Origin of the sequence: Phocaeicola vulgatus ATCC 8482, from assembly GCF_000012825.1 — a bacterium.
In the GTDB taxonomy this organism is placed as follows: Bacteria; Bacteroidota; Bacteroidia; order Bacteroidales; family Bacteroidaceae; genus Phocaeicola; species Phocaeicola vulgatus.
On the sequence record NC_009614.1, the window covers coordinates 1,787,810 to 1,903,152 of the forward strand.

At 42.4% G+C, this 115,343-nt stretch carries 88 protein-coding genes, 1 tRNA gene and 1 pseudogene (2 of these 90 running past the window's edge); 40 read left to right on the forward strand and 50 right to left on the reverse strand.

The genetic code is table 11. The features are described 5' to 3' along the window. From speA to BVU_RS06785, 4 genes are all read left to right on the forward strand, one after another. Positions 1–1,735, forward strand: partial view of a biosynthetic arginine decarboxylase gene (gene speA / locus BVU_RS06770; RefSeq protein WP_005838815.1) — the 3' portion only. Its footprint begins 158 nt before the window's first position; the window shows 1,735 of its 1,893 coding nt (coding positions 159–1,893); the start codon falls outside the window, past its left edge; it ends in the stop codon at positions 1,733–1,735. Between the two features lie 4 nt (positions 1,736–1,739). After that, positions 1,740–2,513, forward strand: a complete 774-nt coding sequence (argB, locus tag BVU_RS06775) for an acetylglutamate kinase (RefSeq protein WP_011965143.1) — start codon at positions 1,740–1,742, stop codon at positions 2,511–2,513. Between the two features lie 63 nt (positions 2,514–2,576). Then, a complete protein-coding gene (locus BVU_RS06780; RefSeq protein ID WP_005838819.1) occupies positions 2,577–3,086 on the forward strand; it encodes an RNA polymerase sigma factor in 510 nt (169 codons plus the stop codon). Next, entirely contained in the window at positions 3,076–3,555 is a 480-nt protein-coding gene (locus BVU_RS06785) for a hypothetical protein (protein ID WP_005849684.1), read from the forward strand. The genes BVU_RS06780 and BVU_RS06785 overlap by 11 nt, the downstream gene beginning before the upstream one ends. A gap of 197 nt (positions 3,556–3,752) precedes the next feature. Here BVU_RS06785 and BVU_RS06790 read toward each other — a convergent pair whose 3' ends face one another. Then, positions 3,753–4,484, reverse strand: coding sequence for a head GIN domain-containing protein (locus BVU_RS06790; protein WP_011965144.1), 732 nt, complete (start codon positions 4,482–4,484; stop codon positions 3,753–3,755). Between the two features lie 106 nt (positions 4,485–4,590). Here BVU_RS06790 and BVU_RS06795 point away from each other — a divergent pair, with 106 nt between their 5' ends. The 11 genes from BVU_RS06795 to araJ all read left to right on the forward strand — a co-directional run bounded on the left by BVU_RS06795 (position 4,591) and on the right by araJ (position 15,474). Next, entirely contained in the window at positions 4,591–5,295 is a 705-nt protein-coding gene (locus BVU_RS06795; protein ID WP_011965145.1) for a M48 family metallopeptidase, read from the forward strand. Between the two features lie 20 nt (positions 5,296–5,315). Beyond that, positions 5,316–6,626 carry an acetylxylan esterase gene (locus BVU_RS06800; RefSeq protein ID WP_011965146.1) on the forward strand — a complete coding sequence of 437 codons (1,311 nt, stop codon included), beginning with the start codon at positions 5,316–5,318 and terminating at the stop codon, positions 6,624–6,626. 104 nt (positions 6,627–6,730) lie between these two features. Next, a complete protein-coding gene (locus BVU_RS06805; protein ID WP_011965147.1) occupies positions 6,731–7,381 on the forward strand; it encodes a YbjN domain-containing protein in 651 nt (216 codons plus the stop codon). Positions 7,382–7,552: 171 nt separating this feature from the next. Continuing rightward, positions 7,553–7,807 (forward strand): hypothetical protein, encoded by a 255-nt coding sequence (locus BVU_RS06810; protein ID WP_011965148.1) that lies wholly within the window; start codon positions 7,553–7,555, stop codon positions 7,805–7,807. Between the two features lie 608 nt (positions 7,808–8,415). Next, positions 8,416–8,916 (forward strand): helix-turn-helix domain-containing protein, encoded by a 501-nt coding sequence (locus BVU_RS06815; RefSeq protein ID WP_032934128.1) that lies wholly within the window; start codon positions 8,416–8,418, stop codon positions 8,914–8,916. Between the two features lie 65 nt (positions 8,917–8,981). Next, positions 8,982–11,468: a hypothetical protein gene (locus tag BVU_RS06820; RefSeq protein ID WP_011965149.1), complete on the forward strand. Its 2,487-nt coding sequence runs from the start codon at positions 8,982–8,984 to the stop codon at positions 11,466–11,468. Between the two features lie 188 nt (positions 11,469–11,656). After that, a complete protein-coding gene (locus tag BVU_RS22505; protein ID WP_005849674.1) occupies positions 11,657–11,818 on the forward strand; it encodes a hypothetical protein in 162 nt (53 codons plus the stop codon). Continuing rightward, on the forward strand, positions 11,808–12,764 hold the full coding sequence (locus tag BVU_RS06825) for a hypothetical protein (protein WP_011965150.1): 957 nt from the start codon (positions 11,808–11,810) through the stop codon (positions 12,762–12,764). Before BVU_RS22505 ends, BVU_RS06825 begins: the two co-directional genes overlap by 11 nt. Beyond that, complete coding sequence (locus BVU_RS06830) at positions 12,761–13,831, forward strand: radical SAM protein (protein WP_005838842.1); 1,071 nt, start codon at positions 12,761–12,763, stop codon at positions 13,829–13,831. The genes BVU_RS06825 and BVU_RS06830 overlap by 4 nt, the downstream gene beginning before the upstream one ends. Before the next feature lie 20 nt (positions 13,832–13,851). After that, complete coding sequence (locus tag BVU_RS06835) at positions 13,852–14,100, forward strand: hypothetical protein (protein WP_005838844.1); 249 nt, start codon at positions 13,852–13,854, stop codon at positions 14,098–14,100. A gap of 213 nt (positions 14,101–14,313) precedes the next feature. Continuing rightward, positions 14,314–15,474, forward strand: coding sequence for an MFS transporter AraJ (gene araJ / locus BVU_RS06840; protein WP_011965152.1), 1,161 nt, complete (start codon positions 14,314–14,316; stop codon positions 15,472–15,474). Here araJ and BVU_RS06845 read toward each other — a convergent pair. Beyond that, complete coding sequence (locus BVU_RS06845; RefSeq protein WP_005838848.1) at positions 15,435–15,854, reverse strand: hypothetical protein; 420 nt, start codon at positions 15,852–15,854, stop codon at positions 15,435–15,437. The two genes, araJ and BVU_RS06845, sit on opposite strands and share 40 nt — an antisense overlap. A 138-nt stretch (positions 15,855–15,992) precedes the next feature. Here BVU_RS06845 and rimP point away from each other — a divergent pair, with 138 nt between their 5' ends. From rimP to BVU_RS06885, 8 genes are all read left to right on the forward strand, one after another. After that, positions 15,993–16,460, forward strand: a complete 468-nt coding sequence (rimP, locus tag BVU_RS06850) for a ribosome assembly cofactor RimP (protein ID WP_005838850.1) — start codon at positions 15,993–15,995, stop codon at positions 16,458–16,460. A 2-nt stretch (positions 16,461–16,462) separates the two neighbouring features. Next, positions 16,463–17,719: a transcription termination factor NusA gene (nusA, locus tag BVU_RS06855; RefSeq protein ID WP_005838852.1), complete on the forward strand. Its 1,257-nt coding sequence runs from the start codon at positions 16,463–16,465 to the stop codon at positions 17,717–17,719. A gap of 41 nt (positions 17,720–17,760) precedes the next feature. After that, positions 17,761–20,772: a translation initiation factor IF-2 gene (infB, locus tag BVU_RS06860; RefSeq protein ID WP_011965153.1), complete on the forward strand. Its 3,012-nt coding sequence runs from the start codon at positions 17,761–17,763 to the stop codon at positions 20,770–20,772. A gap of 138 nt (positions 20,773–20,910) precedes the next feature. Next, positions 20,911–21,414, forward strand: coding sequence for a CvpA family protein (locus BVU_RS06865; RefSeq protein WP_005849667.1), 504 nt, complete (start codon positions 20,911–20,913; stop codon positions 21,412–21,414). A gap of 7 nt (positions 21,415–21,421) precedes the next feature. After that, entirely contained in the window at positions 21,422–22,873 is a 1,452-nt protein-coding gene (gene sufB / locus BVU_RS06870; RefSeq protein WP_005838858.1) for a Fe-S cluster assembly protein SufB, read from the forward strand. A 27-nt stretch (positions 22,874–22,900) separates the two neighbouring features. After that, positions 22,901–23,653: a Fe-S cluster assembly ATPase SufC gene (sufC, locus tag BVU_RS06875; protein ID WP_005838860.1), complete on the forward strand. Its 753-nt coding sequence runs from the start codon at positions 22,901–22,903 to the stop codon at positions 23,651–23,653. Between the two features lie 29 nt (positions 23,654–23,682). Further along, entirely contained in the window at positions 23,683–25,026 is a 1,344-nt protein-coding gene (gene sufD / locus BVU_RS06880; RefSeq protein WP_005838862.1) for a Fe-S cluster assembly protein SufD, read from the forward strand. Positions 25,027–25,032: 6 nt separating this feature from the next. Then, positions 25,033–26,247 carry an aminotransferase class V-fold PLP-dependent enzyme gene (locus BVU_RS06885; RefSeq protein ID WP_005838864.1) on the forward strand — a complete coding sequence of 405 codons (1,215 nt, stop codon included), beginning with the start codon at positions 25,033–25,035 and terminating at the stop codon, positions 26,245–26,247. An 89-nt stretch (positions 26,248–26,336) separates the two neighbouring features. On the opposite strand, the gene BVU_RS06890 is transcribed toward BVU_RS06885, so the two are convergent. From BVU_RS06890 to BVU_RS06935, 9 genes are all read right to left on the reverse strand, one after another. Beyond that, on the reverse strand, positions 26,337–27,992 hold the full coding sequence (locus tag BVU_RS06890) for an IS1182 family transposase (RefSeq protein WP_011965154.1): 1,656 nt from the start codon (positions 27,990–27,992) through the stop codon (positions 26,337–26,339). 935 nt (positions 27,993–28,927) lie between these two features. Further along, the gene (locus BVU_RS06900; protein ID WP_005849662.1) at positions 28,928–29,350 is read right to left on the reverse strand and encodes a GNAT family N-acetyltransferase; all 423 of its coding nucleotides are present in this window, start codon (positions 29,348–29,350) and stop codon (positions 28,928–28,930) included. Positions 29,351–29,508: 158 nt separating this feature from the next. Then, positions 29,509–31,443, reverse strand: coding sequence for an MGH1-like glycoside hydrolase domain-containing protein (locus tag BVU_RS06905; protein WP_011965156.1), 1,935 nt, complete (start codon positions 31,441–31,443; stop codon positions 29,509–29,511). Between the two features lie 17 nt (positions 31,444–31,460). Then, positions 31,461–34,637 carry a glycoside hydrolase family 2 TIM barrel-domain containing protein gene (locus tag BVU_RS06910; RefSeq protein WP_011965157.1) on the reverse strand — a complete coding sequence of 1,059 codons (3,177 nt, stop codon included), beginning with the start codon at positions 34,635–34,637 and terminating at the stop codon, positions 31,461–31,463. Positions 34,638–34,650: 13 nt separating this feature from the next. Continuing rightward, positions 34,651–35,253, reverse strand: coding sequence for a lysine exporter LysO family protein (locus BVU_RS06915; RefSeq protein ID WP_005838876.1), 603 nt, complete (start codon positions 35,251–35,253; stop codon positions 34,651–34,653). Next, complete coding sequence (locus tag BVU_RS06920; RefSeq protein WP_005838878.1) at positions 35,250–35,531, reverse strand: LysO family transporter; 282 nt, start codon at positions 35,529–35,531, stop codon at positions 35,250–35,252. Before BVU_RS06920 ends, BVU_RS06915 begins: the two co-directional genes overlap by 4 nt. 114 nt (positions 35,532–35,645) lie before the next feature. Beyond that, positions 35,646–37,163, reverse strand: a complete 1,518-nt coding sequence (locus tag BVU_RS06925; RefSeq protein ID WP_005838880.1) for a RagB/SusD family nutrient uptake outer membrane protein — start codon at positions 37,161–37,163, stop codon at positions 35,646–35,648. A gap of 20 nt (positions 37,164–37,183) precedes the next feature. Then, positions 37,184–40,312, reverse strand: a complete 3,129-nt coding sequence (locus tag BVU_RS06930; protein WP_005838882.1) for a SusC/RagA family TonB-linked outer membrane protein — start codon at positions 40,310–40,312, stop codon at positions 37,184–37,186. 223 nt (positions 40,313–40,535) lie between these two features. Continuing rightward, entirely contained in the window at positions 40,536–42,161 is a 1,626-nt protein-coding gene (locus BVU_RS06935) for a tetratricopeptide repeat protein (RefSeq protein WP_008668520.1), read from the reverse strand. 101 nt (positions 42,162–42,262) lie between these two features. On the opposite strand from BVU_RS06935, the gene BVU_RS06940 reads away from it, so the two are divergent. Next, on the forward strand, positions 42,263–42,868 hold the full coding sequence (locus tag BVU_RS06940) for a ribonuclease HII (protein WP_005838886.1): 606 nt from the start codon (positions 42,263–42,265) through the stop codon (positions 42,866–42,868). Between the two features lie 142 nt (positions 42,869–43,010). Here BVU_RS06940 and fucP read toward each other — a convergent pair whose 3' ends face one another. The 3 genes from fucP to BVU_RS06955 all read right to left on the reverse strand — a co-directional run bounded on the left by fucP (position 43,011) and on the right by BVU_RS06955 (position 47,213). Continuing rightward, complete coding sequence (gene fucP, locus BVU_RS06945; protein WP_008668518.1) at positions 43,011–44,324, reverse strand: L-fucose:H+ symporter permease; 1,314 nt, start codon at positions 44,322–44,324, stop codon at positions 43,011–43,013. A 111-nt stretch (positions 44,325–44,435) separates the two neighbouring features. After that, entirely contained in the window at positions 44,436–46,211 is a 1,776-nt protein-coding gene (fucI, locus tag BVU_RS06950; protein ID WP_005849650.1) for an L-fucose isomerase, read from the reverse strand. A gap of 21 nt (positions 46,212–46,232) precedes the next feature. Then, complete coding sequence (locus tag BVU_RS06955) at positions 46,233–47,213, reverse strand: GntR family transcriptional regulator (protein WP_005838891.1); 981 nt, start codon at positions 47,211–47,213, stop codon at positions 46,233–46,235. Positions 47,214–47,397: 184 nt separating this feature from the next. On the opposite strand from BVU_RS06955, the gene BVU_RS22360 reads away from it, so the two are divergent. The 4 genes from BVU_RS22360 to BVU_RS06970 all read left to right on the forward strand — a co-directional run bounded on the left by BVU_RS22360 (position 47,398) and on the right by BVU_RS06970 (position 51,114). Continuing rightward, positions 47,398–47,571: a hypothetical protein gene (locus tag BVU_RS22360; RefSeq protein ID WP_158303734.1), complete on the forward strand. Its 174-nt coding sequence runs from the start codon at positions 47,398–47,400 to the stop codon at positions 47,569–47,571. Positions 47,572–47,660: 89 nt separating this feature from the next. After that, the gene (gpmI, locus tag BVU_RS06960) at positions 47,661–49,175 is read left to right on the forward strand and encodes a 2,3-bisphosphoglycerate-independent phosphoglycerate mutase (RefSeq protein ID WP_005849646.1); all 1,515 of its coding nucleotides are present in this window, start codon (positions 47,661–47,663) and stop codon (positions 49,173–49,175) included. Between the two features lie 102 nt (positions 49,176–49,277). Beyond that, positions 49,278–49,859: a DUF3109 family protein gene (locus tag BVU_RS06965; RefSeq protein WP_008668517.1), complete on the forward strand. Its 582-nt coding sequence runs from the start codon at positions 49,278–49,280 to the stop codon at positions 49,857–49,859. 67 nt (positions 49,860–49,926) lie between these two features. Then, entirely contained in the window at positions 49,927–51,114 is a 1,188-nt protein-coding gene (locus BVU_RS06970; protein ID WP_005849642.1) for a porin, read from the forward strand. Between the two features lie 183 nt (positions 51,115–51,297). Here BVU_RS06970 and BVU_RS06975 read toward each other — a convergent pair whose 3' ends face one another. From BVU_RS06975 to BVU_RS06995, 5 genes are all read right to left on the reverse strand, one after another. Then, positions 51,298–52,404: a SusE domain-containing protein gene (locus BVU_RS06975; protein ID WP_011965158.1), complete on the reverse strand. Its 1,107-nt coding sequence runs from the start codon at positions 52,402–52,404 to the stop codon at positions 51,298–51,300. A 17-nt stretch (positions 52,405–52,421) separates the two neighbouring features. Continuing rightward, positions 52,422–54,029: a RagB/SusD family nutrient uptake outer membrane protein gene (locus BVU_RS06980; RefSeq protein WP_011965159.1), complete on the reverse strand. Its 1,608-nt coding sequence runs from the start codon at positions 54,027–54,029 to the stop codon at positions 52,422–52,424. A gap of 12 nt (positions 54,030–54,041) precedes the next feature. Beyond that, positions 54,042–57,047, reverse strand: a complete 3,006-nt coding sequence (locus BVU_RS06985; protein ID WP_011965160.1) for a SusC/RagA family TonB-linked outer membrane protein — start codon at positions 57,045–57,047, stop codon at positions 54,042–54,044. Positions 57,048–57,412: 365 nt separating this feature from the next. Beyond that, positions 57,413–59,629, reverse strand: a complete 2,217-nt coding sequence (locus BVU_RS06990) for a glycoside hydrolase family 97 protein (protein WP_011965161.1) — start codon at positions 59,627–59,629, stop codon at positions 57,413–57,415. 41 nt (positions 59,630–59,670) lie between these two features. Next, positions 59,671–61,521, reverse strand: coding sequence for a glycoside hydrolase family 13 protein (locus tag BVU_RS06995; protein ID WP_011965162.1), 1,851 nt, complete (start codon positions 61,519–61,521; stop codon positions 59,671–59,673). A 248-nt stretch (positions 61,522–61,769) separates the two neighbouring features. Between BVU_RS06995 and BVU_RS07000 the strand changes: the two genes are divergently transcribed. Continuing rightward, positions 61,770–63,365, forward strand: a complete 1,596-nt coding sequence (locus BVU_RS07000; protein ID WP_008668503.1) for a DUF6377 domain-containing protein — start codon at positions 61,770–61,772, stop codon at positions 63,363–63,365. Positions 63,366–63,856: 491 nt separating this feature from the next. On the opposite strand, the gene BVU_RS07005 is transcribed toward BVU_RS07000, so the two are convergent. From BVU_RS07005 to BVU_RS07035, 7 genes are all read right to left on the reverse strand, one after another. Continuing rightward, positions 63,857–66,430, reverse strand: a complete 2,574-nt coding sequence (locus tag BVU_RS07005; RefSeq protein WP_011965163.1) for a PL29 family lyase N-terminal domain-containing protein — start codon at positions 66,428–66,430, stop codon at positions 63,857–63,859. Positions 66,431–66,502: 72 nt separating this feature from the next. Continuing rightward, on the reverse strand, positions 66,503–66,988 hold the full coding sequence (locus tag BVU_RS07010) for a helix-turn-helix domain-containing protein (protein WP_005838929.1): 486 nt from the start codon (positions 66,986–66,988) through the stop codon (positions 66,503–66,505). Between the two features lie 704 nt (positions 66,989–67,692). Next, the gene (locus BVU_RS07015) at positions 67,693–69,048 is read right to left on the reverse strand and encodes an MFS transporter (protein WP_005849623.1); all 1,356 of its coding nucleotides are present in this window, start codon (positions 69,046–69,048) and stop codon (positions 67,693–67,695) included. A 73-nt stretch (positions 69,049–69,121) separates the two neighbouring features. Next, positions 69,122–71,800, reverse strand: a complete 2,679-nt coding sequence (locus BVU_RS07020) for a 4-alpha-glucanotransferase (RefSeq protein ID WP_011965164.1) — start codon at positions 71,798–71,800, stop codon at positions 69,122–69,124. A gap of 327 nt (positions 71,801–72,127) precedes the next feature. Next, positions 72,128–74,092 (reverse strand): DNA topoisomerase (ATP-hydrolyzing) subunit B, encoded by a 1,965-nt coding sequence (gyrB, locus tag BVU_RS07025; protein ID WP_005838938.1) that lies wholly within the window; start codon positions 74,090–74,092, stop codon positions 72,128–72,130. Between the two features lie 446 nt (positions 74,093–74,538). Then, on the reverse strand, positions 74,539–74,793 hold the full coding sequence (rpsT, locus tag BVU_RS07030) for a 30S ribosomal protein S20 (RefSeq protein WP_005838940.1): 255 nt from the start codon (positions 74,791–74,793) through the stop codon (positions 74,539–74,541). 42 nt (positions 74,794–74,835) lie between these two features. Beyond that, positions 74,836–74,907: transfer RNA gene (locus BVU_RS07035), tRNA-Glu, on the reverse strand. Between the two features lie 243 nt (positions 74,908–75,150). On the opposite strand from BVU_RS07035, the gene recO reads away from it, so the two are divergent. Next, a complete protein-coding gene (gene recO / locus BVU_RS07040) occupies positions 75,151–75,876 on the forward strand; it encodes a DNA repair protein RecO (protein WP_011965165.1) in 726 nt (241 codons plus the stop codon). A 540-nt stretch (positions 75,877–76,416) separates the two neighbouring features. On the opposite strand, the gene BVU_RS07045 is transcribed toward recO, so the two are convergent. The 14 genes from BVU_RS07045 to mraZ form a co-directional block, all read right to left on the reverse strand. Further along, complete coding sequence (locus BVU_RS07045; RefSeq protein ID WP_005845298.1) at positions 76,417–76,866, reverse strand: GatB/YqeY domain-containing protein; 450 nt, start codon at positions 76,864–76,866, stop codon at positions 76,417–76,419. Between the two features lie 21 nt (positions 76,867–76,887). Beyond that, positions 76,888–78,192: a cell division protein FtsZ gene (gene ftsZ / locus BVU_RS07050; RefSeq protein ID WP_005845300.1), complete on the reverse strand. Its 1,305-nt coding sequence runs from the start codon at positions 78,190–78,192 to the stop codon at positions 76,888–76,890. Between the two features lie 37 nt (positions 78,193–78,229). Next, positions 78,230–79,732 (reverse strand): cell division protein FtsA, encoded by a 1,503-nt coding sequence (gene ftsA, locus BVU_RS07055; RefSeq protein ID WP_005845303.1) that lies wholly within the window; start codon positions 79,730–79,732, stop codon positions 78,230–78,232. 3 nt (positions 79,733–79,735) lie between these two features. After that, positions 79,736–80,473, reverse strand: coding sequence for a cell division protein FtsQ/DivIB (locus BVU_RS07060; RefSeq protein WP_005845306.1), 738 nt, complete (start codon positions 80,471–80,473; stop codon positions 79,736–79,738). Next, on the reverse strand, positions 80,470–81,846 hold the full coding sequence (gene murC / locus BVU_RS07065; protein ID WP_005845309.1) for a UDP-N-acetylmuramate--L-alanine ligase: 1,377 nt from the start codon (positions 81,844–81,846) through the stop codon (positions 80,470–80,472). Before murC ends, BVU_RS07060 begins: the two co-directional genes overlap by 4 nt. Then, a complete protein-coding gene (gene murG, locus BVU_RS07070) occupies positions 81,836–82,966 on the reverse strand; it encodes an undecaprenyldiphospho-muramoylpentapeptide beta-N-acetylglucosaminyltransferase (protein ID WP_005845311.1) in 1,131 nt (376 codons plus the stop codon). Before murG ends, murC begins: the two co-directional genes overlap by 11 nt. A gap of 64 nt (positions 82,967–83,030) precedes the next feature. Next, complete coding sequence (locus BVU_RS07075; RefSeq protein WP_011965166.1) at positions 83,031–84,428, reverse strand: FtsW/RodA/SpoVE family cell cycle protein; 1,398 nt, start codon at positions 84,426–84,428, stop codon at positions 83,031–83,033. 23 nt (positions 84,429–84,451) lie between these two features. Then, on the reverse strand, positions 84,452–85,786 hold the full coding sequence (murD, locus tag BVU_RS07080) for a UDP-N-acetylmuramoyl-L-alanine--D-glutamate ligase (RefSeq protein WP_011965167.1): 1,335 nt from the start codon (positions 85,784–85,786) through the stop codon (positions 84,452–84,454). A 9-nt stretch (positions 85,787–85,795) separates the two neighbouring features. Further along, positions 85,796–87,064, reverse strand: coding sequence for a phospho-N-acetylmuramoyl-pentapeptide-transferase (gene mraY / locus BVU_RS07085; protein WP_011965168.1), 1,269 nt, complete (start codon positions 87,062–87,064; stop codon positions 85,796–85,798). A 12-nt stretch (positions 87,065–87,076) separates the two neighbouring features. Then, positions 87,077–88,531 carry a UDP-N-acetylmuramoyl-L-alanyl-D-glutamate--2,6-diaminopimelate ligase gene (locus BVU_RS07090; protein WP_005845321.1) on the reverse strand — a complete coding sequence of 485 codons (1,455 nt, stop codon included), beginning with the start codon at positions 88,529–88,531 and terminating at the stop codon, positions 87,077–87,079. 18 nt (positions 88,532–88,549) lie between these two features. Continuing rightward, positions 88,550–90,730, reverse strand: coding sequence for a penicillin-binding transpeptidase domain-containing protein (locus BVU_RS07095; protein WP_005849607.1), 2,181 nt, complete (start codon positions 90,728–90,730; stop codon positions 88,550–88,552). Between the two features lie 4 nt (positions 90,731–90,734). Beyond that, positions 90,735–91,109: an FtsL-like putative cell division protein gene (locus tag BVU_RS07100; protein WP_005845324.1), complete on the reverse strand. Its 375-nt coding sequence runs from the start codon at positions 91,107–91,109 to the stop codon at positions 90,735–90,737. A gap of 4 nt (positions 91,110–91,113) precedes the next feature. Continuing rightward, complete coding sequence (rsmH, locus tag BVU_RS07105) at positions 91,114–92,028, reverse strand: 16S rRNA (cytosine(1402)-N(4))-methyltransferase RsmH (RefSeq protein WP_005845329.1); 915 nt, start codon at positions 92,026–92,028, stop codon at positions 91,114–91,116. Then, on the reverse strand, positions 92,025–92,489 hold the full coding sequence (gene mraZ / locus BVU_RS07110; RefSeq protein WP_005845333.1) for a division/cell wall cluster transcriptional repressor MraZ: 465 nt from the start codon (positions 92,487–92,489) through the stop codon (positions 92,025–92,027). The genes rsmH and mraZ overlap by 4 nt, the downstream gene beginning before the upstream one ends. A 367-nt stretch (positions 92,490–92,856) precedes the next feature. Between mraZ and BVU_RS07115 the strand changes: the two genes are divergently transcribed. Both BVU_RS07115 and BVU_RS07120 read left to right on the forward strand, forming a co-directional pair. Next, on the forward strand, positions 92,857–93,675 hold the full coding sequence (locus BVU_RS07115; RefSeq protein WP_005845335.1) for a 1-acyl-sn-glycerol-3-phosphate acyltransferase: 819 nt from the start codon (positions 92,857–92,859) through the stop codon (positions 93,673–93,675). A 23-nt stretch (positions 93,676–93,698) separates the two neighbouring features. Beyond that, on the forward strand, positions 93,699–94,679 hold the full coding sequence (locus tag BVU_RS07120; RefSeq protein ID WP_005845337.1) for a GNAT family N-acetyltransferase: 981 nt from the start codon (positions 93,699–93,701) through the stop codon (positions 94,677–94,679). 88 nt (positions 94,680–94,767) lie between these two features. Here the strand turns inward: BVU_RS07120 and BVU_RS07125 are convergent, their stop codons facing one another. Further along, on the reverse strand, positions 94,768–96,099 hold the full coding sequence (locus BVU_RS07125; protein WP_011965169.1) for a deoxyguanosinetriphosphate triphosphohydrolase: 1,332 nt from the start codon (positions 96,097–96,099) through the stop codon (positions 94,768–94,770). A gap of 222 nt (positions 96,100–96,321) precedes the next feature. Between BVU_RS07125 and dut the strand changes: the two genes are divergently transcribed. From dut to BVU_RS07150, 5 genes are all read left to right on the forward strand, one after another. After that, the gene (dut, locus tag BVU_RS07130; protein WP_005845350.1) at positions 96,322–96,756 is read left to right on the forward strand and encodes a dUTP diphosphatase; all 435 of its coding nucleotides are present in this window, start codon (positions 96,322–96,324) and stop codon (positions 96,754–96,756) included. A gap of 9 nt (positions 96,757–96,765) precedes the next feature. Then, the gene (locus BVU_RS07135; protein ID WP_005845352.1) at positions 96,766–98,574 is read left to right on the forward strand and encodes a tetratricopeptide repeat protein; all 1,809 of its coding nucleotides are present in this window, start codon (positions 96,766–96,768) and stop codon (positions 98,572–98,574) included. After that, positions 98,571–99,404, forward strand: a complete 834-nt coding sequence (locus tag BVU_RS07140; RefSeq protein WP_005849594.1) for a DUF4292 domain-containing protein — start codon at positions 98,571–98,573, stop codon at positions 99,402–99,404. The genes BVU_RS07135 and BVU_RS07140 overlap by 4 nt, the downstream gene beginning before the upstream one ends. Beyond that, on the forward strand, positions 99,404–100,738 hold the full coding sequence (locus BVU_RS07145) for a murein hydrolase activator EnvC family protein (RefSeq protein WP_005845356.1): 1,335 nt from the start codon (positions 99,404–99,406) through the stop codon (positions 100,736–100,738). The genes BVU_RS07140 and BVU_RS07145 overlap by 1 nt, the downstream gene beginning before the upstream one ends. A gap of 501 nt (positions 100,739–101,239) precedes the next feature. Next, the gene (locus tag BVU_RS07150) at positions 101,240–101,611 is read left to right on the forward strand and encodes an RNA recognition motif domain-containing protein (RefSeq protein WP_005845358.1); all 372 of its coding nucleotides are present in this window, start codon (positions 101,240–101,242) and stop codon (positions 101,609–101,611) included. A gap of 314 nt (positions 101,612–101,925) precedes the next feature. On the opposite strand, the gene BVU_RS07155 is transcribed toward BVU_RS07150, so the two are convergent. The 6 genes from BVU_RS07155 to rpoN all read right to left on the reverse strand — a co-directional run bounded on the left by BVU_RS07155 (position 101,926) and on the right by rpoN (position 107,968). Further along, on the reverse strand, positions 101,926–102,840 hold the full coding sequence (locus BVU_RS07155) for a glutaminase (protein ID WP_005849590.1): 915 nt from the start codon (positions 102,838–102,840) through the stop codon (positions 101,926–101,928). A gap of 12 nt (positions 102,841–102,852) precedes the next feature. After that, a complete protein-coding gene (locus BVU_RS07160; protein WP_011965170.1) occupies positions 102,853–104,697 on the reverse strand; it encodes a 4-hydroxy-3-methylbut-2-en-1-yl diphosphate synthase in 1,845 nt (614 codons plus the stop codon). A gap of 83 nt (positions 104,698–104,780) precedes the next feature. Next, complete coding sequence (purE, locus tag BVU_RS07165; protein ID WP_005845363.1) at positions 104,781–105,290, reverse strand: 5-(carboxyamino)imidazole ribonucleotide mutase; 510 nt, start codon at positions 105,288–105,290, stop codon at positions 104,781–104,783. Positions 105,291–105,414: 124 nt separating this feature from the next. Continuing rightward, positions 105,415–105,795, reverse strand: a complete 381-nt coding sequence (gcvH, locus tag BVU_RS07170) for a glycine cleavage system protein GcvH (protein ID WP_005845365.1) — start codon at positions 105,793–105,795, stop codon at positions 105,415–105,417. A gap of 36 nt (positions 105,796–105,831) precedes the next feature. Beyond that, complete coding sequence (locus BVU_RS07175; RefSeq protein ID WP_005849586.1) at positions 105,832–106,488, reverse strand: phosphatase PAP2 family protein; 657 nt, start codon at positions 106,486–106,488, stop codon at positions 105,832–105,834. A gap of 10 nt (positions 106,489–106,498) precedes the next feature. Next, entirely contained in the window at positions 106,499–107,968 is a 1,470-nt protein-coding gene (gene rpoN, locus BVU_RS07180) for an RNA polymerase factor sigma-54 (RefSeq protein ID WP_005845369.1), read from the reverse strand. A 128-nt stretch (positions 107,969–108,096) separates the two neighbouring features. Between rpoN and BVU_RS22690 the strand changes: the two genes are divergently transcribed. After that, positions 108,097–108,240 carry a hypothetical protein gene (locus BVU_RS22690; protein WP_005849584.1) on the forward strand — a complete coding sequence of 48 codons (144 nt, stop codon included), beginning with the start codon at positions 108,097–108,099 and terminating at the stop codon, positions 108,238–108,240. 186 nt (positions 108,241–108,426) lie between these two features. Continuing rightward, positions 108,427–108,670: pseudogene (locus tag BVU_RS23090) on the forward strand (aminopeptidase P family protein); the annotation flags it as partial. Here the strand turns inward: BVU_RS23090 and BVU_RS07190 are convergent. From BVU_RS07190 to BVU_RS07200, 3 genes are all read right to left on the reverse strand, one after another. Next, on the reverse strand, positions 108,671–109,579 hold the full coding sequence (locus BVU_RS07190) for a glycyl-radical enzyme activating protein (RefSeq protein WP_011965171.1): 909 nt from the start codon (positions 109,577–109,579) through the stop codon (positions 108,671–108,673). A 4-nt stretch (positions 109,580–109,583) separates the two neighbouring features. Next, the gene (hypD, locus tag BVU_RS07195; protein WP_011965172.1) at positions 109,584–111,965 is read right to left on the reverse strand and encodes a trans-4-hydroxy-L-proline dehydratase; all 2,382 of its coding nucleotides are present in this window, start codon (positions 111,963–111,965) and stop codon (positions 109,584–109,586) included. A gap of 346 nt (positions 111,966–112,311) precedes the next feature. After that, positions 112,312–113,985 carry a nucleoside kinase gene (locus tag BVU_RS07200; protein WP_085930160.1) on the reverse strand — a complete coding sequence of 558 codons (1,674 nt, stop codon included), beginning with the start codon at positions 113,983–113,985 and terminating at the stop codon, positions 112,312–112,314. Positions 113,986–114,066: 81 nt separating this feature from the next. On the opposite strand from BVU_RS07200, the gene BVU_RS07205 reads away from it, so the two are divergent. Further along, on the forward strand, positions 114,067–115,343 hold the 5' portion of the coding sequence (locus BVU_RS07205; RefSeq protein ID WP_005845382.1) for a Na/Pi cotransporter family protein. It continues 415 nt past the right edge of the window; 1,277 of the gene's 1,692 nt are visible here — the first part of the coding sequence; its start codon is at positions 114,067–114,069; its stop codon lies off the right edge, out of view.

The window sequence follows — 115,343 nt, forward strand, 5'->3', positions numbered from 1 at the left end:
GCGGGATGTGGCAGCTCCTATGCTGGTCCGTTTTCCGGATATTCTGGATAATCGTATTGAAAAAATCGCGAACTGCTTTAAGCAGGCATCTGATGAGTATGGGTATAAGGCCCAGAATTTTATCATTTATCCTATCAAGGTAAATCAGATGCGTCCTGTAGTGGAAGAAATCATCAGTCATGGAAAGAAATTCAATTTGGGACTGGAAGCCGGTTCCAAACCTGAACTTCATGCGGTGATAGCTGTGAATACAGATTCGGATTCATTGATTATCTGCAACGGATATAAGGACGAAAGTTATATCGAGCTGGCTCTGCTGGCACAGAAGATGGGGAAACGTATTTTCTTGGTGGTGGAGAAAATGAATGAATTACGCCTGATAGCCAAAATGGCAAAGCAGCTGAATGTGCGTCCTAACATAGGTATCCGCATTAAGCTGGCTTCTTCGGGAAGTGGTAAATGGGAAGATAGCGGAGGAGATGCCAGTAAGTTTGGCTTGACATCCAGTGAATTGCTGGAAGCGCTTGATTTTCTGGAAAAGAAAGACATGAAGGACTGTCTGAAACTGATTCATTTTCATATAGGCAGCCAGGTGACTAAAATACGCCGTATCAAGACAGCTCTGCGTGAGGCATCGCAATTCTATGTGCAGTTGCATGTGATGGGATTTAATGTGGAATTTGTGGATATCGGCGGCGGTTTGGGTGTGGATTACGACGGAACTCGTTCTGCCAATAGTGAAAGCAGTGTGAACTACTCTATTCAGGAGTATGTGAATGACTCTATCTCTACGCTGGTGGATGCCAGTGACAAGAATGGAATTCCTCATCCGAATATTATTACCGAAAGCGGACGTTCACTGACCGCCCATCACTCCGTGCTGATTTTCGAGGTGCTGGAAACGGCGACTTTGCCCGAAATGGATGAGGATTTCGAAGTGGGTGAAAATGATCATGAACTGGTACATGAACTTTATGAGATTTGGGATAATCTGAATCAGAGCCGTATGGTGGAGGCTTGGCACGATGCACAGCAGATACGTGAGGAAGCACTTGATTTATTCAGCCACGGTATTGTGGATTTGAAGACCCGTGCCCAGATAGAGCGTCTGTACTGGTCGGTGACCCGTGAGATCAATCAGATTGCTTCGGGGCTGAAACATGCGCCCGATGAGTTCCGCAAACTGGACAAACTGCTGGCTGATAAATATTTTTGTAATTTCTCGTTGTTCCAGTCGTTGCCGGACTCGTGGGCGATAGATCAGATATTCCCTATCATGCCTATCCAGCGTCTGGATGAGAAGCCCGACAGAAATGCTACCTTGCAGGATATCACTTGTGATTCGGATGGAAAAATTGCCAATTTTATCTCTACCCGTTATGTATCGCATGACCTGCCGGTACATTCGTTGAAGGGAAAAGACGCTTATTATATAGGTGTATTTTTGGTTGGTGCTTATCAGGAGATTCTGGGTGATATGCACAATTTGTTTGGAGATACCAATGCGGTGCATGTTACGGTGGATGACAAAGGGTATTCTATTGATCAGGTAATTGATGGTGAAACGGTGGCCGAGGTTTTGGATTATGTACAATATAACCCGAAGAAATTGGTGCGTACACTGGAAACCTGGGTGACCAAATCAGTGAAGGAAGGAAGAATTTCTGTAGAGGAAGGAAAAGAATTCCTCTCTAATTATCGTTCCGGGTTGTACGGATATACTTATTTGGAATAATAGCATGAAAGAGAAACTGACTATCATAAAAGTAGGTGGAAAAATTGTAGAGGAAGAGTCTACACTTAATCAGTTGTTGGCTGATTTCTCTGCTATAGAAGGTTATAAGTTGTTGGTACACGGTGGCGGGCGCTCTGCTACCAGACTGGCGGCACAACTAGGGATTGAAAGCAAGATGGTGAATGGCCGCCGCATTACGGATGCAGAAACGCTGAAAGTGGTAACCATGGTATATGGCGGACTGGTGAACAAGAATATTGTAGCCGGCCTTCAGGCAAAAGGTGTGAATGCCATTGGACTGACCGGAGCCGATATGAATGTGATCCGTTCGGTAAAGCGTCCGGTAAAAGACGTGGACTATGGCTTTGTTGGTGATGTGGAGAAAGTAAATGCCGGTTTCCTGGCGGCATTGATCCGTCAGGGCATTGTGCCTGTTATGGCTCCATTGACCCATGACGGTAAAGGAAGCATGCTGAATACCAATGCTGATACCATTGCCGGAGAAACCGCCAAAGCATTGGCGTCCTTGTTTGATGTGACATTGGTTTATTGCTTTGAGAAAAAGGGCGTATTGCGTGACGAAAATGATGATGACAGTGTAATTCCTGTCATTACTCCTGAAGAGTTTAAAGAATTTGTAGCGCAAGGCATTATTCAAGGAGGGATGATTCCCAAGCTGGAAAATTCTTTTTCTGCTATTGATGCAGGAGTCAGTCAGGTGGTAATAACCTTAGCATCAGCCATTAATGAAGGAAGTGGAACCGTAATCAAAAAATAATTCAAAAAAAACAGGCGGGTGAGTGTAACTTTAGTGTAACTCACCCGTCATTATTACAGAGCAATGCGAGAGATCAGTTTCCGAAACGATATTCTGCCCCTGAAAGACAAGCTCTACAGGTTGGCGCTTCGTATTACGCTGAATAGTGCTGAAGCGGAGGATGTGGTGCAGGATACGATGATCAGGGTATGGAACAAGCGGGATGAATGGCCGCAGTTTGAATCCATCGAGGCATATTGCCTGACCATTGCTCGTAACTTGGCAATTGACCGCAGCCAGAAGATGGAAGCGCAGAATTTGCAACTGACCTCTGAAGTGCGGGAGATGCCTGATACATTGACGCCTTATGACCGGTTGGCGCAGAACGAACAAATACAGTTGGTTCACCGTCTGGTCAATGAGCTTCCCGAAAGACAGCGTACAACTATGCAGTTGAGGGATGTGGAAGGAAAGAGTTATAAAGAGATTGCAGATATTCTGCAGATTACGGAAGAACAGGTGAAAGTAACCCTTTTCCGTGCCCGGCAGAAGATAAAACAAAGATACACTGAAATAGAGGATTATGGATTATAAATATATTGAACAGCTTTTGGAACGTTATTGGAATTGCGAAACTTCATTGGAAGAAGAGCAAATACTACGTTCATTCTTTCGTCAGAAGGAAGTGCCTGCTCATTTACTCCGTTACAAGCAGTTGTTTGCTTATCAGGATGTGGAGAAGGAGAAAGGTTTGGGCGATGATTTTGATACCAGAATCCTGACCCGGATAGAAAGACCGGTGGTAAAAGCGCAACGTCTGACTATGCGTACGCGCTTTATGCCTCTGTTTAAAGCGGCTGCAATGATTGCCGTGTTGTTTCTTATGGGTACAGTGATGCAACACGCTATGGAAGGCGGTGATAGTGATACGGTATCGGTACACGATGAGTATCAGGATTCTACTACCGATCCCCAAGTGGCATACGAACCTGTATTGCCTACAGATACGGTGACAAAGATTACCGCTGATGATACCGGTACAGGGACAGGGAAAACAAATTAGAACATTTTCATTTGCTTTTATATAAATATGATAGTTAGTGCTTATTAAAACAACTTTTTAATTCGAGGCTGTGAAGTTTCAATTCTCTCAAATTTTAAATTAACTAACTAAATAATTTTAAAAAGGATTACCGCGTGAGCAGTAATCCTTTTTTGCTTGGTAGATAATTTAATGTAAAGAGAGAGTTATGAAATGAGTTATTTGCTCTTAACGCTTCCGATTCCGGATTTTTTTAGTCCGGTAACCCGAGGGTCACCGTAGTAGTTTACACTTCCTACTCCCTGGGCACTGATATTTATCGTCCCGGATGCATAACAAGAAACACTTCCCACACCGTTTTGTTCAACTACAACATCAGAAACAATCATGTCTTTTGCTTTCAGGCTGCCTACTCCTTCCAAATAATATGTCGCATGACCGGCCTGTCCCTTTAAATTGATACTGCCTACTCCTTCTTGGGATACTTTGATGCAACGTGCCATTAATGCATTTGCTTCAATACTCCCCACACCTTCGGCACTGATAGAAAGATCTGTTACTTTCACGCTGTCTTTCAGATAAATACTTCCTACACCTCTTTGCTTGATATTGCATAAAACCGGACTGGTAATTGAGATATTGATTTTTGAACTTTTGAAGTTTTTGAATTTGTCTTTATCCATACTGATACTCAGCGTACTGTCTTTGACCATGACAATGAGTTGGGGGATGTAATTATCCGGACCGTCGGCTTCTACTTTGGTCACATTCCCTTGAGTAAAGACAATGTTGGCAGGTGCTTTGTTCTCTATCTTATTGAAAGGAGTTACGCTATATTTTTTGGTCATTTTACTCTTGCTGGGTTTCGGGCCTGATGATATGTGGAAACAGCCTGTCATCATTGTGATTGTCAGAAAAAGACTGAAAAAATAAATAGTTTTTGTTCTCATGGTAATATATATATTTAATTGGTTTCTGTTAATTAGACGGTGAAGATTCCTGGAAAGTTGCAAATCTCTGCCTTTTTTTATTGGAAAGCTGTATCTTTGTATCCGTATGGCAACTAAAAGAGTACTTCCGGATAAAGATTTTGACCGTATTATAGTGCGTACACACAAGCTGGCGCGTAATGTTACTATGCGGGTAAAGCCCGATGGACTGCATGTTACTGTTCCTCCTTATAGTTTAAGCAGCAAAGTGCTGGAGGTGGTGGAGCAATACAGGCAACGTCTGTTGGAGGACTGGAGGAAAGTGAGCAAGAAACCGATTGATCTAAATTTTCGTATTCACACTCCCTGTTTCCGTTTATGGCTGGAGCAAGGTAACTTTACTTGCTTTTCCGTACGTTTTACCGAGGAGGGAGTCAAGATTATCTGTCCGCGGAATGTGGATTTTTCTTTACCTGAAGTACAAAGGCTGGTACGTAATGCCATCATCCGTGCCATGAAGAAAAATGCACAAGAGTATCTGCCACCTCTTTTATCTGCCTTGTCCGAACAGTATCATTTGCCATTTAAACGTGTGAAGATTACCGGCAGCAGGGGAAGATGGGGAAGTTGTTCGGGGACAGGCAGTATCAATCTTTCCTGTTATTTGATGTTGTTGCCTCCCCATTTGATGGACTATGTACTGTTACACGAATTGTCTCATACCAAGGAAATGAATCACGGTCCTCGTTTTTGGGAATTGCTGGATAGTATGACAGGAGGGAGAGCTCGTGCCTTGCGTGCGGAGTTACGCAGATTTAATACTGATTTTTAGAACCATTAAATAGAATTACAATGAAAAACAGATTTTTAAGCATGCTTATTGGGGCTGTCTTGTTCGTTCTTTCAGCAGCGGCCGAAAATTATCCTTATCGGAGTGATGTGCTTTGGGTAACTGTACCCGATCATGCCGACTGGTTGTACAAGACAGGCGAGAAAGCGAAGATCGAGGTTCAGTTCTATAAATATGGTATTCCGCAAGATGGTGTGGAGGTTTTATATGAGTTGGGAGGCGACATGATGCCTTCGGATACCAAGGGAACTGTAAAACTGAAGAATGGAAAAGCGGTTATTTCTATGGGGACAATGAAAGAGCCCGGTTTTCGTGATTGTCGTCTGACGGCTAAACTAGGAGGTAAAACTTATTCCCACCATATCAAAGTCGGCTTCTCTCCTGAGAAGCTTCAACCCTATACCCAGTTGCCTTCTGATTTTAATGAATTCTGGAATAAGACTAAGGCGGAAGCAGCCCGGTTCCCTCTGACTTATACCAAAGAGTACGTAGAGAAATATTCTACGGACAAAATAGACTGTTACTTGATCAGACTTCAGCTGAATAAGCAGAGCCAGTGTATTTATGGTTATCTGTTCTATCCTAAGGCGGAAGGAAAGTATCCGGTAGTACTGTGTCCTCCGGGAGCAGGTATCAAGACGATCAAAGGGCCTATGAGGCATAAATATTATGCGGAAGAAGGCTGTATCCGCTTTGAGATAGAAATCCACGGCTTGAATCCGGAGCTGGATGAGGACACTTTCGGCGAAATAAGCCGCGCTTTCAGTAGTCGGGAAAACGGTTATTTGGTAAACGGCTTGGATAGCCGTGAAAATTATTATATGAAACGGGTTTATCTGGCTTGTGTCCGCAGCATTGATTTGCTGACTTCATTACCTGAATGGGATGGTAAAAATGTTATTGTGCAAGGGGGGAGCCAAGGGGGAGCTTTGGCTTTGATTACGGCAGGACTTGACAAGCGTGTTACGGCATGTGTGGCAAACCATCCCGCTTTAAGTGATATGGCAGGTTACAAAGCCGGTCGTGCCGGGGGATATCCTCATCTTTTTAAGAATACGGTAGATATGGATACACCTGCCAAGATGAAGACCCTTGCATATTATGATGTGGTGAATTTTGCCAAACAGATTACTGTTCCTGTTTATATGACATGGGGATTCAATGACAATACTTGTCCTCCTACTACCAGTTACATTGTCTATAATGTACTGAACTGTCCGAAAGAGGCGTTGATTACTCCAGTCAACGAGCACTGGACTTCTGAAGACACAGAATACGGGCATTTGCTTTGGATAAAGAAACACTTGAAATAAATCGATGGAAATAGATGTTTTTAAGATTATAATTGCTATATTTGTTTAGCATAGTGTAGCAACTATCTGTATTTTGATGTTGAACCCTTAAATCGCAAACAGATATGACCGACCTCACCATTCTAATCGCTGTTATTGCATTGGCATTGTGGCCGCTTGCATTTTTAGTTCTTCGCATCCGTCATGAGCGTAAAAAACGTAGAGACCGTTTGGACCGTATGACAAAGGAAGACTTGGAGGATATCGGTACGGAAGAGCTGGTTATAGCTGTGCTCAAAAAGATAGGCTGTCAGCCGGAAACCAATGAGGAAGGACATATTGTCTTTAAATATCAAGGTGATGATTTTTATATTGCGGTGGAAGATGAGGCCCGGTTCATCATGATATGGAATCCGTGGTGGGCGTCTATCAGTATGGATAATCCGGCTTTACCTTACTTAAAAGAGATTGTCAATCTGGTCAATGTGGATTCGTTGGTGACCACTGTCTTTACGGCGGATGAGGATGAGAAAAACGTGGGGCTTCATTCCAAATGTCATACGGTCTTTACTCTCAAAGAAGGCCAATTGGACGAATATCTGAAAGCTATGCTCGATCATTTCTTTGTTACTCACGATGCTATCAAGCAAAATTTGCAGCAACTGGGTAGTGCCGCTTCGGAAAGTGTTAATAAGGAACGGACAAAGGTGAAAGGATTTGCTGCTTATAAAGAGAACAGTACGCCACTGTCTTCTGTCGAAGAAGAGAAAAAATAAGGAATGTTTTCATTCGTTCCGGCTTTTATGAAAGTTGCTTTGATGTATGGTTCAAAGCAACTTTATTTGTGTTTATACTTATGCTAAATCCTTTTTCTCTTAAGGATTTTTTTTCTTATCTTTAAGTCCTTGCTTCTTGAAATCCTGAAGTTCAACAAGAAGGAAGATAAGATGGAGGGCATGTTTGACAAATGCCTGTTCGTTCTGCGTAATCTATCTTCCCTTCTTGAGCGTCTGTGTGCGTTGCAGAGCCGTGTATTCGATCGTTTTTTCGAGGCTGCCGAGATTGCGAAATTCACCTCTAGGGAGTTTGGTGAACATTGGGAAAATTTGAAGAGCTTCCGTGATTGGTATAGCGTAATGTCTACCCAATTGAAGAAAGGACGTGAGGAGGACCTTAAAGAGGGACTCGAAACAGGTCTTTAGGAAGGATTTGAAACAGGTCGTAAGGAAGAATGCTAAAAATGAAACAGGTCGGTATTGCATTTGATGTAAATTGCCCAAGTTACCGGTTTATCGGCTCAGGAAATAATGTTTCTTTAAGTTCTTTTCTGGAGAAATTGACTTCGTAAAGTGATTAAGTTGGCTTGATGCTTGAAACTTGTTGACCGATTTCCGTTCAAAGAGTTTGTTCAAATTATTTCGGTGAATCTTTTTTAAGGAGAGAATCTCTTTTTTGTGATAGTAATCAATTGATTAACAATTGATTGTTTCCTTCTTTTATATATGCTTATTTGTATATCTCTTACCAAGAGATATACATTTTCTGTGCAAAAATAAGCAAAGTTTTGAGAACTAATACATTTTTGGCAAAAAAAATAGGAATTTATATAAAAAATAAGCTTCCAAGTCCATTTTTATACTCCTTTATCCTATTTGAAATAGGATATAATATGTTGATATATTGTTCATTAGTTACTTTCTATAGATCTCTTGGTAAGAGATCTATAGAAAATGTCGTTTTTAAGTTCCTTTATTATATGATAAAGTATGTCTTTGAAGCGATGAGAATGAATGAAATTAACATAGAGCAGATGGAATATCTATTTCTAAGACGTAAACGAAGTAGCGCCGTTTCCGAGCGGCAGAAGAACTTGCTTTTCAAGGCCGCCCAGCGGCATTGGGAGGAGGAGTTTGTCGGCAAGGAAGCGAATATTCGTAAAGTGGACTGCCGTATATATAAAGCTATATTGTACCAGCTTGAGATACGTCAGATATTCCTTGACACTTCGCTTTCGCTGAAAAAACTGAGCGATTTGCTTGAAACAAACCAGACCTACCTGAGTAATGTAGTAAACAAATACTTTGGCTGTAACTTGAAGGAGCTTGTGAACGGCTATCGTGTGGAATATGCCAAGGAGCTTCTTAGTTTCGGTCGTTGTGCATTGAATGACTTGCCTCGTAGTTGCGGTTTCGCTTCTAAAAGCGCTTTCTATTCAGCTTTCAGTAAGGTTGCGGGTGTGTCACCTTTGTCTTATCAGTCACGGGAAAGGAGGAAACGGGAACTACAGGTAATAAACGAACTAAGATATTAATAATGAGATTAATATGTATAATCAATTTTAGTTTTTTAAATTTATAAATTTAAAGTTTTTCTATTATGAACAAAAAGTTTTTAAGTGCAATCCTGTTCGGAGCCTTGATGGTTTCGTCAACGGGAACATTTGTGTCTTGTAAAGACTATGATGATGACATTGACCAGATTAATCAGAAATTGGACGGTGTTGAAGCAACTGTCGCAGACCTTCAGAAGAAGATTGGTGATGGTGCTTTTGTAAAATCAATAACTCCTACTGCCGATGGTTTTACTGTGACAATGAGTGACGGTTCTTCTACTACTATTACTGGTATCAAAGGTGATAAGGGTGAAGCCGGTAAAGATGGTGCTGAATGGACAATCATTGATGGCTATTGGGCTTGCAACGGTGAAAAAACCACAGTAAAGGCTGAAGCTGTTGACGGTAAAGACGGTCAGAAAGAAGTTGAAAAGAGGGAAGATGGTTGGTATCTGTGGAATGGTACTGCATTTGAAAAAGTAACGGTTGATACTCCTGCTGTTGTAGGTGTACCTTACTATCAAGAAGATGCAACAGATCCTAATTATATTGTTATGCACATTTTCGATGCAAATGGAAAGGATGAACAGACTGTCCGTTTGCCGATGACTGAAGGTTTGGCTCAGATTGCTATGCTAAGTAATAAAGATTTGACTATCTACTATTCTATCGCTACTGCTGATAAAGCTCTTCAGGCATGGGAAGGTCCTAAAGGTGCTCCTGCTAAAGGTGATTATATGATCACTTATTCTGATGACTCTTTGATGGTCCAGGTTGCTCCTAACAACTATGATCTTTCTAAAACTGCATTGAAATTGGTTAATTCTAAGAATGAGGAAGCTCCTGTAACTTTAGGTGCTGCGGTTGCATACGAAGGTTTGTACACTAGAGCTGCTGTTTCAGCAAATGGCTTGTACCAAATTCCTTTCTCTATTGAAACAATTACTGATGAAATCGTAAAAGCATACAGTGAAGTAGATGGAAAACGTCCTGCTTTGGCACTGGTAGCAAGTGATAAAGTACGTTCTACTTATGAAACCTCATTGATTATAGAGAAACCTGAATCTATAGATTCTTGGTCTTTCTATATTAACAAGAAGAATAATACCCCCAATAACCGTATTGAACCAGGTAAGACTGGTACATTGAAAGTTAATGGAGAAAATGCGGATAAACTGTATGATGCTTTCTTGACTATGGATACTAAAACATATGCTAATGCCAAGGCAGACTCTATTAAATATGGTATTAAAACTGATGGTTTGACTATCTCTTGTAGTGCAAATGCTAAGTATTCTCTTCCGTTTGTTGTACATACACTGGATGTGACTGGTAAGATTATGAAAACTGAAGGCGTTTATGTTCAATTTAGTGAAGAAGCTGCTGAATCAACTATTACATTGGCAGAACAAGCTCATATTGCAACAGCTAAGGTTGAAGATCAGAAGTTGGTAGTAGATCTTGCTGCTTATTTCGATAAGATGTCTGAAGCTGACCGTATTCTTTGGAATGCTGATGCTAGAATGCTTCTTAATAATGCCAATGTTTCGTTTGTTTATACAGATGAATCTACCGGTAAGGAAGAAACTGTCGATGTTGTATCTGGTTTGATTGCTGGGTTTACAAAACTGAAGAAAGATGGTAAGACGGAAGCTACTAATAATGCAGACATCGCAAAATTAGGAATCAACTTTGTTAATAACTATGGTGAAATTATGTTGGGCAATGGTGTGTATACTGCTAAGATTACCGTAGAGATCAATGGTGAAAATGGAACAAAAGAAACTCAGACTATTGTTATTCCGTTCACTATCGCTAACCCGACTACTGCTGAAATCACTAGTCAGTATACATTCGATCCAGCATTCTATGCAAATGGTGTTTTGACTGTAATTGATGGAACATCAATCGATTTGAGCACTATGATTTCTGTTAAGGACGGTGCTGCTATTGACTATACAGGCTTGAAGGCTGCTAAGGAATTGACTGTTAGCGGAACAGTCTTGACAATGGGTGCTGACGCTAAGGCTAATACAGCTTATGATGTGAAAGGCTTGAAAGTTACTTACTTGGGTGGTCGTTCATATGATATGCCAGCATTCAAGGTTAAGTTTGTGGATTCTAAGACTTATATTGCTGATATGGCAAAGGCAAGTTTCTCACTTGTTTCAGGTAATGCCGAAGATGCTAACAGCGATAAAGTATTCTATGCAGAAAAAGCTGATTCTAAAGCAGGAATTGTCAACTTCTATAAGGTAACTAATGCAGGAGGTAAATTTGTTGCTGATGATAAAGTGGTTGTTGTAGGATTTGATGCATTGGTAGATGGTACTGACAAGACATTTGCTTCTGACTTGATTAAGGTTGAAGTTTCTGAGAAGAATGATATTGTAGTTACAGCTCAGAAGAGAATCACAGTAGATACAAATGTCGTTGTTCCTGTTAAGTTGACTGTAACTAATGCAGATGGCACAAATGCAACTGTATACGCTTCATTCACAGTAACAGTAAAAGCATACCCGGTTCAGTAATCATTCACCTTGATGATTGATATTTGAAAAAGGTGACACTATCTCTTTCAAGCGGGGAAAGCATACGTATCCGGCAACGGGCGTTTCTTTCCCCGCTTTTTTTAAAGGAAATGACTCTGAAGAATAGTTTGTTTCTTTCCCGCTTAGAGTCTGTTCATTGAATTTGTAATCAATAAATTGTATATACCATGAATAAAATAGAAGAGATAAAGAAAAAAATCAGGGATTTGAAGTTAAAGCAGAAGATGACAACTGGGCGTTTGGAATGGAACGATATACAGAGAGAAATAGACATTTTGAATAATGAGTTAAAGCAACTAGAAACAGACAAACCACAATATGGAAAATAGATTATACTTGTACAACTTAGGTATAAAGACATTTGGCGGCTTTGCAACACTGGGTGGGGTTATACAGGCTTTGCAACTATTTACGCAGCCTGATCTTGATATTAAATCAATTTTGCTTTCGTTTCCTGCGTGGGTAGTATATGTATTTGTATGCCTGACTATTATTTTTGCTATGTTGAGGGAACGGTACAAATCGATGAGTCAAAGGGTGGAAGTATTGAATGTTAAATTGAACGAGCAAGATGCAATGATTCGTTCATTGCAGGAAATGATGAAAATTGTGCCATTCAAAGGACGCTTTTTCTTGACCACAGAGTATTTATACAATGAATTGGGGGAATATATACAGAATAACATTGATATTGATTCAATAGAGATAAAGAATACAATAGAAAAAAGAGGTATGGGAAACAAGAGAGATTCCTTTGTCCGATTAAATATAAGAGGTGTTGTTTCGCATAAAATCAGTACATTCCAACTGCTGGTGGCAGGTGATACCATTGTTAACTTTGAAGATATAAACATACAAGCGTTCGAGCGTGTTGGTGGGAAGCAGAAAAAATTATGTGCAAGAATTGCTGATAACGGACAGGATTCTTTGTTGAAGCAGGTTGTTGTTTCTTATGGCAAAGTAAAAAGTCCCGGTAGTATTGTTGATTTGATGATTGAATGGTGCTGGCCTAATATGTTGAATGTTACAGATTGCGACTATACTACATTGCCTAATTTTTTGGCTGGTACGGTGAAACATCTGAAAATGTCTTTGGAATGTAAAGAAGATATAGGTTTTAAATCGGCAAGTATATATAAATATAAAGTCGGTATGGATAAGGCCCAGTTGATTTTGGACGTTGATATGTCCGAAATCACAGATACGATATCTTATGAAGAAGATAATCCGTTAATGAATTCTACTTATATATTGTATTACGAAGTTGCCAGATGATTGGAAATCTGAAAAAATATATAGATAAGGCATCTTTTATGGAACATATAGATGCCAAGCTGCGGCAGAATGAACCTATGATTATAGATTCATTCGTCAGTAATAAATGTAATCTGAAATGTAGGCATTGTTATTTTGGAGATGCCCGGCCCATATCAGAGTCGGTTTCTTTGGCAAGATGGAGAAGTTTTCTTGATGAAGCTATTGGAATGGGTATGAAACATTTTCATTTTTCGGGTAAAGAATCTTTTTTGGATAATAGAATCTTTGATATCCTGAATCTTTTAGCGGAATATAAAGAAGATAGGAGAATATTTTATGGAGTTGTTTCAAATGGAATGAGTATGGATATTCAGGGGTATGACGAAGTTCTTGCAACCAACATCTCATACCTTGAAATTAGTCTTGAGGGCTCTGGAAAATACAATGATTTGATAAGGGGTGAGAATGGATACAATACGGTTTATGAGTTGATTGAAAATGTGGAGCATCGAGATAAAATAAACATTACTTCTACTATTTTTGATGATAATGGAGCTGATTTATTATCCATGTTGCTTGCATATTGGAAATTAGGAGTTGATAAATTTAATTTTGCTCCTATCATGTATTATTCACCATTTGAAATGAAACCATTGAAAAGTTTGTCGTGTGAATCCTTGCTTGGTTTTGTTTCACTCTGTCTTGATTTTATGAATAATGATAACAGTCCGGATGCTATTGATATAAGGATTTGTATGACGAAAGCAATGGCGTATGAACTGTTTCTGAAAGAAAATATATTAACCGGAAAAATAGAGGAATATGTATACAGAGGCAATAAAATGAAATATCAGAGGGGAAATAAGGTGTTGGAGTTTAGTTATCCTTTACTCAGCATTCCATTCCTTAATGAATTGGTCGTTACTCATGATGGTTACATTATATCCTGTGCAGATGATATTCATTATAAGTATCTTGATAAGATCGCTTTACCGAACGTGAATATAGTAAAAAACAGTTTTGCAGAAATATTGCAAGCGAGAAACGAATTTATTTTGTGTTATTTAGACAAAGAATTATCTTAATATACTAAATGTTTATAATTATGAAGACACAAGAAATTGTAGATGTTCGGGTGGGTGAAAGCACTCAGCCGGATTACGGTTATGAATTGAGTGATAGGTGTATAATAACGAAAAGTTCAAATGCTGTCGCTAGCGGAGCAGGAAGCAAAGGCTTGTTTTCGTATAAAAGTACTAAGCTGAAAAGTGCTGAATGTAAAATCAATCAGAGTTTACGGGATGTTGATAATGGAGCAGGAAGCAAAGGTTTGTTTAGTGTGAATGTTGATTAGTAAGCATGGCTTTGTAGGGAAGTTTGTTTGTTCTTTTTAACTTCTGAACGTGAAGCTAAAATGTTTGACCTCTTTTGCATGTGGCAACAATAAATTGACATAAAGCAAGTAATCATTCCTTTTCTTATAAAAGTGTGCTAAAAACACTTATATCTGAAAACATAACAATTATTTTTGTACGTTTTTTAATTAATGGATTGTTTTTATTCAGGTATGAAGAAGAGTTTGACGGCTTTGGCGTTCGGCACATTGGGATTGGGCATTGCCGAGTTTGTAATGATGGGCATTTTGCCCGATGTAGCGAAGGATTTGCATATAAGTATTCCGCAAGCAGGACATTTTATTTCGGCTTATGCACTAGGTGTGTGCGTAGGAGCACCGGGGATGGTTTTGGTGGCTCGTACCCGTCCGCTGAAACATATTCTGTTAGGTTTGATGGTTATTTATATTTGTGGTAATTTGTGTGCTGCCGCTTCAGTGAATTATTGGATGATGTTGATGATGCGTTTTATTTCCGGATTGCCTCATGGCGCCTTCTTTGGGGTTGGTTCCATTGTGGCGGAAAGAGTGGCTGATAAAGGAAAAAGTTCGCAGGCAGTGGCATTGATGGTGTCGGGTATGACGATTGCCAATCTTTTTGGTGTCCCCTTAGGCACATTTATGAGTAATATAATGTCCTGGCGTATTCCTTTTCTCTTTAATGGAGTATGGGGACTGATTACTTTGTTCTATATTTGGAAATGGGTTCCTTCACTGCCTGCTTTGCCAGATACAGGTTTGAAAGGGCAGTTCCGTTTTTTGAAGAATCTGGCTCCATGGTTGTTGATAATTACGACCATGTTCGGAAACGGAGGCATCTTTTGTTGGTATAGCTATGTCACTCCTTTGATGACGCACGTGGCAGGTTTCAGTGAAAACAGTATGACTTTCATTATGGTGTTGGCAGGTCTTAGCATGACTGTAGGAAACTTGATGGGTGGAAAGTTTTCTGATCAGTATGGGGCTGCCCGTGTGGTAAAATATACACAGGTTATTATGGCTTCCGGTTTGCTTGCCATTTTCTTTGCGGCTTCTGTTTCTTGGTTGGCAGTAATATTGATGTGTATATGTACGGCAGGATTGTTTGCTGTTTCGGCTCCACAACAATTATTGTTACTCCGGAATTCACGCGGAGGAGAAATGATGGGAGCGGCCTGTGTGCAAGTCGCTTTTAATTTGGGCAATGCCATTGGTGCTTATGCCGGTGGGCTACCCATAGATGCCGGATTGGGTTATCGGTATCCGGCTTTGGTGGGTGTCTTTATCGTATTGATCGGCTTTGTCGCTGTTTCCCTTTATTCCAAAAGGGAATCGGCTTCTCTTTCCAAGATATAAATTACATCTCCACTCTTTTTAACCTCTACCCGGCTACCTTCCGGATTCAGGTTGAAAGGTGTGGTCTTGTCTGTTTTGTTATCTACGACCATCAGTACATTATCTTCGGCAAAGCGTTTTATCTCCACTTTCAGGTTGGCGTCGGGCATGGTTTGGTCCAGTAGCAGACTGTCATTTAGATATACCGCTATACTGTCTCCGGCAAAACTGTTAGTCAGTTCTATGTTGTAGACTCCTTCATAAGTCTGTACTTTGTCAGCCTTGCGTTGGAAACGGAAGGACATATACAAAAAAATGATAATAACGGCAAAGACTCCAAAAGCCAGCATACCGTTACCTATCATGAACTGCTTGTTCGTATTTAAACTGTTTTTATCCATAGTGTTATAAGTTTCTGCAAAACTACAATTTTTTAATAGAATATTTTGTAGCACTGGTAGATAATTTGTATCTTTGCACCGAAATGGATGAATGGTGGGGCTTGATTAAGCCCTTTTTTTGTTCTTAATAGTGAATAAATGATAGATAAAAATGTAGTAACCCGGATTGTTGACGAGTGGCTGGAAGGTAAAGATTACTTTTTGGTAGATGTCACGGTGAGCCCGGATGACAAAATTGTGGTAGAAATTGACCATGCCGAGGGAGTATGGATTGACGATTGTGTAGAACTTAGCCGCTATATTGAGTCTAAACTGGACCGTGAAGAAGAGGATTATGAACTGGAAGTGGGTTCGGCCGGTATAGGACAACCTTTCAAGGTATTGCAACAGTACTTGATACACATTGGTAAGGAGGTGGAAATCCTGACTAAAGAGGGAAAGAAGCTGGAAGGTGTATTGAAGGATGCAAATGAAGAGAACTTTACCGTAACCATTGAAAAGAAAGTGAAACCGGAAGGAGCCAAACGCCCCAAACTGGTAGAGGAGGATATTACTTTTGCATATGATGAGATAAAATACACTAAATACTTAATTAGTTTTAAATAATTATGGCCAAAAAAGAAGAAACAATCAGCTTGATTGATACATTTTCGGAATTTAAGGAATTAAAGAATATTGATAGAACAACTATGGTGAGTGTACTCGAAGAGTCTTTCCGTAGTGTGATCGCGAAAATGTTTGGCACTGATGAAAATTACGACGTTATTGTGAACCCTGACAAGGGAGATTTTGAAATATGGCGTAACCGTGAAGTTGTAGCAGATGAGGATTTGACGAATCCCAATATGCAGATCTCATTGACCGAGGCACAGAAAATTGATGCGTCTTATGAGGTGGGTGAGGAAGTGACCGATGAAGTAATCTTTGCCAAGTTTGGCCGCCGTGCCATTCTGAACTTGCGTCAGACACTGGCATCGAAGATTTTAGAACTGGAGAAAGATAGCTTGTATAATAAATATATTGATAGGGTGGGTACTGTAATCAGTGCGGAAGTCTATCAGATATGGAAGAAAGAAATGTTGTTGCTGGATGATGAAGGCAACGAACTGCTTTTGCCCAAGACTGAACAGATTCCGAGTGACTTCTACCGTAAAGGCGAAACTGCCCGTGCCGTAGTGGCCCGTGTAGATAATAAAAATAATAATCCGAAGATTATTCTGAGCCGTACTTCACCTGTGTTCTTGCAACGCCTGTTTGAAATGGAAGTACCCGAAATCAATGATGGGTTGATCACTATCAAGAAGATTGCGCGCATTCCCGGAGAACGTGCTAAGATAGCAGTTGAGTCGTATGACGACCGTATAGACCCGGTAGGTGCCTGCGTAGGTGTAAAAGGATCACGTATCCACGGTATTGTGCGTGAGTTGCGTAATGAAAATATCGACGTGATCAACTATACTTCTAACATTCAGTTGTTCATTCAGCGTGCGTTGAGTCCGGCTAAGATTTCTTCTATTGTGTTGCACGAAGAGGAGAAAAAAGCAGAAGTATATCTGAAACCGGAAGAAGTGTCTTTGGCAATCGGTAAGGGGGGAATGAATATCAAACTCGCCAGTATGCTTACCGAATATACGATTGATGTGTACCGCGAATTGGATGAGAGCGCGATGGATGAGGATATCTACCTTGATGAATTCAAGGATGAAATTGATGAGTGGGTTATCACAGCCATCAAGAATATTGGATTGGATACAGCCAAGGCTGTATTGAATGCTCCGCGCGAGATGTTGATAGAAAAAGCGGACCTGGAAGAAAACACGGTTGATGACGTGTTGAGAGTTTTAAGAGCTGAATTTGAAGAGTAACTCTTCAGTCCCGGCTCGTAGTTAATAATTAAAAAACGAGTATGACGATTAGACTGAACAAAGTAACAAGAGATTTAAATGTAGGAATAACGACGGTAGTTGAATTCTTGCAGAAGAAGGGCTATACCATTGAGGCTAGTCCTAATGCGAAAATTACCGAAGAACAATATGCTGTACTTGTGAAAGAGTTCAGCACAGATAAAAATTTAAAAATAGAGTCTGAAAAATTTAGTCAGGAAAGACAGAACAAGGACCGCAACAAAGCTTCTATCTCTATCGAAGGTTTTGAATCTAAGAAAGAGAAAGAAGAGGTGGTGAAAACTGTTATTCCTGAAGAGGCACGCCCCAAACTGAAGCAAGTGGGTAAAATAGATCTGGACAATTTGAACAAGAAAACTGCGCCAAAGGTTGTAGAACCAGCTGCGAAAGTTATTGAACAAACTCCGAAAGCAGAACCCGTGGTGGAAAAGGTGGTTGAGAGGAAGGAAACTCCCCAACCCGAGAAGGAAACGCCGAAGCCTGTGGTGGTAGAGGAAAAGAAACCGGAACCTGCTCCTCAACCTGCTCCTGCTCCAGTTCTGGAAGAGAAGAAAGAGCCTAAAATTGAAAAGACGGAAGAAAAGACACCCCAGGTGAAAGAGATGGAAAAAGAAACACCCGAAGCAGCACCCGTTCAGGAAAAAGAAGAAGACGATGTATTTAAAATTCGTCCTACTGAATTTAAATCGAAAATTAATGTAGTAGGTCAGATTGATCTGGCTGCATTGAATCAGTCTACCCGTCCGAAAAAGAAATCGAAGGAAGAAAAACGGAAAGAGAGAGAAGAGAAAGATAAGCAGCGTCAGGAACAGCGTAAACTGATGAAGGATGCTATTATCAAAGAAATCCGTAAGGGAGACGATAAGATTTCTAAAAACTCGGTTAACGATGATGCCGCAAAGAAGAAAAAACGCAATAGAATAAATAAGGAACGTGTGGATATAAATGCTGCCGGTACAACAAATGCTGGAGGAGCATCTAATAATAACCAACGTAACGATAACGCTAACAGACCGAATAGGAACAATAACTCCAAACCTAATGGCAATAACAATCAGGGTGGAGGCAAATTTAATAAAGACCGTTTCAAGAAACCTGTTGTAAAAGCGGAAGTTAGTGATGAAGATGTGGCAAAGCAGGTTAAGGAAACATTGGCACGTCTGACTAACAAGACTAAGAACAAGGCTGCCAAGTATCGTAAGGAGAAACGTGAAAATGTTCAGAACCGCCTGATGGAACAGGAGGAGATGGAACAGGAAGATAGCAAAATATTGAAACTGACCGAGTTCGTTACTGCGAACGAATTGGCAAGTATGATGGATATTCCTGTTACTCAGGTTATCGCTACTTGTATGAGTATCGGTATCATGGTCTCTATCAATCAGCGTCTGGATGCCGAGACAATCAACCTGGTAGCGGAAGAATTCGGATACAAGACAGAATATGTAAGTGCTGAGGTAGCACAGGCTATTACAGAAGAGGAAGATAACGAAGAAGATTTGCAGCCGCGTGCTCCGATTGTGACAGTAATGGGACATGTTGACCATGGTAAGACTTCATTACTGGACTATATTCGTAAAGCAAATGTAATTGCCGGTGAGGCAGGTGGTATCACCCAGCATATCGGTGCTTACAATGTGAAATTGGAAGACGGACGTCATATTACATTCTTGGATACTCCTGGTCACGAGGCATTTACCGCCATGCGTGCCCGTGGTGCGAAAGTGACGGATATTGCTATTATTATTGTAGCTGCCGATGATAATGTGATGCCGCAGACCAAAGAGGCGATTAATCATGCTATGGCTGCCGGTGTGCCTATCGTATTTGCTATTAATAAGGTGGATAAGCCGCACGCCAATCCGGATAAGATTAAGGAAGAACTGGCTGCCATGAACTTCCTGGTGGAAGAGTGGGGTGGTAAGTATCAGTCGCAAGATATTTCGGCAAAGAAAGGTACAGGTGTACACGATTTGTTGGAAAAAGTATTGCTGGAAGCTGAAATGTTGGATTTGAAGGCTAATCCCGACCGCAAGGCAACCGGTTCTATCATTGAATCGTCGTTGGATAAGGGACGCGGTTATGTGGCTACTATGTTGGTGGCAAACGGTACGCTGAAAATGGGCGATATAGTCTTGGCTGGTACTAGTTATGGTAAGGTGAAAGCCATGTTTAATGAACGTAACCAGCGCATCAAGGAGGCCGGTCCTTCCGAACCGGTATTGATTCTGGGACTGAACGGTGCTCCTGCGGCAGGTGATACTTTCCATGTGATTGATACGGAACAAGAGGCTCGTGACATTGCCAACAAGCGTGAACAGTTGCAGCGTGAGCAGGGCTTGCGTACTCAGAAACTGCTGACATTGGATGAAGTGGGCCGTCGTTTGGCTTTGGGTGATTTCCATGAGCTGAATGTGATTGTTAAAGGTGACGTGGACGGTTCTGTCGAAGCGTTGAGCGACTCATTGATAAAACTGTCTACAGAACAGGTACAGGTTAATGTGATCCACAAAGGTGTCGGTCAGATTTCCGAGTCGGATGTGACTTTGGCTGCTGCATCAGATGCTATTATTGTAGGTTTCCAGGTTCGTCCTTCAAGTTCTGCCGGCAAACTGGCTGAGCAGGAGGGTGTGGATATCCGCAAATATTCTGTTATCTATGATGCGATTGAAGAAGTGAAGGCTGCTATGGAAGGTATGCTGGCACCTACTTTGAAGGAACAGATTACTGCAACCATCGAAGTGCGTGAAGTCTTCAATATTACCAAGGTCGGTTTGGTTGCCGGTGCTATGGTGAAGACAGGTAAGGTGAAACGTTCTGATAAGGCACGCTTGATTCGTGATGGTATTGTAGTCTTTACCGGTGCTATCAATGCTTTGAAGCGTTTCAAGGATGATGTGAAAGAAGTAGGTACTAACTTTGAATGTGGTATCAGTCTGACAAACTGTAACGATATCAAGGTCGGTGATATTATTGAAGCTTACGAAGAAGTAGAGGTTAAACAGACTTTGTAATACACTGAAGTCTGAGAATATAGATGGTAATGTCATCCTGAGCATAGCGAAGGATCTGGCACCTCGCCCAGCGCGTGGGCTGGCAGATTCTTCGCTTTGTTCAGAATGGCATTACTGCTTTTTGTAATAACGATAAAGATGGCGACAATAGATATTATTATATTGGCTATGATTGGTGTGGGTGTCATTATGGGATTAATAAAAGGATTTGTGAAGCAGATGGCGTCTATTGTAGGGTTGATAGCCGGATTGCTGATGGCTCGTGCCTTGTTTGGCATTGTTGCCGAAAGGTTGGCGCCGGTTCTAGGTACTTCGACGACTGTAGCACAGGTCTTGGCTTTTATATTGATCTGGATAGCTGTACCTTTAGGTTTTGCGTTCGTCGCCTCTTTGTTGACAAAAGCATTGGATGCTGTGCACCTGGGATGGCTGAACCGTTGGTTAGGCAGCGGATTGGGAGCATTGAAGTATATGATACTGATAGGGTTAGCTATTCATGTGATAGAATATATAGATCCGAACAATGAGATGATCAGTGCAACAAAAAAGAAGGAATCAGTGTTATATTATTCTATGAGGGACTTGTCCGGTATCTTTTTTCCGGTATTTAAGAATGTAACAGAACAATTAATAGAAATATAAGATAGATATGCAAGAAGAACCCAATAAATATGTGAAAGAACTGACGCAGGAGAAGTACAAATATGGCTTCACCACAGAAGTTCACACAGATATTATAGAAAGGGGATTGAATGAGGATGTTATCCGCTTGATTTCTGCAAAGAAGAACGAGCCGGAGTGGTTGCTGGAGTTTCGCCTGAAAGCATACCGCTACTGGTTGACCATGGAGATGCCTGCATGGGCACACCTCACTATCCCTGAAATAGATTATCAGGCTATATCCTATTATGCGGACCCTACAAAGAAAAAAGAAGGACCGAAAAGTATGGATGAGGTAGATCCTGAGTTGATTAAAACTTTCAATAAATTAGGTATTCCTTTGGAGGAGCAAATGGCGTTGAGCGGTATGGCAGTAGATGCTGTCATGGACTCTGTATCCGTCAAGACTACATTTAAAGAAACCTTGTTGGAAAAAGGGATTATTTTTTGTTCGTTCAGTGAAGCGGTGCGTGAGCATCCCGATTTGGTGAAGAAATATCTGGGTTCGGTGGTCGGGCCGCGGGATAATTTCTTTGCAGCCTTGAACTCGGCAGTATTCAGTGACGGATCGTTTGTATATATTCCGAAAGGAGTGCGTTGTCCTATGGAACTCTCCACTTATTTCCGTATCAATGCAGCCAATACCGGTCAGTTTGAGCGTACACTGATTGTTGCGGATGATGATAGTTATGTTTCTTATCTGGAAGGATGTACGGCCCCTATGCGGGATGAGAACCAATTACATGCGGCCATAGTGGAGATTGTGGTGCACGACCGTGCGGAAGTGAAATATTCTACCGTACAGAACTGGTATCCGGGAGATGCCGAAGGCAAAGGAGGAGTATATAACTTTGTGACAAAACGCGGTCATTGCAAAGGAGTGGATAGCAAATTAAGCTGGACACAGGTGGAAACCGGATCGGCCATTACTTGGAAATATCCCAGTTGTATCCTGAGTGGAGATAATTCTACTGCTGAATTCTATTCGGTGGCAGTAACGAATAACTATCAGCAGGCTGATACGGGGACTAAAATGATTCATTTAGGCAGAAATACCCGTAGTACCATTGTTAGTAAAGGAATCAGTGCCGGAAAGAGCCAGAACTCTTATCGTGGTCTGGTACGTGTGGCTCAGAAAGCAGACAATGCCCGTAATTACAGTCAGTGTGATTCTTTGTTGCTGGGGAGCCAGTGTGGTGCTCATACATTCCCATATATGGATATTCATAACGAGACAGCTGTGGTGGAACATGAGGCGACAACCAGCAAGATCAGCGAAGACCAGTTGTTTTATTGCAATCAGCGCGGTATTCCTACAGAAGATGCTATTGGGTTGATTGTCAATGGATATGCAAAAGAAGTACTGAATAAACTTCCAATGGAGTTTGCGGTGGAGGCACAGAAACTGCTGGCTATTTCTCTAGAGGGAAGTGTAGGATAAATGAAGAACTAAGAATTTAATAGAATTATGTTAGAGATAAAAGACTTACATGCCAGTGTCAATGGCAAAGAAATATTGAAAGGTATTAATCTAAGCATAAAGAAAGGTGAAGTTCATGCTATTATGGGACCCAACGGTTCCGGAAAGAGTACCCTTTCGTCTGTGTTGGTAGGCAATCCGGCTTTTGAGGTAACGAAAGGTTCGGTGACTTTTGAAGGAAAAGATTTGTTGGCTTTGAGTCCTGAGGATCGCAGTCATGAAGGTCTGTTTTTGTCTTTCCAATATCCGGTGGAGATTCCCGGAGTCAGTATGGTGAACTTTATGCGTGCGGCGGTAAACGAGCAGCGTAAATATAAAGGCCTCCCTGCATTGACAGCCAGTGAGTTCTTGAAGCTGATGCGCGAGAAGCGGGCTGTGGTGGAATTGGATAATAAATTGGCAAACCGTTCGGTAAACGAGGGATTCAGCGGTGGTGAGAAGAAGCGCAATGAGATCTTCCAGATGGCTATGCTGGAACCTAAGTTGAGCATTTTGGATGAAACGGATTCCGGTCTTGATATTGATGCGTTGCGTATTGTAGCCGAGGGTGTGAACAAACTGAAGACTCCCGAAACAAGTTGTATCGTCATTACGCACTATCAACGGTTGCTGGATTATATCAAACCCGATATTGTACATGTATTGTATAAAGGACGTATTGTGAAGACTGCGGGTCCTGAATTGGCTTTGGAACTGGAAGAGCGTGGTTACGACTGGATAAAAGCCGAGTTGGGAGAATAATAATTTGATGCCTAAAGAAGAAAGTGATTATGAGAGCAGAACAACAATATATTGATCTCTTTTCTCAATGTGAGGCGATGATTTGCCGGCATAGTGCCGAGGTGCTGAACGCTCCCCGTGCGCAAGCTTTCGCAGATTTCGAAAAATTAGGTTTCCCTACCCGCAAACAGGAGAAGTATAAATATACGGATGTGAGCAAGTTGTTCGAGCCGGATTATGGTTTGAATTTGAACAGACTCGACATTCCGGTGAATCCGTATGAAGTGTTCAAGTGCGATGTACCTAATATGAGTACCGCTCTTTATTTTGTAGTAAACGATGCTTTTTATCGTAAGGCTTTGCCGAAGGCACAATTGCCGGAAGGAGTGTTGCTTGGCAGCTTGAAAGAGCTGTCTGAACAATATCCGGCTTTGGTCAAGCAGTATTATGGCAAGTTGGCAGATACTTCCAAGGATGGTGTGACCGCCTTCAATACTACTTTTGCCCAGGATGGCTTTATGCTGTATGTGCCGAAAGGCGTGGTGGTGGACAAACCCATTCAACTGGTGAACATATTGCGTGCTGATGTTAATTTTATGGTGAACCGCCGTGTGCTGGTTGTGCTGGAAGAAGGTGCGCAGGCTCGTCTGTTGATTTGTGATCATGCCATGGATAATGTAAATTTCCTTTCTACTCAGGTTATTGAGGTCTTTGCAAAAGAAAATGCTACTTTCGATCTTTATGAACTGGAAGAAACCCATACCAGCACAGTGCGTTTCAGTAACCTCTATGTGAACCAGGAGGCAGACAGTAATGTGCTTTTGAATGGTATGACTTTGCATAACGGTACTACGCGTAATACAACTGAAGTAACTTTGGCCGGACGTGGAGCTGAGATCAATTTGTGTGGTATGGTCATTGCCGATAAGAATGAACAGGTGGACAATCATACTTTCATTGACCACAAGGTTGCTGATTGCACTAGTAATGAGCTGTTTAAATATGTATTGGATGATCAGGCGACAGGTGCGTTTGCCGGAAAAGTATTGGTACGTGAAGGAGCACAACATACTAATTCCCAACAAACCAACCGCAACCTCTGTGCTACTCGTGATGCCCATATGTACACTCAGCCGCAACTGGAAATTTATGCGGATGACGTAAAGTGCTCTCACGGAGCTACTGTCGGTCAGCTGGATGAAAATGCGTTGTTCTATATGCAACAGCGTGGTATCAGTCTGAAGGAAGCACGTTTATTGCTTATGTTTGCTTTTGTCAATGAAGTAATAGATACGATCCGCCTGGATGCATTGAAAGACCGTTTGCATCTGTTGGTGGAAAAACGTTTCCGTGGTGAGTTGAATAAATGTCAGGGATGTGCGATATGTAAATAAGACGCCATGTACGATATACAAAAAATAAGAGAAGATTTTCCGATATTAGATCGGGAGGTGTATGGAAAGCCGCTTATTTATCTGGATAATGGGGCTACCACTCAGAAACCGCGCCAAGTGGTTGAAGCCATAACCGATGAATATTATTCGGTCAATGCCAATGTGCATCGTGGTGTGCATTTCCTGTCTCAGCAGGCTACCGAGTTGCATGAAGCTTCTCGTGAGACTGTACGTCGTTTTATCAATGCACGCAGTAGCAATGAAATCGTGTTTACACGGGGCACGACGGAGAGTATCAACCTGTTGGCTTCTTCTTTTGCCGACAGTCAGATGAAGGAAGGTGATGAAGTGATTGTTTCTGTCATGGAGCATCACAGCAATATTGTACCTTGGCAGTTACAGGCTGCGCGTAAAGGAATCGTGCTGAAAGTGATTCCCATGAATGACAGGGGAGAACTGTTGTTGGATGAATATGAGAAACTCTTTTCGGAACGGACCAAGCTGGTGAGTTTCGCTCATGTAAGTAATGTGTTGGGCACTGTCAATCCGGCGAAAGAGATGATTGCGACTGCCCATGCACACGGTGTTCCCGTTTTGATTGACGGGGCGCAGAGTGTTCCTCACATGAAAGTGGATGTTCAGGATTTGGATGCCGACTTTTTTGCTTTCAGCGGACATAAGATATATGGTCCTACCGGTGTGGGGGTGCTTTATGGAAAGGAAGAGTGGCTGGATAAGCTTCCACCTTACCAGGGGGGAGGCGAGATGATACAAAGTGTCAGCTTCGAGAAAACGACTTTTAATGAATTGCCGTTTAAGTTTGAAGCGGGAACTCCCGATTATATCGGCACTACCGCCTTGGCAAAAGCGTTGGATTATGTATCTGCCATTGGTATGGAGAACATTGCCGCCCATGAGCATGAACTGACCCTATATGCCATGCAGCGTCTGAAAGAAATAAACGGAATGCGTATCTTCGGAGAGGCTGAGCATAAGAGCAGTGTCATTTCTTTCTTGGTAGGAAATATTCATCATTTGGATATGGGTACGTTGCTTGACCGTCTGGGCATTGCCGTACGTACCGGGCATCATTGTGCTCAGCCTTTGATGATTCGTATGGGGATTGAAGGAACCGTGCGTGCTTCTTTCGGTTTGTATAATACCAAGGAGGAGATAGATATGCTGGCTGCCGGCATTGAGCGCGTCAGCAGGATGTTTTGATTTCTCCAAACGAAATAAGTCGGAGGTGTGTCGTAATGCACGATGCACCTCTTTTTTTGTTCATCACTATACAAATCTGTTCACTTTCTTTAAGCTGCGATCTTTTGAAGATTTCTTTGATTTATGTGTTCCCAGCATCTAAAAACAGCAGTTGTAAGCTCATAAAACAGTCTAATCAGCCAGTTCATACCCTTTTTTGTCAGTTTTGCACACATCTTTTTTATATTGAAGGCAATGGCTAGGAAGGCAAAGTCCATGAAGACCTTGTCCTTTCCAAAATGTCGGAAACGTTTGTAGTTCATATTGTTTTTAATTTGTCCGAACACGGCTTCCGGTTCTATGCATCTCTGCCCTCTGTGTTTCAGTCCTTTCTCAGAGCAGAGCAGTTCTTTGGCTCTCCGCTTGTATTGTCTAAGCCTATGATTCAGTTCTATCGTCCTGTTTCCTTTTGCTTTAAAACAGCGGCATCGCAGGGGACAGCCTTCACACCTGACAGCTCTGTACCGTGCATTTTCGTTGACATATCCGGATGCGGTTTTCACATTCCTGGTGCCTATCCTCCGCATCCTTTGCCCCATAGGGCAGATGCAGAAGTCATGTTCTTCATTGTAGTAGAAGTTTTCGGCCTTGAACGGGTCCGGTTTGAATCTCGGCCGCTGCTCCATGTGGAAGTAGTTGTACTTTACGTAGGCTTCCATGCCGTTTTCGGACATGAAGCGGTAATTCTCTTCGGAGCCATAGCCGGAATCAGCAACCACCGTATGGGCCATCCGGTCATACCTGTTTGAAAAAGATTGCAGGAAAGGAATCAGGGTCAGTGTATCCGTAGGGTTCGGGAAGAGTGCAAAATCGGTGATGAACTGATTTTCGGTGCCGATTTGAAGGTTGTAACCGGGCTTCGTCTGTCCGTTGCGCATGGCATCCTCCTTCATTCTCATGAAAGTAGCGTCATTGTCCGTTTTGGAATAGGAATTCCTGTCCTGCAGCGTGTCCAGACGGTTGTCGTATTCCTGTAGCTTGTCCCTGTGCTCTTCCAACTCCTTCAGCTGTTTGCGTTTCTTTTTCAACGCAGTCTTTTCCTCTTTCGTGGAGGGTTCAGGAACCTGTTCGAGTGCTTGACGCAATTCTCCTGCCATTTCAGTCAGCATGGCCGGAGTGAACTCAATCTCCTCATTGCTTTCCGATGAGTTCTCCTGGGCGATGACATTGTCTATCTGCCCTAGCAGGATATGTATTTTCTTCATCAGGCGTTCACGGTTCCGCTCAACCGTTTTCCGCCAGACGAAAGTATACTTATTGGCTTTGGACTCAATCTTTGTCCCGTCAATGTATTCCACATTCAAGCTGATGAAGCCTTTGGAAGAGAGAAGGAGTACGGTTTGGGTAAACACCTCGTTGATTTCATTCTTCACCCGGTTGCGGAAACGGTTGATGGTGATGAAATCCGGTTTCTCATATCCGGCCAGCCAGATATAATGGATGTCACGGTGAAGGAGCTTTTCAATTTTCCGGCAGGAGTAGATGTTGTTCATATAGGCATACAGAATGACCTTGAGCATCATCCTGGGGTGGTAAGGGCTGCGCCCGCATTCCTTATACAGCTTTCTGAAACTTTCAAGATTCAAGCCCTCAACCAGGGCGTCAACCATGCGCACCGGATCGTTTTCTGCAATATCCTCATCAATTCTTTGAGGAAAAAGAACGGTTTGGTTGGGATTGTAAGAACGAAAATGTATCTTTGTCATAGTGAAATTCTTATTACCTAAAGATACAAAATCTTTAGGTAATAACAAAGCCCCAGCTTGTGAAAGTCGGGGCTTTGTGCGTAAAAAACAGAAGGTGTGCATTTTGACACACCTTCTTTTTTTGTATAACAAGAATCAGCGGAACTTCCCACAAGATTGGGAGAAACTTCTCACAAGATTTGCCGCATCTTGTAACAAGATATCAGGCATCCCGGTTTCTTGCGTCTTTTTATGTTCTTTTCTGTGGGCATATTCCTCTTCCGGTAGAAAATATGCCCCTCCCGAAGAATTGCTCCAAAAATCCTTCAGAAGTTTCAGCCTCTCCGCAAACTCCCTGTTCATGGGCTTTCCGGCTGAAGGATTGGCTTTTAAAATTCTTCAGCCGGGTATTTATTCTTTCAGCCGGCATATACGTTTTTTCAGCTATGGCTGTGTACTTTCCGGCATCTTCGGAGTTTTCCCTATGTACCTGCGTGCTTTTCACCTTCCGGCCATTGGGCACGCTGAAGGATTTTTTTTCAGTCTGAAAGATTTCGAGGTATCAATTCTTCAGCCGGAATGCCGATGAACAAAGCGTTTGCGGAGAGGCTGAAACTTCTGAAGGAAAAATAAGTGTTTTGCTATGTGTATATAAAGAAACAGGAGAAACAACGGGACGTATTAATAAAAGCTCTTGATGTTTTTTTAATATGTCCTGTTGTTTTTAAAAAAGGGGCAGATGTTTTGAAGTTTCCTGTTGTGAAGTGTGAACACATACGGATGTATAGGCTGAAGGATATATCATGTTGCAGCCGGAAGATATATAATCTTACACCTGTAACATGATATATGATAGATGAGGGTTTAAGTAAATTCCCGGTTGAAACCGTTGGCTGTTGTTACCTTAAACTTTGCCATTTTGAGGTTCTTTCATTACGGTGAATTTTATTCGGGTGTTACAATTGCATGTGTAAAATAGGATATGCTTTACCTTCTCCATCCAAATCTGACCTTTTATATATGTTAAATCCTATATGTTTATAAAAGCCGACAGCTTGAATATTCTGCTCATTCACATCGACTTTTGTTACTTGTAAATTATCGATGGCATAAGTAATTAATTTTTTCCCTACTCCTGTGCCTCGATAATTGTTGTCAATAAATAGCATTTCGAGATTTCCTTCTGCAATTCCCATAAACCCGATTAAGGTTCCTTCTTGTTCAAATCCGAATAGATTGACATACTGGAAATATACCGGAAGTTGTCCCTTGTAATATATAAAATCTTCCTCTTTAAGAAAATCATGCGTACTCAATACAGCACTTTCCCAAATTTCCATCAAGCGTGGATAATCTGTAACTTTAATTTTTCTAATCATTATGGTTATTGTTATTTAATGTCGCAAAGTTAGGAATAAATATTCACTGAATCTATTTTTCATAAGTTTTGATGGCTGTAAAAGCAAGGGGCCGCATTCATCACGAGTGCAGCCCTCCTTGGTATTGTATTATTTATATTAAGGTAAAAAGAGAGAGTTTATTTGCCGTAATCATCGTATAACATCAGCAAATGTGACGAACTCCAACTGAAATGGGGAGCTTTTAACAATTCACCGGTGTGTGTGCCATAATTTTCATGTATCGGTGCGCCTTCTTTCAAGCCTTGCAGACGGTCGAATACCTGGAGGGTGTATTCATCCGCCATCTTGTTATATCCATAATTGCGCAGGCCGCGGATAGCGAAGTAAGTCTGGTCCAACCAGATAGGACCGCGCCAGTAGCCGCGCGGATTGTACTTCGGATGGTCTGCTGCCACTGTGGGGAAGGGAATGTATGTAGAAAACTTGGCTGTATCGGTCAGCAGGGGCAGCATGGCTTTTACCTGATCGGCCGTGGCAACTTTTGTCCATAAGGGGGTGTATGCTTCGCATCCCGGTTCCTGTATGAAGCTTCCGTCTTTTAAGCGGCGATCGAAGAAGAAACCTTTTTCTTTGTCGAAGAAATAATCGGCTACCTGGCTGCTGTAATCCGGACCATCGAAAGTTACTCCCAAAATACCGGCGAACTTTTTCAATAACTTGCATTCCAAAGCCAGATAGGCATTCAGGTCAACACTTTCCTGATCCATGCTCCATGCATCCTCCGCACCGTCATTTTTCAGCATCTTGGCATCATCGAAACGGATGGCGTTATCCATGCCGCTTTCCCATGCTGCCGCTTCCAGTGTACCATCGGTGGAACCGTATTCACACATACCGTTGCGGTTATGGTCACGCTTGTTGTACCACCATTTGTAATAGGCCATCAATTGCGGATACATTTCGCTGATGAATGCCGTATCATTGGTATGGGTGAATATTTCGTCTACAGCCCAGGATACGAGAGGAGGTTTGCTGTCGCGTGCATTGTTCTCGGCAGGATCGGTGTAGATGCAGTCTATAATCATGCCGTCCGGTTGCTGATAGTCAAACATGGCGCGGATGTTGTCTTTGGCAAGTTCTGGATCGAATTTTGCCAGGGCGGCAGAGAAACGCCAAGTGTCCCAGGCCCAGAATCCTACGAAGTAGTATGCGGCATGACTCGGAACAATTCCTTCGTGGAGCAATCCGCCACGGTGGGTACGCCAGTTACTGATAAGTGTAACAACTGCTTTCACGGCGATACGGTCATACTCAGGTTTCATATCTTTGCGCAGAATCTTGGTGAGATAACCTTCCCAGCGTTCTTTGTTGGCTTTGAGCCCTTCCTGCGGATTGCTTAGAGCCAATTGCGCTTTCTGTAATCCGGCAGAAAGTTCTTTTTCTTCGGTATAGAAAGAAATGGCTACGTAGGTGTCGTGTTCGCTGCCATTGATTTTTGCCTGGTAATTATTGTCAGTGCCCTTTACGCTAACATCCGGGGTAAAAGTTAATGCTACAATCTCACCGGAGGGATGACGGGCGATGACGGTATTCTGGTCTGTTTGGACTTGTATCTCTTTTCCCCATTGGCTGGCAGTTAAGGAGAGTTCCTTTCCTGCATCGGAGTGAATGCGGAGCAATGCGGTAGAAGCATCTAAAAAATTCAAGCGTTGAATGATTTTACCTTCCTCTGAACTGGCCGAAAGATATAACTCTCCCGGGAAATAACAAGTGGAATCCGGAGTAAATATAACATTCGCCTGATCGGCATATCCTACCGTGACAGCAGATTGCGCCATCCATTGGCGTCGGTTCATATCCAGACTGAACGGACCGCAGAAACCGTTCACCCAGTGATCTTTCTGCGGAAGGGTAAATCCCATCCAGGAACCGGCGTCTGTAAACCATCCCCCGCAACGTGTCAGTGTATCGGGGGTATAGGCTATATCCAGTATGTTATTGAATTCATATCTTTTGCCTGTGGGGGTGTTCTCACCGGCAGGTGTGCAGGCCGTTGTGAGACCTGCTACTACTGCTGTGAGAAGAATGATTTTGGTAAATTTATATTTCATGTCATTTCGTTATTATTTTAAAACCATTTCTTATGCGCTTTTTCAGCGGCATCGTCTTGATTGCTCAAAGGTTGCATGGTAAAGCTGTATTGCCATTCGTGCGGAGTGATGGTATATTCCGGATGTACTTGCGCTCCCCAGGTATTATCTCCACCTACCCCCATATGACGGTGGTCGATGTTTAACCATATCATGTCTTTCTTCATAATACTTCCACCATGACGGCGTTCGGTATTGAATGCCACATAGTCAATATCCTCCAACGGGAAATTCCATGCGCTGACATTCAGCGGTTCCTCACCTGTGATTAACAGGCCTTCCCCTGCTTTATTACGCAATGCAACCCATCGTACATCGGTTTTGTTGCCGGTTTCCTGTGCACGGACATACGGATGGAATTGTTCCCATACTGTAGCGGTATAGAGCCCGATAGGATAACCCGTCTTGCGGTCTGCATAGTTTTCTTGTGGTCCGCGGCCCAGCCAGGTCATCACATCGTATTCTGCCGGAAGAATCATACGCATACCCAGACGTGGCATTTCAGGAAGGGATTTGTTGCCGGGTACAAAGTGCATACTTACTTTGACTGCTCCATTGGGTCGTACTTGATAGACGGTCTGCAAAGTTGATTCTTGTGCTTCCAGTTTATAATTTACAGTAACGGTTGCCAGTTGTTTGTTTGAATCTTCTTTCAGGTCGATGCTTTGCAATTGGGCGTTCTTGCCTGCAAATTTCCAGATGCCGCAACGCTCCAGGTGGTTGTTGGCAACATCATTGTCGGTCAATGCACGCCAGAAATTGGGTTGCAATCCTTCTTTTATCAGATTTTTCCCGTTATATAAGAGTTCTGTCATTTCACCATCAGCAGTAGAGAATGCGATACGGAAGTTCTCTCCTGTCAAGGTAATGGCATCCGGAGTACGTTCGGTATTTACAGTTTTGTCTACTAGTTCCCGGGCAGTCCATGTAGCATTCAGCAGCCGTTCTCCTTCCGGATTCAGTTGCCATTGCTCCATGGCTACCTGATGTCCCTTCGGAACTAATGGGGCTTCCTTTTTGGTAAATGCTTCCAATTTCAGGAAGTATTCTTTTCCATCGTTAGGAATCAAGTTCATCGGGATAGTGATGAAGGCAGAAGAACGGGCGGTCATAACCGGGAAATCCATTTCACCGCTTTGTACAGCTTTTCCGTCTGTTTCTACAGTCCAGTGTAGTTTGTAATCCTCCAAACCGATAAAATCATGCCAGTTAGTCACTTTAATTTGCTTGGTGGTAAAGGCAACCGGCTCAAAATGAATATATTGATATACTTTTTTCACTTCCCAGATGTGCGGATGAAGTGAACGGTCGGCAGCTACCAATCCGTTGGCACAGAAGTTGGAGTCATTAGGAACACCCACGAAGCCCATATCGCCTCCGTAAGCCCAAATCTTGTTTCCGTTCTTGTCTTTGATATCAAAAGTAGCGTCTACCCAGTCCCATATGAAACCACCTTGCAACTGGTCATATTTATAAATCAAATCCCAATAGTCTTGCAGGTTACCTACACTGTTACCCATGGCGTGGGCATATTCACATAGAATCATCGGGCGTGCGTCGCGTTGGTTTACATGGCGGCGGAGCGCCCAGACACGTGCATACATCGGACAATAAATGTCAGATTTGGCATCATAACCACCTCCTTCATATTGTACAGGGCGGGTAGGATCGAACTTCTTGGTCCAGTCATATAACGTTTCAAAGTGTTTTCCGTAGCCGGACTCATTTCCCATTGACCAAGTGACAATGGCAGTGATATTGCGGTCCCTCAGCACCATGCGGCTCATGCGTTGCATAAACGGTACTTCCCAATCGGGATTATTAGCCAGTGTGCCATCTTTATGCGCCTGCATACCATGGCTTTCAATGTTTGCTTCATCTACCAGATACAAACCGTATTCGTTACACAATGCATACCATTCATAGCGGTTGGGGTAATGGCAAGTGCGTACAGCATTCAGGTTGAATTGTTTCATCAACTGAATGTCTTTTATCATGCTCTCTACGGTGATGGTACGACCATGATGCGGATCGTGTTCATGGCGGTTTACTCCTTTAAACAATACGGCTACCCCATTTATCAGTTGCATGCCGTTACGCATTTCCACAGAACGGAAACCGAAAGGCTGTGTGAATGATTCCAAGGCTTTTCCTTGAGCATCGTAGGTGTTGACTACCAATGTATAAAGATTGGGTGTTTCGGCATTCCAAGGCAATATGGCCGGGAACAAGTGTTTCTGAGCGAATAAAGTATCTGTAGCAGAAGTTATTTCCTTTTTATGCTGGTAAATTACATTGCCTTTGTCCATAACCTTTACTTCCACGGTTCCTCCCGGATGAGGCTTGTGGAGTGTGATATCCAGATTAAAATCTCCGTCTTTATAACCATTTGTCAGACCGGCTACCAGTTTGAAGTCTTGTACACGGCTTTGAGGACGGGCATAGAGATATACATCGCGTTCAATACCGCTATATTTCCAGTAATCCTGATCCTCCAGGTAGGAACCGTCACTATAACGGAAAACTTTAACGGCCAGTTTGTTCTTCCCGGCTTTTAAGAACGGAGTAATATTGAAATGAGCCGGAAGACGGCTGTCTTCACTGTATCCTGCCAATTCACCGTTTACCCAGCAATAAAAAGCGGACTCAACTCCTTCAAAATCAAGGAAGATATCCATTCCTTTCCAATGGGCCGGTACGGTAAATTCACGTACGTATGCTCCTACCGGATTGTAATCGTTTGGAACATGAGGCGGATTGGCAGGGAAGGGGTAAGCTACGTCAGTATAGATGGGGGAGTCAAATCCTTGCAGTTCCCAGCTTCCCGGAACCTGTATGTCTTTCCAGCGTTTGGTGTTATACCCCATTTTATAAAAATCTGTCGGGCATTCCTCATTGTTTTTAGAGAATAAGAACTTCCAGGTTCCGTCTAATGAAATGCGGCGTTCTGTAGCAGGGTTTACTGCAAAACGCTGGGCGGCAGGTAAAGCCTGTTGTTTCAGTGCATTGGCCTCATTCGTATAAGGAATGAAATGGGCATGGGCAGGTTCACGGTTTATTTCATTTATTTGTGGATTCTGCCAGGGGACATTTTCACCCCAGGCGGAAGCACAAACAAACAACAGTGTAAGAACAGTATGAAGAGAGTGTTTCATGGTTATTGTTATTTTAAATAGAACAGAAAAGAGTCACAAGAAAAGGTACGCTGAAGTCTACTACAAAGCCGTGAAATATAGAAACTACTACGAAGCTTTGACCGGAATAGCGGGTGATGATGGGTAATGTTGTATCCATCGTAGTGGCTCCTCCGGCAGAAATAGGGGCCAGATTGCCAAACCAGCGTACTAGCAACGGGGCAAAAAGCAAAGTGATAATCTCACGTGTGATATTGGATAATAATGCAATGGTTCCCAACTCCGGACCTTTATATTCTGTAATAAAGATACTGGATAGAGAGTAATAGCCGAAACCGGCACCTACTGCCATACAGTCTGTTACTGAGCGGTGCGAGAGAAACAGACTGACCACTGCGCATCCTGCCAGTGTTCCCAATATGGTCATGACCGGTAGAAAGATCAGGCGGGGATTTAATGAACGGAAATTACGTAAAGTCTGCGGATCATTACCTACACTGACTCCTACACTGAACATTAACGCACACAAGGCGTAGAAACTTAGCTTACTTTGTGTAAAGTCGTATGGAATAAGGTGATATACCCCACAAAGAGCTCCCAGTACAAAGAATCCGACGATAATCAAACTTCCTTTCATACTTGTCCCTCCTTATTTCTTTTGTAAAGTACATACCATAAAGCCCATGCTGCTGTAACACTGCCCAGCACTGCTGCCAAGGTGATGACAATGGCTTCCAACCCTATAGTGTGCAGACCATTGATAATTTTCTGATTGCCGCCTACATCTATACCCAATAAAAAGAGTAGCAACCAAATAAGAACGGTGATGACTTTGTGTATTCCTGAAAGCTTCTGCTTGCGAAGCAGGAAGCCGAGGAGCATTCCCGTGAGCATTAATCCAATAATTGTAAACATATCTATGTCGTTTTATTTATAGGCAAAGATACTTCATTTTTAGATTACAAGGCGGTATCACTGTAGCGAAAACCGCCTTGTTGCCTAATTATATCTAACCAAAAAAGAAAATACTTATTTTAAGGCATCATTAGCATTCAGCTCTGTAAGAGGAGTGGGGTAGAATGAGTTTTTGTCTTCATTGAAGCCTGTTCTTCCGGCAGCTTGCAGGGCTGAGGACAGTTTGCCCCAACGGCGGAGATCATACCAACGATAGTTCTCAAGAGGGAATTCAATCATGCGCTCGTGTTCAATTTGCGCGCGGACTGCTTCTTGAGAAGTACCTGTCATGGGTGGCATATCCCCGTGAACGCTTCTTACTTCATTGATTAAAGGAATAGCTTGTTCGGGATGTCCCTGTTCATTCAATGCTTCGGCTTTCATTAACAGTACGTTGGCATAACGCATCAAAGGAACATTGATCGCAGAATAGTTTTGGTTTAAACCTTCATAGGTCGAAGGCATGAATTTACGGAAGGCTACGCGTTCTTTGTTGTCGAACCAGTCATTATAGTCGTAGCCATAGACACGTCCGTTACCATCGTTATAATAGTCACAATTAAAAAATAATGTTGCATACATACGCGAGTCATAACGTCCTGTAGTAGCCGTTTCCCCTTCTTTTTTGAATTCACTAATCAATGTTTGACTGGGAAGAATCTCATCCCATCCCCCAAGTTCGGAAACACCGATCCATCGATGGAACTGAGTACGATAAGTAGCTCCGTTTGCAGAACTCATAGAGAATTGAATTTCAAAAATCGATTCTTTACTGTTCTTATTATCCCCGCTGAACATAGTGCTGAAATTATTAACCAGTTCATATCCTTTTACTTGGTTGAATGCTTCTATAGCACTGGCCAGATAAGAGTCTTTGTTGGTTGCCTCTTCATAGGCGCGTGTCAGATAGGCGAAACCAAGATATGCATAAGCAGAACCGCTTGTGGCACGGCCTACATTATCAGCGTCACGTGTTGCAGGCAGACTGGTTGCACGTTTCAAGTCTTCAATGATGAAATTCCATGCATCCTCACGGGAAGAAAGGGGCTTGCTTAATTCAGCCGGGTCAGTGATATATTTATCACGAACTATGATTTCTTTCCAGTTCAATAAAAGTTGCATGTGGTAATAAGCGCGGATAAAGTAGCCTTCATTGACCAATTGTTCGCGTGTTGCTGCGTCTATATTCTCATCGGGTATTTCTGCGGTTTTTTCAATTACCTGATTAGCAAAACTGATGCCTTTATAGTAGCATTGCCAGTAATAACTGAACTGAGAGTTACCATTGGTGTAGGTATAGTTGCCTAATTCCACCCAGTTCGGGTAATTCAGAGCATCGCTTCCTAATTGGATAATATCTTCACGATAGGCTTCTACCGGCCATTTGATTTCCGGGAAAGACCACATGTCACCCGAATAAGTCATCAGGTAAAGTTGGGAGTATGCGGCGGCAAGTCCGGCTTCAGCATCAGACTGGTTACGCCAAAAACTGCTTGATGTCAACTGGTCAGGAGATTCTACCGTGAGATAATCGTCACAAGCGCTAAATAAACTTGCAATGCAGATACTTGCTATGTATAATAGTTTCTTCATTTTCTTATTACTTTAAAGGATTAGAATGTAAGTTGAGCTCCAACGGTGAATGAACGGGTAAACGGATAAATCAATTTATCAACACCGGTATTCAACACACTGGCACGAGAGAATTCAGGATCTATACCATCATAGCCTGTGATAGTGAACAAGTTTTCACCACTTACATAGAAACGCAGTTTCTCAATATAGAATTTCTGCATGAGTGATTTGGGCAAAGTATAACCTAACTGTGCCTGACGCAGACGGACAAAATCACCGTTTTCAAGGAATCTGTCTGATTCTTTCATGTTGCCGTTCGGATCTTGATATACTGCGCGGGGAACATCCGTATTTCTATTGTCAGGAGTCCATGCATTCAATGTAGACTTCAGCATATTTGATTTAGAGTTCATACCTTCATAGAAATATTTGTTTCCGTTATACAATTTGAAGTTCCATGCGCTGCCAAGTACGATTGAAAGGTCAAATCCTTTATAGCCGAATGACAGATTTAAGTTCGCTTCCAATGTCGGGATACCTGAGCCACAGTATTCTTTGTCACCGGCGTCTATGCTTCCATTACCATCTAAATCTTTAAAACGGATATCACCCGGTTGGGCATTAGGCTGTAATAATTGTCCATCCTTGTTTACATGGGCATTTACTTCATCCATACTTTGGAAGATACCGTCTGTTCTATAAAGATAGAATGCACCGATAGGTTTGCCCACTCTGGTTTCTGTCGGGAAATGCTCCGTTCCATATTTCAATCCTTCACCTTGAAGAACTTGGTCTGCATCTGACAATTCAACCACTTTATTTTTGGTGGTACTCATATTGAAACCGATATTGTAATCAAAGTCTTTTATAGCATCTCCCCAGTTTAATTCAAGTTCGAAACCGGTATTGCGTATCTTTCCGACATTCAGGGTGGGGTTAGTCATACCTGCTGAAGGAGGTAGAACTTTTGTTATCAACAGATCTTCTGTTTGGTTATAGTAGTAGTTTAATGTACCGGTTAATTTGCTGTTAAAGAAGCCGAAATCGAAACCAATATTTTTGGTATCCGTTGTTTCCCATTTCAAAGAACGGTTTTCCAATCCGCGAGCGATGCTTCCTGCCCATGCGTTATCACCGTTGCCTTTCACGTATCCTTGATACATTTCATTGTATGTACTAATCAGCGCAAGGAAGTCATAATATCCCAAAGCATTTTCATTACCCAAACGTCCCCAACTGACACGGAACTTCAAATTATTCAATGCAATGTCTTTCGGGAAGAATTCTTCCTGACTGATTCTCCAGCCTAATGCCACTGATGGGAAGCAACCCCAACGGTTGTCTTTACCAAACTTGGATGAACCGTCATAACGTACAGTTGCCTGTACCAGGTAGCGGTCATTATAATTATAGTTCAGTCGGCCGAAGAAAGAGGCGCGGTTATATTTCCATTTTGTTCCGCTACCATCAAATGTGCCACCTGCTCCTGCACCTACAGTTGAGAAAGATGGATCAAGAAATCCGCCCGGAATTTCACTGGTTACCAATTTTCCGTCTTCTACTTTATAAACAGTGGTTTTACCTTCTACCCCAACAGAATTCCATGTATATTTGCGGGCAGTCATGGAAGTACCTGCCATTGCATTGACGTTGTGTTTTCCAAATGTCTTATTAAAACTTAATACATTTTCCCATACATGTTCCTCCCAGTATCCTGTGGTTTCGCTATGATAAGGATAGTCACGTTTGGCTTTTGGGTCGGCAACATAGGCCGGAGTATGATAAGTCTGACGTTGGTGCTCACCTCTGTATGCATAGCTTGTCTTGAAATTCAGCCATGGGGTGAAGTTCATGGTCAAGGCAACATTGGCTGTGGTATGATATTTTTTGTCTGTAGATTTTTCATAATGCTGGTCAGCCATAACATTACGGTTACTGGGCAGATCGTCAAAGTCACTTAAGCCGAAGCCATACTCTCTTGTATCATCATAGATAGGAACAAGCGGAGAAATCATGTACATTTCTTTAATGGAATATTCGGGTTGTTTGCTATCCGTAAATTTGAAAGCGATGTTAGCATCAATATCAAATATATATTTGCTCATGTGGAGTTTCAAACGTGCATTATCTTGACGGTAATTGTTACCTAAGAAAATACCTTTTTCGTCAGCATGGTTATATGAAAGTGAATATTGAGCATTTTCAGAACCGCCACGGATACTGAACATATAGTTTTGTGAAACACCACCTCTTAGCATGGCATCCTGCCAGTCTGTATCTATTCCTGTGTTTTTATTTACAAATGCGGGCATAGTAACCTCTGTATCATCTGGATACTGGTTCATGTAGTTCTGATACATTTGTTTATGAACACTTTTGTATTCTTCGGCATTTAGCAGTTCCAGCTTTTTGGCTACGCTTGTAAAGCTTACATAAGTGCTGAAATCAATTTTCATGTCACCCTTTTTACCGTTTTTGGTAGTTACGATAATGACACCATTTGCAGCAACCGAACCATAGATGGCAGCGGCTGCACCATCTTTCAGTACTTCCATTGACTGAATATCTTGCGGATTCACATTTTCAATATCACCGGGAAAACCATCAATGATATAAAGAGGTTGATTGTCACCAAACGTTTTGACACCACGGATTTTAACCTGCACACCTGCACCGGCATTACCACCAGCCTTCATAATGTTTACACCTGCAATCTTACCTTGCAATGCTTCTGCAGGGTTGGTTGTGGTGCGCTTTACCAAATCGTCTACATCTACTGAGGAAATAGCACCGGTCATATCACTTTTCTTCATGGTCCCATAGCCCACTACTACAACTTCATCCAGCATCTCAGTATCTTCTTTCAAAGTCACCCGGATGTTGGTCTTTCCGTTTACAGGGACTTCTTGTGTTGCATAGCCCACATAAGAAATAATAATAGTGGCTTTGGGGGATACGCTTAATGCAAAGTTACCGTCAAAGTCTGTGATGACCCCGTTGGTTGTACCTTTCTCTACTACACTGGCGCCAATAATAGGTTCGTTGGCAGCATCGGTAACCAGACCAGTCAGTTGAATCGTCTGTGCTAATGTACCGAAAGGAGTCATAAAAGCAAAGAGTAGAATCAATAGCATGATTCTTTCCTTGAAATAATTCTTTTTACTCATGTGAATAAATTTTAAGGTTAATAATTGTTTTTCACATCGCTAAGTAATAGGTTGTATGTGCAAATTCCTAATTATTATACCCTACAAATGAACTACAATGAATAAAAAAACTCTCTTTTTTAATCTACAAATATAAATGTAATATATTGATATATAGTGATCTATATAAAGAGATAATATCTACAAAATGCTGTTTGATAAAAACTGTAAAAATATAGGTTCTTTAAATATTTTGTAGATAGTCTGTCAAGTCATCCTCCGAAGATAAGTTTAGAGATTTACGTAAACGATATCGATTCATGTTGATTGTTTTGGGAACATTTCCTGTGAGCATCGAGATTTCTTTGGTAGATAGATTTACCCGTAATAAAGTAGCTAGATATCTTTCTCCTTGTGTTAAATTGGGATGCCGTTCGGATAGCCGTTGAAGGAACTCCTGGTTCTTTTCTTCAACATTCATCAGCAAGGTGCTGTTCGTCTTATCTCCATTCTGATATTGGCTGATGAAAGCATTGACTTTCTTCAGATGAGGAATCAATGCCTGTTGGTCCATCTTATATCCTTGCTTTATCATTTCTCTGATTTTCTCCAGCATTTCATTGCGGCTATGCAGGAATACAGCAAAACTGGTAGCTTCCTGGCGACTGTTGTATAATGCGCTTTGTACAGATTTTAATTCGAGTTCTTGCTGTCGTACTTTAAGTTCTGCCAATTCGTGTTCCGATTGCTCCAGATTATAGCGGGTAACCATTAACTGCATATTCTTTTTGCGTTTATACCATTGGTATAGAAATATACTGAGTACTATCAATGAGATGAATATGATTACTAGTACAAACAGGTTCCGTTTCAGCAGTTCTATTTCATAAGCTTGCTCTCTTAGTTCTGCTTTCCTTTGTTGGTTTTGATATTGTTTATGGGAAATTTCCTGTTCTACGATGCGTAATTTACTTCCACTTTGCAATTCTTTGCTAAGGGTATATAGTTGTATCAGGCATTTATAAGCGTTTTTATGGTCTCCAAGGGCATCGTATACCCAAGATAAATATTCGTAATTATCACAAATCAGTTCTTTGGCACTGATGGAAGAAGCGACCTCGTATGCTCTTTGTAAAGCCATCAAGGCATTGTTATATTGTTTTGCATAGAAGTATTGTTTTCCCATATTGTTATAGTTTTCCCCTAATGACCATTGAGAATTCAAGTTCTTGTTGATGACAATGGCCTCATTAATTAAACTTAGCTTTTCATTAAAATCACCCTCATATAAACATAGATTATTCAAATTGGCGGATATCCCTCTTAAATTTTTCTGACTGCGGTTTATTATAAGGGCTTGTTTGAGGAATTGTTCAGCTGTGTTGAACTCATTCATGGAATAATGGATGATGCCACGATCATTGTAGCATAGTGCGATAGAAATGGAATCTCCGATGGATTTAAAAATTGAGATGGCTTTCTCATTCATTTCGATCGCTTTGTTATAGTCGGTCAGTTTACAATAGAGTGCTCCTATCAGTGCGTAAATTTGTCCATTCAGCTCTTTATTGGCAGGAGTTGCATACTCCAATGCGTCATATAGATTTTTGATGCTCACATCAAAATTGCCTAATAGCTTTTCTGCCTGACTGTAATAGAACATTGCTTCGGCTTTTTGATCATTTTGCCTTTCTTCAGGAAACAATTCAATAACCTTGGCAGCATAGTAACTGGCCTGCTTCGGATTATTGTATAAGGCTTCAACCGACTTTTTAATCAGTGCCTCGGCTTCTTGTTGTTTATTACGGGCATTAGCCCATGAGAGATTCAGCAGGCAAAGGAGAATATATACAAGTAGGTTGTTTTTCATAATCAAGCGTATTTTTGCAAAAATAGTGATTTTCTTTGTAAAAAGACACTCTTGTTTCTCTTTTAAAAGAATATCTTTGCAAGCAACAATAAAGATGAGCTATGTTATTACCTTATTTGAATAAAGATCTGATAGAGGCCGGTTGTGATGAGGCGGGCAGGGGATGTCTGGCAGGATCTGTATATGCAGCAGCTGTTATTTTACCTGTAGATTTTAAGAATGAATTGCTGAATGATTCCAAGCAACTGACGGAGCATCAGCGTTATGCGCTGCGAGAGATTGTGGAAAGAGAAGCATTGGCATGGGCTGTAGGTGTAGTGACTCCTGAAGAGATAGACGAGATAAATATCCTTAATGCGTCTTTTCTGGCAATGCATCGTGCTGTGGATCAATTGAAAATTCGTCCCCAACATTTGTTGATTGATGGGAATCGTTTTAAAAAGTATCAGGATTTGCCGCATACTACTGTGGTAAAAGGAGATGGAAAATATCTTTCTATTGCCGCTGCATCTATTCTGGCGAAAACCTATCGTGATGATTATATGAATGAACTGCATAAAGAATATCCTTTTTATGATTGGAATAGTAATAAAGGTTATCCTACTAAAAAGCATCGTGCGGCTATCCGTGAACATGGAACAACGCCATATCATCGGATGACTTTTAATTTGTTGGGAACAGATCCCCAATTAGAGATTCCTTTCTAATTTGAAGAATATATAGGAGGATGGGATAACTTCTTTACATTTCATTCTACTTGGTTGAAAATAAAGCGAAGAATCTGTTTGATTCATATGAGTCGTAACAGATTCTTCGTTTCACTTTTTTACAATGGTCTTATTCAGCATATCAATATTTTCCCCGTTGATAAGAGCGATGTCCATAAATAGTGATTATCACAAAACAGATAAATGGCAGGATAAATGAAACATTTACGGCTGGCATATTCCAAATGGTATTCATATCAATAATACTTGCTTGTAAAGGAGGAAGTACGGAACCTCCTAAAATAGCCATAATCAGGCCGGCTGCTCCAAACTTTGCATCATCTCCCAATCCGGTAAGCGCTATGCCATAGATCGTGGGGAACATTAATGACATACAGGCTGAAACAGCTACCAGGCAGTACATACCCCAGATATCCTGGAAGAAGATGACTCCGGCGGTGAAGCAGCAACCCGCAATGGCAAGTATGGCCAATAATTTACCTGGATTGAGGTAGCGCAAGATGAAGGTACAGATAAAACGGCTGATACAGAAAATAACCATCGCGATGATATTATATTCTTGTGATAGTACTTCGGCAGCTTTCTCCTCCATACCTTGTGACATGAACAGGCGTGTGCCGTATTGGATGATGAAGGTCCAACACATAATCTGCGCACCTACATAGAAGAATTGTGCCACCACTCCTTCGCGGTAATGATGGATGGAGAAGATACGCTTCAGTGTGGGACCGAAATTGATACTGTGAGACTGGTCACCATTTTTGGGCATTTGGGTAAAACGTATCACTAGAAGCATAACTAATATGACTATTCCGATAGTGAGATAAGGAGCGATCAGTACGGACAGGTCCGCATCTCTTACCATTGCAAATTCTGCCGGGTTTAGTTGGGCTCGTTCTGCCGTATCCATCGGATTTAGTTTCGCCTGGATAAAGTTCATGGCTACATACATTCCCAGTAAAGAGCCCATAGGGTTAAACGATTGTGCCAGATTGAGACGTCGGGTAGCGGTAGCTTCTGTTCCCATGGACAAGATGTAAGGGTTGGAACTGGTTTCAAGGAAGGAGAGTCCGCAGGTCAGAATAAAATAAGCTAATAAGAACGGATAGTAGCTGCCTGTCATTTTAGCGGGAAAGAATAATAAGGCTCCTACGGCATAAAGTCCCAATCCCAGCAGGATACCGGCTTTATAAGAGTATTTACGGATAAACATAGCTGCCGGAAAAGCCATGGCGAAATATCCGCCATAGAAGGCAACTTGCACCAATGCGCCATCGGTGACACTCATCCGGAAGATTTTAGAGAATGCTTTTACCATCGGATTGGTGATATCATTGGCGAATCCCCACAGGGCGAAGCAGCAGGTGACTAATATAAACGGTAGCACGTAGCTGACTCCATCTTTGTACAGGATGGGTTGATCTGTATCTTTCATTTCTTAAATTAAAGATTGAGAATTAAAAATTAAGAAATGAGAATTGAAAACAAAAAAGGATAGGCATATAACCTTTTCTCTGTTTTTAATTTTCAATTCTCAATTTATTAACTATTTATAAATAGGTCCGTAAGTTGAGCAAGCTCTGTAGTCGGAACCTTCCTTATCCATACCGAAGGCATTCCATGATGCCGGGCGGAAAATCTTGTCGTCTTCTACATTATGCATACAAACAGGAATACGTAGCATAGATGCCAGAGTTATTAAATCCTGTCCGATGTGTCCATAGCTGATGGCGCCGTGGTTGGCTCCCCAGTTGTTCATTACCGAATAGACATCACGGAATGCAGGTTTGTCGCATAGGCGGGGTACAAACCAAGTAGTAGGCCATGTGGGGTCTGTACGCATGTTCAGTACCTGATGGATTTCCGGATCAATATCTACTGTCCAGCCTTCTGCCAGTTGCAATACTGGGCCTAAGCCTTTTACCAGATTAAGACGCATCATGGTGACAGGCATACCGCCTTTAGACAAGAAATTGGAAGAGAAACCGCCTCCACGGAAATAGTCGCGATCTGCCGGATACCAGGTTGTAGCTTTCAGACAAGCTTCGACATCGGCTTCAGTCATTTCCCAGTTGGGCTTCATGCAGGGCTCTCCCGCTTCATTATGGCTCTCACCGGTAGCGTCCAGAGTGGTTGCACCAGAGTTGATAAGATGGATGATACCGTTTTTAGCCATTCCGGTAAGTTCTTTGCCGGTGACACGTTTTACTGCTTCGGGGCTCCAGTAAGTACGGATGTCGGAGAACATCTGTCCACAGCCACTCAGCAGGTGACCGAATAACATGGCAACACCATTGCAAGCATCATTTTCGGTAGCCAGAACGTATGCTTCGCGAATGCCGTTCCAGTCGAAAGTGGTGTTGAGCAGTGCTTCACTGAAGTCACCGTTTGGTTTCCAGTCAGTCCATTGGCGTTGCCCCTGGAAGCCGGCTGCGATGGCATTATGGCCGATAGCTTCTTCTTTGAATCCCATTTCAAGCAATTTCGGGTTGCCGACCATCAAGTCACGCATGATGATAGTCATTTTTACAATAAATTCCCAGTCGGCATCCTTCTCTTCACGGGTTTTGCGCTTTTCGGGACGGTTCTTAAAGTCTTCCCCTTCGTTGGGCTTGCAATATTTTTCAGTCCAGGCCATTGCCTTGGCATATTCTTCATGGTCATAGATTCCTTCTTCCATACGGCGCAGGATCTCAGTTTCGTCCACGCTTTCATTACGTATTCCCAGATATTCCTGGAAAAAGTCAGGATCGACAATAGAGCCGGCGATACCCATGCAGACACTACCGAAAGAAAGATAGCTTTTTCCGCGCATATTGGCTACAGCCATGGCGGCACGGGCGAAACGCAATAGTTTTTCTGCTACATCGGCCGGAATCGTGTTGTCATCCAAATCTTGTACATCGTGTCCGTAAATACCGAATGCAGGCAGTCCTTTCTGTGCGTGTCCGGCTAATACGGCAGCCAGATAAACGGCTCCCGGACGTTCTGTACCGTTGAATCCCCAGACTGCTTTCGGCCAGTGCGGGTGCATATCCATTGTTTCGGAGCCATAGCACCAGCAACTGGTTACGGTAATGGTGGCACCTACTCCTTCGCGTTCGAATTTCTCGGCACAAGCGGCGCTTTCGGCTACACGACCGATGGTGCTGTCTGCTATTACACATTCCACGGGGCTTCCGTCACCGTTTTTCAAGTTAGATGAAATCAGTTCGGCAACAGCTTTTGCCAGGTTCATAGTCTTGTCTTCAAGGCTTTCGCGGACACCACCCTGGCGACCGTCGATAGTGGGACGAATCCCGATTTTAGGATACTTTTTCATGATATACATAGGTTTTAGTTGTTAAATTGAATTTCTTAAATGGACTTCGGTAGGGAGATAAGTTCTTATTTCCTGTCCGGTTAGTACAAATTCTGCGGCTTTCCGCCCCAGCTCTTCCCAGTTGATACTGAGTACCGTAATCCCTTGGTCTATTACCTCGTAGGCAGGAGTGTCATTGTAGGCTATCAGTCCGAAATCTTCTCCGCATTTCAGCCCGGTTGTCCGGCTTTGCTTGATTATATTGACCACCTCTATCTGACGGATTGCAATATATACTTCTCCTTTACGGACTTGTATCCGGTCTGTATTTTCCACAATGGCTGAATCAATGTGATAATCCTGACAGAAGCAATTGAAATACTGACAACTGCTACGGGGGTGTTTGATGTCTTCGGGAAATAAAAGTACTAGTCTCTGATATTTTCTCAGATGCTCTTTCAATGCGGCCAATGCATGATAAAAGGAATCGTCAAAATCCTGACATACGTATGAATAATCCTTTTTATCGAACTTCCCGAAATCCAACAGCAGCAACTTAGACGAATCTATTTTGTAAAGATGGGGGGATAGTTTCTCATTGTCGAAGTTCATCACAATGTATTTATTGTATCTGCCTATTGATTCACGTAAGATGGTATTGAAAAGTCGTTCATTATATTGATGAAACAATAAATCTACTTTGTAGTTGATGGATAGTTTTTTGATAAAACTATTATATAACGAGTATTTAAAGGGAGAATACTCGTCCAGCAGAAGCAGAATGTTTGTAAGCTTGTTGGTTACGTAGTAACCTTTTCCCGGAGTAGAGTCTATTATTCCCCGGTCTTTTAAATCAATGAATGCTTTGAACACCGTATCCCGCGACACTTGATACTCACGGCTCAGTTTGTTGATGGACGGTAATGTGCAGTCCGATTTATATTTGCCCATGGAAATCTCCTGACTGAGTAAATCAGCCAGTTGTTTCACTTTAGTGGTCTGCTGTCCAAAGGTAACTTTCATGAACTGTTTAAGGTTTTACGCGGACAATGCAAACTGTGCTGAACTGTCCCGATGCAAAGGAATGCAATTTATTCATAAACAGCAAGATGAAAAGGTATGTTTTATAACACAAGAATCGAAGCTTCTATATCGATTTCCGGAAGAATGTGTAGTACGTACTAATCAAATAATATAATTAGAGTATTTGCCGAAGTATATTAACCGCATTACAGAACAAAGGGGGGAGACGTGTCTTGCCGGTGCGCCGGATATTGTTTTGCTGGTTTGTGAAATGATTGCCGGGCGTATGAATGCAAAATTGACTCGGGATATGGAATTTAAAGACGGACTGCATTTTATCATCGAACTTCCTCTATAAAAAATAGGTGAAACATTATTCATTGACAGGGCTTTTTTGTACCTTTGCACCCGGAAAAAGCAAGGATAAACTTTAAACAAAATAAGATTATGAGTAAAAAAGCCCTTTTAATGATTCTTGATGGTTGGGGTATCGGCGATCAAGGTAAAGACGATGTAATCTTTAACACTCCCACTCCTTACTGGGATTCTCTGTTGGCAAACTATCCGCACTCTGAATTGCAGGCTAGCGGTGAGAACGTTGGTTTGCCCGACGGACAGATGGGTAACTCCGAAGTAGGACACTTGAATATCGGTGCAGGACGTATCGTTTATCAGGATTTGGTAAAGATTAACCGTGCATGTGCCGACAACAGCATAATGAAGAATCCCGAGATTGTTTCCGCTTTCTCTTACGCAAAGGAAAATGGCAAGAACATCCACTTTATGGGATTGACTTCAAACGGTGGTGTACACAGTTCATTCGATCATTTGTTCAAACTTTGCGATATCTCTAAAGAATATGGCATTGAAAATACATTTATCCACTGCTTTATGGATGGTCGTGACACAGACCCGAAGAGTGGTAAAGGCTTTATCGAACAACTGACTGCGCACTGTGAAAAATCAGCCGGTAAAATCGCTTCTATCGTTGGTCGCTTCTATGCTATGGATCGTGACAAGCGTTGGGAACGTGTGAAAGAAGCATACGACCTGTTGGTTGAAGGTAAAGGAAAGCAAGCCACCGATATGGTTCAGGCTATGCAGGAATCATACGATGAAGGTGTTACAGATGAATTCATCAAACCGATCAATAATTCTACCGTAGACGGTACCATCAAAGAAGGTGATGTGGTTATCTTCTTCAACTACCGTAACGACCGTGCCAAGGAATTGACTGTTGTGCTGACTCAACAGGATATGCCGGAACAAGGTATGCATACTATTCCGGGCTTGCAGTTTTATTGCATGACTCCGTATGATGCGTCTTTCAAGGGTGTTCATATTCTGTTCGACAAGGAAAATGTTCAAAATACGTTGGGTGAATATCTGGCTGCTAACGGTAAGACTCAGTTACACATTGCAGAAACGGAAAAGTATGCTCACGTGACTTTCTTCTTCAATGGTGGTCGTGAAACTCCGTATGATGCCGAAGAGCGTATCTTGGTTCCATCTCCGAAAGTGGCTACTTACGACTTGAAGCCTGAGATGAGTGCTTATGAAGTGAAGGATAAATTGGTAGAAGCCATCAAGACCCAGAAATTCGATTTCATTGTCGTGAATTACGCTAATGGTGATATGGTAGGTCATACAGGTATCTATGACGCTATTGAAAAAGCAGTGAAGGCTATTGACGAGTGCGTGAAAGATACAGTGGAAGCTGCCAAGGCTAATGATTATGAAGTAATCATTATTGCCGACCACGGTAATGCCGACCATGCACTGAATGAAGATGGTACACCTAATACGGCTCACTCTTTGAACCCTGTTCCATTTGTATATGTAACAGAGAACAAGAATGCTAAAGTGGAAAATGGTGTATTGGCAGATGTTGCTCCTTCTATCTTGCACATTTTGGGCATGCCCCAGCCTGCCGACATGACCGGACGGGATTTGATAAAATAATGTAGAAAGTATATTTATTTGTCATTCTGAACAAGGTGAGGAATCTGTAATGAAGCATGGATTCGTCACTTTGTCCGGAATGACATTTTAATTTAATAAGAGATGATACAGATAGATGATGTTGTAATCTCCCTTGATGTGTTTCGTGAGAAATTTCTTTGTAATCTCGATGCCTGCAAAGGTGAGTGCTGCATAGAGGGAGATGCCGGTGCACCGGTGGAATTGGATGAAGTGGAAAAACTGGAAGAGGTGCTTCCTGTTATTTGGGACGAGCTTTCACCCGAGGCACGGACGGTGATTGATAAGCAGGGAGTGGTTTATACAGATGAAGAGGGCGATTTGGTAACTTCCATCGTCAATCAGAAAGATTGTGTATTTACCTGTTATGACGAGAAAGGGTATTGTTATTGTGCCATCGAGAAAGCCTTCCGGGCAGGTAAGACCGATTTCTATAAACCAATCTCTTGTCATCTTTATCCCATCCGTATAGGTGATTATGGCCCTTATAAAGCAGTGAATTATCATCGTTGGGATGTATGTAAAGCCGCCGTGTTATTGGGAAAAAAAGAGAACCTTCCTGTATACAAGTTCTTAAAGGAGCCGTTGGTGCGGAAATTTGGTGAAGAATGGTATAAAGAGCTGGAGGTTGCGGCAGAAGAATTGAAGAAAAGAGGAATGATTTAAGCATCTTCGGTTTTTATTATCCCTGATTTATTACATTAACCGAAATTTAATACTACGAAAATACCCCATGAAAAGACTACTCTTGTCATGCTGTATCTTATTATGCGTCGTATTGACTTTGAAGGCGCAAGAACAGCCGTTAATCAGTCCGGATGATTCTATCCGTAGTTTGGTGGGACGTTTGTTTCCTAATAGCAATCCGAATCTTTCGGCACACATGAACCTGCAATTCTCCACTTCGGGAGTTGCCAACTTTATTGAAGGAGATTTAGAGGATGCCTCTTTTAAACTGAATCGTGTAAAACTAGAGATATTAGGTTCTTTCAGTAAACAATTTTCTTATCATTTCCGTCAGTCGTTTAATAAATACAGCAATCCCCACTCGTTGGATAATTTGTCCTCTTCCATTGAGTATGCTTTGGTGAATTGGAAAATGTCTGATAAATTCACGTTGACTGCCGGAAAACAAGATATCGCTTTGGGTGGCTATGAATATTATGTCAATGCCATCAAAGTCCGCGAGTATAGTGAGTTTAATGATAACATCAGTTGTTATCAGGCAGGAGTGGCGGGAAGATTCAATCTGTCATCCACCAATGAGTTGGTGCTTCAGGTAGTAAATAACCGTAGTGGAGAAAATGATGAAACCTATCTTTACGGTTTGCCGCAAGGAGTGGAAAAAGCTAAAGTTCCTGTTCTGTCAACAGTCAATTGGAACGGGTTCTTCTTTGATAACGCGGTACAATTACGATATGCGGCCTCATATGGGCAGCTGGCGGAAGGTAAGAATCTTTGTTGTTTTACGGCGGGTAATATTTATGAGAAAGGCCCTGTTATTGCTTATATTGATTTAATGTATTCTCGTGAAGGGCTGGATAGCAAAGGCATTATCAGTGATTTGCAAGGTCCTGTTTTAACAGCTCCGTCCACGGCGCAGAATGCGGAATACTTTAGTACCGTGGTAAACTTTGACTATCGCGTTCATCCCAATTGGAATCTTTATTTGAAAGGCGCTTATGAGAGGGCAGGCATTTATAAAGCAAACGGGCATTTTGAGAAAGGGCTTTATCGTACTACATGGAATGCGCAGGCGTGTGTGGAATATTTCCCGATGCGTAATAGTGAACTGCTTATCTTTGCCCATCTTTTATATAAAGGGCATCATTTGACCCGGCGTGCGCAGGCTTTGGGAAGCACGAGTCCGGACACGCAACGTATTTCTGTCGGGTTGGTTTATTCTATTCCGGTGTTTTGATATCTCCAATAACCCTTGTCATATACGGTTGTATGCCGTTGTATTTCATGCCGTGAGCTAAGGCATTGTTGCTGTATAGTTAAAGTCTTTTTACAGAGTACCAGTACGTCTGCATACAGTAAAACTTGAGGTTGTGTCAAAATGCTGGCACAACCTCATAAGGAATAATCTTAAAAAACAGTCTTATTTGTTTTTTACAACAATGATTTTGGGAGTTACTTTATTGAAGTACCACTTGATGGTATAGTTACCGGCTTCTGAAACTTTAAAATTACCATCACCGGCGTCTTCAAACTCACCTTCTACAGCTCCGGGAGCTATATCGTCTTCCCATTTCTCCTCAGGGCGTATTTTCCATTTATTACCGGCGGACATATCTAGGGTAGCTTTTAAATAATACTGAAATTTGTTGTTTTCGTCCGTTTCGGTTTCCAGTGTCATCATTGTGTCACCGCTTCCCCAGCTATTGTGGTCTCCTACAATCCCCCATGAATTGTGAGGTTTGGAAACTTTCAATTCTCCTGTGGTATTATTGAATTCTAAATAATAGCTGTTTTTGCTGTATGCTTTAATGTCCCCTCCATTACCGGATACTAAAGTAACGGGAGATTGTTCGGGTGTCATACTTTCCGGAGCTCCCCAATTGTCCGTACTCCAGTCTTCCGTACCGCAGAATTTCCAGCCATCGGCTGCTTTGCCGTCGAAGTACACCATAGCGGCGTATATATTATCAGAATTTACCGAATATACTTTTTGGCTTTTGGTGAAATCCCAGCCATTATAACTTCCACGGAGTGTGATTGCCGGATATTCCGGCTCACCTTCATATGGAGTGATGGTGGTTGAAACAATGTTGGAATACAGTGTATCGGCAGCCGCTGAGATAGAAGACGAGATCCGAAATTCGATTCCTATCGGTGCTGTTTCCATTTCGTAGACTTTCAGCAGGGCCATGATTTTGCTGTTCAGGTCACTGACAGTGATAGTATGTGATACATCAGTTTTGGATGAGGCTAAAATTACTTTATTGGCAAAATTTTTGTCTTTAACATCCATTTCCAACGAATTGATAACGCTTGCTTGATAGCCTAAATCCGGATGGCTCCAGGTAAGGGTGAATGCCTCTTGGGAAGCATTTTTTGATTCCAGTATATAATTGTCATTCAAGGATGACAAGGTAGACGGGATGGCATTTTCCGAACTATATGTCACTTGTTCCAAATCACTTTCACAAGCAGTACAAAGTAATAAGGTAAAAATAGAAGTTGATATGCTTTTTATGAATTTCATGATGATGTACTTATTGATTAATAACCTTCATTTTGTTGTAAGTTACCGTTTACGGTCAGATCGGTAACAGGTATGGGATACACGTTATATCTCTTGTTCACTCCTACTCCGGTATTGATTCCTCCTTTGAAATCCCATGTATAGGAGCCGGAGGTAAGCAGATCGAAACGTACTAAATCTGTACGGCGGATGCCTTCCCAATATAATTCACGTCCGCGTTCATCCAACAAATTACGGAAATTGTTTTCCTCTAACCAATTCTCGGAAATGTTGTGTTTGTCATCTCCATAGGCACGTTTGCGAAGGGCGTTGATATATTCAACGGCACTAGCCTTACTTCCTTCTCCACCGCGTGCTACGGCTTCTGCATACATCAGGTAAATATCTCCCAAACGGAACATCGGGAAATCAGTATCTACCCATAACGTATTTTTTCCCGGTTGCCCGTTACTGTTTAAATTGCTGAATTTGAATACACTCCATCCTTCAGTTTCAAAAGTTCCGGATACACTGGAAGTAATGTCGATAGAGCGTCCTTTATCATAAAAAATACCACGTTTATCTTGAATCTCAGAAGCTTTGGGCTCTTCATCATTTTGAAAATCAAAGAGATGAACCAGGTTGCTTGTTGCGCGGAACCCTGCCCAGCCTTGATCTACTCCGCTGTGTGCTAGTAAAACATCTTTGTCTTCAGCTCCTCTGGCTCCGATGATAATGGCAGCCATACCCCATGATTGAGTCTTATCCCCATCAAAGATGATAGGATAGATTATTTCTTTTTTGGTATCCGGATTCTCGCCATTGTCTGCTTTGAATAAATCAGCATAGTTGTCTGCCAGCTGATACCCTGCTTTGATCACTTCGTTACATGCATTAATGCATTCGGTATATCGTGCTTTACCGGTATAAATTTCTGCATTAAGATACATACGTGCCAACAAAGCGCTGGCAACAGCTTGGTCTGCTACTCCGTATTCGGAGCGTGGAGAGGGCAGATTGGGCTTGATTTCGTTTAATTCTGCTTCTATCCAATTGAACAGGTCTTCTCTAGACAGTGGGGCAGGTTCTATGGAATAGTTCTTTTCAGTGATGAATGGAGGCAATGCAAACATATCCATCAAGACATAATAGGCAAAAGCACGGTTAAAGCGGGCTTGTGCAATATAACTTTCTTTGTCAATGCTTTCGGGCGCGTTGGGAATGTTCTTTAAGAACTCATTTACCAGTGCCACTATATACATGCAGCGTTGATAAACCCCTTCAATGGGTTCCACTTTATTGGTAGTCCATGTCATATAGTTTACTTCTGTGCACCATGCATCATTCCATGCGTTCTTCATTTCATCGGTGGGCTGTTCTTGTAAAGTCCACCAGCAGCGTAATAGTGCAGTATTTCCTGCATCAAGGCCTGAAATGTCTGAACTGCTGCTACCGTCTTGTCCGGATAATGCCCAAACTGAGTATATTTTATGAAGTCCTTTAGTGTAGCTTTCCGCATCGGTATAAGCCTTGTCTGCTGTTTCCACTGTGGGATCCAAAGGTAAGACATCCAAATCATTGAGACAACTTGAAAAAACAAACAGGCAAGTTGCCAGAGTTGTATAGATATATTTTCTTGTTTTCATACGTAATTCTCATTAAAAGTTAAGATTCAAACCTATAGTGTATGTGCGGGGACGTGGCCAGATGTTAGAATCTATCGCTCCACATTCCGGGTCTAATCCACTATATTTTGAGATAGTAAATACATTTTGGACAGATGCGCTGATACGTCCTGATAGTTTGGCTGCAAACAGATTTTGGAAAGAATAGCCTAATGTAATGTTGTCCATCTTCAAGAATGAAGCATTTTCCAGAAAATAGTCGCTGGCCATTTGTTCGCTGGTATTCAGCAAGGTAAAGCCAGTGTCTTGAAAACCGTTATAAAGGTTTGTAACAAATCCCTTTCCACCATAGTTGTTGGAAGTGCTATTGCCTGATGCCACGCCATTGTATACATAATTGCCAAAGTTAGCACGGAGATTAAAGCCCAGATCCCATTTCTTGTAACTGAACTGAGAACTGAAACCCATATATACTTTAGCCATCGGGCTTTTGTGTGTCAGATAACGGTCGGCTTCGGTAATTTGTCCGTCATTGTTCCGGTCTACAAATGCATTTTGGATAGGCTTGCCGTTTTCATCGTATACTTGTTGGTATAAATAGAATGTTCCGGGCATTTCACCTACTTGGTGTTTTTGGTTTGTGCCGGCATCAATACCTTGGTAGTCGGGATTGAAAGTGGTAGTCAGCTTGGTAATCTTGCTATCATTCCAAGTGATATTATAGCCTACCTCCCATGTGAAGTCTTTGCTTTGGATAGCTATAGCATTTACATTGGCTTCCACACCTTTATTTTTCATTTTGCCTACATTAGCGGTAATCAAGTTGATAAAATTCGTTCCTGCTGCGGCACTGATGGTGTTTAACAAGTCTTTTGTATGTTTCTGATAATATTCGATACTACCGTTGATACGGTTATTTAAGAATCCGAAGTCGATGGCTACATTGTATGTAGTTGTTTGTTCCCATTTTAAATCAGGACTGTAACCGTTTGGCTTCAAAAGCGTAGTTCCTAAATAGGTGGTATTAGGGTTAGTGCTGAATGAATAGGATGTGATATATTGATAATCTCCAATTTCCTGTTGTCCGGTGACACCATATCCTAAGCGTAATTTTAATTTGGAAAGCACATTTTCTGTAGCTTTCATAAAGGGTTCATTACTGATGGTCCAAGCTAAGGCGGCTGAAGGGAAAAGTCCCCAACGATTGTTTTCACTGAATCGTGAAGAACCGTCACGACGTAAAGTGGCAGTCAGCAAATAGCGGTCCATGAAATTGTAATTTAAACGCCCGAAGAATGAAATAAGATAGTTCTCATATGGAATGCGACGGTGGTCATCACGGATGTAATGCCGTTCGTTTGCATCATAGGTATATCCTTCTTTTGCACCTAAGTCCTCTGTAGGGTTTGAATAGGTGATGTCATGATTGGCATAATAGAAATGTTGCCAGGAATAACCTGCCATTATATCGAAATTACTTTTGATGGATTCTATGTTTTTTGCATAGTTCATGTAGAAGTCCAGCAGGTGGTTACGACGCAGATTGTTCCAAGTATTACCTTGTCCTAAACCGGTAAATGTTTTATCTAGTGAACTTTGAACCGAATTGGAATTTACAAAATTACGACCGGTTGTCTTTGCTACGTCATAACCTAAATTCAAGTTGGCATGTAAGTCTTCCAGACCATGTATCTTATAGTCCAATTGAATATTACCCAAACTACGTTTGGTTGTACCGTGATTGTTTCTATCGTATAATAAAGACAATGGATTCTGAGTTGCCAGATCGGCTTGTGCTCCTTGTACTATTCCCCAGTTCCAATAGCCATTGTATCGGTTTTCTTCATCGTAAATGGGTTTGGTAGGGTCAAAAAAGGCAGCGGCACCTACAGCACCGGAATCTGCAAATCGGTTTTTATTGATGGTACCTTTTACATTGATGTCTACACTCAGGTGGTTGTCGAAAAATTTAGGACTTAGATTGACAGCACCGGTATAACGCTCATATTTAGAAGTCTTTAGCGTACCTTTTTCTGTATTATAACCTAAAGAGATACGGAAAGGCATAAATCCTGCTTTTCCTGCAATTCCGATGTTTTGGTCTGTACTTAATCCTGTCTGATAAATAGCATCTTGCCAATCGGTGCTTTGGTTGGGGTATACGTTCAGAATCCGTTGGATGTCTGCCGACTGTGCGGTTCCTTCCGGATATTGAGCCTGCATTACTTCGCGGAATGATTGTGCATCCAATGTTTCTATACGTTTATAAGGGTCTTTTGCTGTGAAAGTTCCTGAGTAGCTAACTTTTATTTTGTCTTGTGTTCCTTTCTTGGTTTGGATGATAATAACTCCATTCGAAGCGCGCGAACCGTAAATGGCTGTCGCCGAAGCATCTTTCAAAACAGTGAAAGTTTCAATATCATTAGGGTTAATGGTGGCAAGTGCATTGGGAGTGCCTGGAGCAGCATCATTTGAAACAGGGATTCCATCGATAACGATAAGTGGGTCATTGCTGGCATTTAATGATGCGCCGCCACGGATACGAATTGTTGAACCGGCACCGGGAGCACCGTCACCTTGACTGACAGAAAGTCCCGGAACTTTACCCATAATCAGTTCTTGAGGGGAAGTAACAGCACCTTTGTTCATCTCTTCTGCTTTGATAGCTACCACAGAACCGCTTAGGTCATCTTTCTTCACAGAACCGTATCCGATGACAACCACTTCGTCCAGAAGTTCCGTATCATCTTTTAATATAATATTCATAGAAGCGGCTGCCTGTGCTTCTTGAGGTTGGTATCCGATAAACGAAATGACAATTATATCACCTTTATTGGCATTCAACTGGAAATTACCGTCAAAATCGGTGATAGTACCATTGGTTGTTCCTTTTATCACAACATTGGCACCGATAATTGGCTCGCCTGCTGTGTCCTTTACAAGTCCTTTGACGGTTATTTGCTGGGCAAATGCGTCTATGGACAAGAAGCATCCTATAACTAACATTAGTAGGACCTTGAACATCAAGTTTCTTTTCATGTCTTTAAATTTAAAGTTAAATAATTATTTTAAGTTTATATTCTCAGTCAAAAACACCTATTGAAAACTGTTTTTTCAAATAATCTTTGTTATAGTATATAGTTTTTACCTTTTGGAATTATTAGCTGTTAGCTAACAATAATCCTCATTTTGTTTGTCGCAAATGTAGCTGTCTTATAGACTGATTTTAGAGACAAGAATAAAAATATAAAAGATTTAGTATTGAGATGAATTGTATACATCTGATTCATAATGTAATATATAATTTAGTCTGTCTCGGAAATATAACTGTATGTGAACTGTCTATAGCTCATCTGACTATATTTTATGAGGATTAATGTTAGCGTCTTCCATTAAAACAGTTTCTATAATCTCTTAATACCTTTTAATTCTGATTTATCTTTTACCTCTTTAATGCTGATTGCATAACCACCACCGCTTGCTGCGTGTAAGTTCAGTTTGCTTTTGTTGGTCACAATGCCTTTACGGATGGTATATGCCTGCGGATTATCTTTCCAGTCGGCATCTTTTGCGTCTGCATATACAGTTGCGATGTATTTTTTGTCCGGATCAAGGAAATCAAATATCAGTTTTGAAGAATGACCGTTCTCATCTGCCGTACAGCCGATATACCAGTCGTTGGTTCCTTTAGCTTTGCGGGCAATGGTAATATAGTCTCCCGGTTCGGCTTCCAGATATTTGGTTTCATCCCAGTCAATGGCTACATCTTTTATGAATTGGAAGGCATCCATGAAGCGTTCATAGTTTTCAGGTATGTCGGCAGCCATTTGTAATGGGCTGTACATTGTTACATACAGGGCCAGTTGGCGTGCCAAAGTAGAACGTACCTGTGAATTGTTGGTAGGATTCATTTTGTTACAGCGGGTTTCAAAGATACCCGGAGTGTAGTCCATCGGACCACCTATTAATCGTGTGAAAGGCAAGATGGTAGTATGGTTTACGTTGTTACCGCCAAATGATTCATATTCAGTTCCGCGTGCCGATTCGTTACCGATCAGGTTGGGATAGGTGCGGCATATTCCGGTAGGGCGTACAGCTTCGTGGGCGTTTACCATGATTTTGTAGTCCGCTGCTTTTTTCACCGCATACAGATAGTGGTTATCCATCCATTGTCCATAGTGGTGTTCGCCACGTGGAATAATGTTGCCTACATAGCCACTTTTTACAGAATTATATCCGTTGTCTACCATGAATTGGTATGCCTGGTCCATGTGGCGTTCATAGTTACGTACAGAAGCCGAAGTTTCATGATGCATCATCAGTTTTACGCCTTTGCTTGCAGCGTAGCTTTGAAGTTCTTTCACATTGAAGTCGGGATAGGGAGTTACAAAATCAAACACATAATCTTTGCTTTTTCCGAACCAGTCTTCCCAACCTTCATTCCAGCCTTCTACCAATACTTGGTCGAATCCATGCTCTGCTGCAAAATCAATGTAACGTTTTACGTTGGCAGTGTTGGCAGAGTGTTTGCCGTTAGGTTTTGTTTTGTTGTAATCTGTTTCACCCAGTTTTACACTGGATAAGTCGTCCGTGTAAGCCCATGAGCCTTTTCCCGTAATCATATCCCACCACACACCGATGTATTTCACAGGCTTGATCCAGGAAGTGTCTGCTATTTTGCAAGGTTCGTTCAGGTTTAACGTAATGCGTGAGGCAAGAATGTTGCGGGCATCATCACTGACGATGACGGTACGCCATGGTGAAGTGCAGGGAGTCTGCATATATCCTTTGTCACCTTGTGCATCCGGAGTCAGCCATGATTCGAAAATCATGTTCTTGTCATCCAGGTTGAGGTGCATGCAGGCATAGTCTATCAAAGCTGCTTCGTGCAGATTGATGTACAGACCGTCGTCTGTTTTCATCATCAGGGCAGTTTGTACACCGGTGGGGCTGAATGCGGTTTGCGAGGAGTTCTCCGTATAAGCCTTTGAAAACAATCCTCTGATTTCCGACAGGCGGGAAACGGTATAGTCATATTCCTGTGTGTCATAATCTCCCGGAATCCAGTAAGCGGTGTGGTCACCTGCCATGGCAAATTGTGAATGTTCTTCTTTGATCACGAAATAGTTCAAGTCCTTCTGCTGCGGAAATTCATAGCGGAAACCCAGACCGTCGTTGAACAGGCGGAAACGGATGATTATAAATCTGTCATTGGCAGGCTGGTTCAATGTGACCGCCAATTCATTATAATGGTTACGGATTTCCTTTTCTTCTCCCCATACCGGCTGCCATGTTTCATCGTTGGTAGATGTCCGGACATCCTTTATCTCGAAACCGTTATAAAGGTTTGTCTTGATGTCCAGTTTGTCTATGTCTTTTTTATCAGTCCATTCGAAGTCGGTTTTGGCGTTTGCGTCTTCTTTTTTTAATTCCAACCCCAATTTACTGGGTTTGATAACTTCCTTTTGTTTATAGGTCAGTTCATACGTGGGAGTGCCCTGACCATCTAGAGTAAATGTCATCTCCAGATTACCATCCGGAGAATTCAGTTTTTGTTGTGCATTTGCAATGAATGAGATACAGAGAAATGCGATAAGTGAAAGATTCTTTTTTAAATTCATAATATGTACTGGTATTAAATTATAAGCTTTTACTGGTTGTTTTAAAATTCTAAAACTAGCATTCCACGCCCCGGAAGTGTTAGGTTTTTATTCAAGTCGATATTTTGATCCGTTAAAACATCATGGGTTGATGTTGTTGGAAGTACTTCTTTGTATGGAGTCAGGTTTATGGTTTGCGTTTTGTCTGTTCCATTCATGAGAACCGTTATCGATTTGTTTCCGTATTTTCGTTCATAAACGTAAATTCCTTTGTTGGGAGCGAAGTGTTTCAATCTGCCTTTGGCTATGACTTCATTCCCTTTTCTCCATTGGAGTAATTTCTGCATATAAGTAAAGGCTTCATTTTGCTGCGGAGTACGGTTAGCCTCATTGAAACAGTTGCGTGGGTCATTTTTCCAACCTCCGGGGAAATCACAACGTAACAGACCGTCGCCATTGGCTTTATCTGCAGCCATCAGAATTTCTGTCCCATAATAAATCTGGGGAATGCCACGTGTGGTCAGCAGGAATACAAGTGCTTGTTTGTAGCGGTCAATATTTTGCGTGGCTTCTTCATTTAAATAAAAGCGTGAAGTATCATGGTTATCAAGGAAAACGAGCAGATTCATCGGATCTGCATATACCAAATCCTGAGTAAGATAATCGTAAAGACGATATAATCCGCCGTTCCAGTCAGTTGTTTCTTCGTCAAAGGCTTTGTTCATTTGTTCCATCAGCGGGAAATCCATCACGGTACGGAGATTGGAGTTTCTGGGAGCAGCCAGTCTGCTGTCTTTCTGCCAGAAAGAAACCAGCACATTACTGTTCAACCAAGTTTCACCTACTATGTTGAAATCAGGGTACTCATCGGTCACGGCTTTACACCATTCTGACATCATGTCGAAATCTGCGTAAGGATGTGTGTCTTGACGGATGCCGTTAATCCCTGCATATTCTATCCACCAGATACTGCTTTGGATCAAATAGCGGGCTACATGGCGGTTGCGTTGGTTCAAGTCGGGCATTGATTCTGTAAACCATCCGTCTACGGCTATCTTGCGTTCATAATCAGAAGCGTGGATATCCTGTACACTCGCTGTTTTATAAGAAGTTTGTGTGTAGTTTCCTTTAAAATTGAACCAGTCTTTGGAAGGCATATCTTTGAAAAGATAGTTTTCGCTGCCACAATGGTTGAAAATCATGTCCATAACAACTTTCATTCCTTTGCTGTGTGCTTGTTCTACCAGCTTGCAGAATTCTTCATTGCTACCTAATCTGCGGTCTACTTGATAATAATCGGTAATGGCATAGCCATGATAGGATCCTTCTTTCATGTCATTTTCCTGTATGGGGTTCAGCCAGATTGCCGTAACTCCCAAGTTGGAGAGATAATCCAGATTATTTTCAATACCTGCGAGGTCGCCCCCGTGACGGGCGAACGGATCGTTACGGTCTACCTTTGTTTCCAACATTTCCGGTACGACATCGTTCGAGGGATTTCCGTTGGCGAAGCGGTCTGGCATAATCAGATATAATACGTCACCTGAGTTGAAGCCTTCCACGTTGGAAGCATCTGCCTTACGCTGTTTTATTTCATATGGCACAACAGTTTGCTTTTTACCTTGTTTCAGTGTAATATGAAAAGTCTGCGGAGTAGCTTCCGATAAATCCATATATAAGATTAAGTAATTGGGATTTTCTTGTTTCACAACATCTTTCAGAAGAATGTCTTTAGAAGAGATGCTTACATCACTGGAAGAAATATTGTCGCCATACAGTAGGACCTGTAGTTCGGGATTCTTCATATCCGCCCACCAGAAGGTTGGGGCTACTTTTTTAATTATGGCTGCGGACACTGTGTGTTGCAAACCGAATAACGCGAGTAATGCCATAAGTGCGAATGTTCTTTTCATAATATATAGAAATTAGTGTTTATATCTTCATTTCATTTGGATGTTGCAAATGTAGGAGTGGAATAGCTGAGATTTGAGTACTAGAATAAAAATATAAATGTTTTATAGACTCAACTTATTGATAATTAGGAATATTTGTCTTTGCTGTATTGCTGAAAATATAAACGTCAATGAAAATATTTTCGTTGAAAAACTTTATTCTAATTACTTATATTTATATATTTGTGAATCTATAATAAGTATATAAGATGAAGAATGTAACCTATTTCTTTATATTGTTTTTGTTGACTTTGACAACTCCTTTGTTTGCTGATAAAAACAGCAATGAAGAAGTGTTGAAAAGGTTGGATCGGGTCATAGATAATAAGACCGCTTGTCATGTGCAGAAGGAAAAAGAGATTGTGGATTTAAAGCAACGTCTTCACCGTTCTAAAGATAATAGGGAGAAATATGAACTTTGCGGTTCTTTGTTTAACGCTTATCTGCATTATCAAGCTGATTCCGCATTGTATTATATTAATGGAAAAATGAATTTGTTGCCTCTGTTGAATCATCCGGAGTTAAAGAATGAGATTGTCATTAACCGTGCCGAGGTGATGGGGGTGATGGGAATGTATAACGAGGCTTTGGAACAATTGGAGCGGGTAGACCCGTTGGAATTGGAACGGGAGACTTTGGCTTATTATTACCGGACCTATCGGGCTTATTATGGTTGGGTGGCCGATTATACCACCAATGATGCCGAAAAAGTGAAATATTTGAAAAAGACCGATGCTTACAGGGATTCTATTCTTATTGCTACTGATCCTTGTGTAGACAGGAGCATTGTATGGGCCGAGAAAAAGATTATTAATGGCAAGGTGGATTCTGCTTTGGTTATATTGTCGGACCTATTGAAAGAAACGCCGGATGAACGGCAAAAAGGGTATATTTATTATACTTTATCCGAGGCTTACGATATGCGGGGAGATATTCAGAAAGAAATTTATTATCTGGCCTTGACCGCTATTACAGATTTGAAATCGTCTATTCGTGAATATGCATCCTTACAGAAATTGGCTCAACTGATGTATGAGGTAGGTGATTTGGATCGTGCCTATAAGTATTTGAATTGTTCAATGGAGGATGCGGTAGCCTGTAATGCCCGTTTGCGGTTTATTGAGGTAACGCAGTTCTTTCCTATTATTGATAAAGCATATAAATTGAAAGAAGAGAAAGAGAGGCAGATTTCCCGTACTCTTTTAATCAGTGTCAGTTTACTTTCTTTATTTTTGCTTGCTGCTATTTTTTATCTGTACCGATGGATGAAGAAATTGTCAGTGATGCGCCGTAATCTGAGTCTGGCTAATCAACAGATGCAGGAAGTAAATGCTGAGTTGGCACAGACGGGGAAGATCAAGGAAGTATACATTGCTCGTTATTTGGACAGGTGTGTGATTTATCTGGACAAGTTGGAGTTTTATCGTCGTTCTTTGGCGAAACTGGCAATGGCCTCCCGTATAGACGATTTGTTTAAAGCGATTAAATCCGAGCAGTTCATACGAGATGAACGGAAGGATTTTTATAATGAGTTTGATAAGTCTTTCCTGGAGTTATTTCCTCATTTCATTACTTCTTTTAATGAGTTATTGGTAGAGGAAGGAAGAATATATCCCAAATCGGGCGAGTTGCTGACTACGGAATTGCGTATATTTGCTTTGATCCGTCTGGGAGTAACTGATAGTAATCGGATTGCCCATTTCTTGGGGTATTCTTTGGCAACGATTTATAATTATCGCAGCAAGATGCGTAATAAGGCGATAGGAAACAAGGAAACTTTTGAACAGGAAGTGATGAACTTGTAGAGATAAGGGGACTTTTTAATTATAATTGTAATGTGAATTAGAGAAACAATGAGGTTTAAATCGATATAACCGAAGGTTTTCATACTCATATGGAGTTTATACTGAAATGGTATACTTTCAAAATCTGCATGGTCTTTTCAGAGCTTCTTGTGGATGAAAAGAAATTCTTATATTTATTATTGTCTTTGCGGATACAGAATTGAGCTGTTCTGCCTTTTCTCCATTATAATACCGAGGAACTGGCTTATTGAGTAGTTGCATTGTTAAGACATTAGTATCTGATACTATGATATGCGATAGGGGTATAAGGTGGTTTTTCTACAAAATCAAAGTTTTATTTTTTTTGAGAGCTTTTTTGATTCAAATAAATTAAAAGAAAGCGAGGAAAGAAGTATTCCGGTATGCGGAAACACCTTTCCTCGCTTGGGAGAAGTTTATCTATATTCTAATATGAAGATATTACTATCTTTTTCATAGGATTAGATAAATTATTAAACTGCTGCATTAACTGTGATTTCTACAGGTACAGTTACATTTACTGTTTCACCCTTGGAATTCTTCACATTTGTGAATGTCAATTTAATGGTAACCTTTGTTGACTGAGAAATCATAGTATTCGCAGTTGTAATCTTGATATCATAACGTGTTACATTATTCGGATTATCAGCAGTTCCAATATTAACTGTACGTTTTACAAGTTCTGCACTCTTAATCAAGTCGTTTCCTTCTGTTATCGTTACAGTAGAATTGTTATCTACAGTGTAAGCATCTCCTGCGAAATCTATCAGTTTGTAAGTCAAAGCACCAGAAGCAGCGTTTCTGTAGTCATAAACTGTTACTGATTTGCCGGCACACATTACTGCTACATTACCGATAACGATGTCATCACCCTTAAGAGTAGCGAAGTTAACTTTCAAGTTTTCGATACCATAAGTACGGGATGTCTTTTCTTCGCTTGCATTCTCAGCGTAAGAAGTATCAGTTCCCAAGAAGCTAATCTTCAGGTTTTTAATAGTATAAACTGTGTTCTTCTTACCGTCATCCTTTAAGGTTACAACACCATTTTCGATCTTAATCTTGTCATTACCTGTTGCCGGTGCGGCATTTTCTGTAACCAAAGTAGCGTTAGCACCTTTGAAGAAGGTATTCAATGTAATGCTATTTTGCTCTACAACTTTCAATACGCCATTGCTATAGTATTGAGCATCCCATGTAACGTGGCTGTTAATTTCTTCTGCAGTCGGTTTCGCGATAGTAAACGGAATTTCGACAGTCTGACGCAGATTGCCCTTCTTGTCCTTCATTTCGATAACAGCTTTCAATGTACCATTGCCCAAAGTAATACCTGCATATTCTTCACTAAACTGAATCTTCACTTTAGAGAAGTTAGACATATTAACCTTACCATTGTCATTGCTGTTGTTAGCATTCAAAAGAATAGCGGTCTTAAACAATTTGGCTGTTACATCGATTCCGTCTTCTTTTACAGATTCGCCATATTCATTCAGCTCATCCCAAATCAGTTTCACATTGTTTGTGAAGTTTGCCATATCATCATTCCATACCAGACGGTCACCGGCTGTAGGAGCAACTTTTGCAAAGTAAGGAGCAAAGTCTGCAATGATGAATTGGTTAGCAATCTTTTGTCCGGCTGCGTTTGTGTAAGTAGCAACTGCGTTATGAGCTTGTTCTGCTAATATGATTTCAGTTGTTTCAGGAGCTTCTTTACCAAAGGTTACAGTTACAGGGGCACTAGTCACAACCATAGCCGTGTTTGTTACCTGGCGAACAGTAAATTTCACTGCTTGGCCTTTGATAGTTTCCTTGTATGAGAAAGTCATACCATCAATAGAAATACCATATCTTACAGAGTCAGCTTTGGCTTCATCGTCTGCCATGACCAAATATGAATCGTAGATGCCTCCGGCTTCTTCAGGAACAATTGTTACAGGTTCTCCTATAGATTCAACAGGAATAGTTCTGTCTTTGAATGTAGCACCGTTTTTATTATTAGCTGGCTTCAATTCTACACCATAATTATAAATTGAGCGTACATTTTCGCTAGCAACCAGTGATAGTGCTTTTCCTTTAATGTTTTTCTCATAGGTTTTCATTTCAGCAGGAGTCATATCCTTTAATGAATAAGGAATTGCAAAAACGCCACTTTCTGAAATAGCTCTGCTGTTGTTGATGGCATCATTGGTAGGAACAGGAGTACCGAATACAACCGGAGCTTCGTCACCTTTCGTGTTAACCAACTTAAAGTTCAGTTTAGAGATGTCGTAATTAGAAGGAACGACTTGTACATAAACATAGTCTTGGTTGGCAGTCAACATATATTGCCCCTTAGCCGGCATAGCCTTGCTTCCATCCCATGTAGCTTCTTTAACTTGACCCTCTTTATTTGTTGTGTGCAGACCATTGAAACGATGGTAATTAATGTCTAAATTTTCACCAAGGACTACAATCTGACCTAGATCGGCAGCCATCGGCAGGCGAATCTCCAATGGTTCTTTACCATTTTCATCATAAATCACCAAGATGTTGTAGTTTGGATCTGTAGGATCAGTATAGTAGAAAGGAATATTTGCAGCAGGAGCGGTAGCGCCGGCAAATTCTTCAAATTCTGTACCGTTCCACAAATACCACTTGCCGTTTTCCTTTTTCACTTCAGGCTGAGCATCCTTGCCCGGTTCACCCTGTGCGCCGTCCTGGCCTACAGCTTTAACGGTAGTCTTCTCACCGTTGCATACCCAAAAACCATCTTCCGAGATAGTCCATTCTGTACCTGCAGCACCTGCTTCACCGTCCTTACCGTTGGTAATGGTGTAGCTGCTACCGTCATTGAAAGCAACAGTGAAACCGCCTGTGGCAGGAGTTACAGAAGTAATCCAGTTGGCAGCATTGATTTTTGCTTCCAGGTCTTTGATTTGACTTTCGATGCCATCCACGCGTGAAGTCAGCTCGTCAATGTCATCATCGTAGTCTTTACAAGACACAAATGTTCCTGTTGACGAAACCATTAAGGCTCCGAACAGGATTGCACTTAAAAACTTTTTGTTCATAATAGAAAAACTTTAAATTTATAAATTTAAAAAACTAAAATTGGTTATACATACCATTTATTATAAAAGGGCTTAATTGTTTTCCTCCTGTTTCAGCGGATTCCTCTCGTGTGCTACATACTGCCGGGGCGTCATGCCCGTCACTTTTCCGAACGCCACATAGAAAGGGCTTTTCGAACCGAAGCCGCTGCGTACGGGAACTTCCTCTATGGGGCATCGTCCGCTGCGGAGCAGCTCTTTGGCGTATTCCACTCGGTAAGTGTTTACTAGTTCTTTCAGGTTGCAGCCGAAATAGCGGTTCACCACATTACTTAAATAAGTCTGGTTTGTCTCCAGCATCGCACTCAGTGTCTTCAGCGAAAGAGAGGAATCGAGGAATACTTGACGCACTTCCATCAGGTATAATATACCTTTATATATAAGAGCGTCTATCCGGCGGACGTCCGTCCGCAACGCAAACTCCTTCTCCCATCGGCGAGAGGCGGCACGATAGAGCAAAGTCTTTTGGCGCACCGAAGTGTAGCGGGTCTTTTTACGTCGCAGAAACAGGTATTCCATTCAATTCTTTTTTCGTTTTTTATTTGCTTATTTTGTCGATCTCTTAGTAAGAGATCGACAAAATAGATGTAATATGCATAAAATCAAATAATTAAATCAGTGAGAAGTGGGCTGTTGAGAGAAAGATTAAATAAGAAAAAAGGCTTTTTTTTGCTTTAGATCGTATTTTTTTAATGAAAAGTGTATTAGTTATCAAAACTTTCCTTATTTTTGCACGAGAATTATATATCTCTTACTAAGAGATATATAAAAACCTATCTTGTATTTTGTAGCCTAAACAGGTAAAAATCAATTATTTATCTCTTCGTTTTATTATATACTTGGGCGCAGAATGTAACTCATGTGTCAGAAATGAGTACCGCTTTGTACTTTATTATATGGCGTATGATTTTTTCTATCGGCATCCAGAATTCATGGAGAAGTTGGAATAATGCTGGACGGAATGAAGATGAATGTGTCAAAACCAAAATGACAGCTTTGAAAAGTTACAGATAGTAATTATAACGCGTAAAAGGGTCGTATCAAACTCTGTATTGAGTAATGATACGATCCTTTCTTTAGTCTTTTAGGATGCTCAAATTTCAGATTATAAGTTCATGTTTTCAAAAACAAAGTTTTGACACCGCGGAGTGAATTTCAGTTTCGGGAAACAGAACATTGAACGGTGGTGATGGAATGAGCATATATTACTTTCGGGAAACGCTTTACCTCTCTTTGATAATACTTACACAGCCGGCACCGATAATCAGGAACACTCCAGCCAATACCAGCATGTTTACTTCCGGAGCGACACTACCCGGACTGGTAAACATCTTCAGTACGATACCTCCTAAAGAAGCTGCGACAATCTGTGGAACACAAATAGTTCCATTGAATAATCCCAGATAGGTTCCCATATGTCCTCCTGTTAATGCATTGGTCAGAATGGTAAAGGGAAGGGCCAGCATGGCTGCCCATGCGCAACCTATCAGGATGAAGGATGCAAATAAAGCATATTGATTATGGATAAAGAAAATGGAGATGAATCCAATGCCTCCCAATACCAGACTGAGTACGTAGGCAAGTTTGCGGTTCTGAATCATCGGGATGATCGTTGCCCAAATAACGGAACCGATGGCTTGGACAGCAAATAAGATCCCGACCCAATCTCCTGCTGTCTGGTATTGTGCGGATTGTGTATCCAGTACCACTCTGGAAACACCGTTTGTCATGGTTGTTATGACCGGTGTGTCGAACACATTCAAAGCAACTGTTCCATTGGTGTAAGTCCACATGAACATGAAGGCTGCCCAGCAGAAAAATTGTACCAGTCCTACTGTCCAAAAGGCTTTGGGAGCCTTGACCAGCAATTTGAACATATTTGTCTTTTCTTTTTTGCTTTCATGGGTGATGCCATGATATGCTGCATATTCTTCGGGAGGAAATTCCTTTACTTTGGCCGAAGTATAGATCACGCATAGAATCAGTATCAATGCGCCGATGTAGAAAGAATAGATGACAGAGTCGGGAATAACACCTTTGGGAGCAATATTACTGATGCCGATGGCGGCAAAAATAAACGGGAAAAGATATCCTGCCAGACTGCCGGCATTACAGAGAAAACTCTGAATGGAGTAAGCCAGTCCTTTTTGTTTTTCATTCACCATATCGCCCACCATCATCTTGAAGGGCTGCATGGCCATATTGATAGAGGTATCAAGGAACATCAGTGATATCAGACCGAATACCATAGCTGCACTGACTGTCATTCCGAAACTACCTGCATTAGGGAGCAGGCACATGACGCAGACAGCAACCAGAGCTCCTGCAAACAGATAGGGGATACGCCGTCCGAAACGCGTCCAAGTGCGGTCACTCAGTGCGCCTATGATGGGTTGGACGATGATTCCTGCCAGCGGAGGTAATATCCAAAAATAGCTTAAACTGTGTGGGTCTGCTCCCAAAGTGGAAAAGATACGGCTGATATTCGCGCTTTGCAAAGCGTAGGCTATCTGCACGCCAAAGAATCCGAAACTAATATTCCATAGTTTCCAGAAACCTAAATCGGGAATTTTTTTCATGGTATGTGTGTTATTGATTATCGTTGGGGTAGGGAGTCACCACAGACAGCCCCAGGCTGTCTGTGGTGGATGGTTAGAATCTGCCGGTGGTGTCAATCATCTCTACCAGCTTTTCATTGAACTTCTTGTTCTTTATCAGTTCTTCCAAAGTGAGATGCATACGATATCTCCAGTAATGTCTTGGATTGGCAGGTACGTTGATACGTTCCGCGTTCACATCGGGATAGCGGATTTCTTCGTCTATTGACAGCCAGTCCTGAAAGGACAGGATGCACAGCAATGACGGACATTCCAGATGGTGGCGTACTATTTCCTCGCAAACCCATCCCGGGGCTGAAACCGGAACTTCTCCCCAGTGTCCCATTACATGGTTGTAGTAGCGGCAGGTCTGTTCGTAATCTTCTTCCCACCATCCCCGCAGAGTAGACATGTCATGAGTGGAAATAGTACAGACCGAGCGGTACGGATATTCCCACACGTGACCGAACTCGTGTTTGGGATTCTTGGGCATACGTTGGATTTCCAGGCTGAGTATTTGCAACTGGTCCATTACCCAAGGCACACAGTCGGGAACCATTCCTAAATCCTCTCCGCACACCAGCATAGAAGTGGCTTGTGTCAGGATAGGCAGCTTTTTCATCGCTTCCTGATACCAGAACTGGTTATGGCGTTGGTAATAATAATGATTATACAGACGGTTGAAAGCATCTTTCTCCTTCCAGTCGAGGCGCCCGAAGATGAAATCATTCTGAACGGCAATTCTTGGATGATACATGGAGGGGTGCTTGCGGTCGGGAACAAATAATACATTGCTTATCAAGGCATATACTCCCTCGCGTATATGGATACTTTCTTCATCTTTCTTATCGGAGAAATAAGCCTCCACTTTGCGTTGGGTATCATATTCCGGGCGCATTTCATAAATGTCATCGTGAGCATGCTGTACGAATGTTTCTTTTACAAAGGCAGCTTTGTCACCAAACATCTTGTTTAGCATCTCTTCATTGATGAACGGTTTGGTCATGAAGTCCTTTTGGAACGGCAGCCCGTAACTTTGAATTTCGTCCACACTCATAGGCAATGCCGGTACAAACTGTCCCAGCAAACCATGTACCGAATGAGATGGGATTTCCCAGATACGGAAGAAACCAAGAATATGGTCTATGCGGTAAGCTGTGAAATACTCTGCCATTTTGCGGAAACGCTTCTGCCACCATTGGTAGTTGTCTTGTTCCATTACCTCCCAATTATAGGTGGGAAAGCCCCAGTTCTGTCCGTTCACGGAGAATGCGTCGGGTGGCGCGCCTGCCTGACCGTTCATGTTGAAATAATACGGCTCAATCCATGCCTCCACACTGTTGCGGCTGATGCCGATAGGGATATCACCTTTAAAGATAATACCTTTTTCGCGGGCATAGTTTCCTGCATCAAGTAATTGGATATGTAAATGGTACTGTGTGTAGTAGTAAAAGGCGATTTCTTCATAACAAGAGCTGTCCGGTGCGCATAAGGCTGCTATTTCTTCTGCCTTGTACTCTGTATGCTCAGGCCATTGGCTGAAATCCGGAGTGCCATACAGATCTCTTAGATAGCTGAATGCGGCGTATGGCAGCAGCCAATGTTCATTTTCTTCAAAGAATTTTTTGAATTCGGCCGAAGCCAGCACTTTCCTTCCGGTTTGTTGGAACATCACTTTCAAATAGGCACGTTTGGCATTGTTCACCGCTTCATAATCTATTTGGGGAAGAGCGTTCAATTCTTGCCGGCGGGCTTCAAAAACAGCCAGCGCTTCCTTATCCTTCATCTTACCCAGCTGGTTCAGGTCAATATACATCGGGTGGAATGCATAAATGGAAATGCTGTTGTAGGGATAAGAATCCATCCAGGTATGGGTAATGGTCGTATCGTTGATAGGGAGGATTTGTACAGCTTGCTGGTGGGTCTTTGCCGCCCAGTCTATCAGTTTCTTCAAATCTCCGAAATCTCCTACTCCAAAACTTTTCTCACTGCGGAGAGAAAATACAGGGATAGCTGTTCCCGCCACCTTACGGGCCGATGAAGTGAAATGAACTTCAGTTTCCGGTGTCAGGTAAATTTCTCCTTTTTTTAATTCCGGATTATTAAGCATCCGGTTGTCGTGGTTCTCCCATTCCTCTACCTGCTTGCTGTCGGCGTTGCAGGCTACGAACTTATAACTTAGCGGAAACTCCAAAGTAGAAACATTCAGTGTGATGGTCCACTCGTTCGGTTGTATTTCTTCCATCAGGACCGTCTTTTGAATATCCCAATTGCCTAAAGCCGGGCAATCTCCGCTGATAGCCAGCACTTGACGCTTATGATGCAGACAAGGGCATAAGGCCCGGAAAGTAATGCTTCCATCGGCGCTTGCTGTGACTTTTATAGTTGTCTCAGACTGATAATCACCACTGAAGGCGGAACTGTATAAGTAAGATTCAGCCGGAAGGTCTTTCCAGAAATCATTTAATATGTAGTGGCAGTTTTTCTTTTTTCCGGGGCAAAACAAATGAGCCATGGTTCCGCTTTCACGGCGGATGCACTGTCCGTCACGATATACTCCATAGCGGTAGGAAACAGGCACGCATGCAGGGAGGTCCGGCATTTCAGCTTCACCTTCCCAATGTTCCCCGTTTGGAGTGCGAAGGATGATAGGTTCACTATTGTTTCCGTCCAGTATCACCCCCAGTTCTTCTCCCCAGGCTGTACGGTATTCAATTCGAAATGTGAGTTTCATGTTATTATTCGAGTTAAATGGTTTAATGTCCCAAAATTAAGACTTTCTGGCAGAATATCGTCTTTCATCCAATTAATTTATAAGAAAAATGAATGAGGTTATGTTTGTTACCGGCGGTGAACTATTACAATTTCTGCCCATTTCATCGAAAAAAAGAGTCGGTATGAGTATCTGTTTCTTCGGGCATTTAAAGGAGGAAAAATATAAATGGGGTCAGGTTGGTTTTCATTGATAAAAAAGCCCCGATCCAGAGAAAAGCAGGATCGGGGCTACCTCAAATTGTAAGATGTGAGGATGGATTTTGATTAAAAAATAATGAATGAAAAATTACGCGTCTATATTCGCATATGTCGCGTTTTTCTCTATGAACTCGCGGCGTGGAGCTACATCGTCTCCCATCAGCATGGAGAAGATATAGTCTACGTTGGCGGCATTGTCAATTGTTACCTGTTTCAGAATACGCGTTTCAGGGTTCATTGTTGTTTCCCACAGTTGTTCGGGATTCATCTCACCCAAACCTTTGTATCGCTGTGTATGGATTCCGTTTTCTTGTCCGTCACCATATTTTTGAATGAATGCCTGGCGTGCTTCTTCGGTGTAACAGTATTCACTGATTTTTCCTTTGCTGCATTTATACAATGGCGGATTGGCAATGTACAAATGTCCGTTTTCTATAATTTCCGGCATATAGCGGTAGAACAATGTCATGATAAGGGTGTCGATGTGAGAACCATCGACATCGGCATCGGTCATGATCACCACTTTGTGATAACGCAGCTTGTCGATGTTCGCTTTTTTGCTGTCATCATTTCCGTCCACACCGAAACGGACACCCAGGGCGGTGATGATATTATTGACCTCATCGCTTTCAAAAGCCTTGTGCCACATCGCTTTTTCCACATTCAGGATTTTACCCCTCAAAGGTAGAATTGCCTGGAAGGCACGGCTACGTCCTTGCTTGGCAGAACCACCTGCCGAGTCACCCTCGACCAGGAATAGTTCACATTCCTCCGGATTACGGCTCGAGCAGTCGGCCAGTTTGCCCGGCAGTCCGCCACCGCCCATCGGACTCTTTCTTTGAACAGATTCACGTGCCTTGCGTGCGGCGATACGCGCTGTTGCAGCCAGGATCACTTTGTCAACAATCTGTTTTGCTTCTTTCGGATGTTCTTCCAGATAATATGTAAGCGCTTCGCCTACAGCTTGGTTCACGGCACCACTCACTTCGCTGTTGCCCAGCTTGGTCTTGGTCTGTCCTTCGAACTGCGGCTCGGCTACTTTCACTGAAATGACGGCAATCAAGCCTTCGCGGAAGTCCTCTCCCGAAATCTCGACTTTTGCTTTTTCCAGTGCTTTGGTATCTTCCGCATATTTCTTCAGTACACGGGTTAATGCGCTGCGGAAACCGGCCTCGTGTGTACCGCCTTCTATTGTATTGATATTGTTTACATACGAATGCAGGCTTTCACGATAGCCTGTATTGTACATGATGGCACATTCAATGGGGGTATTGTTTTTTTCGGTATTCAGATAAATGACATCATTAATCAGCGCTTCGTTGTTACGGTTCAGGAAACGTACAAACTCTTTCACTCCTTCGTCCGAATGGAATATTTCTTTCTTGAAGCTGCCATCTTCTTCTTTGATCCGGCGGTCGGTCAGTGAAATGGTGATACCTTTGTTCAAGTAGGCCAATTCACGCATACGTGCCTGTAGAATGTCAAACTTATATTCGGTAACAGTGAAGATGGTATCATCCGGCCAGAAAGTCTGTTTTGTTCCGGTAATATCAGCTGTTCCTACTTCTTTTACAGAATACAAAGGATGTCCGCAGCTGTATTCCTGCTGGTAGATCTTGCCACCGCGGAATACCTGTGTGGTCATGTGAGTAGACAAGGCGTTCACACAAGAAACACCTACACCGTGCAGACCGCCTGAAACCTTGTAAGAACCTTTGTCGAACTTACCTCCCGCGTGCAGCACGGTCATTACCACTTCCAATGCAGATTTCTTTTCTTTTTCGTGAAAGTCTACCGGGATACCACGGCCATTATCCTGTACGGTAATGGAGTTGTCTTCATTGATGGTGACTTCTATATGATCACAGTAGCCGGCCAATGCCTCGTCGATAGAGTTGTCCACAACCTCGTAAACCAAGTGGTGCAATCCCTTTTCGCTGATGTCTCCGATATACATGGCGGGACGTTTACGTACAGCCTCCAAACCTTCCAATACCTGGATGTTACTGGCCGAGTAATTGTTTTCGCCGTTTATCTTTTCTTCTTCACTCATGTTTGATTCAATTATCTTAAATATTAGCTTTCAAAGATACGAAAAATTGCTGAGACAGGCAGCTTTTGTGGACTAAAAAACGTAAAAAAGAGGGGATTGGACAGGTTTGGAATGAGGTCTGTCCGTGAACGCCGGGAAAAGTAGGGGAGTGATGTATTTATTTCGAGGGTAAGTCTTCTGAAGATTAATGGGGCTTCTTTTTCCTTCAAATCCTTCATTGACGCTTAACAGGCTTCTTATCAGCATCTTATCATGTATGATTCTCTTCTAAATCCTTCATGAATGCTTCAGATTCTTCAGGGCTGTTTTCCGCGGAGCGAGGACTTGCGTATTTTTTCGATGTTACGTTTGCAATATGTATTGCTTGTGTTTTATGAAACACATAAAAAGACAAAAGGCCGGATTGAAAAATCCTGCCTATTTTATCTTTTAGTTTAAGACTTTGCTTAAGCGAGTTTGCTAATGTAAGCAGCCAATTTTGACTTCAAGTTAGCGGCTTTGTTCTTGTGTATGATATTGGTCTTAGCAAGCTTGTCCAACATCTTCTGAACGCCCGGATACATTGCAACAGCTTCTGCCTTGTCAGTAGTTGCACGAAGTTTTTTAACAGTGTTACGCATTGTTTTTGCATAATATCTGTTATGAAGTCTTCTCTTCTCTTCCTGTCTGATTCTCTTTAATGATGATTTGTGATTTGCCATTTCGACTAATCTTTAATTTTGTTCTTTTATTATTTTTATTTGTAGCCCGTGGGGGAATCGAACCCCCCTTTCAAGAATGAAAATCTTGCGTCCTAACCGATAGACGAACGGGCCGAGCCTTGATTCTGCCGAGCCTTAGCTTGGCTTGCTTTCGGAGAGTGTTTTTCTCTTTTGCGGTTGCAAAGGTAGGAACTCTTTTTGAATTGACAAAATATTCGGCATATTTTTTTTGTAAATACGTGCATTTTCATCTAAAAACCCTATTTTTGTATGTTCCAACGATGCGTATATTTGTGTGGAAAAGCAAAAAACGTATTGCGGACAACGATTACCTAGTATATAAAAGAGAGAAAGAGTATGCTTCAAAAGACGGTGGGAATTGTACTTCATACCTTAAACTACAATGATACTTCGAATATCGTTGATATTTATACGCGCGAGAATGGCCGTGCTTCTTTTCTTGTGTCTGTTCCCCGTTCACGGAAATCGGCGGTGAAGACGGTATTGTTCCAGCCGCTTTCCATGATAGAGTTTGAAGCGGATTATCGTCCGATGTCCAATTTGTATCGTATAAAAGAAGCGAAGTCGTGGTATCCTTTCCGCACGTTGCCATACGATCCTTATAAATCTTCCATTGCCATGTTCTTGGCGGAATTTCTGTATCGTGCTTTGCGTGAAGAAGCGGAGAACGGGCCGTTGTTTGCTTATTTGGAGCATTCTATTCGGTGGCTGGACGAATGCGACAGAAGTTTCTCCAATTTTCATTTGGTTTTTCTGATGCGTTTTTCACGTTTCCTCGGTCTGTATCCTAATACGGAGGATTATAGGGAAGGATGCTTTTTTGATATGCTGAATGCCTGCTTCGTGTCTGTCCGGCCATTACATGGTGCTTTTTTGAAACCGGAGGAGGCTTCACGTATCAACCTTTTAATGCGTATGAATTATGAAACAATGCATCTTTTTACTATGAGCCGTCTGGAGCGTAACCGCTGTCTGGTTATTATGAATGATTACTATCGTTTGCATCTGCCGGATTTTCCGGTGCTGAAATCGCTGGATGTGCTGAAAGAGTTGTTCTCGTGAAATCCTTTCTATCTGGATGTGTTCATGTTCACGCCTTTTTTTATTTATCGTTTCACTTTAGTGAGGAAGCTTTAGCAATCTAGTGATGAAGTTTCATCATCCTAGTGAAACAACTTCATCACTAAAGTGAAACGATGAATTAGTCCAGGAAGCAAATGAGTATTCTTCCTGTCTTGAAAGTTAAGATGGAAAGCAGGTGCAATCTTTTGACCACGATATTGTATGACTCATTCTTGTCCTTTAGCATGATGGTCAAAGATATCGGTCCGGTGCGGGTGTTGCGGCGGCTGAAGGTGCTGACAGCGCACTGAAGGAACTACTGTCAGCCTTATGCGCTGTATATCAGTTTTTTATTGTGGCTGAACACACTGAAGGATACTTTGAATTCCAGGGTATTGGTGAAGTGAGAATGATAAACGGGAAGCTGGATAGGGTACTGCATACGTTTGCTTCTCACTGATTTTATAAAAAACGAAACTTCTGCCCGTAAAGATGAATCGGGGCAGAAGTTTCGTTTCTCGAATATGGATTGCCGGAGTATTATCCCAGTAATTCTTTCACTTTAGCCGAGATGGCACGTCCTTCGGCTTTGCCTGCCAACTTTTTGGTGGCGACACCCATGACTTTACCCATATCCTGAGGACCGGCGGCACCCACTTCTGCAATAATTTCTTTCAAAGCGGCTTCCAGTTCTTCGTTACTCATTTGTTTGGGCAGATAGGCTTCAAGCACTGCCACTTGGGCCAGTTCGGCTTCAGCCAAGTCGGCGCGGCCCTGACCTTGGTAAATGGCGGCTGAATCTTTCCCTTGTTTTACCAGTTTCTGCATGATTTTCAATGCAGCGTCATCCGTCAAAGTGTCGTTGGCGCCCGGTGCTGTCTTTGCTTCAAGGAAGAATTTTTTCACATTACGCAAAGTTTCCAGTTTCACTTTGTCCTTGGCTTTCATAGCCTCTTTGATATCGTTGCTGATTACGTCAAATAAATCCATGGTTCTTTTCTATTTTAGTTGTTAAAATGTGATCGTTATTCCGCCGTTTTCGGCATCGTTATTGAATGTTTCCTCTTCTTCGGCTATTGCTTTAGACTGGATACTTTCCAACACAGTTTTGGTACGTTGGAAAGTAGGGGTCGTTTCCACCATACTGATAATGTCATCATTGTCCAGATCCTCCAGGCTGAAGATGTAAATGTTATGGCGTTTCTTCTTGTTGCTGTTCTTGAAGGTGTCTTTGCCGTAGTAATCTCCACGACGTTCATCCTTGCGCTGTTCCTCTTCTTCCAGTTCTTCCAGTTTCTTTTGTTCCTCGATGGTGCGTTTGTTCATCATGTTGTCCATGCCCGGTACATCCTTGATGCCGAAGCCGGTGGCAAGTACGGTGAACTTCACCTGTTCTTCCAGCGACTCGTCGATATAGAGCCCCCATTTGGTTTCCACGTCTTTGCCGAATTTGCTCATGAAGTCATGAACCTCATTCATCTCTTCCATCATCAACTCGCTCTTGGTGCTGAAAGAGATGTTGAACAGGATCTTCTTCGAGTTGAAGATATCGTTGTTGTTCAGCAGCGGGGAATGGAGCGCATCATTGATAGCCTGGCTTACGCGGCTTTCCCCTTTGCCGTATCCCGTACTCATAATGGCTACCCCACCATCTTTTAGTACTGTTTTCACGTCATTGAAGTCCAGGTTGATGGTACCGCGGATAGTGATAATCTCGGCAATACTCTTGGCTGCTATGGATAAAGTGTCATCCGCTTTGCCGAAAGCGTTCATCACGCTGAAGTCCGAATAAATATCACGCAGACGTTCATTGTTGATCACCAGCAGGGCATCTACATGCTGGCTCATTTTCTCCACGCCGTCCAGCGCCTGGTCAATCTTCCGGTTTCCTTCAAAAAGGAACGGAATGGTGACAATACCTACGGTGAGGATATCCATATCTTTGGCTGTCTTGGCAATGATCGGAGCCGCACCGGTTCCGGTACCTCCTCCCATTCCGGCAGTGATAAATACCATTTTACAGCCGTCGTTCAACATTCCTTTTACGTCTTCTATACTTTCTTCGGCTGCTTCACGTGCACGCTCCGGGCGGTTTCCGGCTCCTAATCCTTCTTTTCCCAGTTGCAACTTCACGGGAACGGGGGATTCGGCCAACGCCTGGTTATCTGTGTTGCACACAACAAATGTTACATCGTGTATACCTTCTTTATACATGTGATTTACGGCATTGCCGCCGCCACCTCCCACACCGATTACTTTAATGATAGTCGGGTTTTCTGCCGGGAAATCGAATGGCATTATAGTTTCATCAGACATAATCTTCTATATTATATTAAGGTGATGTAATTCGTTATTATTCTTCCAGAATCCTTCCAAACAAGTCGGTCAGCCGTTTGATCGGATTGTTGGCTTCTTTCAAACTCTTGATTTCTTTTTCCAGGTCGCGTATTTGGTTCAAAGCTTCTGCCACTCCCAGATCGCGTGCTTTGGCCAGTTGCGACAAGGCATTTTTGTATTTGCCTGCCTCTTTCAGCTCTTTTGCGTTTCTTATCAGGCTCTCGCAAGTGGCTTTTCGCAGCTTCTCCTCTTCCTCTGCTTTCTTGGCTGCCGCTGCTATTCTGGCTGCTTCTTCTTTCTCTCTTTTCCTTTTGTCTTCCACATTCTCGCCGCTTTCATCGAAGAGAGGTACTTGGATAGGACGTTCCGGGCGGTAACAGTTTTCTTTCCCGGCTCCTAGCAAAGCGATGATTGTATTGCATGTACCATCTTTTTTCAGTTCCATCATGCCACCTTTCAGGCTTAGCTGGCTTTCTTTGGCCATTCTTACCTTTTCTACTTTGGTACGGTTGCTGAATGCTTCCTCCATATTCTTTAGATTGGCGGCACCGCCGGTAATGATAGCTCCTGCCAGCAGTTTGTCTTCATATCCCGAAAGAACAATCTGGTTCCATACATTGGCCAGTATCTCATTGACACGCGCTTCTACGATGTCTTCCAGTAAGTGTGACTCAATACTGCATTTCCCGTCCAGCGAGTAGGTAGGGTTGTCATCTCCGTCTTCCGACTTGTCGGCATAGGCATTGCCGTATTTCTTTTTCAGTTCTTCGGCATCTTCCTCTTCAATCTGCTGGCTGCAAATGTCTTTGGTGATGTTGCTTCCTCCCAGTGGGATGACTGCCAAATGGCGGAGTATGTTGTTTTTGTAGACAGATACGGTAGTCGTATCTGCGCCAAAGTCGATGAACATGCAGCCCGAACGTTTTTCACTGTTGGTCAGTACGGCATTGGCCAGAGCCAACGGTGAGATGATGTAGTCGGCTATTTCGATTCCTGCCTGTTTGAAACATTTGTCAATGTTCTGCTTCACGCTGCTGCGGGCGATGATATTAAGGAAACGCCCTTCTATATGATCGCTGGGAACTCCTACAGGATCGGCCAGCAGGTTGATGCCTACTTTATATTCCTGGGGGGCCACTTCCAGTATTTCCTGGTCTATGATGGGGACTTCGCGGTTGCTGTCCATGATGGAGTCAATCAGTTCCTGTGAAATTTTGGTTTCTTCTTCCAGATGACGTACCTCCGTATTACGGATGGTGCGTAGAGATTGTCCTCCGATACCTACATAGACCTTTCCGATAGAAGCCTTTAATGTCGATTCCAGTTTCTTGATAATCGAAGTAAGGCTTTGTGCGGTTTTGTCCAGATTGTAAATCACTCCCTTACGGATAAAATCCGAAGAGTTTTCGCTGGCGAGGGCCAGCACTTGTATGCTTCCGTCCGCATGTTTCTTTCCTGCAATACCTGTGATCTTGGAGGATCCCAGTTCTATTGCTACTATAAAATCTGTTGCTGCCATATCTTACTTCTCTTTTTTAGTACAAATAATCTGATTATTAAATTCCAGACTGATGCGGCTGTACTTGTTCCAGCCTACTTGGTTCAGTCCTTTCTCATAAAAAGTTTTTAGTTTCTCGAACTTTTCCTCATAATTCCCGGGCTTGCCTAAGAATATGATATGTTCGCCAACCCGTGGAACCAGTTCCAGTTCTTTGGCTTGTGTCACGTTGATCTGCTCTATCTGGGCATCCCATAGCGGATGGGCCTGTAGAAAGACTCCTAAGGTATATAGTTCCTTGACGGCAAAATCACGATCCACGTATCCTGTAACAACAGCTACGTGTGCCGAACTGTTGGGTATCGGCATGATTTTTCCTTTATTGTCAATATAATAGTTGTCTCCGTTGTTTGCCATCACTCTGAGGATGGGGAGGCGCTGTGTCACTTCGATACCTATCTTGCATCCCGGTGTACGGTAACATTCCACATTTTCAATCAAGGGATGTTGGCTGAGTTCTTCTTCCAGCAGGCGGGTGTTGATGTCACCCATCTTCTTACCCACAGGGGAGAGCTTCTTACCGTTCAGTAAGCGGAGTATCCCTTTCTGGCTGATGAAACCATGGTCTATACTGTCCTTGATAATCAATTCCATACCCTTGCAAACCTGGTCGGCAGGCTTGGTGTTGAAAGCGGTAACGGCTACAATAAGGTAGGCGGTTATCAGCAACAGAAACAGGAGTATGAGAATTTTCTTTATCATTTTTTATTCAGTAATCCGCAGATTTGGGGTACATAGTTATCTATGTCGCCCGCACCCAGGGTGATTAATACTTCTATATCTTTCTTGCTCAGTACGTCTAGAATTTCTTCTTTCTTGCACATGCTCTTCTCGATGCCCGGACGCAGATGGTCGTAAATCAGTTTGCTGGTGACGCCGGGGATGGGTTGCTCGCGTGCCGGATAGATATCTACCAGGATGACTTCGTCCAACAAGGAAAGGCTGTCGGCGAAATCTTTGTAGAAATCACGGGTACGTGTGTAGAGGTGCGGCTGGAAAACAGCCGTCAGCTTCTTGTCCCGATAGAGGGCACGCATGGAGAGTATGCTTTGTTTTATCTCGGAAGGATGGTGCGCATAGTCGCTCAGGAAAACCACCTTGTCGTTCTTTATCTTGAAATCGAAACGACGGTCTACTCCGCGGAAACTTGCCATACCTCTCTTTATTTCTTCGTCAGTCAATCCGCTCATCTGCGCCAAAGCCATGGCGGCTACCCCGTTCTCAATGTTGATGCTGACGGGGACACCCAACTGTATATTGGGGATATTTCCCAAGGGTGATACGTAATCAAAGAAAATCTCACCGTTCCCAATACGGATATTCTCTGCATGAAAGTCACCCTCTTCTTGGGAATAGGTGTACAGTTTCACACCATTCTGCAAAGCCGGTTGCAGCTCGATGCCTTTACGTACAATCAATGCACCTCCCGGCTGGATGAGTGAGGTATATTTGCGGAAGCTTTCCAGATAAGCCTCTTTGGTTCCGTAGATATCCAGATGGTCGGGATCGGTTGCGGTAATCACTGATATGTAGGGCGAGAGCCAATGGAAAGAACGGTCGAACTCGTCGGCTTCAATAACCATGTATTCACTGCTGTCAGACAACAGCAGGTTGGTGCCGTAATTCTTTGAGATGCCTCCCAAAAAGGCGTTGCATCCTACATGGGATTGGTGTAACAGATGGGCTGTCATGGTAGAAGTGGTGGTCTTACCGTGAGTGCCGGCTACACAAAGTCCTTTTCCTGCATGGGTAAGCATTCCCAATACCTGCGAACGTTTATGTATCTCGAAACCGTTTTCCCGGAAATAGGTAAACTCTTTATGTGTATCGGGGACAGCCGGAGTATAGACAACCAATGTAGTTGCCGGGTCGCGGAATGCATCCGTTATCAGTTCCGTGCTTTCTTCGTAATGGATGGCTGCTCCTTCTTCTATCAGCTTTTCTGTCAGTTCACTGGGCGTACGGTCATATCCGCCTACCTTCTTGCCTTTTGACAGGAAGTAGCGTACCAATGCGCTCATGCCGATACCTCCGGCACCGATGAAATAAACTGATTTTAATGTGTTAACGTCCATTTTCTTTTCTGTATTTATCAGCCAGTTTGAATACCTCCCGGGCAATAACGTTGGCTGAGTCGGTAAAGGCTAATTTAGCAATATTTGTACTTAAACTTTTCAATGTTTCCGGCTGTTTCACGGTTTCAACCGCTTTGTCCAGCAGAGCTTCTTTGGCAGCGGCGTCCTTGATATAGAGTGCTGCGTTTTTATTGACCAGCGCCAGTGCGTTCTTGGTCTGATGATCTTCGGCCACATTAGGTGACGGAACCAGAATGACGGGTTTCTGCAACAAACAGAACTCGGAGATGGAACCTGCTCCGGCACGGCTGATTATTAAATCGGCAGCACTGTATGCGGCGGCCATATCGCTGATAAAATCGGTTACGTGGAGCATTGGTAACTCACCGGCCTGGGCTACTGCGGCGCGTGCTTCGCCGATATATATTTTCCCGGTTTGCCAGATAAACTGCGCGCCGGATGCTTTAATCTTGTCCAAACCTTCCATCACGCAGTTGTTGATGGTGCGTGCTCCCAAGCTTCCTCCTACAATCAGGATTGTTTTCTTGGATGGGTCCAGCCCGAAGGAGCGGATAGCCTCTTCACGGCTGATGTGATGGTTGCGCAGTCCTTGGCGGACAGGGTTTCCGGTCAGGATAATCTTGTCTTTTTCAAAGAAACGTTCCATGCCGTCGTATGCCACGCATATTTTGCAGGCTTTCTTTGCCAATAGTTTGTTGGTTACTCCGGCATAAGAGTTCTGCTCTTGTATCAGTGTCGGAATACCCATCATCCCGGCCATTTTCAAAGTAGGACCGCTGGCATATCCGCCTACACCTACTGCTGCATGTGGCTTGAAATCCTTGATGATTTTACGTGCCAATAGCTGGCTTTTGACCAATTTGAAAAGAACCGAAACATTTTTCAATAAGTTCTTACGGTCGAATCCGGCAACAGGTAATCCTTTTATAGGGTATCCGGCAGCAGGAACGCGTTGCATCTCCATTCTGCCTTCAGCGCCTACGAACAGGATTTCCGCTTCGGGATGTTGTTCCTTGATGGCGTTGGCAATAGAGACTGCGGGGAAAATGTGTCCCCCGGTTCCTCCTCCGCTGATGATGATTCTTAAATTTTCTTCCATAATTCCTTTTTAGTCGAATTATTCGCAAAAGTATAAATAATACTTTTAAAATGAATGGTTTATATTATATTTCTTCTTCCGGCTCCCGCTTCCCGGCTGCATTCAGCATTGCCTTCAAGTCATCGGGCAGCGAGTTCTCCTCCGGCGGGAGGGAAGTGGTGGCATTGTCACCCGACGGAAGTGTGGTAATGGCTTCCTGCATGGCAGCTACCATTTCCTGATGCCGTTCGGTCTTGGCTGCCAGTTCGGCTTCTTTCTGCGCTTGTTGCTCGGCGGCTTTCTGTTCTTCTTTCTCAGCCACGTAGCGGCTGACACTTAATATCATACCGATGTAGGCGCAGTTGATGAGTGTAGAGGTTCCCCCTTTGCTGATAAGCGGCAGGGGTTGTCCGGTGACGGGGAACAGACCTACGGCCACCATCATGTTAAGCATCGCCTGAGATACCAGCAACAGGGCGATGCCCATCACCAGAAAGGCAGAAAAACTTTTTTCACTTCTTCGGGCTATTTTACCCGCCCGCATCAACAGCCAGATGTAGAGAATCACTACAAAGGCGCCTCCCAGCAACCCCAGCTCTTCTATGATTATAGCAAAGATGAAGTCCGAGAATGCTTGTGACAGGAAATCCCGCTGCACACTGTTACCCGGCATCTTTCCTATGATGTTGCTGGAGGCGATAGCAATATTGGCGTGTGCTATCTGGGCGTCCTTGTCTATATCATATTTGGCGGCGGGAACGGCTTCTTTGTCCTCAAAGAAGCCGTTTATACGGTTCTGCCAGGTTTCTACACGGTGCATCATGGGGACTTTGTTCAGTTTGTGTGTGGGCATAATCATCACTATGCCTACAAAAAAAGCCACCATAACTCCGGCTATTCCCATTAACTTGGCCAATTGCTTCCAGGGTACCCGGCCGATCACCATCATTAAAAAGACTACTCCGAAAAGCAGTGCTGCGGTAGAGCCGTTTTCGGGAGCAATCAGAATGAAAACAATTCCGGTGATCCACATGATATATTTAAATGCTTTCGGATTGGCATTGTCTTCTTCCTGAAACTTGGATAGAATAAATGCGGTGACAATAATCACGGCCATTTTTGCCAGTTCGGAAGGCTGGAACTGGATACCGAAGAAAGTCATCCAACGGGCTGCACCATTGACACGGTCTCCGGTAATCAATCCCATACCCATTACAAATATCAGCAATAATGTCGATAGGGGTAGCAGGAAGACGGGAAACACACGGAAATATTTGTAGGGAATGTTATGTACCAGTACCACAATGCACACACCTACCATCAGGATGACACTGTGCTGGGTGATAGGTCCCCAATGATCCCCACTTTTGTAGGTAAGCGTGCTGGCGGCACTAAATACCTCGACGATAGAGATCAGACAAAGAAACAGGAAAATAATCCAGATTACTTTGTCGCCCTTGAACAAGTCTTTTATCAGATCCATTATCTATATACCTTAATACTATATTACAGGTTTCTTACACATTCCTTGAACTGCTCGCCACGGTCTTCGTAACTTTTGAAAAGGTCGAAGCTGGCGCAGCATGGACTTAATAGTACGGTTTCGCCTTTCTTGGCCATCCGGTAAGCAGCGTCTACGGCATCCTTCATGCTTTGTACATCGGCTACAGGCAGGCCGAACTTGTCAAAGAAATCATGCAATTTCTCATTGTGCAATCCCATGTAGATCAATCCGGTACATTTTTCTTTTACCAAGTCGGCAATTTCGTTATAGTCGTTGCCTTTGTCTTTCCCGCCTAATATCAGGATGGTTTTGGTTTTCATGCTTTGCAAAGCATACCAGCAGGAATTCACATTGGTAGCCTTGGAGTCATTGATATAATCCACCCCTCTTACCCGGCAGACTTTTTCAAGGCGGTGTTCCACTCCCTTGAAATCACCCAAGGCCTCGCGGATACACTCTTTGCGGATACCCGCCAGGTTGGCAGAGATACCGGCCGCCATGGAGTTGAACAGATTATGGGTTCCGGTCAGCGCCAGTTCCTCCTGTTCCATGTTGAAAGCGATTGGTTCTGTAAAATAAACCTTGTCCTGTTCCACGTATGCGGCGGTTCCTTCCTCTTTCCTTTCGGCAAAAGGGTAGTAATGGCCATGAATGCCATATTTGTGTAATTCACGCTGGATGATGGGGTCATCGTTCCAGAAGATGAAGGCATCGTCCGGGGTCTGGTTCTGGATAATGCGGAATTTTGCATCCACATAGTTTTGCATCTGGTGGTCGTAACGGTCCAGATGATCCGGTGTGATGTTCATCAATACGGCAATGTTGGCATGGAACTTGTACATGTTGTCCAATTGGAAACTGCTTAACTCGATCACATAATAATCATAGTTGCATTCTGCTACCTGATATGCCAGACTTTGGCCGATATTTCCGGCTAGTCCCACATTCATACCTGCTTTCTTGAAGATATGATAAATCAGCGAAGTAGTTGTTGTTTTTCCATTACTTCCTGTAATGCAAATCATTTTGGCATTGGTATAACGTCCCGCAAATTCTATTTCGGAGATGATAGGGGTGCCTTGTGACTTTAACTTAAGAATCATCGGGGCATCATTCGGAATACCCGGACTTTTGATTACTTCATCCGCATTCAGAATGAGAGATTCGGTATGTTTGCCTTCTTCCCATTCGATGCCTCGCTCGTTCAGCATGTTTTTGTATATGTCCTTAATCGTGGACATGTCTGAAACGAAGGTGTCGAAACCTTGTTTCTTTGCCAGAACGGCTGCTCCCGCACCGCTTTCTCCGGCTCCTAGTATGACAATTCTTTTAGCCATAATCTTCGTTTATCTTATCTTTAATGTAATAATCGTAATTGCAGCGAGTACGATGGTGACAATCCAGAAGCGTACCGTGATTTTTGATTCATGGAATACGCTGTTGGGTTTCATGAACAGATAACTGCAATTGGGGTCTAACTGTGCTAATGTAGTGCGGAAATGGTCGTGGATAGGGGCACGTTTGAATACGCGTTGCAAATGTCCTTTCTTTTTTCCGCTTTTGAAATATCTCACCTGTAGAATAACCGAAAGGTTTTCTACCAAGAAGATTCCACAGAGAATAGGTATAAGCAACTCTTTATGAATGATGATTGCAAATACCGCTATGATACCACCAATGGTCAAGCTGCCGGTATCGCCCATAAATACTTGGGCGGGAAAAGCATTGTACCAAAGGAAACCGATCAGTGCGCCGATGAAGGAGCAGATAAAGATTACCAGTTCTTCACTGCCGGGAATGTACATGATATTAAGGTATCCTGCATATTCGATGTGGCTGGATACGTATGCCAATATGCCTAAGGTAAGACCGATGATAGCAGAATTTCCGGCTGCCATCCCGTCCATCCCGTCATTCAGGTTGGCACCGTTAGATACGGCAGTAACTACGAAGATGGTAACTAATACGAAAATAATCCAACCTACAGCCTGGGCATTGTTTCCCAGAAAACCTACGAAATCAGCATAATCCAAATTGTTGTTCTTGAAGAAAGGAATCGTAGTTTTGGTGGACTTCTGATCTTGTTCCTTGTGCACCACTTCCACAATTTCTCCTCCTCTTTGTATTTCTACGTTCTCACGGATAACCACGCTCGGACTTAAATATAAGGTGAGTCCCACAATGAGTCCCAAACCTACTTGGCCGATGATCTTGAATTTGCCGTGCAACCCTTCTTTGTCTTTACGGAAGACCTTGATATAGTCGTCCAAAAAGCCTAACGTACCCAGCCAAATGGTGGTAATCAACATTAATATCATGTAAATATTATGCAGCTTCCCCAACAAGAGGCAAGGTATGAGAATTGCGACAATAATAATTATACCTCCCATCGTCGGCACACCAACTTTTTTCACATTAAAAGGGTCTATAGATGCGTCACGTTGGGTTTCGGTTATTTGTTTACGTTTGAGCAGGTTGATGAAATATTCACCGAAGATAGCTGAGATCAACAATGATAAAATGATTGCCATCAATGAACGGAATGAAACGTAACCGAACATACCGGCTCCGGGAAAATCGAACTTTTCTAAATATTGAAATAAATAATATAACATCTTTTGGTTGGTTTATTCATTAGCAAAAATATCTCTTAATACTTCTTTATCGTCGAAATGGTGCTTTATACCTTTGATTTCCTGATAATTTTCGTGTCCTTTCCCGGCAACTAAAATGACATCTTTAGCTTGGGCCAGCATACAAGCTGTACGGATCGCTTCTTTACGGTCGGCTATGCTTATCACTTTACGCATATCCTCTTTAGTCAGCCCTGCCAGCATATCATTGATGATTTCCTGCGGCTCTTCAAAACGGGGATTGTCAGAGGTGATAATGACCTTATCGCTTTGCTTTACCGCTTCTTGTGCCATCAAGGGGCGTTTGCCTTTATCGCGGTTGCCGCCGGCGCCTACTACCGTAATTACATGACCTTTGCCATTCAGGACCTCGTGAATGGCATTCAGCACATTTTCCAAGGCATCCGGAGTATGGGCATAGTCCACAATGGCGGTGTATCCCTTGGGTGAGCGCAGTGAGTCAAAACGCCCGGCAACGGGGCGAAGAGTACTCAATGCCAGCAATACCTCTTCTGTCTTTTTCCCAAGCAGGCAGGCTGCTCCATAGACTGCCAGCAGGTTGGAAGCATTGAAACGTCCGATGAACTGTACATTGACTTCCACATTATTTATATCAAGCAGCATTCCTTCGAATCCATCTTCCAGCACTTTTCCTTTAAAATCACTCAAGCTGCGCAGCGAATAGGTGTGTACCTTTGCTTTGGTATTTTGAGTCATGACCAATCCGTTTTTGTCATCCAGATTGGTTAAGGCAAAGGCTGTTTTAGGCAGACCGTCAAAGAATGCTTTTTTGGCTTTCAGATAGTTCTCTACAGTTTTATGGTAGTCCAGATGGTCACGGGTAAGGTTGGTAAATATACCGCCTGCGAATTTTAAACCACCGATCCGTTTTTGTGCTACAGAATGTGAGCTTACTTCCATAAAGGCATATTTGCATCCTTCATCTGCCATGCGCCCCAGCAGTTTGTTTAGTGTAATAGGGTCAGGGGTGGTATGGTCAGTTGGAATGGCTTCCTCATCTATATAATTGCATACAGTGGAAATGAGTCCTGTTTTATATCCGAATTTACGGAACATATTATATAATAAGGTGGCAATAGTTGTTTTTCCGTTGGTGCCTGTAACACCGACCAGTTCCAATTTCGAGGTGGGGTCGCCGTAAAACGTAGTTGCCAGTTTCCCGACAACGTCTTCCGTATCGTTCACTTTGATGTAGGTAACATTCTCAATCAATGTCTCAGGAAGATTCTCACATACCACTGTACGGGCTCCTTTTTCTATTGCTTTTTGAATATAAGTGTGTCCGTCAGTCTGCGTTCCTTTTACAGCAACGAAAATATGACCAGGCTCTATCAGGCGCGAGTCCATGTTTATTCCCGAAATTTCTTGGGATGCATCACCTATGATTTCATTGACTGTTATTCCTTTAATAATCTTTTCCAGTTTCATATTCTTCCTGTTACACTGTTAATTTAATCGTAATTGTATGGTTTGTCCTTTGCGCAAAGTGTTGCCGGCCGGGATACTTTGTGACTTCACTTTACCGATGCCGGTAATGCGGGCTTTCAATCCCATGCTTTCAAGCAGATAGACAGCATCCTTTGCGCCCATACCAATAACACTTGGTACAAGTTTATTGTTAATGTCTTTTTTGTTGAATAATACATTGTCCGGATTACTAGTCACATTTCCCCATACCGGTTTGCCTTCGGTTGATTGTTCCGAAACTCCGGATGAATTTACATTTATCCGGTTCAGTACATAATGTGCCGCACTTATATCCCCGTTTTTCACATCCGGAATAAGGATAGAAGTTGAGTCTTTTGCTTCTTTCAAATCTTGTGCCAGATGTTTGGCAAATACGCGTTCGGCAATTTTACTGAACACGCTGCCGGCCATCAGACCACCCGAGGCGGGGAGTCCAGGTTTCTGGATGGCTACAATGCAACTGTATTTAGGCGCTTCTGAAGGAAAATATCCACAGAAACTTACCAAATAACGGCGTGTGCCATTCGTGTACCCGGCTTTTCCTTGTGAAACCTGTGCAGTACCGGTTTTCCCGGATACATGGAATTGCTTGGATCCTGCTTTCTTTCCCAGTCCTTCGCTGACAACTTTTTCCAAAATCGTTTGTATCTCGCTGATAGCCTTGGGGGAAGCGATGGCCGGGTTGAGTATTTCAGGAGCAATATCTTCCACTACCTGCCCGTCTTTGACTATTGATTTCACAAAACGGGGCTTGACCATTACTCCGTTATTGGCTATAGCATTATAAAATGCCAGTGTATTGATGGGGGGAATTTGGGTTTCATAGCCAATAGACATCCATGCCAGTGCAGTACGTGACCAATTGCTCAAGTCTTTGTTGGGGATGCGGATGTTCGGCTTGCCGGCACCGGGAATATCGAGATCTAACGGAGTGGCAATGCCTACTCGATGCAGTCCGCGTACAAACTTTTCCGGATTATCATGATAATGATCATCGATCAACCGTGATACACCGATGTTTGAGGACACCATCAATGATTTTGTTGTGTTGATAGTGCCGTAGCCTCCACGATGCCAGTTATGATCTTTCATATAGCGGCCGTGCATCATATAGACCCCGTTACCGGTTTCCACCACCGTTTCCGGAGTGATGACTCCGTCGTCCAGCGCTACCAGTATGGATGCGGTTTTGAAAGTAGAGCCTGGCTCCATCATGTCTGAGATAGCGTTATTGCGTATTTCTCTGTAAATGCCGTCATTGCATTTGGTCATGTTGACGATAGCTTTGATGTCTCCCGTCTGCACTTCCATCAGAATGGCAACGCCTACAGTAGCGTTGATTTCTTTCAATTCATCCACCAATGCTTTTTCTGCAATGTCTTGCATACCTACATCAATGGTTGTAATGATATCACAGCCATCTACAGGAGGAATATCTACAATGTTCAGGTATTTGTTCATTACCTTTTGACGGTGAGTGATACCGTTTCTGCCTTTTAATATGGAATCGTATGAAAGTTCCAGCCCGTTCTTTGCACCTTGTTCTATATCTGGATACATATCTCCCAATGTACGCATTGCCAGTGAGCCAAAAGGCTTTTTCCGTTGATTGAATGCCTGTTCATGGAATCCGCCTTTGTATTTGTTCAGGTTAAATACGGGCAGACGTTTTGCTTCTTTATATTGTATATAAGAAATGCGTTTGGGGTAGAGCAACCAACTGCGGCTCTCTTTTTTTCTTCCGTTTTTGATGTGCTGTTTGAAAAAGGCGGCACTTTTATCAGGAAATATTTCATGTAACCCTTTGCAGATTGTGTCAAGGTTTGCATAAAGAACTGAGTCTTTGATATGTTGTAGCTTCAGCCGTGTCTTTTCCTCTTCTTCGGTTTCGCCCTTCCTTTTATTTATCATGAAGTCCATGTAAATCTTATATTCGGGAAGGCTGCTTGCCATCAGCTGGCCGTCGGATGAGATGATGTTGCCACGGGTAGGACGTACGGTGACGTTTTCTTTTACAAAACGGTCGGCTACGTCTTTCCAGTATTGACGCTCGGCAAACATGATGACGCCGGCTTTGCAGATAATGGCAATGCCTATCAACACCATGACCAGGATGATGAAGGAGAAGCGGAGCATTATGTTTTTTTGGTTGGGCATCATGGGCTTAGTCTTTCTTTATTAAATAAGGACGGTTGGTAGCCGTTTGCAAGGGGCTGTCTTCCGTCGAAATATATTCTTCAATACGTGACTGGCGGCTCTTTTCCATCAGTTCGGAAGAGCGTGTCAATGCATCGTATTTGATATCGATCAAATCTTTTTTCAACTTGTCAATTTCAATGAGTTCCTGTTGGCTGCTATAACGGTTGTCTATGTATAGTACAGTCAGGATCATGATGAGAATCAGCAAACGGGTCTGTCTTTTGAAAAAGTCGTTCGCAAGGATATCTCCTCCTAATATGCTGCGGATAGACATATGCTTGGGCGAAGCAGATTGTCCGTCTTTGGGTTGTTGTGTATTTTGTTTCAGTTCTTCTTCCATCTCGTTATCTCTTTTCTGCAATTCTCAACTTGGCGCTTCGGGAGCGCGGATTGCGTGTCACTTCTTCGTTGCCGGCAACAATAACTTTGTTGTTGACTAGTTTGAAAGGTGTCTGTACATTACCAAAGAAATCTTGTTCGGCCTTGCCTTCTATGTTTCCGGTTTTCATGATATTCTTTACCATGCGGTCTTCTAAAGAGTGATAGGTGATTACTACCAGTCTGCCTCCCGGTTTCAGTGCCTTGGTTGCTGCATAAAGCATTTCTTTCAATGCTTCCATTTCCTGATTTACCTCTATGCGTAAAGCTTGGAACACCTTTGCGAGCTCTTTCTTTTCACGTTCCCGTCCGAAAAGCGGTTTGATGACTTCGAGGAAATCACCGATGGTGACAATTTGTTTTACACCTCGTGCTTTAACGATGGCTGATGCCAGTTTGCGGCTGTTCTTCAATTCACCATATAAATAGAAAATATTAGCCAAACGTTCTTCGTCATAGGTGTTCACTACATCAGCAGCTGTCATACCTGCGCGTTTGTTCATCCGCATGTCTAATTTGCCCTCGAAGCGGAATGAGAATCCACGTTCGGAGTCGTCAAAGTGATGTGAGGAAACGCCCAGATCGGCCAAAATGGCATCCACCCCTTCCACGCCATAATAACGTAGGAAGTTGGGAAGATAGCGGAAGTTACTACGCACAAAAGTGAAGCGGCTGTCGCTTACAATATTCTTCTCGGCATCTTCATCTTGGTCAAAACTATATAGATGCGCGGTGCTATCCAGCCGGCTTAGAATTTCCTTGGAATGTCCTCCGCCGCCGAAAGTGGCATCTACATAAATACCTCCGGGTTGGATGTTCATTCCGTCTACGCTCTCGTTTAATAATACCGGTACATGATATATCTGTTTTGCTTCACTCATTCTATTTCTACGTTGTTATTAGTTCCCATAATTTCTTCCAATTCTTTTCCAAAGTCCTCCGGTGTGATGAAGGGTTTGTCTGCTATTTCTTTAGACCAGATTTCTATAGTGTCGTCCAATCCGATAAAACGTACATCTTGCTGTATTTTAGCTAATTTCAAATATCGTTTTGGAATCAGAAAGCGCCCGTTTCCATCCAATGTGATAACTTCTACATCCGAAACGAACTGACGGAAAATCATTTGGTGTCTGGAATTCCAGCGATTGAGTTTGCAACGTAGTTCGTTCATTTGTTCGTTCCACACATTTTCAGGGTAAAGTACCAGGCAGTCTTGGTAGGTGTCTTTGCGTAAAATCAGGCACTCCTGGGAGGCAGCTTGTAGCTGCTTCCTGAATACGGCAGGCAGGAACACTCTGCCTTTTGCATCCGTCTTTGCTTCAGAATTCCCAAGAAATCGCATGTTTACACCTTATTATATTGTTCAAGGTGTAAAATTACACAATTCCCCACAATTCCCCACAATATTTTAAGAAAATATTTCGAGAAGTTTTCAACAGGCTGTTAATGTAGCTAGTAGCTTGGTAAACAGGAGGTTTAAAATTAATAATTTTATGATAAAAAATAATGGAAAGGGCAGCTTCTCGGAGGTTGAAAAACGAAACCAAACTATTGCACATTCGTTTTTGTTTTGCGCAAAAATGAAAGAATTTGTATAGTTTCATACACAAAAACTCTTAATTTCTTTAGGGATTAAGAGTTTTTTCTGTCATAAATTGCCAATATAAAAAAAGATAAGTTACTTTTGCATGGAAAAGAACGTTTGCAAAATGACTGACGACTCTATATTTTTAATCGACATAGAAAAGATATTGAAAACGAAAGCCGGGAAAAAATATAAATATATTCCCCGTTTTGTCGTTTCGTACCTGAAGCATATCGTGCATCAGGATGAACTGAATGTCTTTTTAAAAGACTCCAAAAATAAAGTCGGAGTTGACTTTCTGGAAGCTTGTATGGAGTTCCTGGATGCAAAAGTGGAGATAAAAGGTTTGGAAAACTTGCCTGAAAACGGTAAATGCACTTTTGTCAGCAATCACCCGCTGGGGGGACAGGATGGAGTTGCTTTGGGGTATATATTGGGAAAACATTACAATGGTAATGTACGCTATTTGGTCAATGATTTGTTGATGAATTTGCATGGTTTGGCTCCTTTATGTATTCCTATCAATAAAACAGGCTCGCAATCCAGGGATTTCCCGAAGATGGTAGAGGCAGGGTTTGCCTCGGATAATCATATCATTATGTTTCCTGCGGGGTTATGTTCCCGTAGACAGGGTGGGGAAATCAAGGATTTGGAATGGAAAAAGACATTTGTCACTAAAAGTATTGAAACGCATCGTGATGTGGTACCTTTGCACTTTGAGGGCCGGAACTCAGACTTTTTTTATAATTTGGCAAATATATGTAAGGCACTTGGCATTAAGTTTAATATTGCTATGCTTTACTTGGCAGATGAAATGTTGAAAAATCGTCATAAAACCTTTACCTTGACCATTGGAAAACCCATTCCTTGGCAAACTTTCGACAAGACAAAGACCCCGGCTCAGTGGGCGCAGTTTGTAAAAGATGTAGTCTACAAGCTATAATAGACAAAAGAGAGAAAAAAGATATGGAAGAAATTATTGCACCGATTAGCAAAGAGATTCTGAAGGCGGAACTTTCCGAGGATAAACGCCTGAGGTTTACGAATAAAAGTCATAATGAAATTTACGTCATAACGTATCAGGATTCACCCAATGTGATGAAGGAGATTGGCCGGTTGAGAGAAATAGCCTTTCGTGCTGCAGGTGGCGGAACAGGAAAGGCGATGGATATCGATGAATATGACGTGATGGAAAATCCATATAAGCAATTAGTTGTATGGAATCCTGAAGCGGAGGAGATTTTGGGAGGTTATCGTTATCTTTTGGGGGATGAGGTGCAATTTGATGAACATGGGAAGCCTGTGCTGGCTACTGCTCACATGTTTAATTTCTCGGAAGTTTTTTTGAAAGAATATTTGCCTTACACGGTGGAGTTGGGACGCTCATTTGTTACATTGGAATATCAGTCAACCCGTGCCGGTTCCAAGGGATTGTTTGCTTTGGATAATTTGTGGGATGGTTTGGGCGCATTAACCGTGATTAAGCCTAATGTGAAATATTTTTTTGGTAAGATGACTATGTATCCTAGTTATCATCGTCAGGGGCGTGACATGATATTATACTTCCTGAATAAACATTTCGGTGATAAAGATAAATTGATAACTCCGATGAAACCGCTGGAAATAGAAACAGATAAGAAAATGTTGGAAAATCTTTTCTGTTATGATTCCTTTAAAGAAGATTACAAGATCTTGAATACGGAAGTGCGTAAGCTGGGGTATAATATTCCTCCTTTGGTCAATGCATATATGAGTCTGTCTCCTACAATGCGTATGTTTGGAACAGCGATTAATTATGGATTCGGAGATGTGGAGGAAACCGGAATTCTGATTGCAGTCAATGAAATTCTGGAAGACAAACGGGTACGTCATATCGAATCGTTTGTAAAGCAACATCCTGAAGCTATGAAAATAACTTCAGGCGCTCATCCCATACTGACCAAATAATCGGACTAATAGTAGTATTTGGGGAAACATTGTCAGGTGCAGATAAAATTTACAGGGTTCATCTTGCTCGCATCTGACAATGTTTTTATTATACTGCCGGCAGACTGTTGCCTTTGATTTTCCGGTAGAGGTCGAGCGCATATACGTCTGTCATGCCCGATATGTAATCCAGCACGGCTTGAATTTTTCCATATAAAGTAGGTGCGTTGACATTGTACTGTCCGGATATGCGGTTGATAAGTAGTTGTGAATACGCTTTTTCCGGAGAGCACACTGCATTAATCATCAGGTCAATCAAGGTACTGATAACCCTGAATCCTGCCAATTCTATGTCCAGCACATCGCTGGAACGATATATTCTTTGAAAGGCAATTGCAGAACAATTGTCATAGGCCTCTTTCAATGGACTGCAAATGTGCATTATCAGGGTGCCTTCAAATTCCCCGGTCAATATCTTTTCTTCATTTTCAGTGAATACTCGTGTGCATTCCTTTATCAGTGCGCCTATGACCGAAGAACGTAAATAAGCTATCTGTTCATTGACGTCTGTTACAATCCGGCAAACTTCTTCAATGCGTTTTCTTCTTTTCTCATCAAAGAACTGCATATACAGTCCTTTGGTTTCATCATGTGTCAGAAGTTTTAATTTATGTGCGTCTTCTATGTCCATCATCTGATAACAAATATCATCTGCGGCTTCTACCAGGTAGACCAACGGATGGCGTGCGTAGCGTAAAGGCTCATCCGGTTTGCTGAGCCGGATAATCCCTAATTCTCCGGCTATTTTCTGATAATCAGCCTCTTCGCTTAAGAAGAAGCCGAATTTTGATTTCTTTCCTGCCAATTGTGAGGAAAAAGGGTATTTTACGATGGACGCCAGTGTGGAGTAGGTCATCACGAACCCTCCTTTCCGTCTTCCTTCAAACTGGTGGGTGAGGATTCGGAATGCATTGGCATTTCCTTCGAAGTGGGTTAAATCATCCCATTCCATCGGTGAAAGTTCTTTTTTCAATGCCATTCCTTGTCCTTCCGAGAAGTAAGTTGAAATGGCTTTTTCTCCCGAATGACCGAAAGGAGGATTTCCCAGATCGTGTGCCAGACATGCGGATGAAACGATGGAACCTATTTCCGATATATGGGAGTCGGCCAAGGCTGGGTGCTTCTTCAGAAGCTGGCTGGCGACATCGTTTCCTAAAGAACGCCCCACACAAGAAACCTCAAGGCTGTGAGTCAACCGGTTGTGTACAAATACGCTACCCGGTAAAGGAAATACTTGAGTTTTGTTTTGCAAACGACGGAAAGGTGCTGAGAAGATGAGACGGTCATAATCGCGTTGGAATTCGGTACGGTCATCTTTACGGGCCTCGTGTAGTTCTTCCATGCCGAAGCGTTTATTTGATATTAATTGTTTCCAGTTCATAATTCAGGCTTTATCTGTTTGCAAAAGTAAGAAACTTCCGTTTAAAAAACTGTAAACGCTTAGATAAATCCATCTAAATGTGTAAATTCGCACCTTATTAATCATGTGGCAATGTGTTGATTCGTCAATATGCCAATGGGCTGTATCATGTCTGGACTGTGTTTGTTGTCTGCAAATTATTAGCACATTGCCATATAAGCATATTGATAAATTATTAAAATTATGAAAATACAGGTAATCAATAAATCAAAACATGCTTTACCCGAGTATGCTACCGGGCAATCGGCAGGGATGGATATCCGTGCTAATCTTGACGAACCGATTGTGCTGAAACCCTTGCAACGTTGTTTGGTTCCTACGGGACTTTATATCGCATTGCCTGAAGGTTTTGAAGCGCAAATCCGTCCACGTAGCGGGCTGGCTATTAAGAAAGGCATCGGAGTCCTGAATTCTCCGGGCACAATTGATGCCGATTATCGTGGTGAAATTTGTATTATCCTGGTCAATTTGTCATCTGAGGATTTTATGATAGAAGATGGGGAGCGCATTGCGCAAATGGTTGTAGCCCGTCACGAACATGCCGAATGGCAGGAAGTGGAGGTGCTGGACGAAACGGAACGTGGTGCAGGTGGCTTTGGACATACCGGAAAAAAGTAAAAGGAAACAATGAATAGAAGATTGAAATATGTGCCCATGCTATGTGTATGTCTGATAGGCATGCTTGTTTCATGCGGTACGGTGAAGAGAGCTTCCGGCTTGTCCGGAAATAAAGCTGTTGTGGAGGAAAAGGATCCGCTTACTCCGGAGCAGCGCCGTAAATACGACTATTTCTTTTTGGAAGCGCTTCGGATGAAGGAAAAAGGTGACTTGGATGCGGCTTTCGAAATGTATAGTCACTGTTTGGACATTTATCCGCAAGGAGCCGCTACTTTGTTCGAAATTTCCCGCTTCCATATGTTTCTCAATCAGCCGGAAAAAGGGGAGGAAGCTTTGAAGAAGGCAGTGGATGCCGATCCTAAGAGCTTTTGGTATAAGCAAACTTTGGCAGCCTATTATCAAGGTAAGGGAAATTACCCGAAAGCCATTTATGTTTATGAGGATATGGCGAGCCAGTTCCCCTCACGTCTGGAACCGTTGATGGCTTTGATTGATCTCTATACCCGTACCAAGGACTATCAGCAGGTAGTTAATACATTGAACCGCCTTGAAGCCTTGGATGGGAAGTCTGAACAAATCAGCATGGAGAAATTCCGTATGTATCTGGCCATGAACAATGACCAGCAGGCATTTACGGAGATTGAGAATTTGGCAAAAGAATATCCATATGACATGCGTTATCTTACCATTTTGGGAGATGTCTATCTGAACAACGGTAAGGAAGAAGAAGCATACGAAACTTATCAGAAAGTATTGAAGGAAGAACCGGGCTATGCGCCGGCGTTGCTTTCCATGGCTTCTTATTACGAGAAAAAAGGGCAGGATAGTTTGTATCAGGTACAGTTGGATACTATTTTGCTGAATGATAATGTGGATAGCGATACAAAGATGAACATTATGCGCCAGCTTATTCTGCGTTCCGAGCAAACGAACAAGGACAGTACGAAAATAGCAGGCCTGTTTACTTCTATATTGAAGGAAAAACAAGAGAATGCAGATATTGCTATGTTGGCGGCCCAATATCTTCTGACGAAAAAGATGGATAAAGAGGCAACCCCTGTTTTGCACCAAGTGCTTGAAATTGATCCGGAAAATACGCCGGCACGCTTGCAGCTATTGAGTTTTGCCATTCGTGAGCAGAATATGGATGAAGTAATCAAATTGTGTGCTCCTGCTTTAGAATATACTCCGGATGTATTGGAATTCTATTATTATATGGGATTGGCCTATCATCAGAAAGAGAAAACAGACGAGGCATTGGAGGTTTTTAAAAAAGGAGTGAATCAAGTAACAGATAAAAGCAATAAGGATATCGTTTCTGATTTCTATGCCATTATGGGGGATCTTTATCATATAAAGAAGATGAATGTGGAGGCATATGCCGCATACGATTCCGCTTTGGTTTATAAGGAAAACAATATAGGGGCCTTGAATAATTATGCCTATTACCTGTCTGTAGAGCGTAAAAACCTGGATAAAGCGGAAGAAATGAGTTATCGTACCGTAAAGGCCGAACCTACCAATGGTACGTATCTGGATACCTATGCCTGGATACTTTTTGAGAAAGGTAAATATGTAGAAGCAAAAATTTACATTGACCAGGCTATGCAGAATGATGGAAGTAAAAGTTCCGTTGTTGTAGAGCATTGTGGAGATATTTACTATATGAATGGAGATCGTGAAAAGGCTTTGGAATATTGGCAACAAGCGGAAAAATTATCCAAGGAGCCTCCTCAAGAAGGTAGTGAAGAACGTAGTGAAAAGGAATTGAACTTATTGAGAAAGAAAATTGTACAAAAGAAATACTTTGCAGAATGATGAAACGTGTCTGTTTTTATTTGTTTAGCGCTTTGCTGATTATATTTATTTCTTCATGTTCATCTACCCGGAGTATGAAGAAAGGGGTATCTATTGGCAATTTATCCGAGTCGGAATATATGGAAGAGCTGATTAGCCGTTCTCCGGGATGGGATGCAATTACTGCGAAAATGTCATTGGCCGTTGACTTGAACGGTAAAGGACCGACTAAAGTAAATGGTACGTTGCGCATGAAACGTGATGAAGTAATCCAGCTTTCTATCGCTCCATTTTTGGGTATTGAAGTGGCACGTGCTGAAATATCTCCGGACGGAGTTTTAGTGATGGATCGCATGAACAAACGTTATGTACAAGTTCCTTTTGATGAATTGAAGAATCTGGCAAAGGCTGATTTGGATTTTCATACTTTGCAGGCCTTGTTTATGAATGAAATTTTTCTTCCGGGAAAAAAGGTGCTGACTGTCCGTGATATTTCGTCCTTTGCTGTGCGTCCTGAAAACGAAAATGCATTAATAGAAGTTAAGAACGGCAAACATTTCGCCTACCGTTTTCGTACCAATACAAATGATGGGCTGCTGAAAGAAAGTCATATCGGCTTGTCCGGTACCCGGTACGGGATAAATTGGCGTTATGATAAGTTTCGTCCGTTGGAGCAGAGACAGTTTCCGGGAACTATGACGGTTTCTTTTGAAGGGGCTGCCAAACCGGTTACGGCTGTATTTGAACTTTCCCGCCTTTCTACCAATAAGGATTGGGAAGCTCATACCGAAGTGCCCGGAAAATACGAAAGAATAGAATTGCAAGATTTGCTAAAACAGCTTATTAAATAATGAAACGTATCTTCTTACTACTCATAGCCTGCTGCTTTTTAAGTACTATTTCAGCGCAAAGTACTCGGAAAATAAGGGAGCTTGAAGCCAAACGGAAGGAACTTCACCAGCAGATTGCCGAGTCTGAAACTTTGTTGCAATCTACCAAAAAGGATGTGAAAAGCCAGTTGGACAACCTTGCTTTGCTGACAGGTCAGATTGAGGAGAGAAGAAAATATATCAATACCATAGAGAGTGATGTTCATACATTGACAAGTGAGATCGCTTCTTTACAGAAACAACTGAATAAACTTCAGCGTGATTTGAAAGACAAGAAGCGGAAGTATGAAACTTCGGTGCAATACATGTATCGTAACAAGTCTGTTCAAGAGAAATTAATGTTTATTTTTTCTGCCGAGAATTTGAGTCAGACTTACCGTCGTATGCGTTATGTGCAGGAATATGCAAACTTCCAGCGCCTTCAAGGAATGGAGATAGAACGTAAGCAGAAGCAAATTGCCGCTAAAAAAAGAGAAGTGGAACAAACTAAGCATGCCAAACAGAATCTTTTAAAACAGGGTGAGGTTGAAAAGGCCAAACTGGAGATTCAGGAAAAGGAGCGCCAGACTCTTTTGGCGAATTTGCAAAAGAAGCAGAAAGGTATACAAAGCGAGATAAGGAAGAAAAAACGTTCGGCTGAGCAATTGAATGCCCAGATTGACCGTTTGATTGAAATTGAAATAGAGAAAGCTAGAAAGCGTGCAGAGGAGGAAGCTCGTAGGAAAGCCGCTGCTGAGGCTGCCGCAAAGGCGGCAGCAGCTAAGAAAGCGGAGCGTGAAACTACGGGAGGGGCGTCCCGTTCTAAATCTACGGAAAAAAATGAGTCTACAAAGAAGGTCGCTCCGGTGGAGAAGTTCAGTCTGAATAATGAGGACCGCCAGCTGTCGGGCAGTTTTGAACGTAACCGGGGTATTTTGCCGGTTCCCATTACCGGTCCATACGTGATTGTCAGCCATTACGGACAGTATGCCGTAGATGGTTTGCGTAATGTGAAACTGGATAATAAAGGGATTGATATCAAGGGCAAACCGGGAGCGCAGGCACGTGCCGTTTTCAATGGAGAAGTTTCGGCTATTTTCCAGTATAATGGTTTGAACAATATACTGGTGCGTCATGGTAATTACATCTCTGTCTATTGCAACCTTTCTTCCGTATCGGTTTCTAAAGGCAGCAAAGTCAATACACGTACCGTTCTTGGTACTATCCATACAGATAGTTCGGGTAATACGGTCTTGCATTTTCAACTTCGTAAGGAAACGGCTAAACTTAATCCGGAATTATGGTTGGGAAGATGAAAAAGATAAGTTCTCTTTCTGTATTTTATTACTTTGCGGTTTCTCGCAGCTTGTTTGGAAACTGAAGAATTTTCTGTAGTTCCTGTTCCTGAAATTTCTTCCATAATAATTCCTTCTACGGAAAGTATCTGGTCTGTTGCTATAAAGAATGCTGATCTGGCTGGAGATTGGTTATCTTTTTGATATGTAGTACAGGATAACTTTCTGTATAATAGCTTTTAAAGTATAAATATGTATTTGAGGAACAGTTATTTCCGTTTTAAAACTTGTCTGTTCTTTCAAAGAGAACGAAAAAACATTTATTATTAAAAATAAATCTCCAATTAGTTTTGAGTTCAAGTCTAATTGCGTACATTTGTCCCCTGCATTAAGTATCCTCATAGAAGTACATTAATACTTTTCCAACTTATTCTTTAGTGATGATGGTAGAATCGTTTGTCTCTCTGTAAGATTCCTAATAGCAAAACGCACTTATTTTTTTATTAAAACATTTATTTTAAAATGAACATTTTTATTGCAGGGCTTAACTATAATATGAGTGAAGCCGAACTTGGAGAATTATTTGCAGAGTATGGTGAAGTTGTTTCTGTTAAGATTATAATGGACAGAGAGACCGGTCGTTCTAAGGGATATGGTTTTGTTGAAATGGCTGATGATGAAGCTGGAGATAAAGCGATTGCAGCTCTTAATGAAGTGGACATGGATGGAAAAACTCTTTCTGTGTCAGTAGCTCGTCCTAGAGAAGAACGTCCGCGTCGTAGCTATGGCAACAATGGCGGTGGTGGTTATCGTGGCGGTAACAACAGTCGTGGTGGTGGCTATGGTGGTAGTCGCGGAGATAATGGCTATGGCGGTGGCAGAAACAGATATTGATCTGTATCTCTATAAAATATAAGGGAACCTGTCTTGGACATTTGAAATGCTGAGGCAGGTTTTTAAGTGCCTGTTCAGGATATCTTCAAAAGACTTTGGCTGTCGGTTATTTCTTTTATTTATGGCAAACAGAAGATGTTCCATTGAGGGTAAAAACGGTTATTTATTAAGCATGGTCAATAATTTCTACATAAATTCCAGGTACTTCTCTCTTTTATAGAAAGGCTATAAGTATTATGCGTGTTATATTCAACTTCATTCTGGATTATTCCAACAAGAAAGAAGATGATTGAGTATGGAGAGATACTTGTTTCCTAGAAAATAGATTCCTGTGTCTGTGTTGTCAATAGTTCCAGCGCCTTGATTCCCATAACGGAATTTCCTTTTGGATTCAATCTCGGGCTCCACACTGCAACTGAATATCGTAGTGGGTAAACTGCGGCTATACCGCCTCCCACACCACTTTTCCCCGGAAGACCTACCAAATAAGAAAATTCTCCTGCTTCGTCATAGAATCCACATGTTTGCATGATGGCATTGATACGTTTCACTTGAGAGGCGGTCAGCGTGATTCCTTCGAATGTAAAAGCCTGTTTATGGTTGGCAAACGGCAAAAAGGCTTTGGATAAATCATAACAACTCATTTCTATGGAGCATTGCAGGAAATAGAAATGAAGTACACGTTCTATGTCATTGTCGATGTTATGATAATATTTCAACAGGTTGGTGATTGCCGCATTCAGATAACCGTTTTTACGTTCGGACAGGGCAACTTCTTCATTATAATGAATTTGGTTATTTCCGCTGATTGAGCGGACGAAACGAAGATATTCTTCTTCGGGGTGTTTCAGATGGTTCAGCAGGATATCTGTCATTACAATGGCTCCGGCGTTAATAAAGGGATTCCGAGGAATTCCTTTTTCTACCTCCAGTTGTACTAGTGAGTTGAAAGCTGTTCCCGAAGGTTCTTTACCTACTCTTTTCCATAGATTATCTCCTTCAAGACTCAAACACATGGCAAGTGAAAAAACTTTCGAAATACTTTGGATGGAGAAGCCGGTGGTGGCTTCTCCATGCATGAAAGTTTTGTTTTGTATCGTATGGATACACATTCCGAATTGATCTGGGTTGATTTTGGCAAGTGCCGGAATGTAATCAGCCTGTTTGCCAATAGAGGCGTAGGGCTGGATTTCTTGATAGATGTCTTTTAGAATCTGTTGATAATCCATAATTTGGACGTTTTATTTTTCTGTATAGTCACCATTGGCTTTGATGAGCTCGATCAACTTCTCAACAGCCTGATCTTCGGGAATGTTTTTTTCTATGCATTCTTTCTTTTTATAGAGGCTGATTTTTCCACGACCGGCACCTACATAGCCATAGTCGGCATCCGCCATTTCGCCGGGACCATTGACAATACAGCCCATAATGCCGATCTTCAGACCTTTCAAGTGCGAGGTAGCTGTTTTGATACGGGCGATGGTAGACTCCAAATCATATAAGGTACGACCACATCCCGGACATGAAATGTATTCCGTTTTGCTGGTTCGGATTCTGCCGGCTTGCAGGATACCAAATGCAGTGGTATCTACCACTATATGACTCAAGGGGCCTTGGTTGTACAAGAAGATTCCGTCACAGAGTCCGTCAAAAATTAGTGCACCCATATCAGCTGCCGCTTTGATTTGCAGGTCTTCAGCTTTCGTTTCCTGATAGTATTGGAAGAATACGACCGGATTCTCTAACCCTTCATTCATCAGTTCGTGTGTCATGGCACGATATTCGCCGAGGCGGTTGGGATGATTGCTTTGGGCGATGATTACCACTTCGGGATGTAGTTTAAGGGCTGCGATTACTTCGTCATTCATAGCCATATAGGGCAGAAACAGGAATTTCAGATCGGAAACCGTGTGATGTAATTCTATCATCTGCTGGTAGTTAAATGCCGGATAGACATTTTTGTCTTCTGGATTCCATGCATTGGCATCTACTAGATAGGCTATATTGTTATCTCGTGATTGGGGCACACTTCCACCGCAATAAATATAGTCAGGTTTGAACTGAGGATTAGTTTCGAAAGACCCTTCCAGACGTTCGGCTATTACTACGGGAAGATTATCTCCTCCAATGTTTCGGACAGCCTTAGTCTTCCGGCGCCCCGGAGATAGGTAGTTGAACTGCGGAGCTTCTTTTCCAGGAATAAAAGGATGTCCTTCCCGAGTTAGTATATAATCAACCAGTTTGCGGGCTACCGGAATTTCGTTTTCAGGAGCCTCGCTCAATGAAACACGAATGGTATCTCCCAAGCCATCTGCAAGGAGTGCGCCTATTCCTAATGCGGATTTTATTCTTCCGTCCTCGCCGTCCCCTGCTTCGGTAACCCCCAAATGAAGCGGGAAAGCCATGCCTTCCTTTTCCATTTCCTTTACCAGCAGACGGACCGTCCTGACCATTACTACGGTATTGGATGCTTTGATGGAAATAACCACATCGTTGAAATGTTCCGCAACACAGATACGCAGAAATTCCATGCACGATTCCACCATACCTTCAGGGGTGTCACCATAATGAGACATGATGCGGTCTGACAGAGAACCGTGGTTTACCCCGATGCGGATGGCGGTGTGGTTTTCCTTGCAGATATTTAGAAAAGGAATGAAGCGGGCACGTATCTTTTCTATTTCTTGCGCATATTCTTCGTCAGTGTATTCCAGTTTCTGGAAAGTACGTCCCGGGTCTACGTAATTTCCCGGATTGATGCGTACCTTTTCTGCATATTGTGCCGCTACATCGGCTACTTTGGGGTTAAAATGTACATCGGCCACCAATGGAGTATCATATCCTTGAGAGCGTAATCCGATATTGATATTCTTCAAGTTTTCGGCTTCACGGACACCTTGTGTGGTGAGGCGAACGTATTCACCGCCGGCATCTATAATGCGTTTGGCTTGTTCCACACAGGCTTCGGTATCCATAGTGACGGTATTTGTCATGCTCTGAATACGGATGGGGTTGTTGCCACCCAAGGGAGTGGCTCCGATATTCACTTCGGAAGATTCGCGGCGGGAGTAATTGAATAAATCCATAGTTAGTGATTAGTGGTGAGTGGTTAGTGATTAGTGGGCTGCGCTGAAATATTAACCACTTACCACTAATCACTAACCACTAGTTAATTTGTTTTATATTCAAACTTGACTTCTTTCAGTTCTTCGTTGGCTTTCACGATTTTCTTTTTCAAGCCGGTCTTGTAGTCTGCAAACTTGGTGGCTAGTTCTGTATCACTCAATGCTAGCATTTGTACGGCCAGAATAGCTGCATTCATGGCTCCATTGATTGCTACGGTAGCTACAGGAATTCCGGGAGGCATTTGGATGATAGAATAAAGTGCGTCTACGCCATCAAGAACTGAACCTTTAACGGGGACACCGATAACAGGCAATGTGGTATTTGCAGCAATGACACCGGGAAGTGCGGCAGCCATGCCGGCAGCGGCAATGATGACTTTAATTCCACGGCCTGCAGCATTTTTCGCAAATTCCTCCACAGCTTCGGGAGTGCGGTGTGCCGAAAGGGCGTTCATTTCGAAAGGTACGTGCATCTCGTCCAGTAATTTGGCAGCTTTTTCCATTACGGGAAGATCGGAAGTGCTACCCATGATAATGCTTACGATAGGTTTCATTGTTTTTTGTTATTGTTTGGTTTATATATTTACTTCAAGCACGGGTTATACGGATGAACGCGGATAGAAAAATCCGTGAGGTCCGCGTAATCCGCGCTTGAACAATTCCTAATGGGAATCTATATTATTCGTTGACTAATGCTTTATATCCTTCAGCATCCAGCAAATCGTTAACGTCATTAGAGTCATTGGGCTTAATCTTAATCAGCCACCCTTTACCATACGGGTCTTGGTTTACTAATTCGGGATTGTCGGCCAATGCTTCATTCTGTTCCAAAACTTCTCCTGAAACAGGAAGGAACAAGTCCGAAATCGTTTTTACTACTTCAATAGTACCGAAAACTTCATCTTTTTCTAAAGTTTCTCCTTCAGTTGTGATATCTACGAATACGATGTCACCCAGTTGCTCTTGTGCATAATCAGTGATGCCTACATAAGCTATATCACCTTCTACTCGTATCCATTCGTGTTCTTTGGTATACTTTACATTGCTTGGAAATTCCATAATGCTTTCAATTTATAAGGTTAATACTAATTTTTTTCAAATAAACAAAATTCCAATGACACCACAAAACAATCCGACAATAAATCCGGCTAAAACTTCTAATAAGGTATGCTGTTTTACAATGATACGGGCTGTGCCAAGCATCCCGGATAGCAAAATGAAAAAACAGAGCCACCATACAGGATTGAAATTGAATATAAAGCTGTAGGATAATAATCCGCCTACCATCATGCCGCTGCTTGCCACGTGTGTGCTGATTTTCCACTTGAAATTGATCAGCGTGCAAAGGATCATGCAGATGAGGGCGGCTACGATAATACCTGACATATAGCGGGGCAGGTGTATCTTATACATGGTGATGAGACAGGTGACATAGCTGATGATAGTCAACGCATATGGTACGAAACGTTTTTCGCGGTGTCCCAATTCATGAATACCCCAACCGTTTATTTTTTGGAACAGGTAGATGGCGAGCATCGGCATCAGAATGGTGAAACAGTAGACTATGCCCAATACTATCAGTTTGTACTGGATGGGCATGATACGAAGATAAGTGAAGAAAAAAAGCAGGAAAAATGCCACAAAAGGAATCATAAAAGGCGTGAATATGCCTGATATGATACGTGAACTGACTTCAAGCGGACTGTTTTTCTTGCCTACTGCTATTGTTTCGGTTGTTTCGTTAGCTTCCATATAATTTATATTACCTTCTTAATCGTGCGACGGGTATGTTAAGCTGTTGGCGGTATTTGGCTACAGTACGGCGGGCTATGGGGTAGCCTTTCGTTTTTAGTGTTTCGGCCAGTTCATCATCAGTGTACGGTTTTTCCTTGTCTTCGGTGTCTACACATTCTTTCAGAATACGCTTGATTTCGCGGACAGAGAGTTCTTCACCGTCTTCGGTAGTGTAACCGTCGCTGAAAAAGAATTTCAACGAATAGATACCATAGTTTGTTTGTACATATTTGCTGTTGCTTACCCGTGATATGGTGGAAATATCCAATCCCGAGCGTTCGGCTACATCTTTTAGGATCATGGGCTTTAGCAGGGATTCGTCTCCTTCCAAAAAGAAGGGGCGCTGAATATCTATAATGGCTTGCATGGTGGTGAGCAACGTATGTTGTCGCTGTTTTACGGCGTTGATAAAACCTTGTGCGGCATCTACTTTTTGTTTTAGGAACATCAGTGCGTCCTTTGAGGCTTTGCTCTGATTGTCTTTGTTGCGGGTGTGTTCATCCAGTAGTTCGGTGAACTGGCGGCTCAGACGCAACTCAGGAACATTACGATTGTTTAAACTTAGAGTAATGGTGTCATCCTCATACGTTTCTACAATGAAGTCGGGAATGATCTGCTGCATATTTTTGCCCATTGCTTCACCCAGTGAACTGCCCGGACGAGGATTCAGTTTGGTGAGATCGCTCACCGCCTCATTATATTGTTCTTCGGTAATACCTAGTTTTTGGATAATCCTTTCTTTGTTTTTGCGGGTAAACTCATCACAGCATTTACCGATGATGTCCAGTTCTATTTGTTTTAACGGTGAATCGGCTTTTCTTTGTATTTGTAGCAGAAGACATTCTTGTAAACTGCGGGCACCGATACCTGCCGGATCAAAGTCTTGGATTATTTCCAAGATTTTATTTAATTCCTCCTCAGTGGTATAGATGCCTCGATAGATGGCAAGTTCATCCATGATAGACTCCATATTTTTGCGTAACAGGCCGTCATCGTCCAATGAACCGATCAAGTATTCTGCTATATCTCGTTGTTCTGGGGTAAGTTCCTGCATCTGCAACTGGTCTTTCAATATTTCATAAAAAGATACGGCATCCGAGAAAGGGATTTCTTCGGCTACTCCTTCTTTGGAACGATTATGTTCCTGTAGTTTATAATCGGGAATATCATCTTCGTTGCTGTAATCGCCTAATGAAAAATCTTCGTTCGAGTCTGTATTTCCGTCTTCGTTCTCAACGTATTCTGTGTTGTCATCTTCATTTTCGGGCATTTCTTTCCCTTCCTCCAGGGCCGGATTATCCAGTATTTCGGAATGGATACGTTCTTCCAGCTCCACAGTGGGCAGTTCCAGCAATTTCACTACCAGTATCTGTTGTGGAGATAAGGTTTGTATTTGTTGCTGGGCTTGTGTTTGTACTTGACGTGAGCCTTGTGCCATAATATTTTTATTTCCTTGTTTATTGCGACAAAAATAGGAAATTGTATTGTAATAATCTTCCTTTTTGGGGGGATTATTTTAAGGGGATGGCTATCTTTACCTGTCATCTATACAAAAAACATAAGATTATGTTTGCAAAAGAAACTTATACAACCCATCGTAATAGTTTGAAAAAACGTGGGGATAGGTTTCTTGCTATTTGGGACAACGAGGAGAGTGGCGAGGATAATACTTATCATTTCCGCCAAGGTTCTACTTCTCTTTATTTTTAGGACTTGCCCTATGCCGGATTGGCGATATGGATATCATATTGTATGGATGGGATCCAGCCTGCCTTGTGTGAGAAAGCGTAGAGGGTGGGAGTGACAGAAACTGGTTCTGCCGCGGATTTGAAGAAGTGTTTGGAAAAAGCAGTTGCTAAAAGACAGGTGATTCATTAGAAAAGTACTTAGGTCAGCCGTAAATTATTAAGGCTGGCCGGATCTTTGGAACCGGAATTTGAACTTACTATAGAACCGGGTATCTATATTAATAGATTGTTGGAAAGCGGAAAAATGCTTTAAGGATTTTATCGATTATGATAAGTTGGAGAGTTATCGTGAGTTTACAGAGTTGCGTAATGAGGAAGATTATTTGATAACGGAGGACGGGGCACGTTTTTGGGGTACGAAGGTCCTTTTACTACAGAACGATGATATATAATTATCCACCTATGGTTGCTTTTAAACCGTAATCAGTCAAGATTTGTATGCACTGCTGTTGTACTTCCTCGGATGGCGTTTGCATTTTATATCCTTTAGGGTTATAGATACTGCCTAGCTTTGCATGCTTTCCCTTTCCTATATCATGGTAGGGTAATAGGTTAATGATCTCAGGATGCCGTGGAAGACTGGCCAAAAATTCGGCAGACAGCTTTATGTTCTTTTCATCTGCATTCACTCCTTCAATCAATGGAATACGGATATAATAAGGGAAGTCAGCTTCTGCTACTCTGCGGATGTTCTTCAAAATTAATTCATTGGGAACATCACAGAATGTCTGGTGTACGGTACTGTCCATTGATTTTAAGTCGATAAGCAATAGTTCACAATTCCGCATCACTTCATCCACTGTTTCTTTGCGGGCAAGCAGGGTGGTATCTACCGCCCGATGAATTCCCTGTTGTCCGCAACGTTTCAGTATATCAATCAAGAATTCGGGATGAAGCAACGGTTCTCCACCACAAAAAGTAACTCCACCGCCCGATTGATCCATAAATGGAATTTCCTTTTCTATTTCATGCATCAGGTATTCGGCGGTATATTCCGTTCCTGATATCTCGATAGCCATTGCCGGACATTCTTCGGCACAGCGTCCGCATAACACGCATTTTTGTTTGTCGGTGATAATACCCTCGGGAGTCAGTGTCAGTGCCCCGTTGGGACATACTTTCAGACAAGTTCCACAGCCGAGGCATTTCTTGGCTGTGTATAGTTTGTCTTTTCCGTTACGAATGCCTTCGGGATTATGGCACCATATGCACGAGAGCGGGCATCCTTTCATGAAAAGTGTGATGCGGATGCCCGGTCCGTCATTGATGGCATAGCGTTTGATGTCGAAAATCAGACTCATCTTGTCAGAAGGTTTCTTGTGCCGTGCGGGCTATTACGTCATATTGTAAATCTGTATTCATGTCATTGAAGTAATCACTGTATCCAGCTACGCGTACCAATAGGTCCCGGTATTCTTCCGGATGTTTTTGGGCGGCATGCAGGGTAGCGGTATCTACTATGTTGAACTGAATGTGATGTCCTCCTAAAGCAAAATAGCTGCGGATGAGGCTTGCCAGTTTGGCTATGTCTTCATCGTGTTTAAGAAGTGAAGGCAGGAAGCGCTGATTCAATAGAGTGCCTCCGCTTTTCACCTGGTCCAGTTTTCCTAATGATTTTATAACGGCGGATGGCCCGTGGGTATCTGCTCCGTGTGAGGGTGAGGTACCGTCACTGATGGCACGTCCGGCCAGACGGCCGTTGGGGGTGGCATTCATCATTTTGCCGAAGTAAACGTGACAGGTGGTAGACAACATGTTCAGATGGAAACATTCGCCTTTGGTGTTCGGCTTTCCCTCGATGGCATCGTAAAGGTCGTTAAAGATCTGGATGGCGATGCGGTCTGCATATTCGTCATCGTTACCGAAGAAAGGGGTACGGTTCAGTATGAACTGTCTCATGGCTTCCTGTCCTTCGAAGTTGGTATCGGTAGCATGGATGATTTGCTCCATATTGAATTTACGTTCTTCGAATACATGTTTTTTCAGAACGGAGAGGCTGTCGGTAATAGTACCCAAACCGGTGCATTGAATATAGCTTGTGTTATAACGCGGTCCGCAGTTATAATAATCTTTTCCTTTGGCGATACAGTCATCAATGAACAAAGACAGGAAAGTGGCGGGAGCGTATTTGGCGAACATACGGTCAATGTAGTTGCTGACGCGTACTTTCATATCTACAAAATAATGGATTTGTTTAAGAAATGCGTCATAAAGTGCTTCATAACTCCGGAAGGTACAGGGATCTCCTGTTACCAAGCCTACTTTCTTGCCTGATACAGGATCTGTTCCGTTGTGCAAGGTGACTTCCAATATCTTGGGTACGTTAAGGTAACCGGTCAGTATGTAAGCTTCTTTTCCGAAAGCGCCTACTTCTATGCATCCGCTACATCCGCCTTCACGAGCGTCCTCCGGTGTTTTTCCCTGTCGCATCAGTTCCATGACGTATGTGTCGGGATTGAATACAGATGGGTAGCCATAGCCCTTACGGATTACTTTGCAGCCTTCGCGCAGGAAACGCTCCGGGGTGCATACACTGATGTGCAGGGCGCTTCCGGGTTGTAACAGGTGAAGATCATCTACTGTTTCGAGCATGATATAGGATACTTCGCTGACTCCGTTGCTACCATCACGTTTGATGCCACCGATATTCAGATTGGTAAAGTCATTGTAGGTACCGCTTTCTTTGGCGGTGATGCCAACTTTGGGTGGGGCTGTCTGATTATTTACTTTGATAAAGAAACATGACATCAGTTCTTTGGCCTCTGCACGGGTCAGTATTCCTTCTTCCAGGTCTTTTTCATAGAAAGGAGCGAGGTGCTGGTCAAAATGTCCTGGATTCATGGCGTCCCATCCGTTCAGCTCTGTAATGGTGCCGAGATGGACAAACCAGTACATTTGTATGGCCTCCCAATAAGTACGGGGGGCATGTGCAGGAACCCATCGGCAGATTTCCGCTATTTTTTTCAGTTCCTCTTTGCGTTTCGGATCGGTTTCTTGTCCAGCCATCTTTTCGGCCAGTTCGGCATGGCGTTCGGCAAAAATGATAGCGGCATCACAGGAGATGGACATGGCGGTCAGTTCTTCTTGTTTGTCGGTTGCTTCTGGATCATTCATAAAATCCAGATTTTTCAACTCATGTGCAATACGTTCTTTCAAATCCAGCATGCCATGTTGATAAACCTTTCCGTCCAGAGAAGTATGGCCGGGGGCTCGTTGTTCCATGAATTCAGTGAACATTCCTACTTCGTAAGCTTCTTTCCATTCTTTGGGAACATGATTGAAGATGCGTTCGCGTTGGGTGCGCCCTTTCCAATAAGGAATTACCTCGCGCTCATAGGTGTCTATATCTTCCTGGCTGATGGTGTAACGCTGCAATTCGCGGGTGTTCAATACATGAAGGTCTTCCACGCTGTGACAGGTCAGTTCAGGGAAAGTCGATACGGCTTTGGGGCGTGGTCCACGTTCACCTACAATCAGTTCGTCTTCACCTATGTATATAGTTTTCCGTTTACAGATTTCAAGGAAGTTCAGTGCTCTTAGAATAGGAATTGGATACTTTCCTTCGTTTTCTTTGTAAAATTCGGTTTCTATCAGAGCACGTTCTATGGACAAAGAAGGTTGTGTATCAAAAGATTCTTGACGTAGGCGTCGGATACGGTCTGTCATACCGTTGATTGTTGTTTTCATAAGAGTTGTAATAAGGTCTACTGGTTCATAAATAGAAATTTCCATAAGGGCGGATTAATGGATCCGACCAATTGATGTGCAAGAGAATAAGATATCAAATAGAAAGAAACGTATGCCAAAAGTAAGATACGCTGTCATTTAATCCATCTTTATAGTGGTGTAATGTACAGTCTGCTGGCTTTTGGCATACCCTCCTGAAGAAGAAATGTTCTTAGTAGTAGAACATCAGGCAGTTGAACAATTTTCTATAGCCTTTGGAGTGCATTCACTTATACTTGTTTAATAATGGCCGAAATTACTGTTTGTTTTGCACATAAACAAAACTTATATACTGTTTAATAACAGGTTAATACCGGAAACTGCTTCCTCCTAAAAACTCTCTCAGTAAAGAAGTGGGAGGCAATTCTTTATCTTGTACCGAAGCGAAATATTCCAAGAATTTGCGTAAACGGTATGCTTCTGAATATTCCGGTTTGTTATTGGGAACATTCCTTAGAATAGGAATGGCATAATCCTTCATAATGGCCAGTTCAAACAACAGGGCAGAATTGAACATGGCATCTGCATTTTCCTGATATGGGAAGATCCATTTTTCTTCTCCGGCGCGTACGCTGGGCCATCTTCTGATTGTTTCCTCTGCGGAATAGCCACGGTATTTGTAATCGCGGATAATACGGCGCAACAAACGGTTGTCGGTAGTCGGAATATAATTATGATTGTCCAGCAGAATAGTGGTTAATGCCGATACATATATTTTATATTTATTCTCGGCGGGAATATGAGGGGTTAATTCGGGGTTAAGTGCATGAATCCCTTCGAGAATCAATATCATGTTATCGTCAATCTTAAGTTTGTCACCTTTAAATTCCCTTCTTCCTGTGGTGAAGTTGAAACGTGGTAACTCTACTTCCTTTCCATGAAGCAGATCTTGTAATTGCTTGTTGAAGAACTCCAAATCCAATGCATACAATGATTCGTAATCATAATCACCTTTTTCATCTTTTGGTGTCTTTTCTCGGTCAACAAAGTAATTGTCCAGGGAGATGGGGTAAGGTTTCAGCCCGTTTGCCATCAACTGGATACTGAGTCGTTTGCTGAAAGTCGTTTTACCAGAAGAGGATGGACCGGAGATAAGAACCAGTTTTACTCTTTGACCGTTTTTTCCTCTGTGGTATATCTCATCAGCAATATTGGAAATTTTTTTTTCCTGCAAGGCTTCAGACACATTAATCAGATCGGTGGCATAACCTTCATTACAGGCCACATTGAAATCTCCTACAGTACCCACACCTAAAATCTGATTCCAGCGTCGGTGCTCTTTGAATACTTCCAGCATTTTTTCTTGTTTTACTACTTCCTCCAATATTTCCGGATTCTGACGGTTGGGGACTCGCAGCAACAAGCCGTCATAGTATTTAACAATGTCGAATTTGCGGATATATCCGGTGCTGGGCAACAGACTGCCATAGTAGTAGTCAATGGTATCTTCTAAAGTATAATAATAGGAGTAAAGTTCCCCTGAAGTTTCAAGCAGTCTAACTTTGTCCATCATTCCTTTCCGGCGGAATAGTTCTACTACTTCAGTTGTGTGACATTCAAAACGGTGGAAAGGGATGTTGGCTTCCACAATCTCTTTCATTCGCTGCTTAATACGGGAAACATCATCCAGCCCGGTTTCGCGTCCTATCTGCAAGGCGCAATAATATCCTTTAGATACGGGATGTTCAAGCATGATTTTTCCATCAGGGTATAAGTCCTCCACCGCTTTGCACAAGATGAAGCAGAGAGAACGGACATAGGTACGCATTCCTGAAGGATTCAGTATGTTCAGGAACTCTACATCCTTATTATTATAGGCCCGGTAATTGAGTCCTTCTACTTTGTTATTGACTTTGGCACTGACCGGTCCGTATGGGATATCTAGATTAAAACCATTATAAATATCCAAAAGTGAGCTTCCGATTGGGAAGTTCTTTGAAATATTGTTATTTTTGCAACAGATTTGTAACATAATCGTAATAATTATTACTAATGTAGTGAAACGGCTTGAAATTTACTGAATAAAAGGGAGATTAGCCAATTCCTACCAAATTAATTAAAGATGGAGTATTCTTTTTATGATTTCTTAAAGCTGCTAGGTTCACTGGCGCTATTCCTTTATGGAATGAAAATCATGAGTGAGGGGCTGCAAAAGTTTGCTGGTGACAGACTGCGTAAAATCCTCACAGCGATGACCACCAACCGGGTAACCGGAGTGCTAACCGGTGTTCTTATCACTGCGTTAATTCAATCCTCTTCTGCTACTACTGTTATGGTAGTAAGTTTCGTTAATGCCGGACTCCTTACACTTTCACAATCAATTGGAGTCATTATGGGGGCAAATATCGGTACCACTGTCACTGCATGGATTATATCTGCGTTAGGGTTTAAAGTAGATATTGCTGCTATGGCACTTCCGTTATTGGCTGTTGGCGTACCCTTATTATTTTCAGGAAAGAGTAACCGTAAATCCATTGGAGAATTTATATTCGGTTTCTCTTTTTTGTTTATGGGCCTCTCTCTCTTGAAGACGAATGCTCCTGACTTAAGTAGAAACCCCGAAATGTTGTCTTTTGTTCAGAACTATACTGATATGGGATTTGGTTCTGTTATCTTATTTGTTGTCATCGGTACAGTTCTTACCATGATTGTACAGGCATCGGCTGCAACGATGGCTATTACTTTGATTATGTGTGCCAATGGTTGGATTAGTTTTGAGCTGGGGGCTGCGTTGGTACTTGGCGAGAATATTGGTACCACTATAACCGCTAACCTTGCCGCACTGACTGCCAATACGCAGGCCAGGAGGGCTGCGCTGGCTCATTTGGTGTTCAATGTTTTTGGGGTTATTTGGGTGTTATGCCTTTTCAAGCCTGTAACTATGGGGGTTTCATGGTTTGTAGAAGATATAATGAGAACAGCAGATCCGGCTGTTGCCGTATCTTTTAAACTGTCTGCTTTTCATACTACTTTTAATATATGCAATGTGTTGATTCTTATTTGGTTTGTCAAGTTGATAGAGAAAACTGTCTGTAAAATCATTCCTCAGAGAGAGCAGGATGAGGAATATCGTTTGCGCTTTATTACAGGTGGTATGCTTTCTACGGCAGAGCTTTCTATATTGCAGGCACGCAAGGAAATCAATCTCTTTGCAGAGCGTACTCATCGTATGTTTGGCATGGTGCGGGATCTGCTTCACACCACTAATGACAATGATTTTAACAAATTGTTCAGTCGTATTGAGAAATATGAGAATATAAGCGATAACATGGAGGTGGAGATCGCTAATTATCTGAATCAGGTATCCGACGGGCGTTTGAGTTCTGAAAGTAAGTTGCA

What these genes read in the sequence shown, in the direction of transcription:
- BVU_RS07150 (WP_005845358.1), top strand. Translation starts at nt 101,240, where the DNA reads ATGAACATTTTTATTGCAGGGCTTAACTATAATATGAGTGAAGCCGAA.
- BVU_RS07125 (WP_011965169.1), bottom strand. Translation starts at nt 96,099, where the DNA reads ATGAACTGGAAACAATTAATATCAAATAAACGCTTCGGCATGGAAGAA.
- BVU_RS06815 (WP_032934128.1), top strand. Translation starts at nt 8,416, where the DNA reads ATGGAATATCTATTTCTAAGACGTAAACGAAGTAGCGCCGTTTCCGAG.
- BVU_RS06800 (WP_011965146.1), top strand. Translation starts at nt 5,316, where the DNA reads ATGAAAAACAGATTTTTAAGCATGCTTATTGGGGCTGTCTTGTTCGTT.
- BVU_RS06915 (WP_005838876.1), bottom strand. Translation starts at nt 35,253, where the DNA reads ATGAAAGGAAGTTTGATTATCGTCGGATTCTTTGTACTGGGAGCTCTT.
- BVU_RS06930 (WP_005838882.1), bottom strand. Translation starts at nt 40,312, where the DNA reads ATGAGTAAAAAGAATTATTTCAAGGAAAGAATCATGCTATTGATTCTA.
- BVU_RS06900 (WP_005849662.1), bottom strand. Translation starts at nt 29,350, where the DNA reads ATGATTAGAAAAATTAAAGTTACAGATTATCCACGCTTGATGGAAATT.
- BVU_RS07160 (WP_011965170.1), bottom strand. Translation starts at nt 104,697, where the DNA reads ATGGATTTATTCAATTACTCCCGCCGCGAATCTTCCGAAGTGAATATC.
- BVU_RS07190 (WP_011965171.1), bottom strand. Translation starts at nt 109,579, where the DNA reads ATGAGTCTGATTTTCGACATCAAACGCTATGCCATCAATGACGGACCG.
- BVU_RS06885 (WP_005838864.1), top strand. Translation starts at nt 25,033, where the DNA reads ATGTACGATATACAAAAAATAAGAGAAGATTTTCCGATATTAGATCGG.
- sufD (WP_005838862.1), top strand. Translation starts at nt 23,683, where the DNA reads ATGAGAGCAGAACAACAATATATTGATCTCTTTTCTCAATGTGAGGCG.
- mraZ (WP_005845333.1), bottom strand. Translation starts at nt 92,489, where the DNA reads ATGCGATTTCTTGGGAATTCTGAAGCAAAGACGGATGCAAAAGGCAGA.
- rpoN (WP_005845369.1), bottom strand. Translation starts at nt 107,968, where the DNA reads ATGGCACAAGGCTCACGTCAAGTACAAACACAAGCCCAGCAACAAATA.
- BVU_RS07115 (WP_005845335.1), top strand. Translation starts at nt 92,857, where the DNA reads ATGACTGACGACTCTATATTTTTAATCGACATAGAAAAGATATTGAAA.
- rpsT (WP_005838940.1), bottom strand. Translation starts at nt 74,793, where the DNA reads ATGGCAAATCACAAATCATCATTAAAGAGAATCAGACAGGAAGAGAAG.
- dut (WP_005845350.1), top strand. Translation starts at nt 96,322, where the DNA reads ATGAAAATACAGGTAATCAATAAATCAAAACATGCTTTACCCGAGTAT.
- BVU_RS06935 (WP_008668520.1), bottom strand. Translation starts at nt 42,161, where the DNA reads ATGAAAAACAACCTACTTGTATATATTCTCCTTTGCCTGCTGAATCTC.
- gyrB (WP_005838938.1), bottom strand. Translation starts at nt 74,092, where the DNA reads ATGAGTGAAGAAGAAAAGATAAACGGCGAAAACAATTACTCGGCCAGT.
- BVU_RS06970 (WP_005849642.1), top strand. Translation starts at nt 49,927, where the DNA reads ATGAAAAGACTACTCTTGTCATGCTGTATCTTATTATGCGTCGTATTG.
- BVU_RS06965 (WP_008668517.1), top strand. Translation starts at nt 49,278, where the DNA reads ATGATACAGATAGATGATGTTGTAATCTCCCTTGATGTGTTTCGTGAG.
- BVU_RS06925 (WP_005838880.1), bottom strand. Translation starts at nt 37,163, where the DNA reads ATGAAGAAACTATTATACATAGCAAGTATCTGCATTGCAAGTTTATTT.
- araJ (WP_011965152.1), top strand. Translation starts at nt 14,314, where the DNA reads ATGAAGAAGAGTTTGACGGCTTTGGCGTTCGGCACATTGGGATTGGGC.
- BVU_RS06920 (WP_005838878.1), bottom strand. Translation starts at nt 35,531, where the DNA reads ATGTTTACAATTATTGGATTAATGCTCACGGGAATGCTCCTCGGCTTC.
- BVU_RS06830 (WP_005838842.1), top strand. Translation starts at nt 12,761, where the DNA reads ATGATTGGAAATCTGAAAAAATATATAGATAAGGCATCTTTTATGGAA.
- BVU_RS06790 (WP_011965144.1), bottom strand. Translation starts at nt 4,484, where the DNA reads ATGAGAACAAAAACTATTTATTTTTTCAGTCTTTTTCTGACAATCACA.
- BVU_RS07010 (WP_005838929.1), bottom strand. Translation starts at nt 66,988, where the DNA reads ATGGAATACCTGTTTCTGCGACGTAAAAAGACCCGCTACACTTCGGTG.
- BVU_RS06985 (WP_011965160.1), bottom strand. Translation starts at nt 57,047, where the DNA reads ATGAAAAGAAACTTGATGTTCAAGGTCCTACTAATGTTAGTTATAGGA.
- BVU_RS07140 (WP_005849594.1), top strand. Translation starts at nt 98,571, where the DNA reads ATGATGAAACGTGTCTGTTTTTATTTGTTTAGCGCTTTGCTGATTATA.
- BVU_RS06865 (WP_005849667.1), top strand. Translation starts at nt 20,911, where the DNA reads ATGGCGACAATAGATATTATTATATTGGCTATGATTGGTGTGGGTGTC.
- BVU_RS06975 (WP_011965158.1), bottom strand. Translation starts at nt 52,404, where the DNA reads ATGAAATTCATAAAAAGCATATCAACTTCTATTTTTACCTTATTACTT.
- mraY (WP_011965168.1), bottom strand. Translation starts at nt 87,064, where the DNA reads ATGTTATATTATTTATTTCAATATTTAGAAAAGTTCGATTTTCCCGGA.
- BVU_RS06980 (WP_011965159.1), bottom strand. Translation starts at nt 54,029, where the DNA reads ATGAAAACAAGAAAATATATCTATACAACTCTGGCAACTTGCCTGTTT.
- BVU_RS07020 (WP_011965164.1), bottom strand. Translation starts at nt 71,800, where the DNA reads ATGAAACTCACATTTCGAATTGAATACCGTACAGCCTGGGGAGAAGAA.
- sufB (WP_005838858.1), top strand. Translation starts at nt 21,422, where the DNA reads ATGCAAGAAGAACCCAATAAATATGTGAAAGAACTGACGCAGGAGAAG.
- BVU_RS06810 (WP_011965148.1), top strand. Translation starts at nt 7,553, where the DNA reads ATGGAGGGCATGTTTGACAAATGCCTGTTCGTTCTGCGTAATCTATCT.
- BVU_RS07075 (WP_011965166.1), bottom strand. Translation starts at nt 84,428, where the DNA reads ATGGATCTGATAAAAGACTTGTTCAAGGGCGACAAAGTAATCTGGATT.
- hypD (WP_011965172.1), bottom strand. Translation starts at nt 111,965, where the DNA reads ATGAAAACAACAATCAACGGTATGACAGACCGTATCCGACGCCTACGT.
- BVU_RS06795 (WP_011965145.1), top strand. Translation starts at nt 4,591, where the DNA reads ATGGCAACTAAAAGAGTACTTCCGGATAAAGATTTTGACCGTATTATA.
- BVU_RS06785 (WP_005849684.1), top strand. Translation starts at nt 3,076, where the DNA reads ATGGATTATAAATATATTGAACAGCTTTTGGAACGTTATTGGAATTGC.
- BVU_RS07095 (WP_005849607.1), bottom strand. Translation starts at nt 90,730, where the DNA reads ATGATGCCCAACCAAAAAAACATAATGCTCCGCTTCTCCTTCATCATC.
- BVU_RS06990 (WP_011965161.1), bottom strand. Translation starts at nt 59,629, where the DNA reads ATGAATTTAAAAAAGAATCTTTCACTTATCGCATTTCTCTGTATCTCA.
- BVU_RS22690 (WP_005849584.1), top strand. Translation starts at nt 108,097, where the DNA reads ATGTTTGCAAAAGAAACTTATACAACCCATCGTAATAGTTTGAAAAAA.
- rsmH (WP_005845329.1), bottom strand. Translation starts at nt 92,028, where the DNA reads ATGAGTGAAGCAAAACAGATATATCATGTACCGGTATTATTAAACGAG.
- BVU_RS07135 (WP_005845352.1), top strand. Translation starts at nt 96,766, where the DNA reads ATGAATAGAAGATTGAAATATGTGCCCATGCTATGTGTATGTCTGATA.
- BVU_RS07145 (WP_005845356.1), top strand. Translation starts at nt 99,404, where the DNA reads ATGAAACGTATCTTCTTACTACTCATAGCCTGCTGCTTTTTAAGTACT.
- BVU_RS06820 (WP_011965149.1), top strand. Translation starts at nt 8,982, where the DNA reads ATGAACAAAAAGTTTTTAAGTGCAATCCTGTTCGGAGCCTTGATGGTT.
- BVU_RS07060 (WP_005845306.1), bottom strand. Translation starts at nt 80,473, where the DNA reads ATGATAAAGAAAATTCTCATACTCCTGTTTCTGTTGCTGATAACCGCC.
- sufC (WP_005838860.1), top strand. Translation starts at nt 22,901, where the DNA reads ATGTTAGAGATAAAAGACTTACATGCCAGTGTCAATGGCAAAGAAATA.
- nusA (WP_005838852.1), top strand. Translation starts at nt 16,463, where the DNA reads ATGGCCAAAAAAGAAGAAACAATCAGCTTGATTGATACATTTTCGGAA.
- rimP (WP_005838850.1), top strand. Translation starts at nt 15,993, where the DNA reads ATGATAGATAAAAATGTAGTAACCCGGATTGTTGACGAGTGGCTGGAA.
- murC (WP_005845309.1), bottom strand. Translation starts at nt 81,846, where the DNA reads ATGGACGTTAACACATTAAAATCAGTTTATTTCATCGGTGCCGGAGGT.
- BVU_RS07175 (WP_005849586.1), bottom strand. Translation starts at nt 106,488, where the DNA reads ATGGAAGCTAACGAAACAACCGAAACAATAGCAGTAGGCAAGAAAAAC.
- BVU_RS06835 (WP_005838844.1), top strand. Translation starts at nt 13,852, where the DNA reads ATGAAGACACAAGAAATTGTAGATGTTCGGGTGGGTGAAAGCACTCAG.
- gcvH (WP_005845365.1), bottom strand. Translation starts at nt 105,795, where the DNA reads ATGGAATTTCCAAGCAATGTAAAGTATACCAAAGAACACGAATGGATA.
- BVU_RS06905 (WP_011965156.1), bottom strand. Translation starts at nt 31,443, where the DNA reads ATGAAATATAAATTTACCAAAATCATTCTTCTCACAGCAGTAGTAGCA.
- gpmI (WP_005849646.1), top strand. Translation starts at nt 47,661, where the DNA reads ATGAGTAAAAAAGCCCTTTTAATGATTCTTGATGGTTGGGGTATCGGC.
- purE (WP_005845363.1), bottom strand. Translation starts at nt 105,290, where the DNA reads ATGAAACCTATCGTAAGCATTATCATGGGTAGCACTTCCGATCTTCCC.
- fucP (WP_008668518.1), bottom strand. Translation starts at nt 44,324, where the DNA reads ATGAAAGATACAGATCAACCCATCCTGTACAAAGATGGAGTCAGCTAC.
- BVU_RS22505 (WP_005849674.1), top strand. Translation starts at nt 11,657, where the DNA reads ATGAATAAAATAGAAGAGATAAAGAAAAAAATCAGGGATTTGAAGTTA.
- BVU_RS07155 (WP_005849590.1), bottom strand. Translation starts at nt 102,840, where the DNA reads ATGGATTATCAACAGATTCTAAAAGACATCTATCAAGAAATCCAGCCC.
- murG (WP_005845311.1), bottom strand. Translation starts at nt 82,966, where the DNA reads ATGGAAGAAAATTTAAGAATCATCATCAGCGGAGGAGGAACCGGGGGA.
- infB (WP_011965153.1), top strand. Translation starts at nt 17,761, where the DNA reads ATGACGATTAGACTGAACAAAGTAACAAGAGATTTAAATGTAGGAATA.
- BVU_RS07100 (WP_005845324.1), bottom strand. Translation starts at nt 91,109, where the DNA reads ATGGAAGAAGAACTGAAACAAAATACACAACAACCCAAAGACGGACAA.
- argB (WP_011965143.1), top strand. Translation starts at nt 1,740, where the DNA reads ATGAAAGAGAAACTGACTATCATAAAAGTAGGTGGAAAAATTGTAGAG.
- murD (WP_011965167.1), bottom strand. Translation starts at nt 85,786, where the DNA reads ATGGCTAAAAGAATTGTCATACTAGGAGCCGGAGAAAGCGGTGCGGGA.
- BVU_RS07015 (WP_005849623.1), bottom strand. Translation starts at nt 69,048, where the DNA reads ATGAAAAAAATTCCCGATTTAGGTTTCTGGAAACTATGGAATATTAGT.
- BVU_RS06955 (WP_005838891.1), bottom strand. Translation starts at nt 47,213, where the DNA reads ATGAAAGTTACCTTTGGACAGCAGACCACTAAAGTGAAACAACTGGCT.
- BVU_RS06780 (WP_005838819.1), top strand. Translation starts at nt 2,577, where the DNA reads ATGCGAGAGATCAGTTTCCGAAACGATATTCTGCCCCTGAAAGACAAG.
- ftsA (WP_005845303.1), bottom strand. Translation starts at nt 79,732, where the DNA reads ATGGCAGCAACAGATTTTATAGTAGCAATAGAACTGGGATCCTCCAAG.
- BVU_RS07120 (WP_005845337.1), top strand. Translation starts at nt 93,699, where the DNA reads ATGGAAGAAATTATTGCACCGATTAGCAAAGAGATTCTGAAGGCGGAA.
- BVU_RS06995 (WP_011965162.1), bottom strand. Translation starts at nt 61,521, where the DNA reads ATGAAAAGAACATTCGCACTTATGGCATTACTCGCGTTATTCGGTTTG.
- fucI (WP_005849650.1), bottom strand. Translation starts at nt 46,211, where the DNA reads ATGAAAAAGTATCCTAAAATCGGGATTCGTCCCACTATCGACGGTCGC.
- BVU_RS06890 (WP_011965154.1), bottom strand. Translation starts at nt 27,992, where the DNA reads ATGACAAAGATACATTTTCGTTCTTACAATCCCAACCAAACCGTTCTT.
- BVU_RS06805 (WP_011965147.1), top strand. Translation starts at nt 6,731, where the DNA reads ATGACCGACCTCACCATTCTAATCGCTGTTATTGCATTGGCATTGTGG.
- BVU_RS06910 (WP_011965157.1), bottom strand. Translation starts at nt 34,637, where the DNA reads ATGAAACACTCTCTTCATACTGTTCTTACACTGTTGTTTGTTTGTGCT.
- BVU_RS06845 (WP_005838848.1), bottom strand. Translation starts at nt 15,854, where the DNA reads ATGGATAAAAACAGTTTAAATACGAACAAGCAGTTCATGATAGGTAAC.
- BVU_RS07000 (WP_008668503.1), top strand. Translation starts at nt 61,770, where the DNA reads ATGAAGAATGTAACCTATTTCTTTATATTGTTTTTGTTGACTTTGACA.
- ftsZ (WP_005845300.1), bottom strand. Translation starts at nt 78,192, where the DNA reads ATGTCTGATGAAACTATAATGCCATTCGATTTCCCGGCAGAAAACCCG.
- BVU_RS06825 (WP_011965150.1), top strand. Translation starts at nt 11,808, where the DNA reads ATGGAAAATAGATTATACTTGTACAACTTAGGTATAAAGACATTTGGC.
- BVU_RS07005 (WP_011965163.1), bottom strand. Translation starts at nt 66,430, where the DNA reads ATGAACAAAAAGTTTTTAAGTGCAATCCTGTTCGGAGCCTTAATGGTT.
- BVU_RS06940 (WP_005838886.1), top strand. Translation starts at nt 42,263, where the DNA reads ATGTTATTACCTTATTTGAATAAAGATCTGATAGAGGCCGGTTGTGAT.
- BVU_RS07090 (WP_005845321.1), bottom strand. Translation starts at nt 88,531, where the DNA reads ATGAAACTGGAAAAGATTATTAAAGGAATAACAGTCAATGAAATCATA.
- BVU_RS07045 (WP_005845298.1), bottom strand. Translation starts at nt 76,866, where the DNA reads ATGGATTTATTTGACGTAATCAGCAACGATATCAAAGAGGCTATGAAA.
- recO (WP_011965165.1), top strand. Translation starts at nt 75,151, where the DNA reads ATGCTTCAAAAGACGGTGGGAATTGTACTTCATACCTTAAACTACAAT.